Origin of the sequence: Janthinobacterium sp. 1_2014MBL_MicDiv, from assembly GCF_001865675.1 — a bacterium.
GTDB lineage: Bacteria > Pseudomonadota > Gammaproteobacteria > Burkholderiales > Burkholderiaceae_D > Janthinobacterium.
On record NZ_CP011319.1, the window covers coordinates 115,343 to 228,704 of the forward strand.

Here is a 113,362-nt window from a genome sequence, read left to right on the forward strand (position 1 = left end):
GTCGCCCGATGGCCGTCAGCTGGCGTTCCTCGGTTATGACGCCAAAGCGGGCATGGCGCATCTGTACCTGGCCACGATGACACAGACGCAAGCCAAGGTATTGACCAGCATCAAAGGCGTGGCCAGCACGGCGCGCTGGTCGCCCGATGGCAAGCAGGTGGCCTTGCTGGCCACGGTGGGCGCGCGCAAGCTGGCCGGCGCCGTGGAAGCGGGCGCGCGCCAGGTGGGCGAAGTGGGCAGCGAAGACGATGCCCAGCGCATCGCCGTGGTGGCGGCCAGCGGCGGCGAGCTGCGTTTGCTGTCGCCGGCCGACACCTATGTGTATGAATACAACTGGACGCCCGATGGCCGCGGCTTCGTTGCCAGCAGCGCGCAAGGCAATGGCGACAGCAACTGGTGGGTCGCCAAACTCAGCCATATTGATGCGGGCACGGGTGCCTTGCGCGTGATCGCCGCGCCGGCCATGCAGCTGAACCTGCCTTCGGTCTCGCCGGATGGCAAGACGGTGGTCTTCATCGGCGGCCTGATGAGCGATTTCGGCTCCATCGGCGGCGATCTCTACACTGTGCCGCTGGCCGGCGGCACGCCGCGCAACCTCACGCCCGATTACCGCGGCACCTTCAACGGCGTCGTCTGGCGCGGCGCGGGCTTGCTGGCGACGGCCCTGATCGACTCGCAGCTGGCGCTGGTGCCTGTCGATGCGCAAAATGGCCCCGCCCAGCCTGTGCTGCTCGGCGAACTCAGCAGCAGCGCGGCCGATGGCCGTTTGTCGTTCAGCGCCGACGGCCGGCAGGCCGCCGCCGCACAGGAAGACTTTACGCACGCCAGCCACCTGGTGGCCGGGCCGGTCGGGCAGCTGAAAAAGATTACACAAGCCAATGACCAGTTTGCGCCGCAGGTGAGCGTGCAAAACGTGGGCTGGACGAATGAGCAATACCAGGTGCAAGGCTGGCTGCTGGGGCCGTTGAAGACGGAAGCGGGCAAGCAGTATCCGATGATCGTCAATGTGCATGGCGGACCGGGCGCGGCCGCCTCGCCCCGCTACGTGGAAGCGGCCACCGTGATTCAGGAATTGACGCAGAAAGGCTACTTTGTCTTCCTGCCCAATCCGCGCGGCAGCTTTGGCCAGGGCCAGGCCTTTACGCGCGCCAACATGGCGGACTTTGGCGGCGGCGACTGGCGCGACATCCTGGCCGGCATCGATGCGGTGCAAAAGGTGGCGCCCGTCGATGGCCAGCGCCTGGGCCTGATAGGCCATTCGTATGGCGGCTTCATGACCATGTGGGGCGTCACGCACAGCGACCGTTTCAAGGCGGCCGTGGCCGGCGCGGGCGTGTCGAACTGGATCAGCTATTACGGCCAGAACGGCATCAATCAGTGGATGATCCCGTTTTTCGGCGCTTCCGCGTATGACAAGCCGGACGTCTACCGCCGTGCTTCGCCCATCGAATCGATCAAGGCGGCGAAGACGCCGACCCTGATCTATGTGGGCGAGCGCGACGTGGAAACGCCGGCCGCCCAGTCGCTGGAATTCTGGCACGGCCTGCGCGCCATGGGCGTGCCGTCCAGCCTGTTCATCTACGATGGCGAAGGCCATTCCTTCCGCAAGCCGGAAAACCAGCGCGACTTGCAGAAGCGCACCATCGGCTGGTTCGAGCGGTATCTGAAGTAAATTCCCGCGGCCTAGCGCGGCGCCACGATATGCACGATCGCCGCGCTATGTATCACGATCTTGTCCGCATCGGCCTGCAACAGGCGGATGCGGCGCTGCACCAGCGGCCAGCCCGACCAGGCCACGTCGCTGACGGGCGGCGCGGGCGGTGCGGCCAGCGGCGCGCTGATGGCGGCCTTGTCGTCGAGCTGGTCGAGCGCGCGCGACAGGGTCAGACACACTTGCGTATGGCTGTGGCTGAGCAAGGCGTTGACGGGCGCGACAGGCAGCTGGCTGGCATGGCGTCCCAGGATGGAGCGCAGCGCCGCCACGTGGGCGACCAGCAGGTAGTTTTGCACGATGAACAGGTTGATGTCTTCCACGGCCCGCTGCTTGCTGGCTGGTTCGTCGAGCATGCGCACCAGCGCCGAGCTGAGCGCGGCCAGGCTGTCCATCAGGCGCTTGCGCTTGATGCGGTAGGCGAAGTCATCGAAACATTTGCCTTGCAGGAGCTCGAAGCTGGTTTGCATATAGCTCAGGTTAACGTTGAGCACCTGGCGCACCAGCCTTGGCAGGCTCTGGTATTCCCAGTTGGCCAGCACGAAGCTGAACACGGTGGCCACCGCCGCGCCGATCAGGGTGTCGATCAGGCGCTCGCTGACGAGATTCGGGTTGCTGGGCGCCACCAGATGCATTTGCAGCAAGATCATCAGGCTGACGGCGATGGCCGTGTAGCGGTAGCGCAAGTAAATGAAGGTGGGCGTGGCCACGATGGAGAGGAACAGGATGGCCATCAGCACGATATTGCTGTGCACGAAGCGGATCACGATGGCGGTGATCACGCAGCCGATGATGGTGCCGATGATGCGGTCGGCGCGGCGCTGGCGCGTCATGCTGAAGGTAGGCCGCAGGATGATGACGATGGTGAGCACGATCCAGTAACTGTGCGCCGCGTACGGCAGCCAGTGGCCGATCAGCAATCCCACGGAAATGGCCATCGACACGCGCAGGGCGAAGCGGAAGACGGGCGAGTCCAGGCGCAGGTTGGCCAGCAGGGTCTTCAGTTCGTATTTTTGCTGCGACAAAAACGGCGCCATGTCCGCGCCGCTCCAGAACGGCACGTCGGCATAGACCTTTTGCGTGGCCAGGTGCAGCTCGCCGATCATCTTCAGGATGGCGCGAATCTTGTTGCGCTGTGCGCGCAGGGTCGCCAGCGCTTCCTGGGCGTTTTCTCCCTTCGCTTGCAGGCGGGCAATCTCGGCTTCGATGTCGGCCCATTCCTTGTCGTAGCTGATCTGCGCATACGAGGCGCGCTTGCGCGTGACGGCATACGCGACGGACTCGATGTCGCGCGCCGCCTTGTAGGCCAGGTCGTGCAAGGATTTCAAGACGTCGGAGTCGGCCAGGTGATGGCGCAGCAGCGCGTAATCGGTGTGCGTGGAAAGGATCAGCTCATATAGATCGAGCATGCACACGTGCACCTGCACGACGATCGCATCCTTGCTGTTTTTGTGGCTGCGGAGAATCAAGTCGCGCGACGCTTGCTGGCGGTCGGCCAGGATGCTTTGATGGCGCACCAGCTTGTTGAACTGCTCCGTCAGGTTGAAGCGCGTGTCGTAGAAATCGGCCTTGATGTTGATGTAGGCGGCCAGTTCGAACAGGGCTTCGGCCAGCACTTGCTGCTTGATGCGGTGGCGCAGGACCCAGGCGATGGCCATGGCGTAGGCCAGATAGATCAATCCCCCCAGCATGAACAGGCCCGCATGGTGGAACGATTGCTGCCATGTCATCTGATGCTCCATCGACATGGTCATGATGAACAGGGCCGCCAGCTGCAAGGGCATGGATTTCTTGCCGTACACCACCATCATGCTGGCAAGGAAACTGACCAGTACCAGCACCGTCATCAACAGCCACTGCACGGGGCCGCACAAGCTGATCAACAGGGTGACGGCGCTGCATAGCAGGACCGAGGCCAGCATCTCGTTGAACTTGTGGCGCAGCGGACTGGGCATGTCCATCAAGGTCGTGCACAGGGCGCCGATGCACACTGTCATGGCGGTCGTGCTGTCGCTGATTTCCAGGGTCAGCAAGGTCAGGCCGACCAGGCCGATGGCCACGCGCAAGCCCAGGTAAAAATAATGGCTGTAAATAAAGGTGCGCAGGTTCAATGCGTAGTGCATGGGTGTACCTTGTGGGTAGAGCACAGAAAGAGGCGCCGCACCGGGGTCTCCGATGCGGCGCCAGGATATTGCATTCGCTACAGCCCGGATTTACATCAGGGCGATCACTGGATAGCGTCGCCATTCCGGCTCGGCGAAGCGCCGGCAGTTGGCGAAGATGAAATCGAGCACGGCTTCCTGATCGCTCAGCAAGGCCGGGTTGGCTGCTTTCCAGTCGGCAAACTTGGCGGCCAGCGCCGGCTCGTCGCGCAGCAGCTCGGATGCCATGTCTTCGAACACATAATTGGAAAACGCTTCTTTTTTCTCCAGCACGCTGTTGAAGAAACCCCAGCGGAAGAAGCTGTCGTGCGCCTGCGGCTCCAGGGTTTCCACGGCGTAGCGGGCATTGTCCTGGTCCAGGGGCACCACGTAGTCGCCCGCTTGCAGCGTGAACTGGCCCGTGCGCGCTTCGACTTCGACCGTGTCGTGGAACATATGTCCCTCATAGGCCGTGGCGCGCGTGCCGACGGAGGCGATGTGGTAGTAGCGCGCCGTTACCGTCTGTTCGGCGGTGATGCGTGACATTTCGACGCCATTCCAGCGCAGGCGCTCGATGACTTCGCGCCAGGCTTGCGGCACCACATAGGCTTTCGGCGCGGCGATGGTCACATCCGCATCGAAACGGTTGTAATAGGCGATATCGCGTTCCCACGGCTGCGAGCGGTCATACGACAGGCGCTGGTAGTCGCCCAGCACGCTCGCCGTGTATTTGGCCGCGTAGCCCTTGAAGGGGAAGGTCGAAGGTTGTTCTTCGTTCATGGCCCAGTGGATGGGCCACTCGGCCTGCGTGCGGCCGGCGGCCTTGGCCTGGGCGCGCAGCTGCTTGATCTGTTCGCCGTGTTTGACCGTAAATGCCATCGTGATGTCGAGCAGGGCGCGCATGGAGGCGTAGCGGTCGGCAAAGGGCTTGAGCATATGCGTTTCCGGCATGAAACCGATGACATGATGCAGGGCCGCAAAACCCGTCGAAAAACGCGGTACTTCGAGGAATTCGGCGATGCCGTGGTCCGGGCTGTCCTTGACGGGATTCACGTAAGGACAGGTAGGCCAGCCGGCGCCTTCCATCTGCGCAAAGATGTGCGGCAGCATGGTGTCTTGCAGGAAGGGGCCCAGGCCATTGCCCAGCTTATCCGTCTGCGTGTGGATCAGGGTCATCGTGTACGGATAGTCGGCGCCGTTCGACGTGTGCGTGTCGACCATCACGTCCGGGTCCCAGCTTGTCAGCAGGCGGTTGAACACTTGCGCGTTCAGGCTGTCGCACTTGATGAAATCGCGGTTCAAGTCCAGGTGGCGGCTATTGCCGCGGAAACCGAATTGCTCCGGGCCATCCTGGTTCACGCGCGAGGTGTTGGCACGGTTCAGGCTGCCATCGACGTTGTAGATCGGAATGAACAGCAAGACCGTCCTGCCCAGCGCCGCCAGGCGTTCCGGTTCGGTGCACAGGTCGCGCACGATGGCCATGCAGGCGTCGATGCCTTCCGGTTCGCCCGGGTGGATGCCGTTGTTGTTGAAAAAGACGGTGCGGCCTTCGCGCTTGATTTGCTCGCGGTCAAAGACGCCATCGGCGCTGACGACGCCAGCGTGGATGGGCACGCCCGAATCGGACAAGCCGATCTGTTCGAAGCGCAGCACGTGCGGATAGCGTGCGGCGAGATCTTTGTAGAAAGTGATGCATTCCAGCCAGGTCGTGGTCTGGTTGTGGTTACCGAGTTCGTAGGTCGTGCGCAAGTCTGATGGCATAGCGGTCTGAGTCTGGGAGGGGCAGGAAAAGCGCGCTGGGTAAGCACGCCGCCGGGTTGTCAATTGTAGCACCGGCGCTCCGGCCTTGATGCGCCGCAGCGGCCCTGGGCCCAACTTGTGTTATGAATAGCGCATACACGCAAGCGGAGGCGGCATGTGCAAGAGGCTGGCAGTGGCGATGGTGTTGTGCATCAGCCTGGCTACGCAGGCGGCGCCGCTGCGTTTGCCGGCCGCATCCGTGCCGGTGCCCGACGGCGGTTCCGTCACGGCGCTGGGGCAGGGCGCGCTGATACGTTACCGTGGCTGGCTGCTGGCCGTCGATGGCGCCGCAGCCGATGCGCGGGCCGACGTGCGCCTGGCGTCGGCCCGCGGACAGCGGGCGCCGCGCGCGCAGGCCGGGCGTGTGGCGCGCGACTTGCCCGTGTGGACGGCGTTCGAGCTCGTCAAGGGGGCTACGCGCTTGCGCATCACGGCGCTGCCGGGGCCAGGGTCGGATGAGGCGCCGGCCCTGCTGCTCGACTTCGGCGACGGCGATTACCGCATCGTCATTCCCGCCCATGCGCTCGCCCCGCCACAGCATGCGCAACTGGCGCAGCGCTTTCCCGGCGCCGACCTGGCCTTGCTGCTGCAGGAGGGCCGGCGCGTGATGTTGCCATTGGGAAGTAGTCGCGTGCAGGTGTTTGGCGCGGAGCAAGCCGTGCCCTACCGGTTTTCCAAGGTAAAACGCTAGGCGAAAAAAAGCCACTCCCGGGGGAGTGGCTCAGGTGAAACGCGCCCGTTGCCGGGCTTGTTAGTTTTTGTTGTCAGGCAATTACTCGGCGCCCATTTCTTTCAGCAGGTTGTCTGCGTGGTCGATGTGTTTCATGTTCCACAGCATGTAGCGCAGGTCGACCTGGATCGAACGGGTGTTGGCCTTGTTGTAGTCCCAATCGGAGATGATCGAGTCCAGCGTGCCGTCGAATGCCAGGCCGATGAATTCGCCTTTCGAGTTCAGGGCTGCCGAACCGGAGTTGCCGCCGGTGATGTCCAGGGTCGCCAGGTAGTCGACCGGCACGGTTTTCAGCTTCGGATCGACGAATTTACCGAAGTCCTTGGCTTTGATCGCGGCCAGTTGTTTCGCTGGTGCATTGAACTCGCCTTCGCCCGTGGCTTTGGCGACGACGCCATTGACGGTGGTGAATGCGGTCCAGGTGGTGCCATCGGCGCCATGGTCGCGGCCAGCCACTTTGCCGAAGGTCACGCGCAGGGTGCTGTTGGCGTCAGGATAGACGGCTTGGCCCTTGCTCTTCATGAAGGCGATCTTGGCTTTCATGTAGTTGGCGTACGCCTGCTGGATCTTGCCTCCCAGTTCTTCTTCTTCCGCTTCATTTTTCAGCGAATCCGGATACATGGCGACGGCGGCCTGGATGAAGCTGTCCTTGCTGGCCTGGAATTCAGCCGGCGTGCGTTTCAGCCATGCTGCGCGCTCTTCCTTGTCGGCCAGCTTGCTGCCGGCATACAGTTTGTCCAGAGCGGCGGCCAGGTCGGCTTGCGACATGCCATCCTTGATGCCGATGGCGGCGTCGAAGCTGGCGCGGCGCTGTGCTGCCGGTTGCGCGGCGTACTTGGTCAGGCTGTTCAGTACCAGCGCCTTGTCGACTTTTTCATCGTAGGTGCGCTCGACCGACGTGATGCCCGACGACAGGCGCGGCAAGTCGCGCGTCTGGTAGCCGGACTTGCGTTCCGTATCGGCCTTGGTGCTTTCGTTCGACAGGCGGTACAGGCTGCGTGCCGTGTTCAGCAGGCGTGGCTGTGCGTAACCGAGGAAGAAATCGCGCTTGGTATCGGCATCGCGCTCGGCGATCAGCTTTTCCACTTGCTCGATGTCACCGGCAAATTCCGCCTTGCGGGCAGGATTGGCGTTGACCCAGGTTTTCAGGGCTTCGTGTTCCGTCGTCTTGCGCGCCAGGAAGTCGCTGCCGGCGTACGAGTCCAGCATGCCTTGGCGGTTCTTGTAGTAATTGTTCACGCCAGCGACCTGACCCGCGTATTTCAGGGCCACATCCTTGTTGTCCTTGGTTTCGCGCGCGATGATGGCCAGGGTTTCGCCCGACGCTTTCACGAAGGCCGGGTAGTTCCAGTCAAACGTGAACGCCACTTCCGATGGCAGGCGGTGACGGTTGGTGCGGCCAGGGTAGCCCAGCGCCATCACGAAATCGCCTTCTTTCAAGCCATCCTTGGCCAGTTTCAGCACGTGTTTTGGCTGGTACGGCACGTTGTCCTTGCTGAAGTCGGCAGCTTTGCCGTCCTTGCTGACGTAGGCGCGGTAGAAACCGTAGTCGCCCGTGTGGCGCGGCCACATCCAGTTGTCGGTGTCGCCGCCGAACTTGCCCACGCCGGCTGGCGGCGCGTGCACCAGGCGCACGTCGCGGATTTCCAGTTGCTTGATCAGGTAGAACTCCAGGCCGCCGTAGTAGCTCGACACGGTGCAGCGGAAGCCCGCTTCTTTTTCGCATTCGGCCACCAGTTTTTTCTGGTTTTTCTCGATGGCGCCGATGCGTGCCTTGCCTTGCAGCTTGGCCACGTCCGCCGTGATGATCTTGTCGCTGACGTTGGTCACGGCCGAGGTGACGAAGATGCGGCTGCCTGGGGCGGCCGGCAATTCTTCAGCGAAGGTCTTGGCCAGGAAACCGTTGGCCAGCAAATCGCGCTCTTTGGTCGAATTGACCGCCACGCTGTTGTAGACGCAATGGTGGTTGGTGGCAACCAGGCCTTGCGGCGAAACAAACGAGGCCGAGCAACCGCCCAGGCTGACGATGGCGCCCATCGGGAATTCGGTCAGCTTGGTCAGGGTGGTCGGATCGAGTTTCAATCCGGCCGCTTTCAATTCCTTGGCTACTTGTGGCAGCTGTTGGGGCATCCACATGCCTTCATCGGCGTGTGCGAAGTTGCTCAGGATGGCGAGCGCGATTAGAGATTTTTTCATTCGAGTTCTTGTCTTTTACATGGTGGGAAGTCGGAATCAGCGTGCGTACCCAGTGTTTTTCTCAGCGGGCGATATAGAGTATCCGTATCGAACTCGCACTAGTCAATCACATTTTCCGCAAGGCATGGTCGACATATATGGCAGAGTTACCACAGTTTCCAGTGCGCCATGGGTGAAAACGGGCCGCCAGCGCGCATTTTCTCGTGCCGCGACTGTGGTATTGTCCATACAATTGTCCTGGCAGCAATAAAAATGGCCGGGCGCTTGCGCGGCCCGGCCATCTCGAGAAGAACGGCGAGTCAGGACTCAGCGGATTTTTCCACGACGTAAAAGATTGACGATGCCCAGCAGGATCACGGCGCCCAGGAACGAGACGAGCAGCGCAGACAGGCTGAAATTGTCGCTATTGATGGTACCCGTGCCAAACAGCGGCGCCAGTAGCCAGCCGCCGAGGAAGGCGCCGACGATGCCGACCACGATATTGAGGAAGATGCCCTGTTGCGCATCGGTTTTCATGACCATGCTGGCCAGCCAGCCGATGACGCCGCCAATAACGATCCAGATAATGAAATTCATGTAATCCTCCGCGCGATGGATGAGTGGTTTGCCATATCAGAAAAACATCATGGCAGCTGATACTGATGCCGCACGATAGAAAAGTCCAGCGGATTCGCGCTGCGCATGCAAAAGCCCGCCTGGCTGCGGGCAGCGAGGCGGGCTTGTCATGCGGCAAGGCGAGTGGAGCAGACCGTTAGTCGGCCTTGATGGCTTCCACCTGAATCGCCAGTTTGACTTCCGGCGAGAACGCCGGCATGCCGTAGTTCAGGCCAAAGTCGCTGCGCTTGAATTCCGCACTGGCATCGGCGCCGCACACTTCACGCTTGTAGCGCGGGTGCATGATGCACTTGAACTTGCTCACGTTCAGCTTGACAGGCTTGGTCACGCCCAGCAGGGTCAGCTCGCCGTCGACTTCCACCAGCTGTTCGCCATTGAACTTGAACGATTTGCTCTTGTAGCTGATTTCCGGGAATTTTTCGACGTTGAACATGTCCGCTTTTTTCGCGTGCGTGTTCATGGCGTCGAGGCCGAAGTCGATCGAATCGGCGTCGATCACCAGGTCCAGGCTGCCCGTCTTGGCGGCGCGGTCCAGGGTAACGCTACCCTTGGTCTTGTTGAACTTGCCACGCCAGACGGACATGCCCATGTGATCGGCTTCAAAGCTGGGGAAGGTATGCGTCGGGTCGAGGTTGTAGGTGTCGGTGGCGGCCATGGCCGAACCGGCGCCGGCGGCTGCCAGCACGGCGATCATTAAGTGCGAAAATTTCATGCAGATCCTATAGTTGAACAGGTGGTAGGGGTGTGCTTGGTAAGGCCTGAAAAACGTTCAGGACCAGGCGCCTTGCCGCAGGCCGCATGAACGGACGGCCAGGCAAGAGCAACGCCATGGACGTTTTCCCGGGCCTTACTGTGCTGCGACGTGGAATTTGATGGTGACCTCGTCGGCAACCATGCTCGTGTCTTTCCACTCGCCTTCGCCGATGTTGTAGGTCAGGCGCTTGATCGGCAGGGCGCCGTCGAACGTGTACTTGCCGCCGTCGGCTTTCACCGTCAGGGGGAAGGTCACGTCGGTGGCCTTGCCCTTGATGTTCAGCTTGCCGGTAACCGTCAGCTTGCCCGCGCCGGCCGCCTTGATGCTGCTCGAGACAAACGTGGCTTTCGGGAACTGGGCCGAGTTGAACCATTCTTTCTTGGCCACTTCCTTGTTGTATTCCGGATCGCCGATATCGATGCTGGCCGTGTCGATTTCCACCGACGCTTTCGAGGCGTCCGGCGTCGCCGGGTTGTAATCGATGGCGATATTGAATTTCTTGAATTTCGCTTCCACTGGCACATTCATTTGCTTGAAGACGGCCGATACGCTGGTCTTGGCGGGATCGACTTTCAGCAGGGTGGCGGCGGTGGCGGCCACGGACAGGCCCAGCAGTGAAGCGAGGACGATGCGTTGGGTGTTTTTCATCTTATTTTTCCTGGAGTTTCAGTGAGCAAGGGGAAGTGGACGTCAAGGCAGCATGCGTTTAAGCACGCCGTCGCGGTCGATGAACTGGTGCTTGAGCGCCGCCAGCACATGGGCGGCCACGGCGGCGGCCATGGTCATGTTCAGAACATAATGAATCTCTTTTAAAAGCGGCTTAAGTTCGGGGTTCGGCGCCATGATGACGGGCAGCTGGAACAGGCCCAGGTAGACTACCGGCACGCCGGCGGCCAAGGTGTACAGGTAGCCGGAAACGGGCACGGCGAAGATCAGGATGTACAGCAGCACGTGCATGGCGTCGGCCGCCTTCTTTTGCCAGGCGACCATGCTGGCCGGGTGCGGCGGCGGCACATTGGCCTTGCGCCACAGCAAGCGAATGGCGGCGATGGCCAGCACGGTCACGCCCAGCCACTTATGCCACGAGAAATATTTGAGCTTGGTGGGCGTCAGGCCGGGAATGTCGACCATGACCAGGCCCATGACAAAGGCGCTGATGATCAGCAGGGCGGTCAGCCAGTGCAGGATGATGGCGGTGGTGGTGTAGCGTTGCATCGACGGCTTTCTTGAAAGTAGTACGTGTTAGGACTAATTCGGCCTAATATACCAAAGAAAAGCAAATTGCGCTGCGTGCTGGAGATTCTACAAGAAAGACTGCCGGAAAAACCGCGGGGCGGCCAGCATTTGTGTGCTGGCCGCCCCGCGGGAGGGGATCTGCCTGATCCCGATGTGGAAACTGCTTAGATGGCCTTGGCCAGCTGCGCGGCGATACCGATGTAGTTCGCCGGCGTCATGGTCAGCAGCACGTCCTTGGCATCTTGCGGGATGGCCAGGCCGTTGACGAAGGTTTGCAGCGCTTCTTTCGAGATGCCTTTGCCGCGCGTCAATTCTTTCAATTGCTCGTACGGATTTTCGATGCCGTAGCGGCGCATCACGGTTTGTACGGGCTCGGCCAGCACTTCCCACGTCGCGTCCAGGTCTTGTGCCAGGCGCGCATGGTTCACTTCCAGCTTGTTCAGGCCGCGCAGGCAGCTGTCATACGCGAGCAAGGTGTAACCGAGGCCCACGCCGATGTTGCGCAGCACGGTCGAATCGGTCAGGTCGCGCTGCATGCGCGAGACGGGCAATTTTTCCGACAGGTGCTTCAGGACGGCGTTGGCCAGGCCCAGGTTGCCTTCCGAGTTTTCGAAGTCGATCGGGTTGACCTTGTGCGGCATGGTCGACGAGCCGATTTCGCCCGCTTTCAGTTTCTGCTTGAAGTAGCCCAGCGAGACGTACGTCCAGATGTCGCGGTTCAAGTCGAGCAGGATGGTGTTGGCGCGCGCGAAGGCGTCGAACAGTTCGGCCATGTAGTCGTGCGGCTCGATCTGGATGGTGTACGGGTTGAATACCAGGCCCAGGCGCTGTTCGATGACGGCTTGCGAGAACGCCGGCCAGTCGAAATTCGGATAGGCCGACAGGTGGGCGTTGTAGTTGCCGACGGCGCCATTCATCTTGCCGAGGATTTCCACTTGCGCGATGCGCTTGACGGCGCGCTGCAGACGGGCCACGACGTTGGCGAATTCCTTGCCCAGGGTGGTCGGGCTGGCCGTCTGGCCGTGCGTGCGCGACAGCATCGGCACGTCGGCATTGTCGTGCGCGATCTGCGTCAGCTTGGCTACCAGGCCGTTCAGTGCCGGCAGCATCACGCCGTCGCGGGCCGCTTTCAGCATCATGCCGTGCGAGGTGTTGTTGATGTCTTCCGAGGTGCAGGCGAAATGGATGAATTCCGACGCCGCCACCAGTTCCGGCACGTCCGCGACCTGTTCCTTCAGCCAGTATTCGACGGCCTTGACGTCATGGTTGGTGACCGCTTCGATGGCCTTGATGCGGGCTGCGTCGGCTTCCGAGAACTCGGTGGCCATCTTCTCGAGCAGGGCGTTGGCCGCTGGCGAGAACGGTTGGATCTCGGCGAAACCGGCTTGCGACAGTGCTTGCAGCCAGGAGATTTCCACTTTCACGCGGTGGTGCATGAAACCGGCTTCGGACAGGATCGGGCGCAGCAGATCGGTCTTGCTGGCGTAGCGGCCGTCGAGCGGAGACAGGGCCGACAGCGTGGAATACGGAGTAGTAGAAGTCATGAGAGCGGACGCAAGTTAAAAGAAACGGTTGGCGTGTGGCGCGCGGGGAGGGCAGGGCTATTTCAATACAGCAACACTGACGGCGCCACAGTAAAGGGCGATTTTACCACCGCTGGCGCGTTGCCAGCCGTCCGTCGGCCGCTGGCGGCCCCCATTTCCGCAGAATCGGGCGCCGATGCGGCGTGCCTGCCACACCGTGGAGCGCGCGGGGCGCGCGCTGCCAAATGCCGCTGCCGCCGATGCTATACTGGCTGCTGCTCCTTTACCATAAAGTGTCTATGAAACTCATCGGTTCCCTCGCCAGCCCGTATGTCCGCAAAGCCCGTATCGTGCTGGCGGAAAAAAAGCTCGACTATGTCTTCGAGCTGGAGAACGTCTGGGTGCCGGAAACGCGCATCGCCCAGGCCAATCCGCTGGGCAAGGTGCCTTGCCTGGTGATGGAAGACGGCAGCGCGCTGATCGATTCGCGCGTCATCGTCGAATACCTCGATACGCTCACGCCCGTGTGCAAGCTGCTGCCTGCCGGCGGCAATGGCCGCGAGCGGGCCGACATCAAGAATTGGGAAGCGCTGGCTGACGGCATCCTCGACGCGGGCGTGCTGGTGCGCCTGGAGCGCACGCAGCGCCCGCCCGAACAGCAAAGCGCGGCCTGGATCGAACGCCAGCTTGCCAAGATCACCCTGGGCCTGGCGGCGCTGGAGGCGCGCCTGGGCGAGAGCGCCTATTGCGCCGGCCGCAACTACACGCTGGCCGACGTGGCCGTGGGCTGCGCGCTGGGCTGGCTCAGCTTCCGTTTCCCGGAAATCGACTGGCGCACGGATCACCCCGCGCTGGCGCGCCTGTTCGACAAATTGTCCGAGCGGCAATCGTTCAAGGACACCGTGCCGCAGTAAAGGCTCGGACGTAAAAAAACCGGCAATTGCCGGTTTTTTTATTTCACCACAGAGATTGCGACGCCTGGCAAAACCGTAGCGAGCGGAAGGAAGAGGTGGCCGAGAAACGCAACCGTACTTTCGTACGGTGAGCATCGCAGGCCGCCTATGCCGACGCGCAGTAGGTTTTGCCAGGTGTTATCACTCTTCGGTGGCCATCTGGCTCTGCAGGTAGTTCTGGATGCCGACCTTGGCGATCAGGTCGATCTGCGTTTCCAGCCAGTCGATATGCTCTTCCGTGTCTTCCAGGATCATCAGGAACAGGTCGCGCGAGACGTAGTCGCCGGCTTTTTCGCAGGTGGCGATGCCTTCCTTGACGGTGGCGTGCGCGGCGCGCTCCAGTTTCAAGTCGCATTCCAGCATTTCCGGCGTGTTCTCGCCGATCAGCAGCTTGTGCAGCGCTTGCAGGTTAGGCAGGCCGTCGAGCATCAGGATGCGGTCGATCAGCTTGTCGGCGTGTTTCATTTCGCCGATCGATTCTTCGTATTCCTTCTTGCCCAGCTTTTCCAGGCCCCAGTGCTTGTACATGCGCGCATGCAGGAAGTACTGGTTGATGGCGGACAGTTCGTTGGTGAGCTGTGCGTTGAGCAAGCGGATGACTTCTTTATCGCCCTTCATGGGATTTCCTTTGTTCTGTGTTGCGTTCGATGATGAAACCGGAGGCTGCTGGCGGCCACTGCCGGGTGGCGCAGGGCTGCCTGGTGGCGCGCATGTTGCCGGTCTCGCTATGCCCGCATGATAGCGCAAAATGTCAGCGATTTCTGCTGCAAAACGGCGTTTTTCCGTCTTTTTAACGTAAATATCGTGCGAATAAAACCCATTCTCAAGTGGATTGCCACACTTTTCCGTTTTTTATTTGTTAAGGCAAATGAAGGCCATTCTCATTCGCGTTCATGCTGTCTTTTTTGCATGTTCGGCGATCCGCTGCGCCCACGTGACAAGATGGGAAAATGTTTGCGCGCTTCTTGCCTTTCGCTGTTCTGGGGCCGCGCTGGCGGTGCGATAATCAGGCAGCGATTTTTTCGAAAGGGATAGCACGATGATGTTGCATATACCCGGCGTGCTGACGCCGGAACAGGTGACGCAGTTTCGCCAGCGCCTGGCGCAGACGGACTGGGTCGACGGGCGCGCCAGCGTCGGCGCGCAAGGGGCGCAAGTCAAGCGCAACCGCCAGCTGGCCGAAGGCTCGCCGCTGGCGCTGGAACTGGGCGAGATCGTCAGCCGCGCCCTGATGGCCAACCCGCTGTTCTTTGCGGCCGTGCTGCCGCTGCGCATCCTGCCGCCGTTTTTCAACAGCTATGCGGGCGGCGAACACTATGGCCTGCATATCGACGGCGCCATCCGCACGCCGAAAAACGGCATGCAGTCGATGCGCGCCGACGTCTCGTCGACCGTGTTCCTGAGCGAGCCGGACGAATACGAAGGCGGCGAGCTGGTGGTGGTCGATGCCTATGGCACGCATGAAGTGAAACTGCCGGCCGGCGACGTGATCGTGTATCCGTCGAGCAGCGTGCATCAAGTGCTGCCCGTCACCAGCGGCGAGCGCATCTGTTCGTTCCTGTGGACGCAAAGCATGGTGCGCGAGGACTGGAAGCGCAGCATGCTGTTCGAGCTCGACCAGAATATCCAGAGCGTGCGGGGAGAACACGGCGATTCGCCGGCGACGGTGGGGCTGACGGGCCACTATCACAACCTGCTGCGGATGTGGGCGGAAATGTAGCGCGAGCGCGCATGGCGGCGTTGCCTGGGCGCGCCGTCCTTGCATGGGCAAAAAAAAGTCTGCCTGGCCCGGGGATGTAGGCTGGCAGACTGAAACAAGCAAATCGCTTGACTAAAAACGGTATAAAAAGCAGGGCGCAAAAAAGCAAGCAGGCACTCGGTGCGATGCTTGCGGGCTGGCAGCGGCGCGGGGCCGCCGTGGGCTAGCTCAGCTGGAAGGTCAGCGGTACGAGGACGTACACGGGTACGGCTTTGCCGTTTTCGATCATCGGCTTGAACAGCGCGCGCTGCGCGGCCTGGCGGCCCGCTTCATCGAGGTTGCTGTAGCCGGTCGATTTGTGGATCAGGATTTGCTCGGGCAAGCCCTTTTCATTGATCAGGATGCGCAGCACGACGGTGCCGCTTTCGCCCAGGCGGCGCGACAGGTTCGGGTAGATCAGTTGCGGCGCCTTGATGTATTCCACGCTGCTGACGGTACGCGGCGCGGAAGGGGCAGGTGGCGAAGGCGCCGGTGTCGATGGCGCCGTCGGCGCGGCGGTGGCCACGGGCGCCGCTTCGGCGCGCGTTGGCTGCGGTGGCGTGATCGTCGGTTCGGTGGGCGCCACGGCGACCAGCGGCAGCGGCGGGATGATGGCGCGTGGCACGGGGGCGCTCAGTTCCACGGTCTTCGGTACGGAGGGTGCCGGCGGCTTCGGCGGCGCCGGCGGGGCGATGATGCTGATGGTGGTGATGGTTGGCATGGCTGCCGTGACGACGCGGCTAAGCAGGCCGCTCTGGATCGCGTAGAAACCGGCGACATGCAGGACGACGATGGCCATCAGCGGCGCGAATTTGCTGCGTTTCTTGTCGAAATCGGCAAATTGTTCCACGGCCTGCACCGTTATGGGCGGGGGCATCATCGTCATGGCATTCATCACTTTCTTAGTTTGTCAGTACAGCTCGCATCAATACGGTTTCTTGCAGCACTACGGTGGCGCTCAGGTGATCGTTCAGCACTTCGCGGGCACAGGTATGGCATTTGCCGCAGCACGTGGCCACGCCGAGGTCGCGGCGCAGTTCGGCCATGCTGGACAGGCCAAGATCGACGGCTTGACGGATTTCACGATCAGATATGTTGTTGCAGACACATACAATCATTGATACACCTTCTGGCTGGATGATGAACAGACACTAGTGCTGTGAAGCATTATTGCTAGTGTTTTAATGAGAATCATTATCATTACGTTTCATTGTCGCGCAAAGCGCAGGACAATGCAAGCGATTTTGATCAAGCGTGCGGCGTTTGGCGACTTGGCGCGGCGCCTTGATTGGCTGTCTGCGCGAATGACGCAGCCCTTGGCAGGGGCGGCTCTCCGGGCTAAATAAAAACAATTCGCATTCATGTTTATAATGCTGGTATTGTCTCGGACGGTCGCCGTCTGAACATACGGAAAGGCCGCTTGTCGGTAATGCGCAACAGCTTGCGCCTTGCCTTACAAACCTGAGCCAGTGCAGGGCGCTACGCGCGGCAGCTGGTATCAGGTGTTCTTAATCTGAACGGAATTTGCTCATGACTCTAGTTCCACCCTTGATGACGCTCGACGCGCTGGCCGTCGGCCAGAGCGGCACCGTGTTGAAGATCACGCCCCACGCGGCAGGACAGACGGAGGACGGCGTCGACCTTGCCCGTCGCTTGATGGAGCTGGGATTCGTTCCCGGCGAACGTATCCGCATGCTCAAGCGCGGCATTCCCGGTGGCGACCCGCTCGCCATCAAGGTCGGCAATGCCACGTTCGCCCTGCGCCGCTTCGAGGCGGCGCTGATTACGATTCAACCGCTGATTCAACCGGAATAATTATGGGTGCTGTAGAAACTATCGCCGATGCGGGCCTGCACAAGCCGCCGCATCAGCCACAAATCGCCTTGCTGGGCAATCCGAACTGCGGCAAGACCGCCCTGTTCAACCGCCTGACGGGCGCGCGCCAGAAAGTGGCGAACTACGCCGGCGTGACCATCGAGCGCAAGGAAGGCCATTTCACGTCGCCCGCCGGCAAACCCGTGCGCCTGCTCGATCTGCCGGGCGCCTACAGCCTGTCGGCCACCACGCCCGATGAAGCGATCACGCGCGACGTCGTGGGCGGCTTGCGCCAAGGCGATCCGCGTCCGGACGCCATCATCTGCGTCGTCGACGCCACCAATCTGCGCCTGAACCTGCGCCTGGTGCTGGAAGTCAAGCGCCTGGGCCTGCCCATGCTGCTGGCGCTGAACATGACGGACGTGGCGCGCAAGCGCGGCATGCTGATCGACACGGCCAGGCTGTCGGCCGAACTGGGCATGCCCGTGGTCGAGACGGTCGCCGTGCAGCACGATGGCGAAAAAGCCCTGCTCAATGCCATCGACGCCATGCTGCCGCTGCCCGTCGTGGAAGCCAAGCCGCTGGCCGCCATCGACGCCGTCAGCGTGGAAGAAACGCAGCGCGAAGTGCGCCGCATCCTGGCCACCGTCAGCAATGACGCGAGCGACAAGGGCAACCTGACGGAAAAAATCGACGACGTGGTGCTGCACCCCGTCTTCGGCCCCATCATCCTGGCCGTGCTGATGTTCCTGATCTTCCAGGCCGTGTTTGCCTGGGCCGCGACGCCGATGGAGATGATCACGGATGGTGTGGGCCACCTGGGCGCCTTGCTGACGGCGAACATGCCCGACGGCCACCTGAAAAGCCTGCTGGTGGAAGGCATCATCGGCGGTGTCGGCAGCGTGCTGGTGTTCCTGCCGCAGATCCTGATCCTGTTCTTCTTCATCCTCAGCCTGGAAGACTGCGGCTACCTGCCGCGCGCCGCCTTCCTGCTGGACCGCATGATGGGCGGCGTGGGCCTGTCGGGCCGCGCCTTCATCCCGTTGCTGTCGAGCTTTGCCTGCGCCATCCCCGGCGTGATGGCGGCGCGCACCATCCAGAACCCGCGCGACCGCCTGGTGACCATCATGATCGCGCCGCTGATGACGTGCTCGGCGCGCCTGCCCGTGTATGCGCTGATCATCGCCGCCTTCATCCCCGAACGCCAGGTGTGGGGCTACCTGAGCCTGCAAGGCCTGGTGCTGTTCGCCCTGTATTTCGCCGGCATCATTTCGGCCATGGCCGTGGCCTGGGTCATGAAGCGCGGCATGGGTGTGCGCGGCAACCAGCCGCTGCTGCTGGAATTGCCGGCCTATCACTGGCCGCATTTGCGCAACCTGGCCGTCAGCCTGTGGGAGCGCGCGAAGATCTTCCTGACGCGCGTCGGTACCATCATCCTGAGCCTGATGATCATCCTGTGGTTCCTCAGCACCTTCCCCGGCGCGCCGGAGAACGCGATCCACCCGCCGATCTACTACAGCCTGGCCGGTATCCTGGGCCGCGGCCTGGAAGTGATCTTCGCGCCGATCGGCTTCAACTGGCAGATCTGCATCGCGCTGGTGCCGGGCATGGCCGCGCGCGAAGTGGCTGTCGGCGCCCTGGGCACCGTGTACGCGCTGTCGCAAACGGGCGATGCGCTCGCCTCCACGCTGGAGCCGCTGATCGCCCACTCGTGGTCGATGGCCACCGCGCTGTCGCTGCTGGCCTGGTATGTCTTCGCGCCGCAGTGCCTGTCGACCCTCTCCGTGGTGAAACGCGAGACGGGCGGCTGGCGCTATCCGCTGCTGATGGCCGGCTACATGTTCGCGCTGGCGTATGCCGCCTCGTTCATCACTTACCGTCTCGCCCTGTTGCTGGGCGCCTAGGAGAAAGCCATGTGGCAAACCCTGATTGTCGCCCTGATCGTCGCCGCCGCGCTGCTGCATTTTTCGACCAAGTACCTGCCGGCCGGCGTGCGCCGTGCCATCGTGCGTGGCCTGGTGCGCTGCGGCCTCGATGAGGCGAAGATGTCGACCCTGTTCAAGGTGGCGCCGGGTTGCGGCAGCGGCTGCGGTTCCTGCGGCTCCTGCGACAGCCCGCCACCGCCGTCCGCCACGCCGCCGTCCGACGGCAGCAGCAAGCGCGTGATCCTGATGCAGGTGCAGCGCCAGGATTGATGTAGGTCTGGCCACGGGCGCGCCCGTGGGCTACACTGGGCTTTCCGCATGGCAAGGAGTGGCAATGGCGATACTGTTGATCTTCATGTTTTTGTTTGCGGTCGCCACCTGGCTGCTGGCCAGCCGGCGCGGCCGCCACGGCGGCCTGTGGTTCGGCATTGGCCTGTGCCTCGGACCGTTTGCCTTGCTGGCGGTGGCGGCCTTGCCGCCCGTGCCGGCGCGCTGACCCTGTATTGCCACAACCCGCCAGCGCGGGTTTTTTTACGCCTGCGCGTCCGCGTGGCGCAGCCGGTACTGGCGCGGCGAGCACGCCATGACGCGCTTGAATGCATGGCTGAAGGCGCTGTCCGAATCGTAGCCCAGCGCCTGCGCGATCGACGTCACTGTCGCGGCATTGTCCTTCAGGCGCCGCGTGGCCAGGCGCATGCGCCAGCGCAGCAGGTAATCGAGCGGGGTCACGCCCACCCGGTTCCTGAAGTGCAGGGCAAAGGCGGAGCGCGACTGTCCCGCGACGGCGGCCAGCTGCAGCAAGGTCCAGCGCTGCGCCGGCTGCGCATGCCTGGCCTCGATGGCGGCGCGCAGTCGGGGATCGGCCAGCGCAAACAGCCAGCCCACGGGATGCGACGCCTGCGCTTGAAGATACTGGCGCAGCATCTGCAGCAGCATCATGTGGCCCAGGTGGTGCGTCATCAGCGTCGCACCGGGCGCCGTCGCCTGCAGTTCCTGCGCCAGGCGCTGCAAGGCCCAGTGCAGCACGCTGGCCTGGTCCGTATCGCCGCGCACGTGCAACAGGGGCGGCAGGCAGTCGAGCAGGATGGCCGCCTCGTCGCCAAAGCTGAAACGTCCACCGATGAGGAAGAAATCGTGTTCCGGCCCGCCGTGGCGGGCCACGCCCTGCTGCGCGTGCCGGTACACTTCCAGCGCCGGCGTGGCCGGCAAGCCGGGCGTGCTGGCCAGCGTGAACGCGCGTCCGGGCGCCAGCAGGAAGCAGTCGCCCGTGCGCAGCTGCACGGGAGCGTCGATGCCCGCGACCATCAGCCAGCAAGTACCTTCGATCACGGCGTTGAACTTGATGCCGTCCGGCGGCGGAAAGTCGATGGCCCATGCGCCGCCCGCCTTCAGGCCGGCAAAATAGGAGCTGCGCGTGTCAAACAGCGACAGTACATCGGAAAGCAGATCCATGGCGGGTTCCAGTTCTGGACGATGGCGACAGTATCAAGGATTTTACGCCATTCACAGTCCAGAACGGCCCGCGCAAAATATGCATGTCGCCAGCCATCCCGCGCTGGCCCCCACATGCAGAGGCAGACATGACATACGGCGATCACAGGCAGACTCCCCTTCACACCGGCTTCGGCGCGGCCACCACCGCCACCGAGGCGCTGGCCGGGCGCACCCTGTCCGGCATGCAGGCCATCGTCACGGGCGGTGCTTCAGGGCTAGGCCTGGAAACGGTGCGCGTGCTGGCCGGCGCGGGCGCCCGCGTGGTGGTGCCGGCGCGCGACCCGCGCCAGGCGCAAGCTGCATTGGCCGGTCTGGCCGGCGTGGAAGTCGCCGCGCTCGACCTGCTCGATCCGCAAGCCATCGACTCTTTTGCCGCCGCCTTCCTCGCCTCCGGCCGCGCCCTGCACGTGCTGGTCAACGGCGCCGGGCTCATGGCCTCGCCCTTGCTACGCGATGCGCGCGGCTATGAGGCGCAGTTCGCGACGAATCACCTGGGGCATTTCCAGTTGACGGCGCGCCTGTGGCCGGCCTTGCGGCAGGCGCAGGGCGCGCGCGTGGTGTGCGTGTCGTCGCTGGGCCACCAGCAGGCGGGCGTCGACCTGGACGACCCGCATTTCCTGCGCCAGCCGTACGACAAATGGCGCGCGTATGCGCAGTCGAAAAGCGCCAACGCCCTGTTTGCCGTGGAGCTGGACCGGCGCGGTGCGGCGCACGAGGTGCGCGCCTTTTCGCTGCACCCGGGCGCCATCCTGACGCCGCTGGTGCGCCACCTGGACCAGGATGATTTGCGCAGGGTGGGCGCGCTTGACGATGCGGACCAGGTGAATCCGCCGCCGCAATCGGGTTTCAAGAACGTGGCGCAGGGCGCCGCCACGGCCGTCTGGTGTGCCACCAGCACGCAGCTGGACGGTCTTGGCGGCGTGTATTGCGAGGATTGCGATATTGCCGCCCTGGTGGCGGACGACAGCACGGGGGCGGGCGTGCGGCGCTGGGCGGCCGACCCTGCGCAGGCGCGCCAGCTATGGGCGCTGAGCGAACAGATGACGGGCGTGCGTTTCGATCCCGGCGCTGCATGAAAAATGCCGGGCAAGGCCCGGCATGTGCAGGAAGGGCGGCGTGGATTTACGCCTTGCCCGCCAGTTTTTCCACCACGGGCACCAGCGCGGCCGGGCGGCAGCCGAAGGCGGCCAGACGGCCTTGCGCGGCGGGCGCCAGGTCGAGGTCATACGGCAGGCGGCCCGCCACCAGCCACAGTTTATCGTGCGGCAGGGCGTCGACGAGGCGGCGCTGGCCGTCGACGAACATGGCGTTATACGTCTGCAGCACGATTTGCTGTGCGCCTTGGGCAAACGCGATGGCGGCGTCCACTTCCTCGTCCAGCGCTTCGGCCGACAAGGCGTACTCGCGCACGTCCAGCCCCGCCTCGAGCAGCGCCGGCAGCATCGAGCTGCGCGCTTCCTTGTTGCGGCCCAGCGCCACTTCGTCGATTTCGCTGCGCGAGCGCACTTCCACCGTCAGCAGGGTCACGGGCAGGCCTGCGTCGAGCGCGCGGTAATCGCCCTGCACGCGCAAGGCCGCCTTTTGCAGCAGCTGCGACAGGGCCATGGCGGCCGGCTGCATCAGCGCCGGCGGGGCGACAGGGCGCGCGCGCCAGTCGCGCACGGCGCGGTTGCGCTTGAGTTCGGCCACGCGGGCACAAGCCGCGTCGATGCGGGAGAGCGCAATGTCACCGCGCTCCACGGCGGCGATGACGGCGTCGATGGCCGCCGTCTGCTGCGCTTCGCGGTGCGAGATGAGGACGATGTCGGCGCCCGCCTGCAAGGTGGCGATGGCGCCCTGGGCGATGCCGATGCCGTCGGCGATGGCCGCCATTTCCAGGCAATCGGTGATGACGACGCCCTTGTATTGCAACTCGCCGCGCAGCAGGTCCGTGAGCACGCCTTTCGACAGGGTGGCGGGCACGCTGGTGTCGGCTTCGAACGCGGGGAAGACCACGTGCGCCGTCATGATGGCGTCGACGCCGCCGGCAATCGCCGCGCGGAACGGCGCCAGTTCCACGGCGCGCAGGCGTTCCTTGTCGTGCGGTACCAGGGCCATGGCGTAGTGCGTGTCGATGGCCGTGTCGCCGTGGCCGGGGAAATGCTTGGCCGTGACGGCCACGCCGCTGGCGCGCTGGCCGCGCATGGCGGCCATGCCGTATTCGATGACGGTGGCGGCATCCTCGCCATACGCGCGCACGCCGATGACGGGATTGTTGCGGTTGTTGTTCACATCCAGCACGGGGGCCAGCAGCATGTTGATGCCCACCTGGCGCATCTCGTCGCCGCTGATCTGGTTCATGCGCTCGCAGTCTTCAGGCGAGCCGGCGGCCTGGAAGGCCATCGCGGCGGGAACGGGCGTGACGCCCTGTTCGATGCGCATCACCATGCCGCCTTCCTGGTCGATGGAGATGAGCAGCGGCGTGTCGGACACTTCCGCGTTGATTTCCTGCAGTTCGCGGCACAGGGCCGACACTTGCGCGGGCGTGTGCACATTGCGGCGGAACAGGATCACGCCGCCCACCTTCTTGTCGCGTATCAAGGTCTTGATATGCTCGTCCGCCTGCAGGGCGTCGAAGCCCACCATGAACAACTGTCCTACTTTCTCGCGCAAACCCTGCTCCATGCTGCAACTCCTCCGGTCTTCATTGTGATGATGGCATACGTATTGTGGCACCGTGGTGGCGCGCCTTGGCGATCACCGGAAAAGCTGCCTGCGTTTTGTACTTGTTTTGGTATTGTATTGGATTTGGATATTTGCGCAAGTGGTTATTAATTGGTATTGGTCCACTTGCGCCATGCAGGGCTTAGTCCAGGCGCTGGAACGATGCGGCCTGCGCCTTCGGCCAGTACAGGCCGAACACGGGCGGCAGTTGCGGCAGCTGGCTCGGGTCGAGCAATTGCCCCGCTTCCAGGAAGGGCAGCAGGGCCGAGGCCAGTTTCACCTGGTTGGGCGAGATGCGCCGCACCAGGTGGTGCGGGCGCAGGTCCTGCGGGTGCGCCAGGCCGGCGGCGGCGATCAGTTCGGCCAGCGCCTTCATGGTGTTCTGGTGGAAGTGCGCCACGCGGGAAATCTTGTCGGACACCACCAGCGCGCGCTGGCGCTGCGGGTCCTGCGTGGCCACGCCCGTCGGGCAGCGGTCCGTGTGGCAGCTTTGCGACTGGATGCAGCCCAGCGCGAACATGAAGCCGCGCGCCGAATTGCACCAGTCGGCGCCCAGCGCCAGCAGGCGAGCGATGTCGAAGGCCGTGATGATCTTGCCCGAGCAGCCGATCTTGATCTTCGCGCGCAGGTTGGCGCCCACCAGGGTGTTATGCACGAGCACCAGCGCTTCCTGCAGCGGCGTGCCCACGTGGTCGGTGAATTCCACTGGCGCGGCGCCCGTGCCCCCTTCGCTGCCGTCGACGACGATGAAGTCGGGCGTGATGCCCGTTTCCAGCATGGCTTTGACGATGGCGAAAAACTCCCATGGGTGGCCGATGGCCAGCTTGAATCCCGTCGGCTTGCCGCCCGACAGGGTGCGCAGGCGGTCGATGAAGTGCAGCATTTCCAGTGGCGTGGAAAAGGCGCTGTGCGCGGCCGGCGAGATGCAATCCTCGCCCACCATCACGCCGCGCGTGGTGGCGATCTCGATGGTCACCTTGGGACCGGGCAGCACGCCGCCGTGGCCCGGCTTGGCGCCCTGCGACATTTTCAGCTCGATCATTTTCACCTGCTCCGAGCTGGCGTTGGCGACGAAGCGCTCTTCGGAGAAGGTGCCGTCCGGGTTGCGGCAGCCGAAGTAGCCGGAACCGATTTCCCAGACCAGGTCGCCGCCGTTTTCGCGGTGGTAGGGACTGATGCTGCCTTCGCCCGTGTCGTGCATGAAGCCGCCGCTGCGCGCGCCGCCGTTCAGGGCCAGGATGGCGTTGGCCGACAGGGCGCCAAAGCTCATCGCCGAAATATTGAAGACGCTGGCCGAATACGGTTTCTCGCGCGGGCAGTCCGGGTGGTTGCCGATGTCGATGCGGAAGTCGTGTCCCGTCACCTTGGCGGGGGCGATGGAATGGTTGATCCATTCGTAGCCGGCCTGGTACATGTCGAGCTGGGTGCCGAACGGGCGCTTGTCCGTCTGCTCCTTGGCGCGCTGGTAGACGATGCTGCGCTGGCTGCGCGAGAACGGCGTCGCTTCCGTGTCGCTTTCCAGGAAGTACTGACGGATTTCGGGGCGGATGCTCTCGAAGAAAAAGCGGAAATGCGCGAGGATGGGGTAGTTGCGGCGCAGCGCGCGCTTGGTTTGCAGCAGGTCGCTGATGCCCAGCAGGGTCAGCGCACCGGCCAGCACGGGCAGCCAGTAATGGTCGTAGTAAAACAGGGACAGGACAAAGATGGCGGCCGTCGCAATGAAGGTCAGGTAGCGAAATGGTACTAGGTGCATGGGCACTCCGGTGAAGTCAGACTGATACTGCTGAGTGTACCGGTGATTGGTAGATCTTGCTGACTGGGAAAGTGTACTGTCAGAGCGGCGCTATCCATACGCGCGACACCTGACAAAACCGTAGCGGGCGGCAGCGATTTGCGGCCGAGAAGCGCAACCGTACTTTGGTACGGTGAGCATCGCCGGCCGCAAAGCGCGACGCGCAGCAGGTTTGGTCAGGTGTTCACCGTTGTGCCGCGCGGATGCGGGCCACCCGTTCGGCGCTGGCGGGATGGCTCGACAGATACGGCGTGGCGTCGCCGAGCTTGTCGAGGGCGACAAACACCTGTGCCAGGTGCTCCAGCGCAATGCCGTTCTGGCGCAGCATGGCGATCGCATAGTCGTCCGCCTCGCGCTCGACGTCGCGCGAGTACTTCAAGTCCAGCAGCAGCGGCGGCAGCGTGGCCACCACCGTCGACACGTCGCCGAACAGCAGCGCCGCGCCGGCGCCCACGGCCGAGGTCTGGATCAGGCGCCGCGTCAGGTGGCGCTGCTGCAGGTGCCCCAGTTCATGCGCAAGCACGCCCATGATGGCCAGGTCGTCCGGCATCAGTGCCACCATTTCATCGGTGAGCACGATGTCGCCCGAAGGCAGGGCGAAGGCGTTCGGGCCGATCTTGCTCTTGCGAAAGACGATGCGGTGCTCGGGCGTGCTGTCGCCGGGCGTGGCCAGGCGCGCGAACTGGGCGCGCAAGGCTTGCTGGCGCGCGCCATCGAGCTTGCTCGCCTCAAACACGTGCTTGTCGAGGAAATCGAGCACGCCCTGCCCCAGCTGGCGCTCGACGGACTGGGGAATCGCGTAGGCGATGCCTTGCGCCGCCACCGGCAGCAGGTACTGATAGCTGAGCCACAGGGCCAGCACGGTGGCCACCGTGGCCAGCAGGGCGCCGCGCCAGCTTTGCTGCAGGCGCACCACCCAGCCGTCGCGGTGGCCCGTGTCGTGCAGCAGGCGGTTGAAGGCAGCCAGGTCGGCGATTTCCAGGTAGGCGCCATCGGGGAAGCTGACCTTGCGCGCGGCATGGCTGCTGCGCTCGGACACGTGCAGCTCGCCCAGCGGGCAGCTGCGCTCGATGTCGCCGGCCAGCACGGCCATGCCATCGTGCACGGCCAGCGTCACGTGGTACAGGCGCGAGCTGTGGCCGTCGAAATAGCGGGCGGCCAGCGGCGCCTGCGCGGTCGGGCTGTCGTTGTGCATCTTACAGCGACAGGTCGAAGTCCAGCAGGTCGACCACGCCTTCGCCGGTGGCCGACACTTGCTGGCCCGTGGCGGCGACAAACTCGTCCAGGCTGCCGTGCACGAGCATCGAGGTCGCTTCCAGCCGGTATTTCAGCCAGCGCACGTGGGCGAACGGCGAAAACAGGCCCAGGGTGACGACGATGCCGATCAGGTTGGTCAGCATGATGAAGGTGGTGCGGCCCCACGTCAGCTGCGACTGGAACTGGTGCTGCTGCAGGCGCGTGTGGTTCCAGATCAGGTTCTGGATCATGGTGAGGAACAGCGGCAGCACGATGAAGGCCCACGCATACAGGGCGGCGACGGCGCCGAAGATGCTGCCGGCCTTGGTGGCGTCGTTGGCATGCGTGGCGAACGTGGCGAAGACGCTGGCGAAGACGACAAAGATCAGCACCAGGAAGCCGGCCAGCAGCAGGGCGAAGAACAGCAGATAGGTCTTGTAGAAGCTGCCGACGCTGGCGTCGAAGCTGAAGTTGCTGGTGCCGAAGCGGCTGTGCGTGTGCTGGAAGCGTTTCAGGCGCTGGTGCAGGAACGGCGTCATCAGGCCGCCCGTGAAGGTGTTCAGGATCGGCAGCCACAGGAAGTATTTATAGGCTTCCTTGGCGCTGCCGCCAAAGCCGAAGCGGATGCCGCGATAGCTGGTGTTGTACAGCTTGAATTGCAGGCTTTTCCATACGAGCCAGGGCAGCACGGCGAGCATCAGCACGAGCATGATCAGGCCGACGACGGGCGAGACCTGGAAGGCGATGTTGTAGCCGCCGATCAGCACCACGGCCGCGATGCGGCCCTTCAGGATGGCGACGGCGTTGCCATGGTATTCGAAGCTGCTGCCGGCCAGGTGGGTGCTGGAATAGAAATAGCGGTTGCGGCGCACCTTGGCCCAGGCCGAGTAAATGCCGAGGGTGACAATGCTCAGCAGCAGGTTGACGATCCAGATACGGAAGTATTCGCTGCCGGTGGCGCTGAAGGTGATCGCTTCGCGCTGGGGATTGGTGTTGTTGACATCGACGTGCACGGGAAGAATCCTTACTTATTGGAAACAAAACAAGATAAGGGAATACTGAAAAGTTATCAATTGAAACTACTGTTTTTCGCAATTTTTTCGTCGATACGCTTGCGCCGCCGCAATCTGGCCGTCCCGGCTATACTGGAACTCAACCATCGCCTACCGGGAAAACCATGATCGTCGTCCACCATCTGAACAATTCGCGCTCGCAGCGCGTGCTCTGGCTGCTCGAGGAACTGGGGCTCGATTACGAGGTCAAGCGCTACCAGCGCGACCCGAAAACCATGCTGGCGCCCGCCGCGCTGAAGGCTGTGCATCCGCTGGGCAAGTCGCCCGTGATCACGGACGGCGCCAACACCATCGCCGAATCGGGCGCCATCATCGACTACCTGCTCGAGCGCTACGGCAATGGCCGCCTGGTGCCGGCGGCGGGCACGCCGGAAAAGCTGCGCTGGACCTACTGGCTGCATTTCGCGGAAGGCTCGGCCATGCCGCCGCTGCTGATGAAGCTGGTGTTCGACAAGGTCGAATCGTCGCCCATGCCCTTCTTCGTGAAACCGATCGCGCGCGGCATCGCCAGCAAGGTCAGGGACAGTTTCATCATGCCGAACATCAACAGCCAGCTCGCCTACATGGAAGCGGAGCTGGAGAAAACCAAATGGTTTGCCGGCAATGAATTCACGGCCGCCGACATCCAGATGAGTTTTCCCCTGGAAGCGGCCGCCTCGCGCGGCGGCCTCGATGCGCGCCTGCCGAAGCTGACGGCCTTCCTGCAGCGCATCCATGCGCGGCCCGCCTTCCAGCGCGCGCTGGAAAAAGGCGGGCCTTACGACTTTGCAAAGTGAACAGATTGCTCGCGGCATAGGTCATATAAAGAAAGTAATATTACTTTTTTACATGGTTTTGCTATAAAATATTTTCCTTTATGCAACCATATGCCAGCGCCGCGACGCGCTCTTTTCCATGATCAAAAAAATAGTGCTCTTTGCCGCCGTGATGTTTCTCTTTACCGGCTGCGCGATTCACCAGACCGTCAAACCGGTTGGGAACTTTGCCACCAAAGAAGTTTGTATCCTGAATAACCCGGATGTGCGCGTCGGCTTCATGGTCGCGTACAAGCGCGCGCTGGAAGGCAAGGGCTATGTCGCACGCCAATTGCCTGTCACGGCATCGATCATCGAATGTCCGCTGACGTCCACCTACACGGCGAACTGGCGCTGGGATCTGGCGATGTATATGCACTACGCCAATATCAAGGTGTACAACAACGGCAAGGTGGTCGGTGAAGCCGTGTACGACGCCAAGCGCGCGGGTCTGAACACGGGGAAGTTCATTGATGCGGATCAAAAAATTGGCGAGTTGGTCAACCAGCTTTTCCCGGGCGGCGCCGGTAGCTGAAACTGCTCGGCACCATGGCCATGCGGTAGAATGCGGGCTTGAACAAGCCTCAAAAGTCATCATAACCGCATGGCCAGACTCCTCGCTATCGACGGCTTGAATATCGTACGCCGCGTCTACGAAGCCAGTCCTGAACCCGATTCCGACCTGAAGGCGGAGATCGCGCTGCGCCATGCGCTGTCGTCGTTCCGCACCCTCATCAACGACCACGAGCCGACGCACATCCTGCCGGCCTTCGATTTTGGTGGCCCCACCTGGCGCCACGCCCTGTATGCGGGCTACCGCGAGGGGCGCCAGCCCATGCCGCAGGTGCTGCGCGACGCCTTGCCCGGCTTTTACGCCACCCTGGCCAGCTTCGGCATGCACGTGGTCAGCATTCCCGACGTCGAGGCCGACGACGTGATCGGCACGGCCGTCATGCGCTGGCTGCACGAGGGGCGCGGTGCGGCCGTCATCGCCACCACCGACAAGGATCTGCACGGCCTGATCGCGCACGGCGCCCTGGTCTGGGACCATTTCAAGGGCATCTGGCACGACCACGCCTGGGTCGAGAAAAAGTTCGGCGTGCCGCCGGAACTGCTGCCCGACCTGCTGGCGCTGATGGGCGACGTCACCGACAGCATCCCGGGCGTGTCGAAGATCGGCCTGAAAACGGGCGCGAAACTGTTGCGCGCCTACGGCAATATCGACGCCGTGATGGCTGGCGCCGGCATTTTGCCCGGCGCGCTCGGTGAAAGCCTGCGAAAAGAGCGGGAAATACTGTATCTTTCAAGAAAGTTGGTGGAACTCAAGACGGATGTCACGCTGGGTGTCACCTGGAACAAACTCGTGTGGGAAAAGTAGAGCGCCAAACAAAAAGCCCACGGCGTCGTTGCCTTGCCTCGTCGTACATTTGTACTGCCTTCGGCAACGCGCCTGGCCCTGGATGTTTTCCTGGACGCTCTGTTGGCCAGAACACGGAATCAATCAAGCAAGGAAGTAAATCATGATGTTAAAGGCAGTCCTGATCGATAGCAGCGCGGTGGCGCGCGGCCTGCTGAACACGGTCCTGATCGATGGCGGCTACGACGTCTGCGGCCAGACGCATACCAGCGCGCTGGGACTGGCGCTGCTGGTCAAGCATCGGCCGCATTTCGTGTGCATCGCGCGCGAGCAGGTGGAAGATGGCAGCAACGTGGTGCAGACCATCCGCGAGCAGTATCCGAAGACGCTCATTTTCATGATTTCGGGCGGCATCGACGCCGCGTCGCTCCAGGCGGCGCACGCGATGGGCGTGTCGGGCTTCATCGTGAAACCCTTCATGGCCGACACGGTGCTGAAGACCGTGCGCAATACCGTCATCGCCATGGTGCGCAAGCAGCAGGCCCTGGCCGCCGCCGCGCAGGGCAACGCCTAGGAAATTACGCCAGTCCCGTCGAACCGGCGATGATGCCGCCGCCGAGGCACACGTCGCCGTCGTACAGCACGGCCGACTGGCCCGGCGTGACGGCCCATTGCGCCTGATCGAAGGCCAGGCTGAAGTGTTCATTCCCGTCCGGCAGCAGATGGCAGGCGACGTCGGCCTGGCGGTAGCGCGTCTTGGCGCTCAAGGCGCCCGCCTGCGGCGCCGTGCCGGCGATCCAGCTGGCCTGGTCGGCCGTCAAGGCTGGCGACAGCAGCCACGGATGGTCGTGGCCCTGCACCACCCACAGGGTGTTGTTGGCGATATCCTTGCGCGCCACATACCAGGCGTCGCTGCTGCCGTCCGCATTCTGGTACGACTTCACGCCGCCGATGCCGATGCCCTTGCGCTGGCCCAGCGTGTAAAAACTCAGTCCCACGTGCTCGCCCACGGTCTTGCCGTCCGGCGTTTTCATCGGACCCGGCTTGTACGACAGGTAGCGGTTCAAAAATTCGCGGAACGGGCGCTCGCCGATGAAGCAGATGCCCGTCGAATCCTTCTTTTGCGCATTCGGCAGGGCCAGCTTTTCGGCGATCTGGCGCACTTGCGTCTTCGGGATTTCGCCGAGCGGGAACAGGGTCTTGGACAATTGCGCCTGGTTCAGGCGGTGCAGGAAGTAGCTCTGGTCCTTGCTGGCATCGACGGCTTTGAGCAGCTCGAAGCGGCCCGCCTCCGTCGGCGCCTGGCGCACGCGCGCGTAATGGCCGGTGGCGATCAGGTCGGCGCCCAGGGTCATGGCGTGGTCGAGGAAGGCCTTGAACTTGATTTCAGCGTTGCACAGCACGTCCGGGTTCGGCGTGCGGCCGGCCTGGTATTCGCGCAGGAAGTCGGCGAACACGCGGTCCTTGTATTCGGAGGCGAAATTGACGGCCTCGATATCGACGCCGATGACGTCGGCCACGCTGGCCGCGTCGATCCAGTCCTGGCGCGTCGAGCAGTATTCCGAATCGTCGTCGTCTTCCCAGTTTTTCATGAACAGGCCGATGACTTCATAGCCTTGTTCCTTCAGCATCCATGCCGCGACCGAGGAATCGACCCCGCCCGACATGCCGATAACGACTTTCTTCTTGCTCATCTTGCTTTCCAGTTACTTTTAGATAATATTGCTATGCGCTATTGAAAACGGACGCATGCGTGTGCAGCAGGGCCAGCGGGGCGCGCCGGCCGGCCAGGTATTCATCGACGCATTGCAGCACCAGCGGGCTGCGGTGGCGCTCCTGGCAGGCCGCCAGTTCGTCGCGCGTCATCCACAGCGTGCGCAGGATGCCTTCATCGAGCGGGCGGTCATGCTCGGCGCCGGCCGTGCCGCAAAAGGTGAAGCGCAAATAAGTCACGTCCTCGCCCGTGCGCTGCGACTGGTAGCGCGACATGTACATGCCGACCAGCGCCGTGGGGATGAAATCATAGGCAGCTTCTTCCAGCGTTTCGCGGATCACGGCCTGCTCCAGCGACTCGAACGGGTCGAGGTGGCCGGCCGGTTGATTCAGCTTGATGCCTTCGCTGGTCTCTTCTTCAATCAGTAAAAACAGGCCGTCGCGCTCGACGATGGCGGCAACGGTGACAGAGGGTTTCCAGATTCTCGGCATGATTCCATCCTTGAAAGAGCCGACATTTTATCTTGTTCTGCGCGCGCGGTTTGAAGCCGGCCTTTTGTTGCGAGGACATATTGATAAATGACAACGTTTTAGCAAATAGCGGTGGGAGGTACTTACGTCTTTCCCCGCGAGCGCACTAGCATGGGGGCTTTGGCGGCAAGGTGGCAGGAAGCGCCCGTCAATATAGGCTTTCCCTGTGGTCAAAACAAGCGCGCACGCCGATTGGACTGTGGTGAGATTGACACACCTTTCCCACAATACGGGTGCCGTACCGCATGGCGGAACGGTGGATGCGATTACGGGGCAATTAGTGTCCAGCGCCTAAAAGTTGCTGGTTCACAAACGTTTAACGCGAAGGTTTCCGTGTTAGATTCTAGTCAGTTTATTAATTTGCGGAGGCATTCATGAGGATAGGCATACCGGCCGAATCACGGCCCGGTGAGACCCGGGTGGCAGCGACGCCCGAGACAGTCAAGAAGCTGGCAGCCAAGCATCAGGTCGTCGTGCAGGCGGGAGCGGGCTTGCACGCCTCGATTCCCGACGACGCGTATGCCGCCGCCGGCGCCCAGATCGGCAGCGCCCAGGAAGCGTATGGCTGCGCCATCGTGCTCAAGGTGCGCGCCCCCGATGCCGATGAACGGGCCCTGATGGCCAGCGGCACCGTGCTGATCGGCATGTTGAATCCCTTTGACGCCGACAATATCGCCGCCATGGCCGCGGCCGGGCTGTCCGCCTTCGCCCTGGAAGCCGTGCCGCGCATCACGCGCGCGCAGTCGATGGACGTGCTGTCCTCGCAGGCGAATATCGCCGGCTACAAGGCGGTGCTGGTGGCGGCGAATACCTATCAGCGCTTCATGCCGATGCTGATGACGGCGGCCGGCACCGTGAAGGCGGCCCGCGTGCTGATCATGGGCGTGGGCGTGGCGGGCTTGCAGGCGATCGCCACGGCCAAGCGCCTGGGCGCCGTCATCGAGGCGTCCGACGTGCGCCCGCCCGTCAAGGAGCAGGTCGAGTCGCTGGGTGCCAAATTCCTCGACGTGCCTTTTCTCACCGATGAAGAGCGGGAAATCGCCAAGGGGTCGGGCGGTTACGCGCGCGCCATGCCGGCCGACTGGATGCGGCGCCAGGCCGAGCTGGTGCATGAACGGGCAAAACAGGCCGACATCATCATCACCACGGCCCTGATTCCCGGCCGCGCCGCGCCCGTGCTGATTTCCGAGGAGACGGTGAAGGCCATGAAGCCGGGTTCCGTCATCGTCGACCTGGCCGTCGAGCAGGGCGGCAACTGCCCGCTGTCGGAGCTGGGCAAGACGGTGCTCAAGCACGGCGTCTACATCGTGGGCGAGCCGAACCTGGCGACCCTGGTGGCGGCCGACGCGTCGGCCCTGTATGCGCGCAACGTGCTGGACTTCCTCAAGCTCATCATCGACAAGGACGACCAGCTGCTGATCGACCGCGAGGATGAAATCATCAAGGCCAGCCTGGTTTGCGCGGGCAGCGACATCTTACGTAAATAATACGGCGCCGGAGAGAACAACATCATGGAAATCAGTCACACCATCACCAACCTGATCATCTTCGTGCTGGCCATTTATGTCGGCTACCACGTGGTCTGGACCGTCACGCCGGCGCTGCACACGCCGCTGATGGCCGTCACCAACGCCATTTCCGCCATCATCATCGTCGGTGCCATGCTGGCCGCCGGCCTGACGGATGGACCGCTGGCGCAGGCCGCCGGCACCCTGGCCGTGGCGCTGGCCGCCGTCAACGTGTTTGGCGGCTTCCTCGTCACGCAGCGCATGCTCGAGATGTTCCGTAAAAAAGAACCGAAGGCCAAGCAAGGAGCGAAAGAATGAGTCACGCCATGAGCTTCGTCACCATGAACCTGGTGACGATGATGTACCTGATCGCCTCGGTGTGCTTCATCCAGGCCCTGAAGGGCCTGTCGTCGCCATCGACGGCACGCCGCGGCAACGCCTTCGGCATGAGCGGCATGGCCATTGCCGCCGTCACCACCGTGGCGCTGATCCTGAAACTGAAGGAACAGCAAACGGGCGGCATGGGCCTGACCCTGGTCATCATCGGCATCGTCACGGGCGGCGTCATCGGCGCCTACCTGGCGAAAACCGTGGAAATGACGAAGATGCCGGAACTGGTGGCGGCCATGCACTCGCTGATCGGCCTGGCGGCCGTCTGCATCGCCGTGGCGGCCGTGTCGGAGCCATGGGCCTTCAATATTGCCAAGCATGGCGAGGCGCTGCCCATCGGTAACCGCTTCGAGCTGTTCATCGGCACCTTTGTCGGCGCCATCACGTTTTCCGGTTCGGTGATCGCCTTCGGCAAGCTGTCGGGCAAATACAAGTTCCGCCTGTTCCAGGGCGCGCCCGTCAGCTTCAAGGGCCAGCACATGCTCAACCTGGTGCTGGCGCTGGTGATGGTCGGCCTGGGCCTGGCCTTCTGCTTCGCCGACGGCGTGGAACCGGCGTGGACGCCGTTCGTCATCATGGCCCTGATCGCCTTTGCCCTGGGCGTGCTGATCATCATTCCCATCGGCGGCGCCGACATGCCGGTGGTGGTCTCGATGCTGAACAGCTACTCGGGCTGGGCCGCGGCCGGCATCGGTTTTTCGCTGAATAACTCGATGCTGATCATCGCCGGCTCGCTCGTGGGGTCTTCCGGCGCGATCCTGTCGTACATCATGTGCAAGGCCATGAACCGCTCGTTCTTCAACGTCATCCTCGGCGGCTTCGGCGGCGCCGCGCCGGCCGCCGGCGTGGCCGGCGCGCAGGAACAGCGTCCCGTGAAATCGGGTTCGGCCGACGATGCCGCCTTCATCATGAGCAATGCGGAAACCGTCATCATCGTGCCCGGCTACGGCCTGGCCGTGGCGCGCGCGCAGCACTCGCTGAAGGAACTGGTGGAAAAGCTCACGCACAAGGGCGTCACCGTCAAGTATGCGATCCACCCGGTGGCGGGGCGCATGCCGGGCCACATGAACGTGCTGCTGGCCGAAGCCGAGGTACCGTACGACCAGGTCTTCGAGATGGAGGACATCAACGGCGAATTCGGCCAGACCGACGTGGTGCTGGTGCTGGGCGCCAACGACGTGGTGAACCCGGCGGCGAAGGACCCGGCATCGCCGATCGCCGGCATGCCTATCCTGGAAGCGTACAAAGCCAAGAGCATCATCGTCAACAAGCGCTCGATGGCTTCCGGCTATGCGGGCCTGGACAATGAACTGTTCTACCAGCCGAACACGATGATGGTGTTTGGCGACGCCAAGAAGGTCATCGAGGACATGCTGAAGGCAGTCGAGTAAGGCAATGCCTTGCGCCATTGAAAACGGCCCGCCTTGCGCGGGCCGTTTTCATTCTGCCGCCACCACCTTGTTGCGGCCCTGGTGCTTGGCCGCGTACAGCGCCTTGTCCGCTTCCGACATGGCCGCGTCCATGCTGGCGCCCTGCGTCAACGGCGCCAGGCCGATGCTGATGGTGACGTGCAGCGCGCCGCCGTCGGGCAGCACGGTGACGGCGGCCGCCACGGCCGCGCGGATGCGTTCGGCCACCTGGCAAGCTTGCGTCAAGGTCGCGTCGGGAAACAGCAGGCCGAATTCCTCGCCGCCCATGCGCGCCGCCACGTCGGTGACGCGGCCCGTGTCGCGCAGCACCTGCGCCACCGTGCGCAGCACGGCGTCGCCCACGGCATGGCCATAGCGGTCGTTGATTTTCTTGAAATGATCGAGGTCGGCCACGCCCACCGTCAGCGCGGCGCCGCTGCGCGCCGTGCGCGCCATCGCTTGCTCGGCCTGGGCTTCATAGGCGCGCCGGTTCGGCAGCGACGTCAGCGCATCGTGCAGCGCCTGCTGCTCCAGCTGCGCCAGCAGGCTGGCATTCTTGGCCGCCAGTTCGCGCCGCTCGCGCACGTCGAGCAGGAAGGCGCCGAAATAGCGCATGCCATCGACGACGCCCAGGTCGAGCGCCTTCATCTCGATGGGGATCATTTGCGCATCGCGGTGGCGGATGGCGAATTCGCGGATCTTTCCCAGCACGCTGGACGGGCGCGAGCTGCGGATGTAGTTGATGACGTGGTTGTCGTGCTGGGTGGCGACGGCGTCGGGCAGCAGGCCGTTCAGGGTCTGGCCCAGCAGTTCTCCACTGGCATAACCGGACAGCGCCTGCATGGCGCCGTTGATGTAGCGGATGCGGCACTGTTCGTCGATGATGATGACGGCGTCGAGGGCGTCTTCCAGCAGGCGGGAAAAGAGTACTTCGGGAAGTGCGGCAGGCGGTGCTGCGGGCAATGCGTCTGTCATGGGACTGTCGCCAAAATCCAGGTGATACCCATTGTCGCATCCGCGGGCCGTTTATTCCATGCCGGATAGCCCGCCTGTTTCTTTTTCGCCCGCGCTCTTTCTTTATTGCTAAGGCTTAGCGCCGGCCGTACATCATCAGTTCAGCCAGGCTCTTGCGCGCCGGGCTGAAGACGTCGAGCAAGCCCAGCGACAGGCCCAGCACGCCTTGCGTGGGCGCCGTGCCCGTGAAGATGCGCGCCATGGTGTCGGTGACGCGCACCGTCAGGCCGCGGTCGGCCTGGCGCAGGCTGGCATAGCGTTCCAGGCTTGCCGGGCTGCCGTCCTGCGCCAGCACGCGGGCCAGCACGGCGGCGTCGCGCAAGCCCAGGTTGAGGCCTTGCCCCGCCACCGGGTGCAGGGTTTGCGCCGCATTGCCGATGGCGACCGTGCGCGCCGTGCCGCCCGCCTGCGCGTTCAGGCCCAGCGGATAGGCCAGGCGCGGCGTCGTGTGGAGGAACCGTCCCAGGCGGCTGCCGAAGGCCGCGCCCAGGCGCGCCAGAAAGGCCGCATCGTCGAGGGCCAGCAATTGTTCGGCGCGCGTGGGCGGCACGCACCAGACCAGCGCGTAGCCGTCGTCCTGCGGCAGCAGGGCCAGCGGACCTTCGTCGGTGAAGCGTTCATACGCGCGGTGGGCGATGGGAGCACTGGTGCGCACGTGGGCAATGATGGCGCTTTGGCCATAGTCGCGGCTGACGGCGCGTTCCTGCTGCTGGCCGAACAGGCCGCCCTCGGCCTGCACCAGCAGGCTGGCGCGCAGGCTGGCGGCGGCGCCGTCCTGTTCGATCTGCACGGTGACGCCATCGGCGTCTTCGGCGCTGGCCGTCACCAGCGCCGGGCGCAGGCTGGCCACGCCGAGGCGCTCGCACACGTCGGCCAGCGCGCTGACCACGGCGCCGTAGCGCGCCACATAGCCGAGGGCATCGACGCCATGTTCAGCGCGGTCCATCAGGCTGCGCCCGAAATGGCCGCGGCGCGAGACGTGAATTTCGTGGATCGTCGTCGCTGCGACGGGCCAGGCGCCCGCTTCCTCGAGGATCTGGCGGCTGCCGTGCGACAGGGCGATGGTGCGCGGATCGCGCCTGGCCTGCTCGATGGACTTGGCGTCGAGCAGGGCGATGCCGGCGGCGCGTGCGCCCCGTTGCACCAGCAGGGCGGCCAGCGCCATGCCGACGGGGCCGGCGCCGCAGATGGCGAGATCGAAGAGGGGCGGTGTATGCATGCTGCTGCGTTAATCCTGTGACATCAGTTGTTCGATTTCAGCCACGCTTCTGGGCGCCGTGCTGAACACTTCATGGCCTTGCGGCGTGACCAGCACATCGTCCTCGATGCGGATGCCGGTGTGCCAGAACTGCTCGGGCACACCGGCGCCGGGGCGCACGTAGATGCCCGGTTCCACCGTCAGCACCATGCCAGGCTCCAGCGCGCGCCATGGCTTGCCGGGCGCGCCCGTGTCGCGGTAGGCGCCCACGTCGTGCACGTCCATGCCCAGCCAGTGGCTGGTGCCGTGCATGTAGAACGGGGTATAGCTCTTGTCGGCGATGACGTCCTGCACGCTGCCGTTTTTTTGCCGGTCCAGCAATTTCAAATCCAGCATGCCTTGCGCCAGCACCTGCACGGCCGTCTCGTGGATGGCGCTGTGCGGCAAGCCGGGGCGCACCATGTCCAGCGACGCCTGCTGGGCCGCCAGCACCAGTTCATACAGCGCCCGCTGCGGGCCGCTGAAGCGGCCGTTGACGGGCCAGGTACGGGTGATGTCGGAGGCGTAGCCATCGAGTTCGCAGCCGGCGTCGATCAGCACCAGATCGCCGTCCTGCAGCTGCGCGTCGTTGGCGTTGTAGTGCAGGATGCAGGCGTTGGCGCCGCCGGCCACGATGGACGAGTAGGCGGGAAACTGCGCGCCGCTGCGGCGAAATTCGTACAGCAGCTCCGCTTCGAGCGCATATTCCGGCATGCCGGGCCGCGTGGCGCGCATGGCGCGCACGTGGGCGGCGCTGGAAATGGCGGCCGCGCGGCGCATCAGCGTCTGTTCCTCGCTGTCCTTCAGCAGGCGCATGGCGTCGAGCATGCCGTTGATCTCAATGGCCATGGCGGGGGCGGTGATGCCGCTGCGGGCCTTTTGCCGCACGCTGTGCAGCCAGACCTTGACCTGGGCATCGAGGCTGCCGCCCAGCGCGTAATACAGGGCCGGCGCATCGGCCAGCAGGCGCGCCATTTCCACGTCGCGTTCCTCGATGGGGAAGGCGCCGTCGAAGCCGAAGGTGGCGCGCGCCGCCTCGGGGCCGTGACGGAAGCCATCCCAGATTTCGCGCTCGGTATTCTTGGCGCGGCAAAACAGGATGGCGCGCGCGGGCGCCGTGGCGCTGGCGGCCACCAGGGCCATGGCGCTGTCGGGCTCCGCAAAGCCGCTCAGGTAGTAGAAATAGCTGTCGTGGCGATACGGATAGTCGCAATCGCTGTTGCGCGCCACTTCGGGCGCCGTGGCGAGGAAGGCCACGCTGCCTGGCAGCATCTGCGCCAGCAGCGCCGCGCGCCGTGCCGCGTAATTGGCCATCATGCCGCAGGCGCCTTCGGGCCTGTGCCGGCGACGCCGTTGAGCACGTCGAGCTGCGCCGGCGTGCCCACATTCGTCCACTCGCCCGGATAGATTTCGCCGCCCACGCGGCCCTGGTCCGCATACTGGCGCAGCAGGTCGCCCAGTTTGGCGTGGCTGCCTGGCGTAATGCCGTCGAACATTTCAGGACGGTACACGCCGATGTTGGCGAAGGTCCATTTGGTGTCGTCCGTATTGTTGATCGAGAACAAGGTCAGGCCGAAGTCGCCGTGCGGGTGGAAGTCGGGATTGGGCACCAGGTAGGTCCAGGCGATGTCGCGCTGGTCGGGCGGATACGGCGTGCCCAGCACATCCTTGTCGGCCAGCACGTCGAGCACTTGCTTGAAATCAAAGTACGGACAATAAATGTCGCCGGAGATGGCCAGGAACGGTTCCTCGCCCAGCAGGTGGCGCGCCTGGGCGATGCCGCCCGCCGTTTCCAGCGGCGTGCTCTCCGGCGAATACGCGATGCGCGCGCCGTACGCGCTGCCATCGCCCAGGGTTGCCTCGATCAGATGGCCCAGGTGCGCATGGTTGATGACGATGTCCGTGATGCCGGCGCGCACCAGATTCAGCACATGCCAGACGATCAGCGGACGGCCGCGCACTTTCAGCAGCGGTTTGGGGCAGGTGTCGGTGAGCGGACGCATCCGTTCACCGCGGCCTGCGGCGAAGATCATGGCTTTCATGGTGGGACTCGTTTTCTGTTTTGTTCGGTAAATGTTGCGCGGCGTGAGCCGCACAATAGCGTAATTCTGCAGTCGTGACACCTGACAAAACCGTAGCGAGCGGCAGTGAGGCCCGGCGCCCCCTTGTGGCCAGGAAGCGCAACCGTACCCTGGTACGGTGAGCATCGCCGGTCGCAAAGCGCGACGCGCATCAGGTTTTGGCGCGTGTCGTCAGAAGGTGTAGCCGACTTGCGGCGTCTTATTTTCCAGCGCGTCGAGCAAACGCACCAGCGGCTTGAGTTCCGTATAGCGGTTGGCTGTCTTGCGCACATAGTCGAGTACGGTCGGCAGGTCGCCCATGTACAGGTCCTTGCCATCGCGGTAATTCAGGCGCGCGAACAGGCCAAGGATTTTCAGGTGGCGCTGCAGGGCCGTGAATTCGAAATCGCGGTAGAAGGCGTCGATGTCGGGATTCACTGGCAAGCCCAGTTGCTTGGCGCGCTGCCAGTAGCGGATCACCCAGTCGAGCACCAGTTCTTCATCCCACTGCAGGTAGGCGTCGCGCAGCAGCGAGGCGATGTCGTAGGTGACGGGACCAAACACGGCGTCCTGGAAGTCGAGGATGCCCGGATTGGGCATCGAGCCATCATTGATGTGCATCAAATTGCGCGAATGGTAGTCGCGGTGCATGAAAACTTGTTGCTGCGACAAGATATTCGCCGTGATGGCTTCGAACACCTTGTCCAGCTGGGTTTGTTGTACATCCGTCAAGGTGGCGCCCAGATGCTTGCCGATGAACCATTCCGGGAACAGATTCATTTCGCGCAGGATGAAGGCGCGGTCGAACTCGGGCAGCACGTCGGGTTGGCTGGCCAGCTGGATTTTCATCAGCGATTCGAGCGCTTCGGCGTACAGCACGCTGGCATTGTCGTGGTTCAGGGCGTCCAGGTAGGTGGTCGTGCCCAGGTCGGAGAGCAGCAGGAAGCCTTGCTCCAGGTCTTGCGCGATGATGTCCGGCACGGACACCCCGGCCGCCTTCAGCAAACCGGCCACCTTGATAAAGGCGGGCACGTTTTCGCGCTCGGGGGGAGCATCCATGGCGATCAGTGTGCTTCCTGGCAATGTTGCATTGCCGGGCAAGACATCGAGGCGGTAGTAGCGGCGGAAGCTGGCATCGCTGGACGCGGGGCGCGCGGAATCGGGCGAAACGAGGTTCAACGGGGCCAACCAGGCTTTCAACAGGGTCAGGCGAGCGTCGGCGGAGGCCGGCGCGGCAGGGGAATTGGGGGAGAATGACATTAAGCGGCCTGTGGAATCGGGTTGATGGTGCAGATTCCCATATAATAAGGGATTCAAATCAAAAAATCGCCTGTCAATGGTGCTTGCCCCTTCCAATTCATGAGCTGGTTTTCGGCCTCCCCCCCTTCGCAGCGCTGGGCTTTCGCCATCAGCGCGCTCGTCGCCGCCACGACGGTGCCCGTTCACGCCCAGAAAGCACCACGTCCGGTTCACGTGGAAGATCCGGATGCGCCCACCGTCATGACGGCGGAAAGTATGCGTGGCCGGCCGGAACGGGAGCTCAATCTGGACAAAAATGTCGTCATTGAGCGTGGAAAAACCACAAAAATGACGTCCGATACAGCTTGTTACAAACAAGTTGACGATGAGTTCGACGCCGAGGGCCATATCAAGATGTGGCGTTTCGGCGATTACTACACGGGCGACGTGCTGAAACTGAACATGGAGACGGGCAAGGGCTTCCTGCTCAATCCCACCTACCGCTTTGAAGTGGGCGGGGGGCAGGGCAAGGCCGAGCGTGTCGACTTCATCAATCCCGACGAAGCCAATGTCATCGACGGTACCTACAGTACCTGCGAAGGCCCGAATCCGGACTGGTACCTGAAATCGAGCACCCTGAACCTGGACACGGGGCGCGACGTGGGCACGGGCAGCAAGACCATCATCTATTTCAAGGACGTGCCCATACTCGGCACGCCCGGCATCTCGTTTTCGCTGTCCGGTGCGCGCCGTTCAGGCTGGCTGGCGCCGACGCCGGGTTTTGCCTCGAAGAATGGCTTTGAGCTGACGGTACCGTACTACGTGAATATCGCGCCGAACCGCGACCTGACCCTGTTCCCGAAATACATACAGCGGCGCGGCATCCAGCTGGGCGCCGTGGGGCGTTATCTGGGCGAGACCGATGGCGGCCTCCTGTATCAGGGCGAGACGTCGTTCGAATTTTTGCCGAACGACAAGCAAACCAAGACCAACCGCTACATGATCAAGTCCAAGCACGAGCAGGCGCTGGGCCTGGGCTGGGTCTACGGCTGGGACCTGCGCGATGCGTCCGACAATAACTATCCGAGCGATTTCTCGAAGACGGTGGCCACGGCCACCGAGCGCCAGTTGCTGCGCGAATTGCGTACCGAGTATCGTACCGAGGACTGGAGCCTGACGGCGCGCGTGCAGAATTACCAGGTGCTGCAAGATCCCGATGCGGTGACCGATCCCAGCCTGTTCGTCACGCGTCCGTATGACCGTTTGCCGTCGGTTAACTTTCACGCTGGCAAATACGACGTATGGGGCGGTCTCGACTGGACCTTCGACGCGGAAGCGACGCGCTTCGTGCACCCGACCCTGGTGCAGGGTTCGCGCCTGGTGGCGGTGCCGCAGGTGAGTCTCCCCATCGTGCGCCCCGGCTACTTCATCACGCCCAAGCTGATGCTCAATGCCAGTGCATATCAGCTTGATAACGATAGCCGGACCAAGGCGCAGTTCCCGAATACCTCGTTTACGCGCGCCGTGCCGACGTTTTCGGTCGACGGCGGTCTGGTGTTCGAGCGCGACACGAACCTGTTTGGCGCCAAGGGCGGCACGCAAACGCTGGAGCCGCGCCTGTTCTACGTCTACACGCCGTACCGCGACCAGTCGCAGTTTCCGAATTTTGATACGGCTGACGGCACGTTCAGCCTGACGCAGATCTTTACGGAAAACCGCTTCGTCGGCAGCGATCGCATCAGCGATGCCAACCAGGTCACGGCGGCCGTCGTCTCGCGCTTCCTGCGGCCCGATGGCGCCGAGCTCATGCGCCTTACCTTCGGCCAGCGCTTCTATTTTGCCGACCAGCGCGTGCAGCTCAATTCGTCCACGCCGGTCAACCAGTCGCGTTCGGACATCCTGCTGGCGGCGACGGGCCGCGTATCGGAGACTTGGACCGTCGATAGCCTGGTGCAGTACAATCCCAGCGACCGTCAACTGATAAGCTCCACGTACTCCCTGCAATATCAGCCTGGTCCGAAGAAGGTATTGAACTTCAGTAACCGTTTCCAGCGCAATAGCCTGCGCAATGCGGAAATATCGACGCAATGGCCGCTGACGGACCGTCTGTATGGCGTGGGCCGCATCAGTTATTCCTTGCTGGACCGCCGCATGCTGGAAAGCCTCGTCGGCCTGGAATACAAGGGCGACTGCTGGGTGTTCCGCATGGGCGCGCAGCGTTTCGTAACGTCGGCCAAGAATGCCTCGACGCCGATCTTCTTCCAGCTGGAATTGACGGGCCTGTCAAACGGCCTGGGTCTGGGGGCGAATGGCCTCGAGACATTTACCAAAACGATCCCTGGCTACCAGGCACTGAGCCAGCCACTCCGTTAAGATGGTCACCGTTGCCGCCGCCGGTGTCCCCGGCGCTGGCACAAACCGGTTTTTTTATTCACCTGAACTCATGAGCGCTCTACACATTATGCGTAATGCCAGTATGCACCAACTCAAAATTGCAACGGTTTTGTTGTGCGCCATTTCCGGCGCCGCGACCAGTAGTGTCTGGGCGCAACAGGCCGCTCCCGCTCCTGCCGCCGCCGTGCCTGCCGCCGCAGCGGTCAAGGGTTTCACGCCGCCCGCCTCGAGCAGCGGCCAGACCATCGATTCCATCGCCGTCGTCGTCAATGACGATGTGATTACGCGCAATGAAGTGGCGACCCGCATCAAGAGCGTGGAGCAGCGCATGAAGGCGCAGAATATCCCGCTGCCCGATCCGGCCGACCTGCGTCGTCAATTGCTCGAGCGCATGATTGTCGAACGCGCACAAATGCAGCTGGCCAAGGAAATGGGTGTCCGCGTGGATGACCTGACCCTGGACCGCGCGATTGGTCGTATTGCGGAACAGCAAAAGATGACGGTGCAAGAGTTGCGCAACCAGATGGAAAAGGAAGGCACGCCGTTTGCGACCTTCCGCGAAGAAATCCGCGATGAAATCATCATGCAGCGCCTGCGCGAACATGAAGTCGACGCCAAGATCCAGATCTCGGATTCGGAAGTGGACAATTTCCTGGACGCGGAAAAAGCGGCGGCCAGCGAACAGGTTGAAATGAACCTGGCGCAGATTCTCGTGCGCATCCCGGAAAACTCCAGCCCGGAACAGATCGCCGCACGCCGCGCGCGCGCCGAAGAAGTCAGCCGCCAGCTGCGCACGGGCGCCGATTTCGCCAAGATGGCCGCCAGCTATTCCGATGCCAGCGATGCACTGAGCGGCGGCGATATCGGCTGGCGCAATAGCGACCGCCTGCCGCCCCTGTTCACGGAGCAATTGCTGAAATTGAAACCGGGCCAGATCACGCCTATCATCAAGAGCAACACGGGCTTCCATATCCTGAAGCTGGTGGACCGTCGCAGCGCGGCCGAGGCGCAAGCCGTGGCCGCCGTGCAGCAGACGCATGCCCGCCACATCCTGCTGAAAGTGACGCCGACCATGTCGGCCGCGGAAGCCAAGCGCAAGCTGGCCGAATTGAAGGAACGCCTCGACAACAAGGCGGCCAAGTTCGAAGACCTGGCCCGTTTGTTCTCGAATGATGGATCGGCTGCCAAGGGCGGCGACCTGGGCTGGCTGTATCCGGGCGACACCGTGCCGGAATTTGAAACGGCGATGAATGCGCTGAAGCCGGGTGAAGTGAGCGAGCCGATCGAGTCGAGTTTTGGTTTCCACCTGATCGAAGTGCTGGAACGCAAGAGCGACGACGTCTCGAAAGAGAAGCAGCGCAGCGCCGCACGCAATGCCTTGCGCGAACGCAAACTGGAAGAAGCGACGGAAAGCTGGGCGCGTGAAGTGCGCGACCGCGCCTATGTCGAATTCCGCTCGGACGACCAGTGATCGTGACTGTTTGCGCATGAGTACCCAGCCAGCCACGCGTCGTCCAGCCATCGCCATTACCTGTGGCGAACCGGCTGGTGTCGGCCCGGAAATTTCCATCCGCGCGGCCTGGGCCATGCGCCATGAAGTCAACTGCATCCTGCTGGGCGACGCCGCCTTCCTGGCGCTGACGGCCAGCCTGATCGATCCCGACATCCGCCTGGCGGCCCTGTCGCTGCAAGCCGTGCGCAACAGCGGCCTGCCGCAGTTCGGTCCCGGCCGCCTGGCCGTGATCGACATTCCCACCGTCAACAATGTCATCCCAGGCGTGCTCGACAAGGATAACGGGCGCGCCGTGCTCGATACCCTCGATGCGGCCGTGGAAGGTATCGCGGCCGGCTGGTTTGGCGCCATGGTCACGGCGCCCTTGCAAAAGAGCACGATCAACGATGCTGGCGTGGCGTTTTCCGGCCATACGGAATACCTGGCGGAAAAAACCGGCACGCCGCACGTGGTCATGATGCTGGCCGGTGAGCCGGGACATGGCGAACCGACCCTGCGCGTGGCCCTGGCCACCACGCACCTGCCCCTGAAAGACGTGTCGGCCGCCATCACGCTGGACAGCCTGGCCGTCACCCTCGATATCATGCAGGCAGACCTGCAACAGAAATTCGGCATCGCCGCGCCGCGCATCCTCGTTACCGGCCTGAACCCGCATGCGGGCGAGGGCGGCTACCTGGGACGCGAAGAAATCGACGTCATCGCGCCAGCGATCGCCGCGGCGCAGGCGCGCGGCATCGATGCGCGCGGGCCGTATCCGGCCGACACCCTGTTCCAGCACAAATACCTGGCCGACGCCGACTGCGTGCTGGCCATGTACCACGACCAGGGCTTGCCCGTGCTGAAATACGCGACCTTCGGGCGCGGCATCAATGTCACGCTGGGCTTGCCGCTGATCCGCACCTCGGTCGACCATGGCACGGCGCTGGACCTGGCCGCGCAAGGGCTGGGACTGGCCGATTGCCACAGCATGCAGCACGCGCTGCAAACGGCGCTCGACATGCTGCGCGCCAGCCGCGCGGCCTGAACATTTCATCCGCATCACCGCGCCTTACCCGCATTTATAGAAGAACAGAATATGAAACACGTTGCCCGCAAACGCTTTGGCCAGAACTTCCTGCATGACCGCTTCGTCCTCGACGACATCACGGCCGCCATCGCGCCGCAGCCGGACGATGCCATGGTCGAGATCGGCCCCGGCCTGGGTGCCATGACGGAGCAGTTGCTGCGCCACTTGAAGCAGATGCACGTGGTGGAACTGGACCGCGACCTGATCGTGCGGCTGGAAAAGACGTTCAATCCGGCCAAGCTGACGATCCATTCTGGCGATGCGCTGAAGTTTGACTTTGCGCAAATCCCCGTGCCGGCCGGCCAGAAACTGCGCATCGTGGGCAACTTGCCATACAACATCTCCAGCCCGCTGCTGTTCCACCTGGCGGATTTCGCGCCGCTGGTGCTGGACCAGCATTTCATGCTGCAAAAGGAAGTGGTCGAGCGCATGGTTGCCGAACCGGGCAGCAAGGCGTATGGCCGCCTGTCCGTGATGCTGCAATGGCGCTATGACATGTCGCTGCTGTTCATCGTGCCGCCGACGGCCTTCGACCCGCCGCCGAAGGTGGAATCGGCCATCGTGCGCATGATTCCCGTGGCCGAACGCCTGCCATGCGACCAGGAAACCCTGGAAGCGGTCGTCATGAAGGCCTTCTCGCAGCGCCGCAAGGTGATCCGCAACTGCCTGGCCGGCATGTTTACGGAAGAGCAGATCAAGGCGGCCGGCATCGACCCGACCCTGCGTCCGGAAACCGTGGGCCTGGAACAGTATGTTGCCCTGGCCAATCTATTGAAAGCGCCTGTTTAAGCCCGTGGCTTAACTTAAAACCACTGGTCGACCTGTTGCAAGTCTTGTCGCAACGCTGAAAAGCAGTCGTCGACGTGGTGGTTGCGGCTGATTTCATTGCGCCGCATCAGGGCGATCTTGCGCTTGCAGGTGGGCTGGCGCAGCGGCGCCACATGCAGCTCCTCGTCGTTGAGGAAAGTCGTGTACAGGCTGGGCATGATGCCCACGGCGATGCCGGCGCGCACCACGCCATACAGCGATTCGCTGTGTATCATCTGGTACAGGCTCGACGGGCTCAAGCCATGCTGGCGCAGCGCGCTCGAGGCGAATTCCCAGATGCTGCCCTTGGTAAACACGACGATTTCCTGGCCCGCCAGCTGTTCCCAGCGCACTTCCTTCAGCGGCGCCAGCGCATGGCGCCGCGCCGTCACCAGCACCAGTTCGTCTTCGAACAGGCCCACGCTCTCGAGCGAGACGGAGCCGGGCACTTCGATGCCCACGCAAAAGTCCAGCTGGCCCGAGTGCAGCGCATGCAGCAAGCCATCGTTGGGCATGTCCGACAGGACGATTTCCACCTCATCGCCATGCTGCTCGCTGTAGCGCGCCACCACGGCCGCCGTCATCGCCATCGCCGATGGGATCGCGCCGATGCGGATACGGTGCCGCCCGCTGCCGATGGCGCGCTGGATATCGGCGAAGGTATTGCTCGCCGTATTCAATAAATGCGTGGCGTAGTCGAGCGCCAGCCTGCCTTCGCGCGTCAGTTCCAGCTGGTGGGTTGTGCGGTTAAACAACTTTTTTCCCAGCTGATTTTCCAGCAGCTTGATCGACGCGCTGAGGGCCGGCTGGGTCACGCACAATTCCTGTGCAGCCTTGCTGAAGCTGTTTACCCGGGCTAAGGTGGCAAACGCTTGTAAATGTCGTAAGGAAATTTTCTTGCTCAGTTCATGCATGCGCGTTGCTTATTAGAAAAAGTAATGGATTTATAAAAATAAACAAATTTTCTTATCCCGCAATTTACCATATTCTGGACTGGTCTTTACTTGTCTTGAAAGCAACAATTTTCAGAGAAGCGCTTGCCATGCGGCGCCGACACTCGCGGCAGCCACCATGCAAGGGACGCATCAATCAAAATAATTCCAAAAAATACTCAGGGTTTACTCTTTTTTAGGGCGGCGGCGATGAATAAATGGATGACGGGAACGATGGTAGTGGGTGGCTTGCTGGCGGCGCAGGGGGCGGCGCAGGCGCAAAGCAGCGTGCAAGTGTATGGTTTGCTGTCGGCCGGCATCGGCTATGTGTCGGATGAAGGCAAGGGCAGCCGCACGCATGCGCTGAGCGGCACCAACCAGAATCCCCGCATCGGCTTTCGCGGCCAGGAAGACCTGGGCGACGGCACCAAGGCCATCTTCGTGCTGGAAAACGGCTTTAACGTCATGACGGGCACGGCGGCGCAAAGCGGTCGCCTGTTCGGCCGCCAGTCTTACGTGGGCCTGTCGAGCAACGACAAGGGCACCCTGACCCTGGGGCGCCAGTATGAAGCCGTGAAGGACTTGCTGGGCCCGGTGGTGATCGCCAGTAACGGCGTGCACATCGGCGACAACGACAACGGCTACAACAACTTGCGCGTGCAAAACGCCGTCAAGTATGTCAGCCCGAACCTCAGCAACCTGTCGTTCACGGGCTTGTACGGTTTCAGCGAGAATCCGGAAGATGCCAACCGCAACCGCGTCTACAGCATGGGCGCCGGCTACAAAGTCGATGCCTTCAGCTGGGCCGTGGCCTACACCAAGATGGACCACCCGAACAGCCCCGATGCGCCGAATGGCGCCATCGGCAACGACTATGGCAGCTCCTTGTTGATCTTCAACAAAAGCGCCGTCAGCGGCGCCGGCGTGAACAGCCAGGCCATCGCCGGCACGGGAGGCTTTTATAATGTCGGCAAGACCAAGTTTGGCGCGCTGTACACCAACGTGCGCTACCACTACCTGGACCAGAGCAATCTGACCTTGCAAAACGTGGATCTGAACATGAACCACAAGCTGACGGAAGCGCTGAACCTGGGCGCATCGTATTTCTTTACCACTGGTAAATATGATGTGATCAACAAGACGCCGAAATGGCATCAGGTCAACTTCCAGGCCGATTACTTCCTGTCCAAGCGCACCGATGTCGCCATCACCTGGAGCTACCAGAAAGCGGCCGGCGATGCGACGTTCGCCCGCGTGTTCGGTTTCGGCGCCTCGGCCGGCAAGACGCAAAGCGTCTTGATTGTTGGCATGCGACATTATTTCTGACGACTGATTCATCTTTACAGGCGCTGTCCCGCAGCGCCGCCCCCTGAAAGGAAGCATCTTGAAAAAGCACCTCATGCTGGCTTTGAGCCTAGGCTTGCTGGCAAACGCCGCCCACGCGGAAAAACGCGAGCTGGTCATTTCGGCTTATCCGATTGCCCAACCCTTGTTCATGAAATATGTGTACGAGCCGTTCAAGGCCAAATGCGGTTGCGATATCAAGGTGGAAACGGGAAATAACGCGGACCGCATCGCCAAGCTGGTGGTGCACAGCAAGAATCCGGTGATCGACCTGGTGCTGCTGTCCGACTCCGGCATGCTGGAAGCGGCGCAGAAGGGCGTCATCCAGCCCATGGATTATTCCAGGCTGAGCAATTACAAAGCCTTGTACGACGTGGCGAAAAACCCTGTCGGCGGCAATTTCGCCGTCGGCTACACCCTGTATTCGGTGGGCCTGGTGTACCGCAGCGACAAGATTGCCCCGCTGACGTCCTGGAAGGACCTGTGGCGCCCCGAACTGAAGGGCCGCGTGGCCTTCCCCGACGTGAGCACCACGCAGGGCCCGTTGATGCTGCGCATGGCCGATGCGGCCTGGGGCGGCAAGACGGACGATTACGCCACCGGTTTTGCCAAGATCGTCGGCATGAAGGGCAACGTCGTCACGTTCTCGAAAAACAGCGCGCAGCTGGCTGCCCTGTTCGCCCAGGATGAAATCTGGGCCGCCCCCGTGGCGCGCTTTACCTGGTCGCAGATGCTCAAGACGGGCCTGCCCCTGAAGTGGAGCATCCCGGCCGAAGGCCAGGCGGCCGGCATGAACGTGATGGGCATCGTTGCCGGTTCGAAGAACGCGGACCTGGCTTACCAGCTGATGGATTTCTGGCTGTCCAAGGAAGTGCAGACGCAGCTGGCGACCAACCTGGTCGACTCGCCCGTCAACAAGGACGTGCGCCTGTCGGTGGCGGCTGCGCAATTCAATACCTATGGCGCCGACCAGATCAATTCGCTGAAATTCGTCAAGCCGGAAACCATCCTCAAGCAGCGCACCAACTGGATGACGCAGTGGAACAAGGCCATGAGCAAATAGTGGTGACGAGGAGAGAACACCATGTTTGCTGATCCAAAAAAGCGCCTGGGCCTGCTGCTGGTCCTGCCTGCGCTGATCTTTATCGTCGTCTGCTTCCTGCTGCCCGTGCTGGCCCTGCTGGTCGATGCCTTCCGCGTCGGCGACGGCATGCAATGGGGCGTGGACCGCTTCATCGACTTCTTTTCGCAGGAATTCAACCGCACCATCTTCTGGCGCACCCTGCGCATCGCCGCGCTGGTGACCCTGGCCTCCGTCATCCTCGGCTATCCGGCCGCGCAAGCCGTGGCGCGCGTGTCGCCGAAGTGGCGCGGCCTGGTGGTCGGCATGATGATCCTGCCGCTGATGGTGTCGCCGATCGCGCGTACCTACGCCTGGATCGTGCTGCTGGGCCGTAACGGCGCCGTCAATGCGGCGCTCGTCAACATGGGCTTCACGGAAGAGCCGCTGCGCCTGCTGTTCAGCGAATTCGCCGTCTTTGTCGGCCTGCTGCAACTGCTGCTGCCGCTGATGCTGATGTCGCTGGCGGGCGCGCTGGAAAACCTGCCGCGCGACGTGGAACCGGCCGCCGCCACCCTGGGCGCCAATCCATGGCAAGTGTTTTGCAAGGTCACCCTGCCGCTGACGCAGGAAGGCCTGGTGGTTGGCGGCACGCTGGTGTTTACGGGCTGCGTGACGGCCTATGTGACGCCGGCCCTGCTGGGCGGCACCAAGGTGCTGATGCTGGAAACCCTGCTGTACCAGAAGGTCAGCGTGGAGAGCGATTTCGGCGCGGCCAATGTCATTGCCGTCATCCTCGTCTGCATGACCCTGCTGGTGAATGCCGGCCTTAAACGTATTTCCTCGAGCCGGAGTTCCGTATGAAAGAAAGCTTATTCTCGCGCGCCGTCCTGTGGCTGGTGTTCCTGTTCCTGCTGGGGCCATTCGCCATCGTCGTGCTGGCCGGCTTTTCCGGCGGCGAAACGCTGGCCTTCCCGCCCGAGTCGTACTCGCTGCGCTGGATCCTCGAAGTGTGGGCTGCGCCCGAGTTCCGCCGCGCCTTCCAGACCAGCCTGGAGATCGGCCTGATCGCCACCGTCATCGCGCTGCTGCTGGGCATACCCGTCGCGTATGCGTTTTCGCGCATGCCGCCGCCCGGCATCGGCGCCATCCGGCAAATCCTGACGTCGCCGCTGATCATTCCCGCCATCCTGGTGGGCCTGGGCTTGCTGCACCACCTGGTGCTGACCATCAATGCGCCCGTGTATGTGGGCCTGCTGATCGGCCATATCGCGCTGCTGATTCCGTATTCGGTGCGCGTCGTGTACGCCAGCCTGGTGAACCTGCGCGTCGATATCGAGGATGCCGCCATCACCCTGGGCGCGTCGCGCCTGCGCGCCTTCTTCATGATCGTGCTGCCGAATATCCGCAACGCCGTGATCGCCGCCTTCTTCCTCGCCTTCGTCACCTCGTTCAACCAGGTGCCCGTCTCGCTGTTCCTGACGGGGCCGGGCATCAGCACCTTGCCGATCGAGATGCTGGGGCATATGGAAAACAGCTTCGACCCGTCGATCGCTGCCCTGTCGACCTTGCTGGTCTTGTTCACCATGGCGTTCGTGATGGTGACCGAGAAGGTGCTGGGCATTTCTAAATACATGTAAGAGGCAACACACGATGAGTTATCTGGAACTGCACAAGCTGAACCTCGGCTACGCCAAGAACACGACGTCCGTGAAAGACCTGGACCTGCACGTCGAGCAGGGCGAGCTGATTTCCCTGCTGGGCCCCAGCGGCTGCGGCAAGACCACCACCATGCGCGCGATCGCCGGCCTGATGCCGCTGCAGTCGGGCCGCATCGTGCTCGATGGCCGCGAGATCGGCAAGCTGGCGCCGAACAAGCGCAATATCGGCATGGTCTTCCAGTCGTACGCGCTGTTCCCGCACCTGAATGTCTACGACAACATCGCCTTCGGCTTGCGCCTGCGCAAGGTCGCGCCGGCTTTGCTGAAAACGAAAGTGGAAGCCGTGATCGCCGCCGTCGGCCTGACGGGTTTCGAGACGCGCCTGCCGGCGCAGATGTCCGGCGGCCAGCAGCAGCGCGTGGCGCTGGCGCGCGCCATCGTCGTCGAGCCGGCCCTGCTGCTGCTCGACGAGCCGCTGTCGAACCTGGACGCCAAGCTGCGCGTGCAGATGCGCGCCGAGCTGCGCCGCATCCAGCGCGAGCTGGGCATCACCATGCTGTACGTGACGCATGACCAGGAAGAAGCGCTGGCCCTGTCCGACCGCATCGTCGTCATGAACAGCGGCCGCATCGAGCAGCTGGCCGCGCCGGAAGCCGTCTTCAACACGCCGTCGACGCGCTTCGTCGCCAACTTCATGGGCTTTGAAAACCTGTTCGACTACCGCGACGGCGCGCTGCACCACGCGGGCGCCAGCCTGCCGTACACGGCGCCGGTGGCATCGGGCACGACGGTGCTGGGCTGGCGTCCGGACAAGGTGCGCGTCTGCGCGCCCGACGCTGCAAGCGCCCAGTATCCGGGCACCGTGCTGGCGCGCGGCTTCCTCGGCGACACCGTCGAATACCTGCTGCAAACCCCGCTGGGCCAGGTCAAGGGCATCTGCGCGGCCGGCGGCGCCACGTGGCGCGAAGGCACGGCCGTCTCGTTCGTGCTGCCGGCCGACAGTGCCCTGTGTCTGGCTGCGTAACTTCTAATGGAACCATCATGACCCAAGCCTTGAAAAAGATCTGGCTCGACACCGATCCCGGTTTCGACGACTGGCTGACGATGTTGCTGCTGGGCAGCAATCCCGGCATCGAGTGGCTGGGCGTGAGCGTGGTGGCGGGCAATGCGCCCGTCGATATCACCTACGACAACGCCTTGCGCATCAAGGCCCATGACGGTTTGAGCGTGCCGATCTACCGCGGCTGCGAACAGCCGCTGGCCGGCGTCATCGAGACGGCGCAGCGCATCCTCGGCGACAGCGGCATGCCGACGACGGGCGAGATCCTGCCGCCGGGCGCGGCCAGCGACGCCGCCGGCCACGCCGTCGATGCGCTGATCGCCGCCGTGCGCACGCATCCGGGCCAGATCACCATCATGGCGATTGCGCCGATGACGAACCTGGCCACGGCCTTGGCCCGCGCGCCCGACATCGCCGGAAAGATCGTCGAAATCATCCTGATGGGCGGCTCGACCGACCAGGGCAACCATACGGCGGCGGCCGAATTCAATATCTACGCCGATCCGGAAGCGGCCGACCAGGTGTTCAAGGCCGGTATCCCGCTGCGCATGTTCGGCTTGAACCTGTGCCGCCAGCTGCTGGTGACGAATGCGGAAGTGGAACGACTGCGCGCCATCGGCACGCCGCGCGCGCAACGCCTGGCCGGCTACCTGGAAGCGTATGTGCGCATCCGCAGTAGCGACGGTTCCGTGCCCATGCCGATGTACGACCCCGTGGTGGCGCTGTACCTGGAAGCGCCGCAGCTGTTCCAGTTCCAGCCGGCCCACGTGGCCATCGAATTGACGGGCGAACTGACGCGCGGCATGACGGTGTGCGAATTCCGCGTGCCGCGCCGCGCCGCCATCAACACGCAGGTGGCGATGCTGGCCGACGGCCCGGCCGCCATCGAACTGCTGATGCGCCGCCTGACGGCCATCCTGATGTGATCTTGTAGTCTTTATCCACTAGCGAAGCGAGCTTCATGAGTAACCCTGCCGACACCCTGCCAGCCTTGACCATCGAACAGTTTTTACGCGCCATGCCCAAGGTGGAGCTGCATTGCCACCTGTTCGGCACGGTACGCCAGGCCACTTTCCGTGCGCTGGCCGCGAAGACGGGCAATGTCGTCACGCCGGAAGAAATCGACGCCTTTTATACGCGCGGCGACAAGCCCGTCGGCGTGCTGCGCGTGCTGCGCGCGCTCGACGCGCACCTGATCGTCTCGCCGACGGACCTGTATTGCCTGACGTATGAATACCTGGAAGACGTGCATGGCCACGGCGTGCGCTATGCGGAGTTCTTCTGGAACCCGACCGGCACCGTGCGCGTGTCGGGCATCCGCTATGACGCGGCGCAGGACGCCATCGTGGCGGCCATCCGCGACGCGCAGCGCGATTTCGGCGTGATCGGCCGCCTGATCCCCAGCATCGACCGCGAAGCGGCGCCGGCCGAAGCCGTGCAGATGGTGGAATGGATGAAGGCGCACCGCGCGCCGGAAGTCATCGGCATCGGCATCGACTACCGCGAAAACGACCGTCCGCCGGAACTGTTCATCGACGCTTACCGCGCCGCGCGCGCGGCCGGCTTCAAGTGCACGGCCCACGCCGGCGAATTCGGCATGCCGTGGATGAACGTGGCAACTGCCGTCGACGAGTTGCAGGTGGACCGGGTCGATCACGGCTACACCATCGTCGATAATCCGCAACTGGCGCAGCGCTGCGTGGAACGCGGCCTCGTGTTTACCGTGGTGCCGACCAATTCGTATTATCTGCGCACCCTGGCGCCCGAGCGCTGGGCCCTCGACCACCCGATCCGCGCCATGGCCAAGCTGGGCCTGAAACTGCATCCGAACACGGACGATCCGACCCTGCACCATGTGACGCCGACGGGCGCCTGGTTGATGATGCGCGAATTCGGCTTCGGCCTCGATGACATGCGTGGCTTCATGCTGAATGGCCTGGACGCGGCCTGGATCGACGAGTCCACGCGGCGCGACTGGCGCGCCGAGTTCTGCGCCGCATTCGACGCGCTGCGCGCAAGAGTCGCCGAGTAAATCAGGCGGACGCCGGTGGCGGCGCCAGCAGCGAGGGAAACGCCCGCTGCGGGCACGCCTGCCGCTCGCACACCTTGCAGCCCGTGCCGATCGGCGTGGCGCTGGTGGGGTCGTGCAAATCGAGTCCCTTCGAGTAAATCAAGCGGTGCGCCTGCGAGATGTCGCAGCCCAGCGCCACGGCAAAGGTCTTGCCGGGCGCGCGGAAACCCGGCGACGCCGTGCTGACCTGGCGCGCGATCCACAGATAGGTGCAGCCGTCCGGCATGCTGGCCACCTGCGTGAGCACCTGGCCCGGATGGCTGAAGGCGTCGTAGACGATCCACAGGGGGCAGGTGCCGCCCACCCGCGAAAAGTGGAAGTCCGTGGCCGACTGGCGCTTCGACACATTGCCCGCGCGGTCCACGCGCACGAAGAAGAACGGCAGTCCGGCCGCATCGGGGCGCTGCATGGTGCTCAGGCGGTGGCACACGGCCTCGAAGCCCACGCCGAACTGGTGCGCCAGGCGCTCGATATCGTAGGCCCGGGTTTCCGCCGCCTGCAAAAAACGCTGGTAGGGCATCAACAGGGCGCCGGCGAAATAATTGGAAAACGCCAGGCGCGCGCCCGTTTGCGCGGCCGCGCCGGACAAGCCCGCCGCCAGCACGAGGGCGTCGATCAGCTCGCTGTGTTCGAGCAGGCTGATTTGCGCCGCCATCTGGAACGCGCGCTGGCCGCCCGTCAGGGTGTCGGGCAGCCACAGGATGCGCTGCTGGGCATCGTAGCGGTGCTTGCGCACCATGCCCGCGTCGCCATCGGACAATTGCATCCTGACGCCGTGGCGCTCCAGCAGGCGCGCCTGCAGCGCATCGAGCGTGCGCAGGGCGGGATCGAGTTCGCCGGCCACGCTTTCCGCCGCCCGGTCCAGCTCGTCGATGTAGTTTTGCCGCCGGTTCAGGTATTCGCGCACTTCCTCGTCCGTGGACGGCGCCGCCGAGCTGGCGCCGCGGCTGCCGTCATCGAGGCGCGCGGCCAGGGTATCGGCCCGTTCCGCCATGACCCGGTAGCGCCGCTGCAAGAGCAGGATCGAGCGCGCCAGTTCCGGCATATTCTCCACCAGCATTTTGAGCTCGGCCATCGAGGTGGGCGGCGCGTCCGGCAATTCGCCAAAGACGTCGCGCACGTCGGCCACCAGGCTGGCGCTGTCGTGTTCGGAAAAGATTTGCGGGTCGACCCCCAGCACGCTGCCGATGCGCAATAAAATCGGCACCGTCAGCGGGCGCTGGTTGCGTTCCATCTGGTTCAGGTAGCTGGGGGAAATGCCCAGGGCCTTGGCCAGCGCCACCTGCGTCATGCGCCGTTCCTCGCGCAGCCGCTGCAGGCGCACGCCCATGAAAACCTTCGCCATCGCGCTTCCCCTTCCCCGGTTTGTGGAATCTGCAAATTTACAAACTTTGCAGATTAACAGATTCGTCTTTGCATTATCTCGCATTTTCACGCCTTGTTTGCGACCGGTATTGTGCGAATAATGCAAACAGACCTATACCCCAACGAGGAGACACCGAGTGACCACGCAAACTGCCATCCCTACCGTTCCACTGCTGATCAACGGCGAGTGGGTCGAATCGACCACCACCGTGTGGCGCGACGTCGTCAACCCCGCCACGCAGGAAGTGCTGGCCAAGGTGCCGTTCGCCACGCCGGACGAAGTGAACGCCGCCATCGCCGCGGCCCAGCGCGCTTTCAAGACCTGGCGCAAGACGCCGATCGGCGCCCGCGCCCGCATCTTCCTGAAACTCCAGCAGTTGATCCGCGAAAACATGGCCGACCTGGCCGCGACACTCACGATGGAACAGGGCAAGACCCTGCTCGACGCGGAAGGCGACGTGTTCCGCGGCCTGGAAGTGGTCGAGCATGCGGCCAATATCGGTACCCTGCAAATGGGCGAATATGCGCAAAACGTGGCCGGCGGCGTCGATACCTACAGCGTGATGCAGCCGCTGGGCGTGTGCGCGGGCATCACCCCGTTCAACTTCCCCGCCATGATCCCGCTGTGGATGTTCCCGATGGCGATTGCCTGCGGCAATACGTTTGTCTTGAAGCCCTCGGAGCAGGATCCGCTGGTGACGGAAAAACTCGTGCGCCTGGCCCTGCAGGCAGGCATCCCCGCCGGCGTGCTGAACGTCATTCACGGCGGCGAAGACGTGGTCAACGCCCTGTGCGACCATCCGGACATCAAGGCCATCTCGTTCGTGGGATCGAGCAAGGTGGGCACGCATGTGTACCAGCGCGCCAGCCTGAACGGCAAGCGCGCGCAATGCATGATGGGCGCCAAGAACCACGCCGTCGTGCTGCCCGATGCGAATAAAGAGCAGACCCTGAACCAGTTGCTGGGCGCGGGTTTCGGCGCGGCCGGCCAGCGCTGCATGGCCGCCTCGGTCGCCGTGCTGGTGGGCGAAGCGCGCGAATGGCTGCCGGAACTGTCCGCCAAGGCGCAGACCCTGACGGTCGGCGCGGGCAAGGACAATCCGGACCTGGGCCCCGTGATCTCGTGCGCAGCCAAGGAGCGCGTCTTCAGCCTGGTCGCCAAGGGCATCGAGCAGGGCGCCGTGCTGACCCTCGATGGCCGCGACGTCAAGGTCGATGGCTATCCGAACGGCAACTTCGTCGGGCCGACGATTTTGTCCGGCGTGAAGCCTGGCATGGTCGTGTATGACCAGGAAATCTTTGGCCCCGTCTTGATCGTCGTCGAAGTCGACACGCTGGACGAAGCCATCGCCCTCGTCAACGCGAATCCGAACGGCAACGGCACGGCGCTGTTTACGCAAAGCGGCGCGGCCGCGCGTTACTTCCAGGAAGAAATCGACGTGGGCCAGGTGGGCATCAACGTGCCCATTCCCGTGCCCGTTCCCCTGTTCAGCTTTACGGGTTCGCGCGGCTCCAAGCTGGGCGACCTGGGGCCGTTCGGCAAGCAGGTCGTGCTGTTCTACACGCAGACGCAGACCATTACCCAGCGCTGGTTCACGGACGCGGCATCGGTGGGCAAGGTCAATACCACCATCAGCCTGAAATAAGGAGCGGCCATGGACTTTGAATTGAGCGACGAGCAGCGCGAGTTCCAGCAGGCCGCGCGCGCGTTTGCGGAAGGCGAACTGGCGCCGCATGCGGCGCATTGGGACGCGGAATCGATCTTCCCCGTGGACACCATCGCCAAGGCGGGCGAGATGGGCTTTTGCGGCCTGTACACGCCGCAGCGCTGGGGCGGCCTGGGCTTGACGCGCCAGGACGCGGCCATCGTGTTTGAAGAGCTGGCGGGCGGCTGTACCTCGACGACGGCCTACATCACCATCCACAACATGGCTACGTGGATGCTGTCGCGCTGGGGACAGGAAGCCCTGTGCGACGAGTGGGTGCCGGCCATGGCGGCCGGCCAGAAGCTGGCCAGTTATTGCTTGACGGAGCCACAGTCGGGCTCGGACGCGGCCTCGCTGCGCACCAAGGCCGTCAGGGATGGCGACTTTTATGTTCTCGACGGCACGAAAGCGTTCATTTCCGGCGCGGGCCAGACGGACATGCTGATCGTCATGGCGCGCACGGGCGGCGAGGGCGCGGCGGGGATTTCCGCGTTTGCCGTGCCGGCCAACCTGCCCGGCATCGCGTATGGCAAGAAAGAAGAAAAGATGGGCTGGAACAGCCAGCCCACGCGCATCATCAGTTTCGACCAGGTGAAAGTGCCTGTTGGCAATTTGCTGGGCGCGGAAGGCGAGGGCTTCACGATCGCCATGAAGGGCATCGATGGCGGGCGCATCAACATCGCCGTGTGCTCGGTGGGCACGGCGCAGGCGGCGCTCACGCGGGCGCAGACCTATATGAAGGAGCGCACGCAGTTTGGCCGCGAGCTGGCCCAGTTCCAGGCCCTGCAATTCAAGCTGGCCGACATGCTGACGGAACTGGTGGCGGCGCGCCAGATGGTGCGCCTGGCGGCCTGGAAACTCGACCAGGAAAGCCCGGACGCCACGGCGTATTGCGCCATGGCCAAACGTTTCGCCACGGATGTGGGCTTCAATGTGGCCAACGATGCGCTGCAATTGCACGGCGGCTACGGCTACATCCGCGAGTATCCGCTCGAGCGCCATGTGCGCGACACGCGGGTGCACCAGATCCTGGAAGGGACGAATGAAATCATGCGCCTGATCGTCGCGCGAGCGATTTTGAAAGACGGCGCCACGGAGACCTTACGATGACCAAAGTGTATACCAACCTGCTGCTCGAACGCCGTGGCCATACGGCCCTGGTGACCCTCGACAACCCGCCTGCCCATACGTGGACCCAGGCCAGCCTGAACGCGCTGACGCAACTGGTGGCCGACCTGAATGCCGATCCGGACATCTACGCGCTCGTGATCACGGGCGGCGGCGCCAAGTTCTTCTCGGCCGGCGCCGACTTGAACGTGTTTGCCGATGGCAACAAGGACACGGCCTTCGCCATGGCGGCCGCGTTTGGCGAGGCGTTCGAGGCGCTGTCCGCGTTTCGCGGCGTCAGCATCGCCGCCATCAATGGCTATGCCATGGGCGGCGGGCTCGAATGCGCGCTGGCCTGCGATATCCGCATTGCCGAGGAGCATGCGCAAATGGCCTTGCCGGAAGCATCCGTCGGCTTGCTGCCGTGCGCGGGCGGCACGCAGCACTTGTCGTGGCTGGTGGGCGAAGGCTGGGCCAAGCGCATGATCTTATGCGGCGAGCGCGTCGATGCGGCCAAGGCCCTGGCCATCGGTCTCGTCGAGGAAGTCGTGCCGACCGGCAAGGCTGCCGCCACGGCGCTGGCCCTGGCGGCCAAGGTGGCGCGCCAGAGCCCCAGCAGCGTGACGGCATGCAAGACCCTGATCCAGGGCGCGCGCAGCCGTCCGCTGGTCGAGTCCCTGCCCGACGAACGCACCTTGTTCCTCGGCCTGTTCGATACGCAAGACCAGAAAGAGGGCGTGCAAGCGTTCCTCGAAAAACGCGCGGCGGAGTGGAAGAATGGCTGAAAGCACCCTGATTGATACGGTGAAGCTCGAGGAGCGCGACTGTCCCGGCGGCATGAAGCTGGGCGTCATCACCCTCGATGCGCCGAAATCGCTGCATGCGCTGACCCTGGACATGATCCGCGTGCTCGATGCTGCCCTCGTGCGCTGGGCCGACGATGATGCCATCGCCTGCGTGGTGCTGCAATCGTCGACGGACAAGGCCTTTTGCGCCGGCGGCGACGTGCGCAGCCTGCGCTCGGCCGTCGCCGAGCAGCCCGGTATCGTACCGAACCCGCAGGCGCTGGCCTTCTTTGCCGAGGAATACCGGCTCGACCACCGCATCCATACCTATGCAAAACCGCTGCTGGTGTGGGGCGGCGGCATCGTCATGGGCGGCGGCCTGGGCCTGATGGCGGGCGCCAGCCACCGCGTGGTGACGGAAAGCACGCGCATCGCCATGCCGGAAATCACCATCGGCCTGTTCCCCGACGTGGGCGGCAGCTGGTTCCTGGGCCGCATGCCGGGACGCAGCGGCCTGTTCCTGGGCTTGACGGGCGCGCCGCTGAACGCGGCCGACGCGCTGTTTGCGGGCCTGGGCGACCATTTCCTGCGCCAGGAAGAGCGCGCCATGGTGCTCGACGCGCTGGCGCTGGCGCAATGGCAAGCGAGTCCGCAGGCCAATCACCAGCAGCTGAGCCGTTTGCTGCGCGGTTTTTCGGCGCCGGCGTCGCTGTTGCCCGTGTCCGAAGTGCGGGCCAATTTCGACGCCATCGCCGCGCTGACGCAAGCGCCTACTCTGCCCGAAGTGGTGGCCGCCATTGCCGCGTATGACGGCGATTCGGCCTGGCTGCAAAAGGCCGCGCATTCGCTGGACAAGGGCGCGCCCAGCTCGGCCGCCCTGGTGTGGGCCATGCGCGAGCGCACGCGGCATCTGAGCCTGGCGCAAGTGTTTCAGCTGGAATTGATTGTCGCTGTGCAATGTTGTGCCCATGGCGACTTCAGCGAAGGGGTGCGCGCCTTGCTGATCGACAAGGATAACGCGCCGCAGTGGCAGCCGGCCAGCCTGGCTGACGTCAGCGCAGCGTATCTGGACGAGTATTTTGCGGCACCGTGGACGCAGCATCCCTTGGCTGATTTATCCATTTAAACATTTAAGTAGTGCATGAAAATGCTCAGGGTTGGGCGCCTTGCCGACGGCAGTACGACGAGTACGACTCGGCAAGGCAACAACGCCAGGGGCTTTTTAGGCGCGACAGGAGACATACACATGCAACATATCGCTTTCATCGGCCTGGGCAACATGGGCGCGCCGATGGCCCGCAACCTGGTCGCCGCCGGCTTCCATGTATCCGTCTTCGACCTGGCGCCGGCCGCCGTGGCCTCGCTGGTCGAGGCGGGCGCTACGGCGGCCGCGTCCGCCAGCGCGGCCGTGCAGACGGCCGACGCCGTCATTACCATGTTGCCGGCCAACAAACATGTGCAGGAACTGTACCTGGCCGAAGGCGGCGTGCTCGATTCGGCCAAGGCTGGCGCCCTGTTCATCGATTGCAGCACCATCGCCGCCGATGTGGCGCGGCAAGTGGCGCAGGCGGCCACGGCACGCGGCTTTGCCATGATCGATGCGCCCGTCTCGGGCGGCACGGCCGGCGCGGCGGCCGGCACCCTGACCTTCATCGTGGGGGGGCCGGACGCGGCCTTGCAGCAGGCGCGGCCTTTGCTGGAAAAGATGGGCAAGAACATTTTCCATGCGGGCGAGGCCGGTGCGGGCCAGGTGGCGAAGATTTGCAATAACATGTTGCTGGGTATCTTGATGGCCGGTACGGCCGAGGCATTGAACCTGGGCGTGGCGCATGGGCTGGACCCGAAAGTCTTGTCCGACATCATGGCCAAGAGCTCGGGCCGCAACTGGACCCTGGAAGTGTACAACCCGTGGCCAGGCGTCATGGAAGGCACGCCCGCTTCGCGCAATTACAGCGGCGGCTTCGGCACGGCGCTGATGCTGAAGGATCTGGGCCTGGCGCAGCAGGCCAGCCTGTCGTCGAATGCCGCCACGCCATTGGGCGGCCTGGTGCGCCAGCTGTACCAGGTGCATGCCCAAGCCGGTTATGCGCAGCAGGATTTTTCCAGCATCGTGCAGCTGCTGCGGCCTGGCTTGCAACAAGCTGCTGAGTGAAAATTTTTGGACAAAAAAAAGCCCGCTGGTGAAAGCGGGCTAAATCCAATTCTTGGAAGAGTTGGAGGAGACAGATGCATTATGCTGCATCGCCACATATAACTCCAATTTATCTTTAGAATATCAAATATTCATTTTGGTGATATCTCTTCCTGGCAGCCGCCAAGCGGCTGCCAGCCACGCTACTTAGCCCGGATTGCAGGCGATTTGCACGGTGGTGACTTTGGCTTCGCCCATGGTGCCCACGCCGGTGCCCGGCGCCACGGCGCACTTCAGGCCAGTTGGCTGGGTAAACACGCTGATGCCATAGTTGTCGCCATCGGCGACAGGCAGCCCCAGGGTAAAGGTCGTGCTGTCCTTCGCCACCGTGGTTTGCGCATTACCGTTGATCAAAACCAGTCCATCCGCCGTCAGGCCCGTAATCGTGCCGCCCACCGTGTAGGTGTTTTGCGAACACAGGACCGATGCTTCGATGCTGACGTAGTGACCGGCCGAACCGGTGCCGCCACTGACGCTGCAATTCATGTGGGCAGGGTTTTGCTTGACCGTGATGTCGTAGCTGGTGCCGTAATCGATGCTCTTGCCAAATTTGAACTTGGTGGCGCCGGCGGCAGGCGTGACGCTGTCGCCGCCGTTGACCAGGATCAGGCCATTGGTGTTCAAATTGCTGATGGTGCCGGTGACCTCATACGAGGCCTTGCCACCGCAAGCAGCCAGTCCCAGGGTCAGCAGCAGCGCGGCGAGTGGGCGCAGGCAGGATAACTTCATGTATTTCTCCAATAATGTGGTGACGAATCGCGTGGCTTACCGCGGTGTGCAGGTCAGTGTGGCGCTGGTCGTGGCGGCGGAACCCATGGTGCCGACGGTATCGCGGCCATCGGCGCTGGCGGAGCCCTGGAAACGGCACGTCAGGCCCGTTGGATAGGTCGTTATGGAAATATTGTAGGGGATGCCATCAGCGATGGTCGGGAACGTGTAGGCGGTGCTGCCTGCCAGCGGGCTGATGCTGTTGACGCCCATTGCCAGGGTCAGGCCGTTCGCGGTCAGGCCCGTGATCGTGCCGCTCAGCGGATAGGTGTTGGTCTGGCAAACAACCACGGCCGGCGATATGGAGTAGCTCGATGCCTTGCCGCTGCCATTGACCATTTTGCAGACGGCGCCTTTCGGCTGCTGCTTGATGGTAATGTCATAGCGATCATCATTGTTGAGCAGCTTGGTGAAAGTAAAGCCGGAAGCACCCGCCGTGATGGGCAAGCTTTCGTCGCCGTTCTGGAGGATCAAGCCATCTTTTGCCAGGTTCTGGACTTGGCCTTGCAGATACAGATTGCCGCCGCTGCCGCCGCAGGCTGCCAGTGTGGCGGCGCAAGCCGCCGCCAGCATCGAGCGCAGGTACAAATTTTTCATACATTCTCCAAAACGAATTAGGTAGGGTAGCGCAACGCGGACGCTGGCGCCGCATTGGAATGGCGCCTATTTTAGTCTATCTGGCAAGCCGATTGATCTTGCCTTGTATCTCCGTGTAACAATTTTTCTGCGCGAAGCGCCCGCCAGGCCCCATTTGTCGACCGGGCGCCCATGCCGCCAGCGGCGATCGGTGCGACAATACAGGCAGGCCGCGCATCGTGGCGCGGCACCCATTTGCGAGTCCCATGTCACCTACCTCTGTAAAAACGGCCGTGCCGCCCAAGGCCATCCTGTTCGACCTCGACGATACCTTGTGGCCCATCGCCCCCGTGATTGCCGCGGCGGAAACCCTCTTGCACGACTGGCTGGCCACGCATGCGCCGAAGGTGGCGCAGCAGTTTTCCATCGAGCTGTTGCGCCAGCACCGCCTGGCCATGCTCAATGAACAACCGCATTTTCATGGCAACCTGATCGAACTGCGCCGCGCCGGCCTGCTGACCGCCTTCGAGGCCGCCGGCGAGGATCCCGCCCTCGTCGACGGCGCCATCGCCCAGTTCCTGGCCGCGCGCCACCGCGTCCAGCCGTATGGCGACGTCCTGCCCGGCCTGGCCTGGCTGGGGCAGCGCATGCTGGTCGGTTCCATTTCGAATGGCAATGCGGACCTTGAAATTATCGGCCTGGCGCAGCATTTCAAGGTATCGATCGCCGCCAGCGACTTTGGCGTGGCCAAGCCCGATGCCAGCATTTTCCTGGCCGGCTGCGCCGCGCTGGGCGTGGCGCCGCGCGACGCCGTGTATGTCGGCGACGATTTATATTTCGATGTGACGGGGGCGCAAGGGGCGGGCATGCGTGCCGTGTGGATGAACCGCAAGGGCAGCGATGCGCACCTGGCGGCCGGCGTGCAGCCCGACGCCATCTGCGCCAACTTTGATGAATTGCTGCTGTGGCTGCAGGGGCAACTGGAAGATTGATCGCCGCTGGCCGGGCGAACGTGCATAATAGCTGCTATTGACGCACGTTTGGCCGCCTTCGCTGCCGTTTGCGTCGCAGAATACTTGCTTAACTACAACATCATGCAACTCGATACACGTGCCCAAACCCTGCTGAAAGCCCTGGTCGAGCGCTATATCGCCGACGGCCTGCCGGTCGGTTCGCGCGCCCTGTCGAAGATTTCCGGCCTCGACCTGTCGCCGGCCACGATCCGCAACATCATGGCCGACCTGGAAGAACTCGGTTATGTGTCCAGTCCGCATACCTCGGCCGGACGCATACCCACGCCGCGCGGTTACCGTATCTTTGTCGACACCTTGCTGACCGTCAAGCATCTGGACGAGCATCTGGTGGAGTCGCGCATGCGCCTGCAGACGCCGCAGCCGCAGCGCACCATCGCCAACGCGGCGCAGATGCTGTCGTCGCTGTCGCAATTCGCCGGCGTGGTGCTCAGTCCGCGCCGCGAATCCGTGTTCCAGCAAATCGAATTCCTGCGCCTGTCGGAAAAACGCATCCTGCTCGTCATCGTCGCTCCCGGCGGCGACGTGCAGAACCGCCTGCTGTTGACGGAAGCCGACTACACGCCGGCGCAACTGGTGCAGTCGGCCAACTACATCAACCAGAATTACGGCGGCCTGTCGTTCGACGCCGTGCGCGTGCGCCTGCAGGGCGAGCTGCGCCAGTTGCGCGACGACATGGGCAGCCTGATGCAGGCGGCCGTGGAAGCGGGCAGCGAAGCGATGGCCGACCATAGCGACGATATGGTGATTTCAGGCGAGCGCAACTTGCTCAGCGTGAGCGATCTGTCATCGAATATGAGCTCGCTGCGCCAGATGTTCGACATGTTCGAGCAAAAGACGGGCTTGATGCAGCTGCTCGACGTATCGAGCAAGGCGACGGGCGTGCAGATTTTCATCGGCGGCGAATCGAACCTGGTGCCGATGGATGAAATGAGCGTGGTGACGGCGCCGTATGAAGTCAACGGCAAGATCGTGGGAACGCTGGGAGTGATCGGGCCGACCCGCATGGCGTACGAGCGCGTCATCCCGATTGTCGATATCACGGCCAAGCTGCTGTCAAGCGCACTGAGCCATCACTAGGGACAGCTGACCATACCTGCTGCGCGTCGGTTTTGCCAGGCGTTGTATCGCAGGGTATTACGCGAGCCGCTCCCGTGGGAGCGGCAAGCTTGCGTCAGGCTGATTTGTGCGGGCAGGCAACCTTGATGCAGTTGCCGTAGATGGCCAAGGCGTGTTCGGCGATCTTGAAGCCGCGTTCTTCGGCCACTTTTTGCTGGCGGACTTCGATGTCTTCGTCGAAGAATTCCTCGACCCGGCCACAGTCGAGGCACACCAGGTGGTCGTGGTGGGAGCCTTCGTTGAGCTCGAAAATCGCCTTGCCGGTTTCAAAATGGTTGCGGTTAAGCAAGCCGGCTTGTTCGAATTGCGTCAGGACACGGTAGACAGTTGCCAAACCGACATCCATATTGTCGGCCAGCAGAATCTTGTAGACGTCTTCCGCTGTCAGGTGGCGTACCGGGCTACTCTGGAAGATATCGAGTATCTTCAGCCGTGGCAGGGTCGCTTTCAGGCCGCTTGCCTTGAGATCACTAGGATTGTTACTCATGTTTGTTGCTCGTATGTGGGTCAGGTGCTTTATCATATAGCGTTTTAGCGGGGAGTGCCAAAATATGCATTTTTTGGCTGGCCGGTCACTCCTGGCGTTTTGTTCATCAAATTGAGGTCATTTATGCGCGTAACACCGGCTGTATTGCCATCTCTCTGGCACCGTATTTCATTTCGAGCTCCAGTCGTGGCGGGCATGGTCTGTGTCGCGCTGACGCTGTCTGGCTGTGCCAGCCGCGGCATCCTCGGCGAAAAGCCCGCCGTCACGCTGAAAGAGGGCAAGGAAGTCGTGCCCGAGCAAGGCGCGCAGACGACGACCGTCACGCCGCTGCAGAAATTCATGTGGTTTTTCTCGCCCTATCGTCCTGACATTCAACAAGGCAACTTTATCTCCGAAGAGATGCTGGCCCAGTTGAAAGTGGGCATGACGCGCGACCAGGTGCGTTTCGTCCTCGGCACCTCCCTGCTGACCGATATCTTCCATGCGGACCGCTGGGATTACCCATTCCGCCTGGCCCGTGGCAATGGCGAAACCACCAGCAGCCGCGTAGTCGTGTTCTTCGACAAGGAAGGCAAAGTGGCGCGCTTCGAAGGCGGCAACCTGCCGACCGAGAAAGAATACATCGACCGCATCGCCGGACCATCGCCATTCGCCAAGGTGGCCAAGGCCGATGTGCCAGCCGCTGTCGTGCCGTCGCCCGTGGCGCCGAGCGCCGTGCCGGTGCCGGCCGATGCCACGCCCGCCATTCCTGTGAGTAAACCTGACGTGGCACCGGCGCCTGCCGCCGAGCCTGCACCTACTGCCGAGCCCACCAAATAAGTTGCTGTAAGAGAATAAAATGACTGAACTGAAAATCGCCATCGCTGGCGCCAGCGGCCGTATGGGCCATATCCTGATCGAAGCGGTCAGCAATGCGCCCGACGCCGTGCTGGCCGGCGCGCTCGACCGCGCCGGATCGCCCTCGCTCGGCCAGGATGCGGCCGCCTTCCTGGGCAAGCCTGCCGGCGTGCCGATCGAGTCCGACCTGGCCGCAGGCCTGGCCGGCGCCGATTACCTGATCGACTTCACGCGCCCCGAAGGCACCTTGCAGCATCTGGCGTATTGCGCCGAGCACGGTATCAAGATGATCATCGGCACCACCGGTTTCGATGACGCGGGCAAGGCGGCGATTGCCGCCGCCGCCGAAAAGACGGCCATCATGTTCGCGCCGAACATGAGCGTGGGCGTGAATGTCACCATGAAATTGCTGGAACTGGCCGCGAAAAGCCTGTCCGAAGGCTACGACATTGAAATCATCGAGGCGCATCACCGCTTCAAGGTCGATGCGCCGTCGGGCACGGCCCTGCAAATGGGCGAAGTGGTGGCGGGCGCGCTGGGTCGCGACCTGAAGGAGTGCGCCGTGTACGGCCGCGAAGGCGTGACGGGCGAACGCGACCCGTCGACCATCGGCTTTGCCACCATCCGCGGCGGCGATATCGTCGGCGACCATACGGTGCTGTTTGCCGGCATCGGCGAGCGCATCGAGATCAGCCACAAGTCGAGCAGCCGCGTCACCTACGCCCACGGCGCCCTGCGCGCCGCGCGTTTCCTGGCCGACAAGCCGACCGGCCTGTTCGACATGCAGGATGTGCTGTCGCTGAAGAACTGAGGAAGACCATGGCCACTGCCATCCTGAATGGAAAAGACATCACCGACGAAGCGAGCTTCCACGCGCAATGCGCGCAAGCGTTCGGTTTCCCCGAGTTTTACGGCAACAACATGGATGCCTGGGTCGATTGCCTCAGCTACCTGCGCGACGACGAGAACATGACGCAATTCCGCCTGAAGCCGAATGAGCTGCTCGAGATCGTCGTGCAAGACGCGGCGGCAATGAAGGCGCAAGTGCCTGATTTACTGGAAGAAATCACGTTCTGTATCGCCGGCATCAATGAGCGCTATGACGATTATGGCGAAAAGCCGGCGCTGAAGCTGGTCTTGAAGTAGGTCGGATTAGCGCGCAGGCGCGTAATCCGACGTTACCAGCGCCAACAATGTGTCGGATTACGGCCCGCAGGGCCTAATCTGACCTACCCAGCATTTACACGACCTTGCGTTCGCGCAAGCCGTCGATCTGGCCGCTGTCGAGGCCCAGCCACTGCTGCAGCACTTCCTGCGTATGCTGCCCCAGCAGCGGCGGCGGCAAGCGGTACTGCACCGGCGAGCCCGACAGGCGCACGGGATTGGCCACCAGCGCCACCGTGCCCGCCGTCGGATGCGGCATCTCCACTTTCAAGCCACGCGCGATCACTTGCGGGTCGGCAAACACCTGGTCGATGCGGTTGACGGGGCCGCACGGCACGGCCTGCGCCTCGAAGGCGCTGATCCACTCTGCCGTGGTGCGCATGACGGTGGCCTGGCGCAGCAGGGGAATCAGGATGGCCCGGTGCGCCACGCGCTGCGGGTTGGTGGCGAAACGCGCATCCTGTGCCCATTCCGGATGGCCGACGATGGCGCAGAAGCGGGAAAACTGCCCGTCGTTGCCGATCGCCAGGATCATGTCGCCATCGGCCGTGGGAAAGTCCTGGTAGGGCACGATGTTCGGGTGCGAATTGCCCATGCGCTGGGGCACTTTTCCCCCGCACAGGTAGTTGGCCGCCTGGTTGCCCAGCGCCGCCACCTGCACGTCGAGCAGGGCCAGGTCGATATGCTGGCCCAGGCCGGAACGCTCGCGCTCGGCCAGCGCGGCCTGCACGGCGATGGTGGCATACAGGCCCGTCATGATGTCGGTCTGCGCCACGCCCACTTTTTGCGGCCCGGCGCCCGGTTCGCCATCGGGCACGCCCGTGATGCTCATCAAGCCGCCCATGCCCTGGATCAGGAAGTCGTAGCCGGCGCGCGCCGCGTACGGTCCATCCTGGCCAAAGCCCGTGATCGAGCAGTAGACGAGGCGCGGATTGAGGGCCAGGAGGCTGGCCGCGTCCAGGCCGTACTGCTTCAAGCCGTCCAATTTGAAATTTTCCAGCAGCACGTCGGCTTCTTGCGCCAGCCGGCGCACCAGGGCTTGCCCTTCAGGGGCCGCCAGGTCGATGCACAAGGAGCGCTTGTTGCGGTTGGCGCACTGGAAGTAGGCGGCCTCGGCGGTGTCGCGGCCGTCCGCGTCCTTTACATACGGCGGACCCCACGAGCGCGTGTCGTCGCCGCGGCCCGGCTGCTCGACCTTGACGACGTCGGCGCCGAGGTCGGCCAGCAGTTGCCCGGCCCACGGACCGGCCAGCACGCGCGACAGATCCAGCACGCGCAAACCGGTCAGCGGCGCGGGCCGCAGGGTGGAAGCGAGGCCTTCCATTAATTGAAGGCGGCGATGCCGGTGATGGCGCGGCCGATGATCAGCGCGTGCACGTCGTGCGTGCCTTCGTAGGTGTTGACCACTTCCAGGTTGACCAGGTGGCGGATGACGCCGAACTCGTCGGAAATGCCGTTGCCACCCATCATGTCGCGTGCCACGCGGGCGATGTCGAGCGCCTTGCCACAGCTGTTGCGTTTCATGATCGAGGTGATTTCCACGGCAGGCGAACCTTCATCCTTCATGCGGCCCAGGCGCAGGCAGCCTTGCAAGCCCATGGTGATCTCCGTCAACATGTCGGCCAGTTTCTTTTGCACCAGCTGGTTGGCGGCCAGCGGACGGCCGAATTGCTGGCGGTCCATCGTGTACTGGCGTGCCTTCAGGTAGCAGTCTTCGGCCGCGCCCAGCGCGCCCCAGGCGATGCCGTAGCGGGCGCTGTTCAGGCATGTGAACGGGCCTTTCAAGCCGCGCACGTCGGGGAAGGCGTTTTCTTCAGGGCAAAATACTTCATCCATGACGATTTCGCCGGTGATGCTGGTGCGCAAGCCCACCTTGCCGTGGATCTCGGGCGCCGACAGGCCTTTCCAGCCCTTTTCCAGCACGAAGCCGCGGATCGCGCCTTCATCGTCCTTGGCCCACACGACGAAGACGTCGGCGATGGGGCTGTTGGTGATCCACATCTTGGCGCCGGACAGGCTGTAGCCGCCCGCTACCTTGCGCGCGCGGGTGACCATGCTGCCCGGATCGGAGCCGTGGTTCGGCTCCGTCAGGCCGAAGCAGCCGATGTATTCGCCCGTCGCCAGCTTCGGCAGGTATTTCTGTTTCGTTTCCTCGCTGCCGAAGGCATTGATCGGCACCATCACCAGCGACGATTGCACGCTCATCATCGAGCGGTAGCCCGAATCGACGCGCTCGACTTCGCGCGCGGCCAGGCCGTAGCATACGTAGTTCAGGCCGGCGCCGCCGTATTCCTCGGGAATGGTGGTGCCCAGCAAGCCCAGTTCGCCCATTTCGCGGAAGATGGCGGCGTCCGTGCGGCCATGGCGGAACGATTCGAGCACGCGCGGCACCAGGCTGCCCTGGCAATAGTCGCGGGCCGCTTCCAGCACGGCGCGTTCGTCGCCCGTCAGTTGTTCTTCCAGCAGCAGGGGGGAATTCCAGTCGAATACGGTTTTGCTCATCACAGGCCTCGCAGGTGAGCGCCGGTGATCGGCGCAAGATTGAATATGGCTCATGGTAGATTTTCAGCCAGCCTTGCGCAAACGATTTTTTCGCACCCAGACATGCGTGCTGCGCATATCTTGCGGCATACTTGAGGCTTCTTTCCAGCCTGCGTCCCCCCATGTCCAGAAAAATTCCCATGCTGCAAGCTTTAAACTGCTTCGAGGCCGCCGCGCGCCACCAGAGCTACACGCATGCGGCGCGCGAACTGTCGCTGACGCAAAGCGCCGTCTCGCGCCAGATTGCATCCCTGGAGAGTTTTCTCGGCGTGCAACTGTTCCAGCGCACGCGCCACGGCGTACTGCTGACTACGGCCGGCGCCTCGTATGCGCGGCAGATCGCCGCCCGCCTGGACGGCCTCGAGCGCGATACGCTCGATACCATGGCGCGCCAGGGCGGCGGCAGTACCTTGCAGCTGGCCTCGGTGCCCACGTTTGCCACGCGCTGGCTGATGCCGCGCCTGGGCAGTCTGGCCACCCGGCATCCCGATATCGTCGTGCATATCGATGCCTATACGAAACCGTTCATGTTTGCCGATACGGAATACGACGCCGCCCTGTATGCGGGCACGCCCGAGCAGCTCGCGCGCTGGCCCGGCACGCGCGCCACCTTGCTGATGCATGAAGAGATCGTGCCCGTCGCCAGTCCACGCCTGCTGTCGGCGCGCACCCATTGGCAGCCGCAGGATATCCTGGCATTGACGCTATTGCAGCAAAGCACGCGGCCTGGCGCCTGGCGCCAGTGGTTTGATGCCATGCAGGTCGATGGGGAACTGGCGCGCTACGGGGCGCGCTATGAACTGTTTTCCATGCTGGCGATGGCGGCCGTGCAAGGGCAGGGCGTGGTCTTACTGCCGCGCATGCTGGTCGAGGCGGAGCTGGCGCGCGGCGAGCTGCACATCGTGTGCGAGCGCCCACTGCGCGGCCAGCGCGCGTATTACCTGATCACGCCCGAGGCCGCACATGAAAAAACGGCAATGCAGCAATTGCGGCTGTGGTTGCAGGACGAGGCGGCCTAGACGACCTTGGCGGTCTCGAAATGGGGATTGTCGATGAAGCCGATCTGGTTGCCGAACGGGTCGAGCAATTCCACCGTGCGGATGCCGTCGCCCACGTCCGTGATCGGATGGTGCAAGGTGGCGCCCAGTGCGATGACGCGGTCGACTTCCTGCTCGATGCCTTCCACGCCCCAGTACGTCACGCTGCCCTGCGTGCCCGGTTCGCCGCCCGGCAGCAAGCCCAGCTCGAAGCCGCCGATGGCAAAACCCACATAAAACGGCTGGTCGAAGTACGGTGCGGTGCCGAAAACCTGGCTGTACCAGGCCTTGGCCTTGTCCAGGTCCGGGACGGGATAGGTGACGGTGCGTAAGCCCTTGATCATGTTCTGCTCCTGGTGAATAAAGAATGACGTCATCATGCCACCGGCGTGCGCGCGGCGATTGTAAAAATGGAAGGTCTCAATGCCGGCGGTGCATGAACCATGCCTCGGGCGAACTGTGGGCGAAATCCTGGAAGTCGTGGATCAGGTGCGATTGGTCGAAATAGCCATATTCCAGGGCAATTTGCGCCCAATCCGGCTGCCCGTGCAGATGTTTCAAGCCATGGCTGGCGGCACGGAAGCGGCAGATGCGGGCAAACAATTTCGGGCTGATGCCGACCTGCTGGCGAAATTGCAGCGCCAGGTGCTGGCGCGACACGCCCAGCTGCGCGGCCAGGCCATCCACGCGCACCCTGCCTTGCGCGCCCTGGATGGCGGCCAGCGCATGCTCCGTCACGCCGGCCGGGCGCAGGCGCGCTCCCTGGCGCAGGCGCAGCAGCAGAAAATCTTGCAAAATAGTGACTCGCTGCGCATCGGACAATGGCTCGCTCCACAGCGCGTCGCCCAGGCGCGCCGCCAGGTCGCGGCCCCACAGCTGCTGTAGATCCGTGCGGCCATCGTTGAGTTCGCACAAGGGCAGCTGGAAGAAGCGCGCCGCCGCGCCCGGCTTGAAACGGGCCGCCACCGTCTGCACCAGGCCATGGCTGATGACGTGTATCGGCGCCGTCATCATGCCGACGGCAAAGCTGGCGTCCTGCTGGTCCTGGCACAGAATATCGATGCAATTGTCCGGCAAGACTTGGTGCGTCAGGGGCGTGGCGCCCGCCTGCGCGCGGCAGGTCCAGACGCAGTCCAGCCAGGGCCGCAGGGCGGGGACGGGGGCAACTTCCTGATAGACGATCATGGCCGGCTTTGATGCAAAGAACAAGATTGCACATATATTACACAGCAATTACGCGGCGGTCCGCCGCATATTTGTGCGCTGGCAAAAATATGCGGAAGCAGGCGGGCGCCGTGCCGCGCTATCGGGCGGCGACAACCAGTATAATGCTCGGTTCATATCCACTATTGGCCGCACATCATGCAAGATAAATATAGTCCCGCCGACGTCGAACAAGCCGCCCAATCGCACTGGAAGGCGATCGACGCCTATAAAGCCGTCGAACACGACCCGCGTTTCCCAAAAGGCAAGTATTTCGCTTGCTCGATGCTACCTTACCCTTCGGGCAAGCTGCACATGGGTCACGTGCGCAACTATACGATCAATGATGTGATGTACCGCTACCTGCGCATGAACGGCTATAACGTGCTCATGCCGATGGGCTGGGATGCGTTCGGCATGCCGGCGGAAAACGCGGCCATGGCCAACAACGTGCCGCCCGCGCAATGGACGTATTCGAACATCGCCCACATGAAGCAGCAGATGGAATCGATGGGCCTGGCCATCGACTGGTCGCGCGAGATGACCGCCTGCAAGCCCGAATACTACAAGTGGAACCAGTGGATGTTCCTGAAAATGCTGGAAAAAGGCATCATCTACAAGAAGACCGGTACCGTGAACTGGGACCCGATCGACCAGACCGTGCTGGCCAATGAGCAAGTGGTCGACGGCAAGGGCTGGCGTTCGGGCGCGCTGATCGAAAAGCGCGAAATTCCGATGTACTACGCGCGCATCACCGATTACGCGGAAGAACTGCTGGCCTACGTGGATGACAAGCTGCCGGGCTGGCCCGAGCGCGTGCGCACCATGCAGACCAACTGGATCGGCAAGTCGACGGGCGTGCGCTTCGCCTTCCCGCATGCAATCAAGGATGCCGAAGGCGCCCTGATCGGCGACGGCAAGCTGTATGTATTTACCACGCGTCCGGACACCGTCATGGGCGTGACTTTCTGCGCCGTGGCCGCCGAACATCCGCTGGCCATCCACGCCGCGCAAAGCAATCCTGCGCTGGCCGCCTTCAACGCCGAGTGCAAGCTCGGTTCCGTCATCGAGGCGGACATGGCGACGATGGAGAAGAAGGGCATGCCGACCGGCCTGTTCGTCACCCATCCGCTGACGGGCGCGCAAGTGGAAGTGTGGGTCGGCAACTACGTGCTGATCACCTACGGCGACGGCGCCGTGATGGGCGTGCCTGCGCACGATGAACGCGATTTCGGCTTTGCCAAGAAATACGACCTGCCGATCAAGCAAGTGATCGAAGTCAAGGGCCAGGAATTCTCGACCGACGCATGGCAGGAATCGTATGGCAGCAAGGAGGGCGTCTGCATCGCCTCCGGCAAATACGACGGCCTGCATTTCGCCTCCGCCGTCGACGCGGTGGCCGCCGACCTGGCCGAACTGGGCCTGGGCGAGAAGAAAACCACGTTCCGCCTGCGCGACTGGGGCATTTCGCGCCAGCGCTACTGGGGCACGCCGATCCCGATGATCCATTGCGCCGACTGCGGCGTGGTGCCGGTGCCGGAAAAAGACTTGCCGGTGGTGCTGCCGGAAGACTGCGTGCCGGACGGCACGGGCAACCCGCTGAACAAGTACGAAGCCTTCCTCAAGTGCGACTGCCCGCAGTGCGGCAAGCCGGCGCGCCGCGAGACGGACACCATGGATACCTTCGTCGATTCGTCGTGGTACTACATGCGCTATACCTCGCCAGGCTCGAACGACGCCATGGTCGACGCGCGCAACGATTACTGGATGCCGATGGACCAGTACATCGGCGGCATCGAACACGCCGTCATGCACTTGCTGTACGCGCGCTTCTGGACCAAGATCATGCGCGACTTCGGCCTGGTCAAGTTCGACGAGCCGTTCGTCAACCTGCTGACGCAAGGCATGGTGCTGAACGAAACCTACTTCCGCAAGGATGCGGCGGGCAAGACCACCTGGTTCAACCCGGACGACGTGCGCCTGTCGCTCGATGACAAGGGCCGTCCGCAAAGCGCCATCCTGGTGGCCGATGGCGCGCCGGTGGAAATCGGCGGCACGGAAAAAATGTCGAAGTCGAAGAACAACGGCATCGACCCGCAAGCGCAGATCGAGCAGTATGGCGCCGACACGGCCCGTCTGTTTACCATGTTCGCTTCGCCGCCGGAACAGACGCTGGAATGGTCGGGCAGCGGCGTCGAAGGCGCGAACCGCTTCCTGCGTCGCGTGTGGAACTTCGGCTACGCCCAGTCGGCAGCCATTCAGGCCGCGCTGGCCGCGGCGCCTGCGCCAGCGACGGGCGACGCGCAGAAAAACCTGCGCCGCGAACTGCACAAGCTGCTGCAGCAAGCCGATTACGACTTGAAGCGCATCCAGTACAACACCGTGGTGTCGGCCTGCATGAAGATGCTCAACACGCTGGAATCGGCCAAGCTCGATGACAGCGCGCAGTCGAAGGCCCTGATCGCCGAAGGTTTTTCCATCTTCCTGCGCCTGCTCAATCCTGTCGCGCCGCACATCACCCACGTGCTGTGGCAGGAACTGGGTTACGCCGGCGCGCATGGCGACCTGCTCAACGCGGCCTGGCCGCAGGTCGATCCGGCCGCGCTGGAACAGTCCGAGATCGAGATGATGATCCAGGTGAACGGCAAGCTGCGCGGCTCGATCACGGTGGCCAAGGATGCGGACAAGGCCAGCATCGAAGCGGCCGCGCTGGCGTGCGAGAGTGTGCAGAAGTACGTCGAGACCACGCCGAAGAAGATCATCGTCGTGCCAGGCAAGTTAATCAGCATCGTGGTGTAACTATGACAACCTCCTCTTCCGTATCGCTGTTCGGCGGGCGCGCCTGGCGCGCCATGCTGGCCATCGCCCTGACCATGCTGTTGTCGGCCTGCGGCTTTCACTTGCGTGGCTCGAACGGCAGTTTCATGCTGCCGTTCGCGACGATGAATATCGGCCTGCCCGAGACGTCGCCGCTGGCGATTGACCTGAAGCGCTACATCCGCGCCATCGGCAGTACGGAAGTGGTCGACACCAGGGATGGTGCCGACGCTTTCCTGGAAGTCCTCAGCGATCCGGAGAGGAACCGTACCAAGACCATTCTGTCCCTGAACAGCAATGGCCGCGTGCGCGAGTACCAGCTCGGGTATGCCATCAATTTCCGTGTGCTGGACAAGGCGGGCAACCAGTTGCTGGGACCGACGGTCATCAGCCTGGTGCGTCCTATCACCTTCAACGAATCCCAGGTGCTGGCCAAGGAAACAGAGGCTGCGCAGCTGTACCGCGACATGCGCAACGACATGGTGCAGCAGATCATGCGCCGCCTGGCCGCCATCAAGCCGGTGCTGCCGGCCATGTCGGTGGCGCCCGTGGCGCCCGTGACGCCGGCCGTGCCAGCCCCGCAGCAGTAACGGGGACGCCATGCAATTGCGGATAGACGCGCTCGACGGACATGTGGCCAAGCCGCTGGCGCAACTGTATGTGATCACCAGCGACGAGCATCTGCTGGCGCTGGAAGCGGCCGACAAAATACGCCGCGCGGCACGCGCGCAGGGCTATTCCGAACGCGATGTGCTGACGGTGGAGCGCAGCTTCAAGTGGGGCGAGCTGCTGGCCGCCAACCAGGAGCTGTCGCTGTTCGGCGACAAGAAGCTGATCGAACTGCGCATCCCTACCGGCAAGCCGGGCAAGGATGGCGGCGCGGCGCTGCAAAGCTACGCCAAGAACCTCAGTCCCGACAACCTGACCCTGATCACGTTGCCCAAGCTGGACTGGGCCACGCAAAAGGCGGCCTGGGTCGCCAGCCTGCAGCAGGCGGCCGTCTACATCGAGATTCCGAATGTGGAACGGGCGCAGTTGCCGGCGTGGATAGGCCAGCGCCTGGCCGCGCAGGGGCAGAGCGCCGAGCGCGCCAGCATCGACTTCATCGCCGAACGGGTGGAAGGCAATCTGCTGGCGGCGCACCAGGAAATCCAGAAACTGGGCCTGCTGCATGAAGCGGGCAAGCTGACGTATGAACAGGTGCAGGACGCGGTGCTGAACGTGGCCCGCTACGATGTCTTCAAGCTGTCCGAGGCCATGCTGGCCGGCGACCCGGCGCGCCTGGTGCGCATGCTCGAAGGCTTGAAGGGCGAGGGCGAGGCGCTGCCGCTGGTCTTGTGGGCCGTCTCCGAGGAAATCCGCACGCTGTTAAAATTGAAGGCCGGGATGGCGCAGGGACGTCCGCTGGGCGCGCTGCTCAAGGAATACCGCATCTGGGGCCCGCGCGAGCGGATGATGGAACCGGCCCTGCGGCGCATTTCGCTGCCCGTGCTGGAAGCGGCGCTGCAGCAGGCGGCGCAGGTGGACAAGATGATCAAGGGCCTGCGCGCCAAGGGCTACGCGGGCGACGCCTGGGACGCCATGCTGCAACTGGGCCTGAAAATCGCCCGAGGCTAGGTTTTTACTATATGGATACGAGCATGGATATCACTGAATATATGCAGGACGTGGGCACGCGCGCGCGCATCGCTTCGCGCGCCATGGCGCGTGCCGACAGCGCCACGCGCAACCGCGCCCTGACGTTGATCGCAAAGGCCATCGTGCGCGATGCCGATCTGCTGCGTGCTGCCAACCAGCGCGACCTCGACGCGGCCGCTGCCGCCGGCCTGGCGCCGGCCATGCTCGATCGCCTGACCCTGTCCGACGCGGCCATTGCCACCATGGTAGAAGGCCTGACGCAGATCGTGTCGCTGGCCGATCCGATCGGTGAAATCTCGAACATGAAATTCCGTCCGACGGGCATCCAGGTGGGACAGATGCGCGTGCCGCTGGGCGTCATCGGCATCATCTATGAAGCGCGTCCGAACGTGACGGTGGATGCGGCCGGCCTGTGCATCAAGAGCGGCAACGCGACGATTTTGCGCGGCGGCTCGGAAGCCATCCATTGCAACCGCGCCCTGGCCAAGCTGGTACAGGAAGGCCTGGCGGGCGCCGGCCTGCCTGCCGACGCGGTACAGGTGGTCGACACCACCGACCGCGCCGCCGTCGGCGCCCTCATCACCATGCCGCAATACGTGGACGTCATCGTGCCGCGCGGCGGCAAGGGCCTGATCGCGCGCCTGATGGAGGAAGCCACGGTGCCGATGATCAAGCACCTCGATGGCATTTGCCACGTCTACATCGACGCCAAGGCCGATATGCAGAAGGCGCTCGACATCGGTTTCAACGCGAAATGCCACCGCTACGGCACCTGCAACACCATGGAAACCCTGCTGGTGGCGCGCGCCATCGCACCTGCCGTGCTGCCGCAGCTGGCCGAACTGTACCTGACCAAGCAGGTTGAATTGCGCGCCGATCCGGAGGCGCATGCCATCCTGGCCGGCTACCCGCACCTGGTCGCGGCCACCGAGGAAGACTGGCGCACCGAGTACCTGGCGGCGATCCTGGCGGTGAAGGTGGTCGACGGCATCGACGAGGCGATGGACCACATCAGCCAGTATTCGTCGAAGCACACGGAAGCCATCATCACGGAAGACTACAGCGATGCGCTGCGCTTCCTGCGCGAGGTCGATTCCGCCTCCGTGATGGTGAACGCCTCCACGCGTTTCGCCGACGGTTTCGAATATGGCCTGGGCGCCGAGATCGGCATCTCGAACGACAAGCTGCATGCGCGCGGCCCGGTGGGACTGGAAGGTCTGACCTCGCTCAAATACGTGGTCTTCGGCCACGGCGAAGTACGTCAATAATGCTTCTTCGCGGGCCGCCCACGAGGCGGTCCGTTTTCTCACCCTTCGATATCTCTGACACTGGGAACCCCATGCTCTTTCTCTGGACCAAAGCATTCCACATCATCTTCGTCATGTCCTGGTTTGCCGGCCTGTTTTACCTGCCGCGCATTTTCGTCAACCTGGCGATGGAGACGGAAACGGTCGCCACCGAGCGCCTGCTGCTGATGGCGCGCAAGCTGTACCGCTTCATGTCCCTGCTGGCGCTGCCGGCCATGGTGCTGGGCCTGGCGTTGATGTGGATGCTGTACGGCGGGGGCGAAGGCCGCATGAAGATGCCGGGCTGGATGCATGCCAAGCTGACGTTCGTGGTGCTGCTGCTCGGCTATCACCACGCCTGCGGTTCCATTCTGCGCAAGTTCGAAAAAGGCCTCAACAAGCGCAGCCACACCTGGTTCCGCTGGTTTAATGAAGTGCCGGTGGTGATGCTGCTGGCCGTCGTCGTGCTGGTCGTGGTCAAGCCTTTCTAAGGGAGTCGAGATGAGTACAAGCCAGAACAAGGTTGTCCAGTATTTCTTTGCTCCCCATTCGCCATGGACCTACCTGGGCCATGCGCGCCTGATGGCCATCGCCGCGAAGACCGGCGCGCAGATCGACGTGCGCCCCTTCGACCTGGGCAAGGTCTTCAGCGTTTCAGGTGGCTTGCCGCTGGCCAAGCGCGCGCCCCAGCGCCAGGCGTATCGCCTGAACGAACTGGCGCGCTGGTCGGCTTTCCTGCAAGTGCCGCTGACCTTGCAGCCGAAGTTTTTCCCCGTCTCGCCGGAAGCGGCGGCCAAGCTGATCATCGCCACGCGCCTGGCGCATGGCGTGGAAGCGTCGCTGAAGCTGGCGCATGCCATCATGCGCGGCCTGTGGGCCGAGGAGCGCAATATCGGCGATGAAGATACCCTGGCGCAGATCGCCCTGGATGAGGGATTCGACGGCCGTCAGCTGCTGAAAACGGCGGAAACGGCCAGCGTGCAGGCGGAATATGACGCCAACACGGAAGCGGCCACCGCCGCCAGCGTCTTCGGCTCGCCGTGGTACATCGTCGATGGCGAAGGCTATTGGGGGCAGGACCGCCTCGATTTTGTCGAGCGGGCGCTGGAAGGACAGTAAGCTGGAAGAACAGTAAAGTAGCAGTAGTTTTTTTACATAGTATTAACGTAGCAAACAGCGTCTGTAATCTAGCGGGCGTTCAACACAATGGAATAAGGGTACACCAACCATGGCTTCATATTTTTGCCCATGCCCGCGCGGCATGGAAGCGGCGCTGGCCGAGGAACTGGGCGAGATCGCCCAGGATAGTTCGACCATGAAGGTCCACAACCAGGTGCCGGGCGGCGTACACTGCTCGGGCGACCTGCTCGATGCCTACCGCATCAACCTGCATTCGCGCATCGCTTCGCGCGTGCTGATGCGCATGGCGCATTCCGGCTACAAGACGGAAAACGACATCTATGACCTGACCCTGGCGCAAGCCTGGGAAGACTGGTTCGGCGTGCACCACACGATCCGCGTCGACGTCACGGCCGTCAAATCGCCGCTGCGCAGCCTGGAATTCACCACGCTGAAGATCAAGGATGCGATCTGCGACCGTTTCCGCGACCAGTTCAACGAGCGTCCATCGGTCAACACCAAGACGCCGGACATGCGCATCGTCGGCTTCCTCGACGCGCATACCTTCACCGTCTATCTCGACACGTCGGGCGAAGCGCTGTTCAAGCGCGGCTGGCGCGAAGAGACGGGCGACGCGCCGCTGCGCGAAAACCTGGCCGCCGGCCTGCTGCGCGTGTCGGGCTGGAAGCCTGGCATGGTGCTGTTCGATCCGATGTGCGGTTCCGGCACCATCCTGGCCGAAGCGGCGCAGATGCTGCAGGGGATTCCGCCGGGCGCCTCGCGTCAGTTCGCGTTTGAAAATTTCCACGACTTCGATCCGGCGCCGTGGAATGCCATGAAAAATGCCATCAAGGTCAATCCGCTGCCGGCGGAGCCGACGATTTTCGGCAGCGATATTTCGGGCGACATGGTGGCCATGACGCGCCACAACCTGCGTTGCGCCGGCGTGCGCTTCGAGGTGCCGCTGAAACAGATCGAGGCGCAGGAAGTCAAGCCGCCAAGCGACGTGCCGGGCATCATGCTGACCAATCCGCCGTACGGCGAACGTATCGGCGTGCGCGGCGACAGCACCATTCCGGAAGACGAACTGTCGACCTCCTTCTATTCGGCCATGGGCACCACCCTGAAGCAGCGCTTTGCCGGCTGGACCGTGTTCCTCTTCACGGCCGACCTGGGCCTGCCCAAGCTGCTGCGCCTGAAGGAAGCGCGCAAGACGCCATTCTTCAACGGCGCGCTGGAATGCCGTTTGTTCCGCTTCGATATGGTCGCGGGCTACAACCGCCGCGAAGAAGCCAAACCAAAAAATAACTGATCAAACCTGCTGCGCGTCGGGATAGGCAGCCTGTGATGCTCGCCGTACTAGTGTACGGCTGCGCTTCTCGGCCACCTCTCCCTTCCGCTCGCGACGGTGTTATCAGCTATTTGGCAGTCTGTAGACGTTTGTAGTAACGCAGTACCTCGCGCTGTCCGACGCCGGTCCGCGCGCCACTTTGGATCCGCCATGTTTCCCACCCCTCCGGCCAATGTGCCGCCCGATCCGGTCACGCCCGTACCGCCTCCTACCCCGAGCCACATGGCGCCTTTGAGCCGCGGCGCGCTGGCCATGATGCTGGCCGGCCTGTCGATGCTGGGACCACTATCGATCGACACCTATCTGCCCGCGTTCGGCGCGATCCAGGGCTCGCTGCAAGCTTCGCCGCTGGAAGTGCAGCAGTCGCTGACGTTCTACATGCTGGCCTTTGCCGGCATGGTGCTGTGGCATGGCGCGATATCGGATACCTTCGGCCGGCGCAACGTCATCCTCGTGTCGCTGCTGATGTTTGCCATCGGTTCGCTCGGCTGCGCGTCGGCGCACACGGTCCACTATCTGTGGTTCTTCCGCATCATGCAGGGCGTGTCGGCCGGCGCCGGCGTGGTGATCAGCCGCGCCATCATCCGCGACCTGTACGCCGATGCGGCGGCCGCGCGCCTGCTGTCGCTGGTGACGATGATCTTTTCCATCGCCCCGGCCGTGGCGCCCATTTTGGGCGGCTGGATCGTCATCTGGTTCGACTGGCGCTCGATCTTCCTGTTCCTCGCTTTCTACACGGTGATCCTGCTGGCGTTCTGCTACTGGCGCCTGCCCGAAACCCTGCCGGTGGAAAAGCGCCAGCCGTTCAATCCCCGTTTCCTGGCATCGAGCTACGGCCAGATCCTGCGCTCGCCCCTGTTCCACATCAAGGCCGGCATCGTCGCCCTCAATTTCGCAGGCCTGTTCCTGTTCATCACGGCCGCGCCGGAAATGCTGCCCAAGCAGCTGGGCCTGGGCCCGTCGCAATTCGGCTGGCTGTTCATTCCCTGCGTGAGCGGCATTTTCATGGGCGCCGCGGCGGCCAACCGCATCGCCGGCAAGGTGACGTTCGCGCGCCAGATCGGCATCGGCTTTGCCTTCCTGCTGTGCGCGGCCAGCGTCAATGTCGTGTACCACCTGTTCCTGCCGCCCTCGCTGCCATGGTCGGTGCTGCCGCTGTTCTTCTACACCTTCGGCATGTCGCTGGTGGGGCCGGGCGCGACCTTGCTGGCGCTGGACCTGTTCCCGCATATCCGCGGCACGGTCGCCTCGTGCCAGTCGTTCGCCAGCACCATGCTCGGCGCGGTGGTGGCCGGCGTGATCTCGCCCTTGTTGTCCGGCTCCGTGTTGTGGCTGGCCTCCGGGCAGCTGGCGTTTACGGCGCTGGCGCTGGCCCTGTGGCTGATTTCGCGGCGCTTCCGCCATCGTTTGCTAGGTTCCTTCAAGGCATAAGTTTCCACTGCAGAACGCTGGATTTATTTCAACTTAATTTTCTATATTGCAAGTAATATCCGGCGCTTATGATAAGATGACTTTTTTTCCCGGCATCCTCTCAGGCGACATTTTTTGGGTTACAGGAGTGGAGGATTCCTCTGACGTGGCCGCGCTTTGCTGCTGAGCGCGCTTCCTTTTCGAACCGGCAATGCCTGATACGATGCATCAATCTGATCAAGATATACGCAATCGCCTGCTGATTGCCCGTCTGCCGGCCATGCCGCAGATTCTCATCAAGCTGATCGCCCACCTGCAGGCCGACGACGCCGGCATGCCGGAACTGGCCGCCCTGATCGCCAAGGATGCGGGCATGACCAGCAAGATCCTCGGCGTGGCCAACAGCTCGGCGTATCACCGCCAGGGCCGGGTCGTCAGCCTGGAACAGTCGCTCGTCTCGCTGGGCACGGACATGATCAAGACCCTGGTCATCAGCGAATCCGTGTTCCAGACCTTCAGCAGCTTCCCCCATTCCGGCAGCACCGATTTGCGCGCATTCTGGAAAAGTTCGCTGTCGGCCGCCGTCATGGCGCGTGCGCTGGCCAAGGCCATGGCCTATCCGCATGTCGAAGAAGCGTACCTGGCGGGCCTGCTGCACAATGTGGGCCGCCTGGCCCTGCTGGCCACGGCGCCGAAGGAATACGCGTTCAATTTCACGGCCCGCGACGATGCCGCCCTGTGCGCGGTGGAGCAGCGCACCCTGCAGATCACGCATGCCGAAGCGGGTGCCTGGCTGATCGAGCGCTGGCACCTCGATTCCTTCCTGGCCGACAGCGTGCTGTATCACCATGAACCGCTGGCGCGCCTGGAGGCGAGCCATCCCCTGATCCGCATCGTGCGCCTGGCGCACCTGCTGTGCTGCCACGCCGGCGATGCGGAGTCGATCGCGCAGGCGGCGCGCCTGTGCGCGCTGGACGTCGAGGTGCTGGAGACCCTGGCCGGCAGCGTCGCGCGCCAGGTGGAACAGGCCGCGCAGCACCTGGGCATCGACCTGGCCGGCGCCGACGATATCGCCACGCCGCCGGCATTCGCGCCGCCTGCCGTCGATCCGGTGCAGCAGCGCCTGTCCGACGAAGTGCGCAATATGGTGCTGGTGTCCGAAGTGGGCCAGACTTTCGCCCGCCAGCAGGGCGAGACCAGCCTGCTGGAAGCCATCACGCGTTCGGCGCGCATCCTGTTCGACTTCGAGACTACCGTCATCCTGCTGCAAAACCCCACCGGCCATGCGCTGGTGGGCGTGGCGGCGGGAGAACAGCAGCACCGCCTGGCCGGTTTTTCCGTGCCGCTGGCGAAGGGCGGGCCATTGGCCGCCTCGGCGCTCGAATGCAGCCTGGCCTTTCTGAAAGGCGACATGCCGGGCCTGGGCATCGTCGAGGAGCAGCTGTTCCGCATCCTCGGCACCGACAGCCTGGTCTGCCTGCCGCTGGTGGCGGGCCAGCGCAGCCTGGGCGTGCTGATTGGCGGCGTGGCGGCGTGGCAGATTCCCGCCTGCCAGAAGCGCGAGGGCTTCCTGCGCGCTTTCGGCAACCAGGCCGCCAGCGCGCTGGAAACGGCGATCAGCGCGCGCGGCCTGGCGCGGCGCCAGCTCGATCACGTGGCCGAGGAATACCGCGAAGCGTCGCGCCGCGTGGTGCATGAGGTGAACAACCCGCTGTCGATTATCAAGAACTACCTGAGCGTGCTCGATCACAAGCTCGAGAAGCAGGAGCCGGTGACGGGCGAGATGTCGATCCTGAACGAAGAGATCGACCGCGTCGGGCAGTTGATCAATGGCCTGGCTGACCTGCAGCCGGCGGTAGCCAGCGGCGTCACCGATTGCGCGCGCGTCGTCGACGATGTGCTGCGCCTGTTCCGCGCCACCGATTTCCTGCCGTCGAAAATCGAGGTGGTCACGCGCATGCAGGATGCGCCATGCGAGGTGGAGGCCGATGCCGACATGCTCAAGCAGATCCTGCTCAACCTGCTGAAAAATGCCGTCGAGGCCTTGCCGGACGGCGGCCGCATCGAAGTGGCGAACCGGGGCCATGTCAACCGCGACCGACGCCTGTACCTGGAACTGTGCGTCAGCGACAATGGCGCCGGCCTGGCGCCTGAGGTGCTGGCCAACCTGTTCTCGCCCGTGCGCAGCAGCAAGCCGGGCGCGCATCATGGCCTGGGCTTGTCCATCGTGCACGACCTGGTCACGCGCCTGCATGGCGTGATCGGCTGCCGCAGCGGCAAGGGCGGCACCTCGTTTGAAATCCTGCTGCCCCTGCCGCAGGCCGCCGCCGCTGCCACCGTTTCCGATGCCGTGCCCGCGCTCGGCAATACCGCTCTATCTTCGTAACGCCCATGAATTCCTCCGCCACTCCGCTTGACCTGGAAAATAGCCCGCGCATCCTGCTGGTCGACGACGAGCCCCGGCTGCTCGCCTCCCTGCATGAATTGCTGAAGGACCGTGGCTATCAGCTGTACACGGCCACCTGCGGCAGCGAGGCGCTGGCGCAATTGGCGAAACTGCGCTTCGACCTGATCCTGCTGGACCTGCGCCTGCCCGACATGAGCGGCCATGAAATCATGGACCACATCAACCGGCGCGGCATCGAGGGCGACGTCATCGTCATGAGCGGCGATGTCGGCATCGAGGCGGCCATCGGCGCCCTGAAGCGTGGCGCCTACGATTACCTGCGCAAGCCGTACAGCCGCGAGGAACTGCTCAAGACGGTGGAAAACGCGCTGCAAAAGCGCCGGCTGGCGCTGGAGAACGAACGCATCGCGCTGCAGCTGGAAAACTCGGAAAAGATGTACCGCTACCTGGTCGACAGCTCGCCCGACATCATCTATACGCTGAACCACGAAGGCCGCATCACCTTCATCAACGACCGCGTGCACCAGTTGCTGGGCTTTAGCCGCGAAGAGCTGATCGGCAGCCATTATTCCATCCTCGTGCACGACGAAGACCAGGAGCGGGCGCGCTATGCCTTCAACGAACGTCGCCTCGACGAGCGCGCCTCGCGCAATGTGGAACTGCGCCTGAAGTGCCACAGCGGCAGCGGCAATGACCGCACCTTCAACAATACCCTGATGACGATCCCGCTCAATTCGATCGGCGTGCACAGCCTCGATCACGAAGCGAAAAAGCAGGAATACTTCGGCACCTACGGCGTGGCGCGCGACATCACCGACCGCAAGCGCGCCGAGGAGGTGATCTCCTACCAGGCTTACCACGATATCCTGACGGATCTGCCGAACCGCATGCTGTTCAAGGACCGCCTGGGACTGGCCGTGATCCAGGCGCGCCGCAAGCTGACGGAGCTGGCCGTGATGTTCATCGACCTGGATCGCTTCAAGCTGGTCAACGATACCCTGGGCCACGTGAAGGGTGACGAATTGCTGCAGCAAGTGGCGCTGCGCCTGAAGGACTGCCTGCGCCGCGGCGATACGCTGGCGCGCCAGGGCGGCGACGAATTCACGATCGTGCTGCCGGAATTGCGCGACCGCCAGGATGCGCGCCTGATCGCCGACAAATTCCTCGAATGCCTGCACCAGCCGTTCGACCTTGACGGCAACCAGGTGCATATCTCGGCCTCGATCGGCATCGCCATCTATCCGGGCGACGGCGAGACCATCGACGAACTGCTGCGCCATGCCGACATCGCCATGTACCAGGTCAAGGCGCTGGGCAAGAACGGCCACAGTTTTTATCACGAGTCGATGCTCGACGTGTCGCACCAGAAGATCGCGCTCGAGCAAAGCCTGCGCAAGGCGCTGGAGCTGAACCAGCTGGAAATGTATTACCAGCCGCAGGTGGACGTGACGACGGGCCGCATCGTCGGCGCGGAGGGGTTGATGCGCTGGAACCACCCGCAGCGCGGGCTGCTGACGGCTGGCGAATTCCTGCCGTTCGCGGAAGAAAACGGCCTGATGCTGCCGATCTCGGACTGGATGCTGGGCGCGCTGTGCCGCGACCTGCTGCAATGGAATGCGGCCGGCGGCGAAGCCGTGCGCCTGTCGCTAAACCTGTCGCCGCAATACCTGGACCGGGGCGACTTTTTCGAGAAGATGCGCGGCGCGCTGACGCGCTACGGCATCGCGCCGGAAAAGATCGAAGTGGAAATCACGGAAAACATCTGCATCCGCAATCCGCAGTATGCGATCGAGCAGTTGAACAAGCTGTGCCAGCTGGGCGTGTCGGTGGCCATCGACGATTTCGGCACCGGCTATTCGTCGCTGTCGTACCTGCACCGCTTCCCTATCCACACGATCAAGATCGACCAGTCGTTTGTGAAGGAAATTCACGACGAGCACGGGCATTATCCCGTCATCCTGGCCATCATCTCGATCGCGCGCGGCCTGGGCCTGCACCTGATCGCCGAGGGCGTGGAAACGGAAGGGCAGGCGCGCTACCTGCAAGACAAGGGCTGCACCACGATGCAGGGCTATCTGTATCACCGGCCCATTTCGCTGGGCAGCTTCATCGCCGTGCTGCAGGAGCAGAACCGCCTGATCGCCGATGGCGTGCCTGCGGTACCCCAGACGCTTGCCGTCGAGGCCTGATCCATGCCGGTCGCCGACGCCCGTTACACGGCCGATTACCTGCGTTTGAAAGGACTGGCCGAGAAGGGCAATGCGAATGCCCAGCACAGCCTGGGCTTCATGCATTTCAATGGCCAGGGCATCGAGCAAAGCTATGCGCTGGCGCTGCACTGGTATGGCCTGGCCGCCGCGCAGGGACTCGAACACGCGCAATACAACCTGGGCGTGATGTGCCAGAAAGGCCAGGGCGTGGCGCAGGATTTTGCGCAGGCCGCGCAGTGGTACCTGAAGGCGGCCGAACAGGGCTACGCGGCGGCGCAGTACAACCTGGGCTGGCTGTATGCCAAGGGCCAGGGCATCGCGCAGGACAGCGGCCAGGCCATGCTGTGGTTCAGCCGCGCGGCCGAACAGGGCGACGCGGGCGCGCAAAACAATCTGGGCATGATGTACGACAACGGCAAGGGCGTGCCGCAGGACTTCGCGCAGGCGATCGCCTGGTACCGCAAGGCGGCCGAGCAGGGGTATGCGCGCGCGCAGTTCAACCTCGGCCTGCGTTATGACAATGGGCAGGGCGTGCGGCAGGACCGCCAGCAAGCGACGGCCTGGCTGCGCAAGGCTGCCGAGCAGGGCTATGCGCCGGCCCAGTTCAACCTGGCGCTGCGCTATGAAAATGGCGACGTGCTGCCGCAGGACAGCGGGCAGGCGATCGCCTGGTACCGGCGCGCGGCGCAGCAGGGGCACGCCAGCTCGCAGTTCAACCTGGGCCTGATCTACGACAATGGCCAGGGCGTGCCGTGCGATAAACAGGCGGCGCTCGGCTGGTACATCAAGGCGGCGGACCTGGGCCACGCGGCGGCCCAGCATAACCTGGGCCTGCACCACGAACATGGCGCGCACGACTACACCCAGGCGCAGCGGTTTTACCGCCAGGCCGCCGAACAGGGTTTTCCCGCCGCCCAGTATCAGCTGGCGCTGCTGTACGAGCATGGGCAGGGCATGCCGGCCGATGCGCGGGAAGCCGTATTCTGGTACCGCAAGGCGGCCGACCAGGGGCATGTGCGGGCCCAGTTCGGCCTGGGCCTGCGCTATGAGCATGGCCAGGGCGTGCCCCAGGATTTATCGTTGGCGCTGGCATGGTATGCTCGCGCCGCCGAGCAGGATTACGCGCCGGCGCAATACCTGCAGGGCGTGCTGCACGACCGCGACGACGGCCCGGCGCCCGACAGCCAGCGGGCCTGTGCCTGTTATTGCCGCGCCGCCGCGCAGGGCCACAGCCTGGCGCAGTTCGCGCTGGGCCTGCGCCATGACAATGGCCAGGACGTGCCGCAGGATTACGCCGCCGCGCGGGAGTGGTATGCACTGGCTGCGCACCAGGGCCACGCGCGGGCGCAGATGAACCTGGGCCTGATGGCGGCCTGCGGCCAGGGTGGTCCGGTCGATGTGCAGCAGGCGTATATCTGGCTGTCGATGGCTGCCGCTGCCGGCGTGGCCGGCGCGGAAAAGTCCTTGCGCCAGACGGCGTCGCGCATGCGCGAGACGGACCTGCTCCAGGTGCGCCAGCGTATGGCGGCGCTGGCCGACTGATTCAGTTTCCCCCTGCACTGCCCGCTCGAATGCGCGCGGAGGCCACAGGGGGCTGTGCCGTGCCAGCCGCGCCGGCATGCCTGGCTGTTCCTGTTGCGACAAAAAATGCTGGCATCGCTGCGATTTTGCTATGCTAAGGGTTAAAGAACCATTGGCTTTCAAACAAAGGATGAATATGCGCCTGACCTCTTTTCCCGTCCGCCCCGCCGCCATGGTGTGCGCGCTGGCGCTGTGCTCGTCCATGGCAGGCGCCGCCAGCCCGCTCGCCGCCCTCAGCAACCAGGACGCCAGCAATGGCTTGAAGGCGGCGCTGGAAGCCGGATCGGCTGCTGCCGTCGCCAAGCTGGGCATCGAAAATGGCTTCCTCAACAATGACAAGGTGAAGATCAAGCTTCCGGGCATTCTGGAGCAGGCCAAGCCCTTGCTGAAAATGACGGGCCGCGGCCAGCAGCTGGATGACCTGGTGGTGTCGATGAACCGGGCCGCCGAGTCGGCCGTACCCATGGCCAAGCCCTTGCTGCTCGATGCGGTGAAGTCGATGAGCGTCACCGATGCGAAGAATATCCTGTCCGGCGGCGACACCTCGGTCACGGACTTCTTCCGTCAGAAGACTTCTGCGCCGCTGGCCGTCAAATTCCTGCCCATCGTCAAATCCGTCACGGACCGCTCCGGCCTGGCCAGCAAGTACAACAGCACCATGAGCCAGATCGGCAAGACGGGCCTGGTACCGCAGCAGCAATCGACCGTGGAAGGCTACGTCACCGACCGCGCCCTCGACGGCCTGTATCTGATGATCGGCGAAGAAGAAAAAACCATCCGCAGCAATCCGCTCGGGTATGGCAGCAAGATTATCGGCAAGGTCTTCGGCAGCCTGAAATAAGAAGCACCACCGCGAAGATTTGCTCGCCGCATTCCATTCGGCGTAAAATGCAGGCTTCGCGGGTGTAGCTCAATGGTAGAGCAGAAGCTTCCCAAGCCCCTCCACCTCGTCAAGAGCCACTGTTCATGCGGCTCTGAAGCGCATGAGTCTGCGATCACACCAAAACACCACCTTAATCAACAAGTTACGCGCCATCACATTTTCGGCCCCACATCGAGTCGAAAAAGCTGCTGATGCGATGTGATGGCAGTCTGAAAATCTAAGCGTCCGTTTGTATGCGGTGGTATCACGTTGTTTAAAGAGTAACATCGGTGGCCCAGCATTTTGCTGCTGAAGCACAAAGGCCTGAGACTCCTTGCATCAAAAAACCACACGCGGATGTAGCCGCTTCCACCTCGTTGTGGGTATGTGTTTATCAAAATTCATGGCCGAAATAGGTTTTTTTGAGTGCCAAAAAATCAGTTCAGGATGTAAGATTGCGAATCTGACAAGTACTAAATTCGGTTTTCGCTATCGGATGCTAGCGCGGGAAGATTTTAAGCAATTCAGGCGGGCAATCCGGACTGGTCCAACTATGCCTGTCATCGGGCTCAGGATGAAGCGCCTCCCACGAATCGACTGGCGGCTGAACAACCTGAAACCATACGGCTCGCACTTCTTTACTCCGAGCCACTAGCCTGGTGGGGGCATGAGCGGCATGTCGGTGATTGAGGACGTCTACACAGTCGGATCCAACCTCTGCGTAGAGTGGCCCCATAGGCCTATGCGTGAATAGGATGCACTGCATTGGCGAGATTGGCAGCGTGATCTGGATGTCCGCATTTTTAATACCGATGGCACGCTCGAATGGATGTCGCCGGTATGCCGTTGGGTCGTACCAAGTCGATGGAGCATCTGTAGTGACGAACCCTAGAGCGTCACTTGTGCACAGCACGGTCTTGTGCATACCGCGCAGAATAGGAAGAATCACATCCGTCGCTGAATCAATCAGTGTTGTAGTTGTCATTTCCTTCAGGTTGTCAAAGTCCCCTGGTTGAGGAATGTAGACGCTTGAGCGATCAACGTGAGATGGAATCTCTGGCTCGACTGTTCTCGTCTCCCAGTCGGGACCTGCAACCTTCTCGAACATCTCTTTTATCTCTTCCATCTGACTGAGGAAGTGATCGCGGCTCGCGGCCGTACGGTTGTGTGCCGTAGCAGCGAATAAGCACACCCAAAACCAATCTTCCTCCGTAAGGGGGCGCTTGAAGTTAAACTTGCTGGTTCTTACCTTCGTAAAGTTTGCCTCCACTGTTCCTAAGCCTTGTTCATACCGAAGGTCATGACCACCATCGGGTGTGGTCAAAGTGTACATATCGGATTCACGGAAAATTTTCTCGGGCGCTTTAGCTTTCGGATTTTCTCCATTTTTATCCAAGAGCCAAACATATGGATTGTTCGTACTTGTTTTTGGAGCCGAAGGATCAAGCCAGGCTTTTAGATAGCACGCGGGTATAAAGTGTTGCTTTCGCAGCTCGTACTTCTTTCGTTTCATAGTCGGACGCTTAAAGGAAGTCGTTATTGTGTTGATGCAGAAATGTGCCCACCACTACCTGCCACCGGCCGCTTCTGGCCGCTTGCGACCATTATTCAATGCGAATGATGACCAGGCAAGCAACAAGCCGCCTTGCGCCTGCCATGTTCCGCGAGGGTCTATATTTTACTTTCTTTAGCAAACCTTTTATTAAGATCCTTAATCTCTGGGAAGGATAGCTCCAAAATACTCGAATTTAGGGTTTGCGTTAAGGTATCAGTAAAATATTCTAGTGTTGCCAGTTCATTTAGCGAAATTTCGAACTTTCTCCCCTCTTCGTAGGAAAAAAATAACGACTCAAAACCTTTGCAAAACTCCGCTAACTCTACCGGCACCACCGTTGCTCCATGGATAAAACAATTGCGAATCAGGGATATTCCCCCAAGAGTTTTTGCAACGGCCTCGTAGCCATATTCCCCTTTGTATGCAACCGGTATTTCCAGCCCGGCAACGTTGCAGTAGTTAAGAAACACCTTTTCAAGACCATCATACAATCGCTTGCGATGCCAAGATTCTAATCTTTCGTTCCATAGCGTTTTCCAATTTTCGAGAGACTCCTGACTATCTACGCGATCGTTATAAGCTCGACGTAGGGCCTTAAACTCATCACCTTTACATATTACAAGCGGATGGGCGTCCAAGTAAATACGAAATATTTTAAATACAAACTCCTCCAGGCAAGAGTACATGTTGCAAAAAGCCCAAGCTGCAAGCATTGGAATAGAACTCTCATGAACTTTCGCGACTGCGTCTGGAGTCCAAACTCTAACGGGCGTTTGACGTGGACCTGACCCATCTATTGCGTTGCGAAATCCAGCTACTTTGAAAACTTGAGCACGCTTAATCCAGCTCGGATTTCGATATTTCTCTACAGCCACATGCAGACCATTAATAGTAACCGCCCATCTCAAGTAAATACTATGAAAGGTGCCACCAAAATCCATTATGACATTATTCGTTTCGCATAGCCATTCTAACCCTGGCTCCGCCGGAAACTCGACCCACTTAATATTTTTACTAAGCACATCTGGAGACATTGCTGAAATTGTCTCCTTTTCGATAAAATTTAATTCTGTCCACGACGTCTTATATTCGCTCAAAACTTCCCTCCAATATGAAATTGCTTCAGATAAGCACCGAAAGAGCCATCATGCTAAGTCTGCTTTTTTCCGATAGCGGCACCAGAACATAGCGGATTGCCAAGCAGTAAATTTTCACACATTGTCACCGTGCTCTAAATGGCCGCTTCTGGCTGAAAGCGGCCTGATGGTTGAAGTATAGCTTCTTGTTCAGAGGGCAAACATGCATTGGTATGCATTGCATTAAATTTTATTTTCTCTGCACGGCCGGGTTGTCCGAATACGTTTTTGCATGGATGGTTCCCGTATCGAAAATAAACGGAGCCAACATGGACCTATACCAGAAAAACTACATTAAGCTGCTTCAACTTCTTCCTGGCCTGCGTGACATGAACGGGCCAGCTACACTCACTGCGCTTGGTCATACCGATGTTCATGTAGACGTGATCGAGCGCCACAAGCATCGTTTGGTGCTCCGTATGAGCCACTACCTCCAGCGACTGCATGGTGCAGCGATACCTGACCCTGACATGACCATCGAAGTGTTTCCGCTGGCAGAGACCCTCGGCGCGCTGACGTACATTGATTGCTTCGGCTCTCGCAAGGTGTTCTGCCCCGAAATGATGGCCTTTAGCCCACTTGCAAAAGCGGAACTGAACAATTTCCTGGGACAGTGGCTAACGAAGATGATTGCTGAGGGCCGAAGCTAGCCGAAGTCTGAACTACGGGGAAATGCTACATAGCAATGGCTATAATCAGTAAAAATGCTGTTATAGTTTTTAAATTTTTTGAGGCGCTAATGAGCATCCCGCAGGTTACAGTTCCACGTGATAAAAAAACTCTTGAGTTTTTCATTAATAGAGCACTGCTCATCAATCTCGCGCATGTGTATCAGCAACTGGTGCCCGGAAAGACTGTTGATGACTTCTATCGGTCAGTGTTACTTCCACTGGTTGCAGAAAGAGTTTTCGGTGATGAACTACTAAAAAAGGCGTATGAGCAGGAAGGTATTCATGACTACGAAATATTTATGATCTCGTGTGGATATTTGGCTGAGGCAAAAATCGCGCTTATTAAAGGAGATCGTCGTCGTGCTTGGTCATGCGCGATGGACTCTATGTCCTTTTGCAGTAGTGCCAAAAATGCTGCCAGCTATGTACGCGATCTTGATGGGACGATAAATGCCCAAGTTGATCAGATTTTGTCACAGAATGCTTCGAACTCAGCCAAACACCGAACTGAACCTTACAAAGACGTTGGCGCAGAAGCGGTGCGCATTATTAAGCAGCGCTGCGAAGCAGGCGAGCGTTGGGATTCTATTAATGCCGCAGCAAGAGAAATTTGTTCCGCAATGGGAGAGCTTGCGATATCCAAAGGCGTGCCGTTTTACGCGCAAGATGGGGGACTCAAGACTTTGAGTAAATACCTCGCTGATGCACCAGATCTTGTACCTTACTTCACGAAAAAGCGCGGCCGTCCTAAAAAAAATTCGGCTTAATTTCCGACTGCGCGCTGAGCTGCTTTTTTATCTTAATTTTATGTTTTACCATACAGTCACAGAGTCCTCGATAAGGATTCAGTTCCCGGCATGTATGTGCCTAATCACATTTTGGAGTTGTAAAATGAGCACTAATGATGTACAAGCACCAAGCATCGGAGATTTGCTGAAGAACATCGGCGATGCTTTCGAAACACAACAAAATCGTTTCAATCGCGCAGTTTTTCAATCACAGCCGCCAAAACAGCAAGATGAAATCTTGCAGAACGGCTACAACAATGGCATGTCTGTTAAGACCCTTGGGAAGATGACTGGGGTTCCAGCAAGTACGATCTATAGCAAAATTAAGGCCAAGTAGCTCCACCGGACCTTGATGTATGCATTCAAAGTGAAAACAGTATGCGTTTCAAAATGAAAACGGCCTTGGGATACAAGGCCGTTTTCATGTGCAAGTAACAATAGTAATGTGACCAACTGTGTAGTTTTTTTGGCAACTTGAAGCTATGTGACGGCATGACCTCCAAGCGATATTTGGAGCACGACCTTGACCGTATATAGTTGTCACGCTGAGAACCGTCTGATCAACCCAGCTTCGCCTTGATCAGTTGATAGTAGGTACTGGCACCCGCTGCGCTCAACTTCGCTTCGGCTACGAACTGTTCAACGATCTGCTTGCGGGTCATATTTTTTTGCTTCGACATGCGCACGTAGATGGCGGATGCGATTTCCATCTTCGTCGGCGCCTTCGGCTTCTTCTCGGCCTTGGACGTAGTTAACAAGCCGGTATCGGGTTTTCCTTCGCTTCCCATCGTATCCGCCGTCGGCATCGATGAAATCGGCGTAGCGGCGGTTTTAATCGGTCCAGTTACGCCGGGTGATGCAGCGGCCACAGCCGTTTGCAACGTAGTGGCCGTGTTCGACGGCATTGCCGGTTTGTGGTCATTCGTTGTCTTCGGCAGCTCGGTTGAAGTAATCTTCGCATTCATGATGTAGGCTCTCGTGTGTTTTAAGGAGCCTTTACCATCAACAGTTTTCACCGGCTAGGCAACGACCAGCTTGCAGGTCAAAACCTGTTCATCTTGTCGCGATCAACTGATGCCAACATCCGCTGTGACAGCAATTTTCGGTGTGCAGCCACCTCATTTCCCATCACACCCGTTGGGGTATCCGCTTAAAACCCGCATGAATGCGGGGCTGCGAGAGCTACGTTAGAAGCTTTGAACGCCTCGGCTGTGGAACCAATCACTGGTCTGTCAGAAGGTTTGAAGGCTCATAACGTACGCACGTCGCCCAGACCCGAGGCAAGCTGCCGCATTTCCAGCTACAGGGCGACGCCTGTACCCTGCAGACCTGCATGAACGCTCGGTTTACAGGGCTAGGGCAGAAGGTTCGATGGCTTATAACTCAGATGACAGCATAACCCGAGGCGTATGAGAAGATGGATCGCCACGTAATTGCTCGTTTCGATCGAGCAATTACATTCCCCATACCACCCTACGGCTCAACATTACAGGTCCGTATTGATACGTGTGGGTGGGTGTGATATTAGAATCATGGCTCTCCATCGACGGGGTTTTTGCAGGGTGGTGTGCGTGGCCGCCGCAACGATGTTAACGATTGTTCGTGGTGGTGGATAAATATCATCTAATCAATCATCACTGATTTTTCACTAGTTTTGAAAAAATATGATAAATCGTTTATATCGTTTATTCTTGAGAAAAAGAATGTGTTAGCGCTGATCGCAGTTGCACGGTATGGCCCGTTAGTAAGGGGGACTTGACAAGACGCATCGATATAGATAAAATTTTTCCCGTACTAGATTCAAGGGAAGCATGTGACAATTCGGCGGCGCCGCCGATTATTCATCCCAGGTAGCGCCCCACCACGAAGGCGCTGGACGAAAGTCAGATCTGAGAAAAACAGATTACCATGGCGGGTATAACCCCTGAACAGTAAGAGAGCGCTACATATGTAGCATTATTTTTACTGAACAGGTGTGTTATCTACCCAAGCCCCTTCTTTATTTGGTTAGCTAACGCGGCTGTTCAGTTGTCAAGGACCCGCTATGGCTAATACTCCTAATAAATCTGCAATAAATCCACTCGATACCATTGGCACTCCAACAGACGTTGTACAACGCTCTGTATCTGCGCCGGTAATTTTCCCGCCATTACGCTTAACCACGGCCGCTGTAGACAGCTTGGCTGTAGTCGTGCCGAGCTTAGCCTTGACCTCCAAAGCCATGTCTGCCAGCAGCCAGCAAGCTCGTTTGTCAGCAATGAGTTCCCGCGTGCGTAAAAAATCCAAAAAAATCATTGAAGATGCATTGTTACGTGTATTTAACTTTCCCTCCGGCACTTTAAGCTTTGACTTTCCTAGCGATGCGACCTCCGGAGAAAGCATCGGAGCATGGCTGACTGAGGGAGATCTTGTCAGTTTTGCCTCCCCAGCTGAAGAATTTTTTATCTCAGTCGATGAGCCCGGCAATATTCCAGTTATCGAATCTACGGTGTTAGCGAAGTTTCGTGTAAATGCAGCACGAAAAATTCATAGTGTTTTTGCAATTGAAGATCCTATTTTTGCTAAAAAAGTACCTGCAGCTGAAGCTGTATTGACGCTTATTTTGCAAAATATTGATTTTTCTGTACATCGCGAGGTTGAACCGATGAACAAAAACTTGACCGTTGATGAAGCTTACGCTGCCTTTAAAACGGCGAGCGTTGAGTTGTCGAATCCAATCACACACCAAGTGATCGCCGATATTATCAAACGCGATGCGGTTTCTTAAATAAGAAAACAGAGCAATTTCCGGAGTAGCAAGGAGGATTCCTCCTTGTTCTAATAATACTATTTCCTCAATGCTGTCTATATGACGGCAGGGGAACTTATCGCCAAAAATATTTATGAACACACCGAAAAGTAATACCGTAGAGCACCACGCTTCCAATGAATTTGATGTTAAAAATGACATGTATGCAGTCGCTGTTAGCTATACCATTACCTATAAATGGCCGGTATTTCCCTTGATCGCAGGTGCTAAAAAACCAGCAACCCGTAACGGATTCAAAGATGCGTCGCTTGACGAGACACAGGTGCGTGATTGGTTTCCATCCGGCAGTGCCTACAACATCGGTATCCCCACCGGTAGCAAATCTGGCATCGTGGTGCTCGATTCGGACGAAAAACCAACAGTGTCTGGAGCCGCTTCGCTCGCGTTGCTGGAAGCGCAACACGGGCCGTTACCTTCGACACTTCGCAGTAACACCGGCGGCGGCGGGGAGCATATTTTCTTTCGTTTTCCCGAAGGAGCTAATGTTCGCAATCGCACTGCGGTACTTCCCGGCCTCGATGTTCGTGGTGAAGGTGGTTATATTGTAGCGCCTGGGTCCCGGGTGAATGGAGGGATGTATATTTGGCAAGATGAAACAATGCCAATTGCTGAGTTGCCAGACTGGCTGTACACATTGATAACTGAGAATAAAGTCAGTGAGAAAACCACTACTGCAACGCCGGGTATTATCAAATCTGGAAGCCGCAACGACTCACTCCTTCGCTTCGCTGCGGCACAAATGCACTCTGGCCATCCTCGCGAGAAAGTAACGGATGTAACGCTTAATGCCAATCTGTTGATGTGTGAAACGCCCTTGCCTGAGGACGAGGTTTTGCAAATTGTCGAGAACGTGTATCGGCTCTATCAGTCTACGCCGGCACGGGATCTCACAGATATCGGTAATGGTAAAAAAGATGGCCGAACTCCATGGTGCGCGTTTGCGTTACCTCCTCGAGACGAAAGATAGCTGGCTGCAGTGGACCGGTGTGTTCTGGAACCGGGTGTCTCAAACAGTCATCAAAGGCTTGTCGAAAGATGTTCCTGCATCGTTCTTGCAAGAAGCCACCTTGTTGCCCCTGGGGCCTGAAAAGTCATTCCTCAAGCGGCATGCCGCCAAATCCTCGTCGAACGGCAAGCTGGACGCTGCTATTGAACTGTTCAAGTCTGAGCCGGGGATCGGGATCTCCATTTCTGACCTCGATAATCACGACTACTTGTTCGCGGTGCAGAACGGCATTGTCGATTTGAAGACAGGCAATTTCTTGCCCCCAGACCCAGCCCTGCTCATCACTCAGGTGGCTGGTACAGTCTTCGATAAAAATGCTAATTGTCCGCGTTGGGAAAAATTCCTTGATCAAGTAATGGGGGGAGATCCTTCGCTCTCGATCTACTTGCAGCGCGCTATTGGCTATGCAATGACTGGCTCTATCAAAGAACAATGTTTGTTTTTTGCCTACGGCTTTGGCGCTAATGGCAAGTCGACATTTCTGAACGTCGTCCGCGCCTTGTTCGGTGACTTGGGCATGCAATCTTCTTCCGAAACATTGATGGAAACCAAGCGTTCAAGTAGCGGTACCTCCCCCGATATTGCACGGCTGCGCGGAAAACGCTTTGTTTCGATGAGCGAGACTGACGATGGGCGTCACCTTAACGAAGGCATGCTGAAGTCCCTCACCGGTGGTGATCCTATCATTGCACGCGATCTGTATGAAAGCATCTTCGAGTTCAACCCTACGCACAAGTTTTTTCTTGCATCGAACCATAAGCCAACGATCAAGGGTACGGATCATGGCGTATGGCGCCGTATCCGTCTGATCCCGTTCAACGTCACTATCAGCCCAGAACAACGCAATCCGAATCTGGAAGCTGAGTTGCGTGAAGAGTTGCCAGGTATTTTGAACTGGGCCATTAAGGGCTGCTTGGCGTGGCAACAGGACGGCATGACGACACCTAAGGCCATCGAACAGGCCACTAAGGAGTATCGCGACGACATGGATATCGTTGGTTCGTGGATCAGTGAATTCTGCGAAGTTGGTGTCTTTGAGGAGATGAAATTTGACGCTGCATATAAGTCATTTGATCCTTGGTGCAAGGAAAATTACAACTTTTCTTTCTCCAAGAAGCGTCTGGGACAAATGTTGACCGAACGTGGCTTCGAGGCAATTAATCGTGGAGGGCGCATCTATAAAGGTATTTCTATCTCTAAAAAGCTGAACGATGCATTCCGGTCCGATCTGGGTGATGAAGGGCAGATTACTTGGTGACGAAGAGAGGTGCTGAAAATTACAGCATGCTGTGGCTGTTGAACTAGGCACCTTCCTTCAATTGGTTCTGTTGCACCTTCCACCACATATGGCGGAAGGTGCTTGTCATTCAAACAAAAAATCGAGATCACGATGGCCCTTCACAAACGGCAAAATAGTAGTAACTGGTACTACGCGTTCCAGGTTAAAAACAAAAAATATGTAGGCAGCACCGGCACGGCAAATAAAACCAAGGCCTTGCAGGTGGAGCGTGAAATGCGCAATAAAATCCATAGCGAAACCTACCTCGGCGAATCAGAGGAAATCTCGCTGCGTGATGCAGTGTTGAAATATCTGGAACCACGCATGCAGTATTCGTACTATCGCGGCATGGAATCGATCTCGCGTAAGATGTTCGGCAGCAAACGTGATCCGAAAACGAAGAAAGAAAATCCATGCTACGGTCTGCCAGCGACCCTGTTTTTGCATGAGATCCAGACCAAGCACATCGAGCGCTTGGTAGCGAAGCGGAAGGCCGAAGGTGACAAGCCTGCGACCATCAAGCATGAGATCGGCCTTATTAGCTCGACGCTGCGCGAGATGCAACGGCTGGGGTACAAGACCAATCGCGACGTGGTGTTTCCGCAGCTGAAAACCTCGTATCGCTTACGCTATCTGGATTCCAACGATGAGGCTGCATTGCTGCGTGAACTCGATCCGAACACGGTGAGAAGCGGCGTTAAAACGCTAGAAGCACGGACACCAGAGATGCAGCGCAACATTCAAGATAACTACGATCTCGTGATCATGCTTCTTGATACCGGCTGCCGATATTCCGAAGCTGCGAACCTGCCATGGACGGCTGTTAATTTGGAGGCCGGAACCTTGAACATCTATCGCAGCAAGGTCAACAATGAAGATGTGCTGTTCATGACGGATCGGCTGCGCGAAGTAGTGCTGCGTCGTCATGCAGATCGCCGGCCAGATGCACGCTACCTCTTTGAAAACAAGTTAGGCACAGCACGCGGCTATGCGGCGCAGGCGATCAAGAAGGCAATGGATCGCGCAGGAATGAACGATCCTGATGTGGTGAAGGAGAAGGGCGGCAAGGTCACGATGCATACACTGCGGCACTCCTACGCCAGCAAGCTGGTCAAGAATGGCGTCAGCCTATTTGAGGTCTCAGTTCTACTTGGTCACAGCGATCCGAAAATGACACAGCGCTATGCCCACCTTGCGCCGAACGACGCCAGCAAGAAGGCCGTGGGCATCATCAATGCGCTGCAAGGCTAGATGAGTCTGCGCGGCAGGAAGCATCAATTTCTGCCGCGTTGCCTTTTCGCATATACACCGCATATTTGCAGGCGTGAACGCCGAAAACACGACCGTCGATTTTTCACTATTTATCAGCGAATTAGTAGGCAGTGACTGCACGGGGGTAAAACGGTTTTCGCCCCATGACGATGCTTTGCCCGTCAGTTTTTTCCCTGATAAATACCTCACCAACTTACTAAGCAGGAGCGGCCTATGCCACAATTTTTACAGAACATCGACCAGATCAGTCGTGCCAAGCAACGAGATGTGCTTGGCTTAGAATTTTTCGGATTTCAAGGTCACTACGCAGCAAACCCCATGCGTGAAAAGATCCTTGCATGGCTTGAGCACAAAGGCATCGCATACATGGAATGCGGAGGCTACACCAGTGAGATGCGGATGGAGTCGTATCGAGGGCAGATTTACATCGACTTGCCATACGATGTTGTGGACCCGGCTTACTTAGAGCTGGAAGCGTACCTGGAAGATGCAGATGGCACGATGCGGTGGGATGGGGTGAGGTTCACACTTTACACACTGGGCTATTGCATGAAAAATGCTCATCATGATGAGCCTGGCTTTTGGGAACGTTGGGCAGAAGGATTTTAATGCAGGTACGACGTTATCATTGCGAATAAAATGATAACGTCATTGTTGTGGATGAACCAATTCACTGTAAATAATGCAGTATCTAATGCCATTAATTTCTATATGTTCGTTTCAGAAAATAGGCAGTTTTTCTCGATAAATCAGAGCAACGACAACGCAAACAGAAAATGCTGACCACCATAAAAACTCCGGCATATCTCCTATGGTAACTGCAACAAGTATTAAAAATGGTATGTATAACATAAATGTGTGAAAAACCCACGTAACCATAAACGTCAATAAAGGCTGTATTTCAGAAATATCTGCGCCATGCTCTGCAAAGTATGCACTAAGGTCTGAGCGGCAATGTGGGCATATTTCAGCGATCATTGAAATTTCGCCGCGACAATGTGGACATTTCATATTTTTTGTTCCTTCAAATTTTTATACGAAAACTCTGTTAAATATTGCTACGAAGCCATTACGAGTTTTCGATCTTTCGTGACAACCACGTTCGAGCAGTCGAGCACTTGTATACGTGCGCCAGCATGCAAAGGTCCTGCTGTCCAGTTTTCGTATAGATCACCATCGCAGCGATACTTGAACTTGGTTCCTGTAAATCGCAGGTCAGGCAGTGGGCCACAGCGATTACAGGGAACCTCCACGTACTGAGGACTGACCTCGATAACTTCTACGAACCGAAGACGCGGCTGCTGGGCCGCGCTGGTGGACATCGTCAGTGACAATGCGAGTAACGCAAATCTGACGCGCATGTGCAGGTATCCTTTTTGATCAAGGTGGCGTGTCGCCGCCGATATGTGCAGTGCTCAACAAGAGCCGGCTAACAAGGCGGGTGTTAGTCGGATTTACTTTCCGCCTAGCGCTGCATTGCAGTTCGGGCATTCGTACGTCTTCACTGAGCCAGTCGTGAAGATGGCGACGCCGAGACCGACGATTGCGTGCAGCCACAATGGCAGAATTGATGAACCCTTCATTGACAGGACGATGTCGACAAATCCCAGGATGGCGAGAGCAATAACGAGGTAGGTCAGCGACTTCTTTGACGAAACACGATTTGTTTTCTGCGCTACGCCCATCATTCCTACATAGCCGCATTCTAAGCACGTCAATTGCTCATGCTCACTGTACTTGGCTAAGTTCGCCCGGACATGCTCCGGCAGCACTGTCATTCCCTGATTACTCTGATTCATGTGGTCTCACTTCCGCCGTGAAGATAGGCATTGAATTGCTGGAATTGGACGGCAGCGATGCCGATGAGAACATTTTATAGTAACTATGAGTTATTGTGCAACGTCAATATTTCTACATAGTTACTATGGTAGTCGGTAGCGTGCTACCACATGCAAAACACCAACGAAAACCTTCGCTTAGAGTTCAGCGAACGGCTGAAAAAAGAGTTCACCCGTGCTGGCTTACCTATCTCCAGTCCCACAGAGATTGCTAGGCAATTTAGTGAGCTTTATCCCGAGAACAAGATTGCCGCGCAAACGGTGCGCAAGTGGCTCCTGGCCGATGCAATACCTACACAGGCGAAGTTGATGAGTCTGGCGGAATGGCTAGAGGTGTCAGCTGAGTGGCTGCGTTTTGGCACAGGCAAGCGTCGAGCTGCGAAGGCCAGCGGTAAACCTGCTGAAAGTGAAGTTGGTGTTGTGGTGGTCGGCAAGAATCAAGCGGCGATAGTGCCGGTGGTCGAGCTTCTTGCGAAACTGTCGCCGAAGAACATTCGCATGGTAGAGAGTATTGTTCGCTGCGTTCTCACTAGCCAGGAAAATGGCTCGTAGCGGTGGAGGGTATGCACTGTTCGACGTTACGGGCGAATAACATAGTCAGAAAGATAATAAAATTGGACGCAGGCTAAAGATAATACAAGCGACCTACTAGCAATGCAGTCGGATAGGTCCGCTAACGGCTGCGGACATTCGAACCGAAGAGAAAGAAAGACAAAAATTATTTTATATGAGTTGACCAACTGTCTTTTGTGCATCATTATGTAGTGACCATCCCTAGGGGAGGAACGGAGTCACTCTCATACACGGTTACGTGCCGTGACATTGGGGAGGCAGAGTCAACTCTGCATCAACCTGAAAACTTACTTTTACTAGGTTGACTCCGTGGAAAGCCCGAGGCCCAGCTTCGGGCTTTTTGTCATTTTGGAGCAACCATGAATTTAGAAAAACAGCTTGAGAGATATATCCGGGAAGAAGCTGAGAAGCTAATTGAGCGTCACCACACTTATCATAACAGCCTTCACCGTGAACATGAGCGCTTGCAAAAGAGGCTGGCAGGTGCTCCAGGAAAAGTGATCATGGTGCCAGATTACTGGGATCTAGATCCTAAGTTCAATCCGTTTTACGTCCGCCGTAAATCTAAGGCTATTGCTAGATCGATAAGTCTAAAAATAAAAGACCAGTCATATATCCCCCAAACCCCCCATATAAAAGAGATAGATAAGGCCGGCGGCGGGAAGCGCAGCTTAACAATCTATCAAATACCTGATGCAGCAGTATCGCAGCTTTTCTACACCAGACTGTTGGCTAAAAATAAACACCGGTTTAGTTCTTTTTCGTATGCTTATCGCAATGATAGGAACGTACACTTCGCCATACAAGATATTTCAGTTGACATATCGCAAGATGCCAGAACTTTCATAGCAGAGTTTGATTTTTCTGACTTTTTTGGTTCAATAGATCACATGTCACTTTTTGAGCAGTTTTCAAAAAATGGATTTTTTATAAGTGAAGAAGAAATTTTTGTAATTAAGGCATTCCTATCGATGCGGAATCGCGGAATTCCGCAAGGCACATCAATTTCTCTATTCCTAGCGAACTTGGTCTGTTGGAGCTTAGATAATAAGCTTGAAAAAGCAGGATTGAAGTTTGCGCGCTATGCCGATGACACAGTAATTTGGAGTCCAGATTACGCGTCGATTTGTCATGCGCTGGAGATAATAAATACGTTTTCCGTTCAAGCTGGCGTAGAAATAAATTCCAAAAAATCTGATGGTATTAGTCTTCTGTCGAAGGATGGCAACCGGGCGGAAATGGTATCTAAGCCGAATTTTAGCTTCCTTGGCTACTCTATCAGCCCAGATAAAGTTTCCATAAAAAAGAAATCGGTCCAGCGCATTAAGAAGCAAATTTCATACTTATTATATAAGAACTTGATTAAGCCATTAGAATCGGCTCCTTTGAAGGCATTAGTAATTCCAAGTAATAACCGTGATCCGGCATTGTTGAGCGCAATGCTACAGGTTAGGCGATATCTTTACGGAGGGTTACTCCATAAAGAGATAATCGAATATATTCAAGGCCGAAGACCAGTAATATTGTTTAAAGGAGCAATGAGCTTCTATCCGTTGTTGAATGATGAGAAACAGTTGAAGGAATTAGACGGTTGGTTGCTTTCGGTACTTCATAGAGCGCTAAAAAAACGAAGTGAATTGCTCTTAACTCACAAATTCAATGTTAGAAAAAATTTTCCATTTTCGGTTCCACGCGACAAACTTGTAGTAGCCTGCCGAAGAAAATTGGTAGGTGGAAAACCGTTGATGGAAGTTCCTAGCTTTACGCTTATTTTCAAAGCATTGAAAAAAGGATTGAACGAGCATGGTATTGAACGCGTAATGAACCCGAAATCTTTATATTACGATTACTGAAAAAAATAGCCGGTCTTTAACTTGAATACCTTTAAGGAAGTCACGGCATGACCTTGTTAAAAATTTACGATTGGAACGCAGTTCCGCTTGACAGCCTTACTTCTTCTTTAACTGAGGAGGAGAAAAGGTGTGTAATCGTGTCACACTACCTAAACGAAGGAACACTTTCACCGCTGACTCTCTACTGTTATTTAAAAGCACGGTTCGGCATACCCAACGGTTTGCAAATGCTTTTTAAAAATAAGGAGAGTTCAGATAACTTAATACATTGGCACTATACGATTCGTTCAGGGGACGAAAAGTTAGATGTTGTCGGCCATACGACCCGAGTAGAATTCTATGCCCTATCAAACCATAAGTATTCAAAATATGAATGGAAGGCGCTGCTCACTGTGATAAAGGAAGATTTTAAGCGCTGTGGCAAGGAGCTGTCTACGGTCCAAAAGTCACTAGAGCATTGGTCACTGTTCATCAATCCATACCGTAGACTACGATATATTGTAGACGGACATATCGAAAATCTTAAGCGGCTTGAATTGGATAAGCTGCAGCCAGTTGGCGCAATCCAGAATGGCTATGATAAGGAAGAATTTACAAAAAAACTGAATTTATATATATCTGCTCATACCAAGGCGGCGTCTCTGTCTTCCATGATAAGAATGTCCGCGCCTGTTCTGGCCGAATCATTTGTAAACTTGGTAATTTTTTTAACGGTGAAACCGGAGGTGAAATCTGATAGTCGAATATATAACGATTTTATTCAAAAACATATTGATATTAGATTAAAAACTCTGCCTTTATTTTGCAATGGATTTAAGAGCAAGCCTGATGACTCCATAAATCAGATTAAAGAGTTTCGGCGCTTAATGGATCGTCGCAATTTCATTTTGCATGGAAATTTCGACCCGAATGCACTTGCAGTCGGCGACGTTTGGTTCGACCATTTAACGCCTCTTTTTAAAGAAGAGCGTATGTTTTACGAAAGAGTTACCGAGCACTCGCTAACTCACATCGAGCCTAATGAAGCATTTAAAGATATAAGTATTGTTGATGACTTTATTGAATACATTTTAAATCTTCTTGACGATGAATCTAAGTTAAAAGTTCTTTCGTTTAAAGATCATGCTACACCTGGGTGGCTAAAATCTAAGAATAGGATTGGGCGTTTGTTCCCGGACCATTTTTCCGAGCTTTTACCAACTAAAGATTAATAAAATAACATTAATGAAAGAAAAAATTTCATATATCTGTATTTGAGCACAAGGTTTCTGACAAGGCCTGGTTTGTACTGAAATATGTGCATTATCTAAGTACTTATCAAATAGCAGGGTTGACGCCGATATTTTTGGAACATTACGCGCACGATTTATTTCAAAAAACCAAGTTTGGTTGACTGGCGTAATTACTGTTCCACGATGGTGAAGGCGGGCAGACATTGTGACCAATGTTCCTCAGATATTCTGAGGCCGCTTTGTGGCGGGAGCTGACGGTCGTGTTGTTGCGAGTAGATTGTGCACTTTAAGCTCAAGCGACAAACTGCAAAACCATCGATATATCTGTAGAAAGATAAGTAGCTCATTGTGATGCTATACAGCATTGTGCGCAGTGATTTCACAAGTCAGAGAAATGACTCGTAGCGCGGATGACCTGATCTGTTTTGCCTACAGATCAATTAGCAACAGATTGCGTTGAGGTTTTCGGCTCTCGGATTGACGGTGTCAGCACCATCAATGACCGAAAGCTCAGCATGACTAACCAAAAAACCATTGCCAGCAAGACTGCTTCAGCGCATCAACCCACGAAACTGGACGCCGCCACGCTCCGCAATATGGCTCATCACAATATGGCTCATCAGCCTGAATCTTCTGGCGTACCTGACGATGCCTCCCTTCAATCCATCATCGAACTGCTCACACAGCTATCCCCATCCAACGTGGATCTGGTCACAAACATAATTCGCGCCATTCTTGATCAGCAGATACCTGAAAACTAAGGTCTTATAGCTGAATTTTGGGCGCAGTGAATCAATATCCCTGCTCCCATTCATCTCACCACGCTCTTGACGCAACCAGTCCCCTGTCAATGGAACTATGATGTGATAAATCACACATTTTTCTTGCAGGCAATGCTATCCTGTGCAAATTCAGTTGGAATCGTTAGTGGCCGATTCTTAATATATGAATACGCCGGGCTTTGGATAGACACGACCTAGCTATCTCTCAATAAAAATTTTAGTCTATATATGCCGATCATAAAAAGTTATGGATTTCTTTGGGAACGAAAATACATATTCCGTGGTGCTGGGAGTAACGCCGGTCATCTGAAGGGTACTGCTTCTGGATTAGAAATAGCTGACTTCCGGGACCAAATTGGAGTTTACGTGCTTTATGACCAATTTCAAAATATAGTCTATATTGGTCAGGCGGGTAATGGCCACGCAACGCTCTTCACTAGACTTAAAAATCACATGGACGGCGGAATGTGGAACCGCTGGCAATACTTTACATGGATTGGATTTAAAGCTGTTAACCAAGACGGTTCGCTGAGTGCTCAGCAGCACGTTGATTCAGGTGTCTCAGGATTCAAGTACTCAGATGCCCTGAATGAAATAGAGGGAATTCTTATAGAGGTTATTGAGCCAAAATTAAATAAGCAATCTGGCCGGCTAAAAAATGCGAAAGAATACAACCAGTACATTGATCCAAAGGTTGAAGATGTCACTACTGCAAAGCTGTTGTCTGAACTCCGGGAAATCAAAGCACAGTTATCGAGCAAGTAAGCCAAACGCCTGTAGTTAAATATTCATCGGACGTCGTAGTAGGACGCTCTTAACAATTTTTCTACCATTCTGCTATCATCGTTCGCACTTTTAACTCGGGCTATGCACGATAGGCGGACGAATTCTATGATCAAGCTGAGCTACCCGAATATGGCATTTGATGAGCAAGAACTGATCGACACCATCGAGGCGTCGAACAGTAAGAACTATATGGTGCAGGGGCAACGAGTCGTGACATTGGGAAATCATCCCAAGAAAAACTCGTTCGACGTATGGTTGCGCAAACGTTTCCCGAAAAAACAGGATACGAAACTCGCTGACAATTATGTGATCGATGCACTACTTAAGACAGGAAAGTTCACTGCAACGAATGATATCTGCCCGGACAGCGGGCGGTTGTGTAAGTCGATTCGACTTGCGTGAATTGATTGTAAGATTTAGAGGACGATCTTAGACCACGCGTAAAAACGACTAGAAACGTTTCTACGGCGTGGAGCTTGATAGAGATGCATCGATGCGTCGAGCCGAAATTAAATCGTTTCTAAGCATCTTACAATCGATTTCTAGCATTGTTAATAATCTCTCCAACTACTTAACCGCGCGAACTGATTTGTAAATACTCTCTGCGCTAGATGGGCTGGCATCGCATTCAAGTACTAACTTATGGAACTCATCAGCAGCATCGTGCGGATTAAGCCGTGATGATCGTACAAATCTGCGAGCTTCTGGAGCTAGATCGTTGACATCCCCACCCGTTAGATACCCGGAACATGACGTTACATCCTTGAATTTTGCTATGACGGTCTTCGGAAGATCAGGACCATAAATGAAGTATTCAAGGAATTTCAAGAAGTGCGGATGTGCACAGATTTCTGCCTCTGCCGTACCGTTCTTCTCAAAAATCTGCTGCCGAGACTTGCCGCGTCCGCTGGGATTGCGCTCGGGATCTGTGAAGTATAGGAGCCGTATTTCGGGAATCGCTCCACGGTCGAGAAGGGAAGCCGAAAGAGCCGCCATGGGCGCAAGAGATGCGTTGAGTTCATCATGGCGCGTGTGACCGAAATTGATTTGAGCCAACAGTTCAATCTCGCGTTCGGTAAGCTCGATATCCGGCACTCTCATGATGGGACCTGTAGTACGGGGAGGAGGAATCTGTGTGTTTGGCGGGCCATCATCAAATGGTTAAAGAGCTGCCTGTCTCTAACGCATTGTTTGAATTTTAACTTCATCTGACAGTTTATGCCAGATGAGTTTCGATCGGTAAACGCAACTCACTTGATCAAATACTGATTCTTATCTTTACCTTCCAGCCACCTTGGCGGACGGCCACGACCTGTCCAGGTCTCGCCAGTAGCATCATCGCGATACTTCACTGCGACTGCACTTGGAGCTTTGGCAGCCTTCGTTTTGGTCTCCCGAAGGTCGTCGATGCTCAGGTCATACTGCTTCATGATCCCGGCGATTTGTGCTTTTGCACCTGCGAGTTCGTTCTTACGTGCTTGTTCCGCAAGCAGCTGCAATTCTGCGATCTTGGCGGTGTACTCTTGATACGTGGTCATGTATTTCCTTATTTTAAATCAGGTTGAAGATAAAATTGTCTTAATTTAAGATTACAAGCTTAAGTTTTTCGGTGGACCATCAGGATTTTGTTCTAGATAAAACTTGGAGTTTGTAGAAAATTCGTAAAGCAATCCCCAATATTTCTTTGATGTGTCAATCCCTTCAGCGAAATTGGATCCTGATAGGGCACATGTCGCATAATATCCAAACATATAATATGCCACATCGGGGTCAATCTGCCCTGATCGTACAAGAAGCGCAATTTCCTCTAAAAAAGTTAAAAACTTTCGTTTTTTGTCTGCCATCCCTGGCTCAATCAGTTTTATACTGTCATCATCGATTAAGCATAAAATTGAATAGAGTTCACTGTTATCAAATAATCGTCGATGTTGATTAAGAAAAAATTCAGTGCGCTTCAATTTTGCTGAGGTTAATTTGCTATCTAATTCATTGTTTCTTTGATCAACAAGTCGTTGTAGTTCATGATATATTTTATAAATACCGATTATGCCTATTATTATAACAAATATTACATTAATTATTTGCCAGTGAACTCCCCATTCAACCATCGTCCTACATATCGATGTACTTGCGAGGCAATAATAGTTCGGCTCACTCATATTGGTTGAATTCCAATATTGTAATCCGCTTTAGATTTCCTAATGCGTTTCGTACAGCATATGCACCAATTCTGCGCTTTCCACCTTCCTCATGTTCTCGCTCGTTCATTGATGTGGTTGCAGATCTACGAGCAGAAATGTTTTCTTTAAATCGATCAATTTTAAAAGGGACGGTGGCATTAACTTCATCAAGATATACTCGGCCATAGCCTGACAATGAATTATATTTGGTTACATTTCCGCGCCAATAACTTAGATCCGGTTCTTGATCTCGAACGCTTACATGAGTCAAAGACGTCTTATTAAGAGTTACTGCATCTCCCACTTTGGGGCGATAAAAAGTTATTGTTTCCGCACCTTTTGATTTAATCGGTCGATGTAGATGTTGAAGTGCACTTTCTAATTCTTCTGCGACTTCTTCGAAGAATGTCACATTTTTTTCGACAATTTTTCGTACCATAGGAGTGTCGGGATTATAGTCACGACCTATTGCAGCAGTAATGCTTGCCGTCAGAAAATCCCAAAAATTCCCAACAATTACGCTTGGTTTAATTTTCTCTACGGTAATGTTGTCAAAAACTACGGTAACGGTTTCCTCGAAACATCCTTTTTTGGCTGCGGATAGATATGTATCTGCCCCCTCTGGAGCTGAAAGGCGTTCTTTGATCTCTCCATCATTGGCAAAGGCATGAACAATTACATTTACAACGCGAGCAATCCCGTTTAGAGATTCTGCGGCCTGAAATAAATTAAGCTGACCACTGTCGGCTGTACTGCCGTCATATCGAATAACAATATCTAAAGATTTAGTTTCACCCATAATATTTTGTATGTTAATTAATATTTAAAAATAGCTGCGTAATTAATTTATATTTCATTTAGGTCGGATGCGTATTTTTTCCACGTATCATTAGATATCAATGTTGATCGAAGTACCTTCATATTTTCAAATCCATTAACCGATTGCACAGCTTTCTTCGCCGATTCGTAAAGGTCATCATGCAACCAGGGACTTAATATTATGTCACGAATGCATTCGCGTGTTATGGGAATGTTGATGAACGGAAGTTCTTTTTTTTTCGATTCATAAATTACTCTAAATTCCCCTTCTGGTTTATAGCCAGCGCGCTTGAGAAAAGGTAGTCGTTCAACTGTAAAGTGGTAATTTTGTGCATCTTTAAGTGTGAGGTATTCTATGGATTCAAACGAAATTCCATTTTGTCTTTTAATTTTTTCTAATAATTTTTCGCCGTTAAATCTAATACAGATCCCCGATGGACCTTTTGAAAAAACGTGCCAGTGATGATAAGTTTCAGGAACTTCTGAAAAACATAAAGCTAAGATTGATTTGAGACCTTTATATTCTTTGTATTGGGACATAAAGTATGCATCATTTCTGTCGTCCCAGCTCTTAGGATCAAGCAGCGTAATCTCGCCTGATGATAATATGTGCAATAGCGACGTAAGGTCAGTGTATCGACGAAGAGTTGCAGGTAAGGTGTTTGTCATTTGTGCATCCAGTTTTTCCCTTGTTTTGACGTACTAACCATGCACCTACCGCTAGCTAGGCATGTGTATGTGATTGCTAGTCTAATCATACAGCCAAAGCGATGTAACTTGTTGATTTTAAAAAAGTACTCTGACGTGGAATTAGGCACACAAGTTCAGCTGTCTGATAGCTGTCATGTTGCTGTCGTGTTAGGCGATGTAAGTAGCTTGCATACTTTAGCCATCAACTTAGTTATGGAGGTGTTAATGAATAATGAACAGAAGCCCCGTATGATGACTCGACAGGAGTTAGCGGCAGTAATTAAGATGCTGCGAATCAGCCGTAGCTGGTCTCAAGAGCAGCTTGCAGATATCTCTGGCCTCAGCGTTAGAACAGTTCAGCGTGTAGAGCGAGCTGAGCCTTCAAGCTTTGATACTCGTCGTGCTATTGCCACAGCATTTGGATGCGAAGACATAGACTTGCTGAACAAGCCGTTCTTCATCCCTAATGCAGAACAGATTGCTGCTGAAACGAAGAAGTTTGAGCAGGAATACATTACATTAGACGTAGCTCCGCTGACGACCGGAAAACAACTAGCTCAACTTGTTGAGAACAATATGATGGACTTGTCCACTTCGACGTTCGAAATGGGCCGACCTGCTGACGAAGAGTTTGCTTCGTTAATTGACTGGCACCGTGATTACCGGGATGTTGCAGAATGCTATTCAGAGAGTCAGAAATTTGAAGTGTATGACGCTTTACAGGCGCATATTGATGAGCTTAGGCGCTTAGGCGTGTCATTGCGTTACGCCGAGCGTAAGCTGATGCTGAAGCTTGGCGGGCCGGATGGTGAAGCCAATCCTATGCCGGCAAAGGCGTTGTATGTCGTTGCGTTCCCATTGGGTAAGGAGCCAGAGCAATTCGCTGTGCCACGGTCGACTGGGATTAAGATTTGATATAGATGTAGTTACCGCGTCGAGCGTACTAGATCCAGCTTGATACACTGGTATGATGTTCTGATAGATCACGAAGATGGCCATTACACTGAGGAGAAATCGGCCATTGCATTTTCGATCACAGCAACCATGCTGCAACGTTGCCAACAGCGGTGAAACCCGCGTAAAATGCACTCTTCGCGGGTGTAGCTCAATGGTAGAGCAGAAGCTTCCCAAGCTTACGACGAGGGTTCGATTCCCTTCACCCGCTCCAGTCAAAAACGGCGAAAAACCTGTTTTCGCCGCTCCACAGATGTGCTACCGCTCCATAAAATTAATTCGCTCTAGTCTATTTTGATAGGCTGTTGCAGGGGTGAAACTCTACAAATCTACCCCACCCAGATCAGAGATATGCTTTATGGTGACAATATGTGAATATTTCCGCATGGAAACTTGCTATCCTCCGTGGTCATCTTAATTCGATAGTTGTTTTTTATATTGAAAAAAGATCGTTATGTAGGTTTCAGTGCAAGAAAAGGAAAATAGCTATGTCAGAAGCAATGAATGAAATAAGTTTGGATGTACGGAAGGCTCTGCGGGCGGAAAAAGCTGGGTATTTATCGGAAGTTACCAAGGCGCTAGTTGCTGTAAATAGCGGCGGCGCCATTGCAATTTTGGCATTCATTGGGACTTTGGCCAAAGAGCCAGCCTTGCTCCAAAATTTCAAGGTTTTTGGATTTTACGCGTTTGTGTGCTTTGCTCTTGGCATTGTGGCAGCATTGTTTGCTCCAATCTCGCTCGTGGAACATGTGGAAGCTGTAAGACTAAAAAGTGACAAGGCGCGGCTCTGGTTTAGGGTTTGTGCTGCTTTCTTTGGCGTTTCGTTTGGAGGTGTTGCTTTGGGCCTCATAACAGTGGCTTTTGGCGTTTCGTCCGCCTTTTAAAGGGAAAATAATTTTGTGATGCGCGAGAATTACATTTAAGGCGAAATATGTCGCTCATCCAACGGGTTTAACCACGCTAAGTTTGAGCGACAACACATTGCAACTATCTTGTGGGAGTTGCAATTTTTCCTCGGCGCAGGTAGTGTCGCTGGGTTGTCTTCACACTGTCGTGCCCCAAAAGATCGCTGGCCGCCTGGTCGCCGCGATCATCCGAAGTATCATCGGCCGCCTTCGCTCGCAGGTCGTAAAACCGAAATGCCATGATGTCCTGTGCCAGTTCCGGAACATGTTTCGCCGCCCGCTTTTTTTGCCGCGTCAAAGTGGGTGCGAAGTGCTGGTGCGGTCAGGCGCTTGCCGTGGACATTGGTCAGTAGCGCACCTGTCACGATCTTGTGTTGCCTTGCGCGCTCGGATACGGTCCATCAGCTTGGCCAGCTCCCCAGTGATGGTGATGCGCAGCGGCTGCTTGTTTTTTTCTTGTGTAATGATCAGGTGCGCATCAATAATGTCTTGTTCAGTCATGCGCAGCGCATCCGCCGGACGCTGACTGCTCAGGTAGGCCAGGTCCATCGCATCCCGTAGCAGTGCGCTGCCGTGAATGCGCACAGCGGAGAACACGGCATCCGTAATGTAGATGGTACGCTTCGCCAGTGAATGTCCCTGGATATCCTCGCAAGGGTTTGGCAGGTCGGTATAGCCCCCAGCCGCGCGCATGGTTCCACATTGTGGAGAAAACCCGTTTGCAACGGTTAGCTGTGGTCGGCTTGTCGGCGTGGTCATCTAAGAACTGCCGAATGTGCATCGGCTTGATCTGTTCGAGCGGGGCCTCGGAAAAGGCTGCCAGCCGGAAATCACATTTATTTACCCGCGGATACTTAGCTTGACTGTGTCCATTTAACCCACGTAGCACACAGTGCAGCCACTGAGCTATTTAATCCGAAATCAACACTGGTTCGGTACCTGAGCGGTCATCATACGTCCACGTCGGTAGTCTGATATTTGTGTGAATAAAAACCGCTTCCGTAATGGAAGATATTTCATCTTTGAGTTTTTTGCGCAGTT

The 113,362-nt window shown here is 59.7% G+C and carries 110 protein-coding genes and 1 tRNA gene (2 of these 111 cut by a window edge); 67 read left to right on the forward strand and 44 right to left on the reverse strand.

The window, feature by feature from the left end; translation table 11 throughout:
* Positions 1-1,672, forward strand: partial view of a S9 family peptidase gene (locus YQ44_RS00490; RefSeq protein WP_232251016.1) — the 3' portion only. Its footprint begins 290 nt before the window's first position; the window shows 1,672 of its 1,962 coding nt (coding positions 291-1,962); the start codon falls outside the window, past its left edge; its stop codon occupies positions 1,670-1,672.
* Positions 1,673-1,683: 11 nt separating this feature from the next.
* Here the strand turns inward: YQ44_RS00490 and YQ44_RS00495 are convergent, their stop codons facing one another.
* Both YQ44_RS00495 and YQ44_RS00500 read right to left on the reverse strand, forming a co-directional pair.
* Positions 1,684-3,834, reverse strand: coding sequence for an FUSC family protein (locus YQ44_RS00495; protein WP_071321699.1), 2,151 nt, complete (start codon positions 3,832-3,834; stop codon positions 1,684-1,686).
* A 90-nt stretch (positions 3,835-3,924) separates the two neighbouring features.
* Complete coding sequence (locus YQ44_RS00500; RefSeq protein ID WP_071321700.1) at positions 3,925-5,613, reverse strand: M14 family zinc carboxypeptidase; 1,689 nt, start codon at positions 5,611-5,613, stop codon at positions 3,925-3,927.
* Between the two features lie 154 nt (positions 5,614-5,767).
* On the opposite strand from YQ44_RS00500, the gene YQ44_RS00505 reads away from it, so the two are divergent.
* Positions 5,768-6,343: a hypothetical protein gene (locus tag YQ44_RS00505; RefSeq protein ID WP_071321701.1), complete on the forward strand. Its 576-nt coding sequence runs from the start codon at positions 5,768-5,770 to the stop codon at positions 6,341-6,343.
* 81 nt (positions 6,344-6,424) lie between these two features.
* Here the strand turns inward: YQ44_RS00505 and YQ44_RS00510 are convergent, their stop codons facing one another.
* The 6 genes from YQ44_RS00510 to purB all read right to left on the reverse strand — a co-directional run bounded on the left by YQ44_RS00510 (position 6,425) and on the right by purB (position 12,727).
* Positions 6,425-8,578, reverse strand: a complete 2,154-nt coding sequence (locus YQ44_RS00510; RefSeq protein WP_071321702.1) for a S46 family peptidase — start codon at positions 8,576-8,578, stop codon at positions 6,425-6,427.
* Positions 8,579-8,884: 306 nt separating this feature from the next.
* On the reverse strand, positions 8,885-9,154 hold the full coding sequence (locus tag YQ44_RS00515; protein ID WP_071321703.1) for a GlsB/YeaQ/YmgE family stress response membrane protein: 270 nt from the start codon (positions 9,152-9,154) through the stop codon (positions 8,885-8,887).
* A 175-nt stretch (positions 9,155-9,329) separates the two neighbouring features.
* A complete protein-coding gene (locus YQ44_RS00520) occupies positions 9,330-9,905 on the reverse strand; it encodes a YceI family protein (RefSeq protein WP_071321704.1) in 576 nt (191 codons plus the stop codon).
* Positions 9,906-10,040: 135 nt separating this feature from the next.
* Entirely contained in the window at positions 10,041-10,595 is a 555-nt protein-coding gene (locus YQ44_RS00525) for a YceI family protein (protein WP_071321705.1), read from the reverse strand.
* Between the two features lie 42 nt (positions 10,596-10,637).
* Positions 10,638-11,162 carry a cytochrome b gene (locus YQ44_RS00530; protein ID WP_046684510.1) on the reverse strand — a complete coding sequence of 175 codons (525 nt, stop codon included), beginning with the start codon at positions 11,160-11,162 and terminating at the stop codon, positions 10,638-10,640.
* Between the two features lie 185 nt (positions 11,163-11,347).
* On the reverse strand, positions 11,348-12,727 hold the full coding sequence (purB, locus tag YQ44_RS00535) for an adenylosuccinate lyase (RefSeq protein WP_071321706.1): 1,380 nt from the start codon (positions 12,725-12,727) through the stop codon (positions 11,348-11,350).
* A gap of 278 nt (positions 12,728-13,005) precedes the next feature.
* Between purB and YQ44_RS00540 the strand changes: the two genes are divergently transcribed.
* The gene (locus tag YQ44_RS00540; protein WP_071326164.1) at positions 13,006-13,620 is read left to right on the forward strand and encodes a glutathione S-transferase N-terminal domain-containing protein; all 615 of its coding nucleotides are present in this window, start codon (positions 13,006-13,008) and stop codon (positions 13,618-13,620) included.
* A gap of 180 nt (positions 13,621-13,800) precedes the next feature.
* Here the strand turns inward: YQ44_RS00540 and bfr are convergent, their stop codons facing one another.
* Positions 13,801-14,277, reverse strand: coding sequence for a bacterioferritin (bfr, locus tag YQ44_RS00545; protein WP_071321707.1), 477 nt, complete (start codon positions 14,275-14,277; stop codon positions 13,801-13,803).
* A gap of 421 nt (positions 14,278-14,698) precedes the next feature.
* Here bfr and YQ44_RS00550 point away from each other — a divergent pair, with 421 nt between their 5' ends.
* The gene (locus YQ44_RS00550) at positions 14,699-15,379 is read left to right on the forward strand and encodes a Fe2+-dependent dioxygenase (protein WP_071321708.1); all 681 of its coding nucleotides are present in this window, start codon (positions 14,699-14,701) and stop codon (positions 15,377-15,379) included.
* A 202-nt stretch (positions 15,380-15,581) separates the two neighbouring features.
* Here the strand turns inward: YQ44_RS00550 and YQ44_RS00555 are convergent, their stop codons facing one another.
* Both YQ44_RS00555 and YQ44_RS27965 read right to left on the reverse strand, forming a co-directional pair.
* Positions 15,582-16,283 (reverse strand): energy transducer TonB, encoded by a 702-nt coding sequence (locus YQ44_RS00555; RefSeq protein WP_071321709.1) that lies wholly within the window; start codon positions 16,281-16,283, stop codon positions 15,582-15,584.
* Between the two features lie 16 nt (positions 16,284-16,299).
* Positions 16,300-16,515 carry a (2Fe-2S)-binding protein gene (locus tag YQ44_RS27965; RefSeq protein WP_071075208.1) on the reverse strand — a complete coding sequence of 72 codons (216 nt, stop codon included), beginning with the start codon at positions 16,513-16,515 and terminating at the stop codon, positions 16,300-16,302.
* A gap of 412 nt (positions 16,516-16,927) precedes the next feature.
* Between YQ44_RS27965 and YQ44_RS00565 the strand changes: the two genes are divergently transcribed.
* The 4 genes from YQ44_RS00565 (at position 16,928) to YQ44_RS28520 (ending at position 19,633) form a co-directional block, all read left to right on the forward strand.
* Entirely contained in the window at positions 16,928-17,212 is a 285-nt protein-coding gene (locus YQ44_RS00565; RefSeq protein WP_071321711.1) for a FeoA family protein, read from the forward strand.
* A gap of 2 nt (positions 17,213-17,214) precedes the next feature.
* A complete protein-coding gene (gene feoB / locus YQ44_RS00570) occupies positions 17,215-19,116 on the forward strand; it encodes a ferrous iron transporter B (protein WP_071321712.1) in 1,902 nt (633 codons plus the stop codon).
* 9 nt (positions 19,117-19,125) lie between these two features.
* Complete coding sequence (locus tag YQ44_RS00575; RefSeq protein WP_071321713.1) at positions 19,126-19,407, forward strand: hypothetical protein; 282 nt, start codon at positions 19,126-19,128, stop codon at positions 19,405-19,407.
* A gap of 64 nt (positions 19,408-19,471) precedes the next feature.
* Entirely contained in the window at positions 19,472-19,633 is a 162-nt protein-coding gene (locus YQ44_RS28520) for a hypothetical protein (RefSeq protein ID WP_156894640.1), read from the forward strand.
* A gap of 35 nt (positions 19,634-19,668) precedes the next feature.
* On the opposite strand, the gene YQ44_RS00580 is transcribed toward YQ44_RS28520, so the two are convergent.
* The gene (locus YQ44_RS00580; RefSeq protein WP_071321714.1) at positions 19,669-20,589 is read right to left on the reverse strand and encodes an AraC family transcriptional regulator; all 921 of its coding nucleotides are present in this window, start codon (positions 20,587-20,589) and stop codon (positions 19,669-19,671) included.
* Positions 20,590-20,717: 128 nt separating this feature from the next.
* Here YQ44_RS00580 and YQ44_RS00585 point away from each other — a divergent pair, with 128 nt between their 5' ends.
* Positions 20,718-21,707 (forward strand): oxidoreductase, encoded by a 990-nt coding sequence (locus YQ44_RS00585; protein ID WP_071321715.1) that lies wholly within the window; start codon positions 20,718-20,720, stop codon positions 21,705-21,707.
* Positions 21,708-21,753: 46 nt separating this feature from the next.
* On the opposite strand, the gene nagZ is transcribed toward YQ44_RS00585, so the two are convergent.
* From nagZ to YQ44_RS00605, 4 genes are all read right to left on the reverse strand, one after another.
* Positions 21,754-23,295 (reverse strand): beta-N-acetylhexosaminidase, encoded by a 1,542-nt coding sequence (gene nagZ, locus YQ44_RS00590; protein WP_071321716.1) that lies wholly within the window; start codon positions 23,293-23,295, stop codon positions 21,754-21,756.
* Positions 23,296-23,476: 181 nt separating this feature from the next.
* Entirely contained in the window at positions 23,477-25,087 is a 1,611-nt protein-coding gene (locus YQ44_RS00595) for an FMN-binding glutamate synthase family protein (protein ID WP_071321717.1), read from the reverse strand.
* A 223-nt stretch (positions 25,088-25,310) separates the two neighbouring features.
* On the reverse strand, positions 25,311-26,321 hold the full coding sequence (locus tag YQ44_RS00600; protein WP_071321718.1) for a M48 family metallopeptidase: 1,011 nt from the start codon (positions 26,319-26,321) through the stop codon (positions 25,311-25,313).
* A gap of 1 nt (position 26,322) precedes the next feature.
* Positions 26,323-27,375: a YjgN family protein gene (locus YQ44_RS00605; protein ID WP_232251017.1), complete on the reverse strand. Its 1,053-nt coding sequence runs from the start codon at positions 27,373-27,375 to the stop codon at positions 26,323-26,325.
* A 164-nt stretch (positions 27,376-27,539) separates the two neighbouring features.
* Between YQ44_RS00605 and YQ44_RS00610 the strand changes: the two genes are divergently transcribed.
* The 4 genes from YQ44_RS00610 (at position 27,540) to YQ44_RS00625 (ending at position 30,160) form a co-directional block, all read left to right on the forward strand.
* On the forward strand, positions 27,540-28,211 hold the full coding sequence (locus YQ44_RS00610; RefSeq protein WP_071321720.1) for a glutathione S-transferase: 672 nt from the start codon (positions 27,540-27,542) through the stop codon (positions 28,209-28,211).
* A gap of 118 nt (positions 28,212-28,329) precedes the next feature.
* Positions 28,330-28,764 (forward strand): Sbal_3080 family lipoprotein, encoded by a 435-nt coding sequence (locus tag YQ44_RS00615; protein WP_071321721.1) that lies wholly within the window; start codon positions 28,330-28,332, stop codon positions 28,762-28,764.
* A 69-nt stretch (positions 28,765-28,833) separates the two neighbouring features.
* Positions 28,834-29,607, forward strand: a complete 774-nt coding sequence (locus tag YQ44_RS00620) for a 5'-3' exonuclease (RefSeq protein WP_071321722.1) — start codon at positions 28,834-28,836, stop codon at positions 29,605-29,607.
* Positions 29,608-29,752: 145 nt separating this feature from the next.
* The gene (locus tag YQ44_RS00625; RefSeq protein WP_071326165.1) at positions 29,753-30,160 is read left to right on the forward strand and encodes a response regulator; all 408 of its coding nucleotides are present in this window, start codon (positions 29,753-29,755) and stop codon (positions 30,158-30,160) included.
* Positions 30,161-30,164: 4 nt separating this feature from the next.
* Here the strand turns inward: YQ44_RS00625 and mnmA are convergent, their stop codons facing one another.
* Both mnmA and YQ44_RS00635 read right to left on the reverse strand, forming a co-directional pair.
* Positions 30,165-31,280 (reverse strand): tRNA 2-thiouridine(34) synthase MnmA, encoded by a 1,116-nt coding sequence (gene mnmA, locus YQ44_RS00630; protein ID WP_071321723.1) that lies wholly within the window; start codon positions 31,278-31,280, stop codon positions 30,165-30,167.
* Positions 31,281-31,311: 31 nt separating this feature from the next.
* Positions 31,312-31,791, reverse strand: coding sequence for an NUDIX hydrolase (locus YQ44_RS00635; RefSeq protein ID WP_071321724.1), 480 nt, complete (start codon positions 31,789-31,791; stop codon positions 31,312-31,314).
* A 413-nt stretch (positions 31,792-32,204) separates the two neighbouring features.
* Here YQ44_RS00635 and YQ44_RS00640 point away from each other — a divergent pair, with 413 nt between their 5' ends.
* From YQ44_RS00640 to YQ44_RS00650, 3 genes are read left to right on the forward strand one after another with little or no spacing between them, the layout of a single operon-like run.
* A complete protein-coding gene (locus YQ44_RS00640) occupies positions 32,205-33,317 on the forward strand; it encodes a Re/Si-specific NAD(P)(+) transhydrogenase subunit alpha (protein WP_071321725.1) in 1,113 nt (370 codons plus the stop codon).
* Positions 33,318-33,341: 24 nt separating this feature from the next.
* Positions 33,342-33,656 carry an NAD(P) transhydrogenase subunit alpha gene (locus YQ44_RS00645; RefSeq protein ID WP_071321726.1) on the forward strand — a complete coding sequence of 105 codons (315 nt, stop codon included), beginning with the start codon at positions 33,342-33,344 and terminating at the stop codon, positions 33,654-33,656.
* 8 nt (positions 33,657-33,664) lie between these two features.
* Positions 33,665-35,119, forward strand: a complete 1,455-nt coding sequence (locus YQ44_RS00650; RefSeq protein WP_071321727.1) for an NAD(P)(+) transhydrogenase (Re/Si-specific) subunit beta — start codon at positions 33,665-33,667, stop codon at positions 35,117-35,119.
* 48 nt (positions 35,120-35,167) lie between these two features.
* On the opposite strand, the gene YQ44_RS00655 is transcribed toward YQ44_RS00650, so the two are convergent.
* From YQ44_RS00655 to YQ44_RS00675, 5 genes are all read right to left on the reverse strand, one after another.
* Positions 35,168-36,112 (reverse strand): GGDEF domain-containing protein, encoded by a 945-nt coding sequence (locus YQ44_RS00655; protein ID WP_071321728.1) that lies wholly within the window; start codon positions 36,110-36,112, stop codon positions 35,168-35,170.
* Between the two features lie 115 nt (positions 36,113-36,227).
* On the reverse strand, positions 36,228-37,370 hold the full coding sequence (locus YQ44_RS00660; protein WP_071321729.1) for a UbiH/UbiF/VisC/COQ6 family ubiquinone biosynthesis hydroxylase: 1,143 nt from the start codon (positions 37,368-37,370) through the stop codon (positions 36,228-36,230).
* Between the two features lie 9 nt (positions 37,371-37,379).
* Complete coding sequence (locus tag YQ44_RS00665; protein WP_071326166.1) at positions 37,380-38,702, reverse strand: aminopeptidase P N-terminal domain-containing protein; 1,323 nt, start codon at positions 38,700-38,702, stop codon at positions 37,380-37,382.
* Positions 38,702-39,430: an N-acetylmuramate alpha-1-phosphate uridylyltransferase MurU gene (murU, locus tag YQ44_RS00670; RefSeq protein ID WP_071321730.1), complete on the reverse strand. Its 729-nt coding sequence runs from the start codon at positions 39,428-39,430 to the stop codon at positions 38,702-38,704. Before murU ends, YQ44_RS00665 begins: the two co-directional genes overlap by 1 nt.
* 210 nt (positions 39,431-39,640) lie before the next feature.
* Positions 39,641-40,708, reverse strand: coding sequence for an aminoglycoside phosphotransferase family protein (locus YQ44_RS00675; protein WP_071321731.1), 1,068 nt, complete (start codon positions 40,706-40,708; stop codon positions 39,641-39,643).
* A 99-nt stretch (positions 40,709-40,807) separates the two neighbouring features.
* Between YQ44_RS00675 and YQ44_RS00680 the strand changes: the two genes are divergently transcribed.
* The 4 genes from YQ44_RS00680 (at position 40,808) to rsmA (ending at position 46,449) form a co-directional block, all read left to right on the forward strand.
* Positions 40,808-43,060 (forward strand): LPS-assembly protein LptD, encoded by a 2,253-nt coding sequence (locus YQ44_RS00680; protein WP_071321732.1) that lies wholly within the window; start codon positions 40,808-40,810, stop codon positions 43,058-43,060.
* Between the two features lie 88 nt (positions 43,061-43,148).
* The gene (locus YQ44_RS00685) at positions 43,149-44,552 is read left to right on the forward strand and encodes a peptidylprolyl isomerase (RefSeq protein ID WP_071321733.1); all 1,404 of its coding nucleotides are present in this window, start codon (positions 43,149-43,151) and stop codon (positions 44,550-44,552) included.
* Positions 44,553-44,568: 16 nt separating this feature from the next.
* On the forward strand, positions 44,569-45,618 hold the full coding sequence (gene pdxA / locus YQ44_RS00690) for a 4-hydroxythreonine-4-phosphate dehydrogenase PdxA (protein WP_071321734.1): 1,050 nt from the start codon (positions 44,569-44,571) through the stop codon (positions 45,616-45,618).
* Positions 45,619-45,669: 51 nt separating this feature from the next.
* Positions 45,670-46,449: a 16S rRNA (adenine(1518)-N(6)/adenine(1519)-N(6))-dimethyltransferase RsmA gene (gene rsmA / locus YQ44_RS00695; protein WP_071321735.1), complete on the forward strand. Its 780-nt coding sequence runs from the start codon at positions 45,670-45,672 to the stop codon at positions 46,447-46,449.
* A 14-nt stretch (positions 46,450-46,463) separates the two neighbouring features.
* On the opposite strand, the gene YQ44_RS00700 is transcribed toward rsmA, so the two are convergent.
* On the reverse strand, positions 46,464-47,381 hold the full coding sequence (locus YQ44_RS00700) for a LysR family transcriptional regulator (protein WP_071321736.1): 918 nt from the start codon (positions 47,379-47,381) through the stop codon (positions 46,464-46,466).
* A 228-nt stretch (positions 47,382-47,609) separates the two neighbouring features.
* Between YQ44_RS00700 and YQ44_RS00705 the strand changes: the two genes are divergently transcribed.
* The 7 genes from YQ44_RS00705 to YQ44_RS00735 are packed head-to-tail and all read left to right on the forward strand — an operon-like array spanning position 47,610 to position 54,556.
* The gene (locus YQ44_RS00705) at positions 47,610-48,725 is read left to right on the forward strand and encodes a porin (protein WP_232251018.1); all 1,116 of its coding nucleotides are present in this window, start codon (positions 47,610-47,612) and stop codon (positions 48,723-48,725) included.
* A 58-nt stretch (positions 48,726-48,783) separates the two neighbouring features.
* Positions 48,784-49,806, forward strand: a complete 1,023-nt coding sequence (locus YQ44_RS00710; protein ID WP_232251019.1) for an ABC transporter substrate-binding protein — start codon at positions 48,784-48,786, stop codon at positions 49,804-49,806.
* Positions 49,807-49,827: 21 nt separating this feature from the next.
* Entirely contained in the window at positions 49,828-50,667 is an 840-nt protein-coding gene (locus YQ44_RS00715) for an ABC transporter permease (protein WP_071321739.1), read from the forward strand.
* Complete coding sequence (locus YQ44_RS00720) at positions 50,664-51,443, forward strand: ABC transporter permease (protein ID WP_070290842.1); 780 nt, start codon at positions 50,664-50,666, stop codon at positions 51,441-51,443. Before YQ44_RS00715 ends, YQ44_RS00720 begins: the two co-directional genes overlap by 4 nt.
* A gap of 13 nt (positions 51,444-51,456) precedes the next feature.
* Positions 51,457-52,488, forward strand: a complete 1,032-nt coding sequence (locus tag YQ44_RS00725) for an ABC transporter ATP-binding protein (RefSeq protein WP_071321740.1) — start codon at positions 51,457-51,459, stop codon at positions 52,486-52,488.
* A gap of 17 nt (positions 52,489-52,505) precedes the next feature.
* Entirely contained in the window at positions 52,506-53,450 is a 945-nt protein-coding gene (locus tag YQ44_RS00730; RefSeq protein WP_232251020.1) for a nucleoside hydrolase, read from the forward strand.
* A gap of 35 nt (positions 53,451-53,485) precedes the next feature.
* Entirely contained in the window at positions 53,486-54,556 is a 1,071-nt protein-coding gene (locus YQ44_RS00735) for an adenosine deaminase family protein (protein ID WP_071321741.1), read from the forward strand.
* Position 54,557: 1 nt separating this feature from the next.
* Here the strand turns inward: YQ44_RS00735 and YQ44_RS00740 are convergent, their stop codons facing one another.
* On the reverse strand, positions 54,558-55,940 hold the full coding sequence (locus YQ44_RS00740) for a short-chain fatty acyl-CoA regulator family protein (protein WP_071321742.1): 1,383 nt from the start codon (positions 55,938-55,940) through the stop codon (positions 54,558-54,560).
* 157 nt (positions 55,941-56,097) lie between these two features.
* Here YQ44_RS00740 and YQ44_RS00745 point away from each other — a divergent pair, with 157 nt between their 5' ends.
* From YQ44_RS00745 to mmsB, 5 genes are all read left to right on the forward strand, one after another.
* Complete coding sequence (locus YQ44_RS00745) at positions 56,098-57,606, forward strand: CoA-acylating methylmalonate-semialdehyde dehydrogenase (RefSeq protein ID WP_071321743.1); 1,509 nt, start codon at positions 56,098-56,100, stop codon at positions 57,604-57,606.
* A gap of 9 nt (positions 57,607-57,615) precedes the next feature.
* Entirely contained in the window at positions 57,616-58,776 is a 1,161-nt protein-coding gene (locus YQ44_RS00750) for an acyl-CoA dehydrogenase family protein (RefSeq protein ID WP_071321744.1), read from the forward strand.
* Positions 58,773-59,558 carry an enoyl-CoA hydratase gene (locus tag YQ44_RS00755; RefSeq protein WP_071321745.1) on the forward strand — a complete coding sequence of 262 codons (786 nt, stop codon included), beginning with the start codon at positions 58,773-58,775 and terminating at the stop codon, positions 59,556-59,558. Before YQ44_RS00750 ends, YQ44_RS00755 begins: the two co-directional genes overlap by 4 nt.
* A complete protein-coding gene (locus YQ44_RS00760; protein WP_071321746.1) occupies positions 59,551-60,684 on the forward strand; it encodes an enoyl-CoA hydratase/isomerase family protein in 1,134 nt (377 codons plus the stop codon). The genes YQ44_RS00755 and YQ44_RS00760 overlap by 8 nt, the downstream gene beginning before the upstream one ends.
* 120 nt (positions 60,685-60,804) lie before the next feature.
* Positions 60,805-61,710, forward strand: a complete 906-nt coding sequence (gene mmsB, locus YQ44_RS00765; protein ID WP_071321747.1) for a 3-hydroxyisobutyrate dehydrogenase — start codon at positions 60,805-60,807, stop codon at positions 61,708-61,710.
* 186 nt (positions 61,711-61,896) lie between these two features.
* On the opposite strand, the gene YQ44_RS00770 is transcribed toward mmsB, so the two are convergent.
* Entirely contained in the window at positions 61,897-62,478 is a 582-nt protein-coding gene (locus YQ44_RS00770; RefSeq protein WP_071321748.1) for a hypothetical protein, read from the reverse strand.
* A gap of 36 nt (positions 62,479-62,514) precedes the next feature.
* Entirely contained in the window at positions 62,515-63,114 is a 600-nt protein-coding gene (locus YQ44_RS00775) for a hypothetical protein (protein WP_071321749.1), read from the reverse strand.
* Positions 63,115-63,359: 245 nt separating this feature from the next.
* Between YQ44_RS00775 and YQ44_RS00780 the strand changes: the two genes are divergently transcribed.
* Complete coding sequence (locus YQ44_RS00780) at positions 63,360-64,085, forward strand: HAD family hydrolase (protein WP_071321750.1); 726 nt, start codon at positions 63,360-63,362, stop codon at positions 64,083-64,085.
* A gap of 102 nt (positions 64,086-64,187) precedes the next feature.
* Positions 64,188-65,204 (forward strand): heat-inducible transcriptional repressor HrcA, encoded by a 1,017-nt coding sequence (hrcA, locus tag YQ44_RS00785; RefSeq protein ID WP_071326168.1) that lies wholly within the window; start codon positions 64,188-64,190, stop codon positions 65,202-65,204.
* 94 nt (positions 65,205-65,298) lie between these two features.
* Here hrcA and fur read toward each other — a convergent pair whose 3' ends face one another.
* Positions 65,299-65,730: a ferric iron uptake transcriptional regulator gene (gene fur / locus YQ44_RS00790; RefSeq protein ID WP_071321751.1), complete on the reverse strand. Its 432-nt coding sequence runs from the start codon at positions 65,728-65,730 to the stop codon at positions 65,299-65,301.
* Positions 65,731-65,925: 195 nt separating this feature from the next.
* On the opposite strand from fur, the gene YQ44_RS00795 reads away from it, so the two are divergent.
* The 3 genes from YQ44_RS00795 to YQ44_RS00805 are packed head-to-tail and all read left to right on the forward strand — an operon-like array spanning position 65,926 to position 67,713.
* Positions 65,926-66,549, forward strand: coding sequence for an outer membrane protein assembly factor BamE (locus YQ44_RS00795; protein ID WP_071321752.1), 624 nt, complete (start codon positions 65,926-65,928; stop codon positions 66,547-66,549).
* A gap of 19 nt (positions 66,550-66,568) precedes the next feature.
* A complete protein-coding gene (dapB, locus tag YQ44_RS00800) occupies positions 66,569-67,378 on the forward strand; it encodes a 4-hydroxy-tetrahydrodipicolinate reductase (protein ID WP_071321753.1) in 810 nt (269 codons plus the stop codon).
* A gap of 8 nt (positions 67,379-67,386) precedes the next feature.
* Positions 67,387-67,713, forward strand: coding sequence for a barstar family protein (locus YQ44_RS00805; protein ID WP_071321754.1), 327 nt, complete (start codon positions 67,387-67,389; stop codon positions 67,711-67,713).
* Positions 67,714-67,807: 94 nt separating this feature from the next.
* Here YQ44_RS00805 and YQ44_RS00810 read toward each other — a convergent pair whose 3' ends face one another.
* Together YQ44_RS00810 and YQ44_RS00815 are read right to left on the reverse strand one after the other, a co-directional pair.
* Positions 67,808-69,055, reverse strand: coding sequence for a CaiB/BaiF CoA transferase family protein (locus YQ44_RS00810; protein WP_071321755.1), 1,248 nt, complete (start codon positions 69,053-69,055; stop codon positions 67,808-67,810).
* Positions 69,055-70,233 (reverse strand): acyl-CoA dehydrogenase, encoded by a 1,179-nt coding sequence (locus tag YQ44_RS00815; RefSeq protein ID WP_071321756.1) that lies wholly within the window; start codon positions 70,231-70,233, stop codon positions 69,055-69,057. The genes YQ44_RS00810 and YQ44_RS00815 overlap by 1 nt, the downstream gene beginning before the upstream one ends.
* A gap of 161 nt (positions 70,234-70,394) precedes the next feature.
* On the opposite strand from YQ44_RS00815, the gene YQ44_RS00820 reads away from it, so the two are divergent.
* On the forward strand, positions 70,395-71,291 hold the full coding sequence (locus YQ44_RS00820) for a LysR substrate-binding domain-containing protein (RefSeq protein ID WP_071321757.1): 897 nt from the start codon (positions 70,395-70,397) through the stop codon (positions 71,289-71,291).
* Here YQ44_RS00820 and YQ44_RS00825 read toward each other — a convergent pair.
* Both YQ44_RS00825 and YQ44_RS00830 read right to left on the reverse strand, forming a co-directional pair.
* Positions 71,288-71,653 (reverse strand): VOC family protein, encoded by a 366-nt coding sequence (locus YQ44_RS00825; protein ID WP_071326169.1) that lies wholly within the window; start codon positions 71,651-71,653, stop codon positions 71,288-71,290. The genes YQ44_RS00820 and YQ44_RS00825 overlap by 4 nt on opposite strands.
* Positions 71,654-71,729: 76 nt before the next feature.
* Positions 71,730-72,494, reverse strand: a complete 765-nt coding sequence (locus YQ44_RS00830) for an AraC family transcriptional regulator (RefSeq protein WP_232251021.1) — start codon at positions 72,492-72,494, stop codon at positions 71,730-71,732.
* A 177-nt stretch (positions 72,495-72,671) separates the two neighbouring features.
* On the opposite strand from YQ44_RS00830, the gene leuS reads away from it, so the two are divergent.
* From leuS to YQ44_RS00890, 12 genes are all read left to right on the forward strand, one after another.
* Positions 72,672-75,311, forward strand: coding sequence for a leucine--tRNA ligase (gene leuS, locus YQ44_RS00835; RefSeq protein ID WP_071321758.1), 2,640 nt, complete (start codon positions 72,672-72,674; stop codon positions 75,309-75,311).
* Between the two features lie 2 nt (positions 75,312-75,313).
* Entirely contained in the window at positions 75,314-75,919 is a 606-nt protein-coding gene (locus YQ44_RS00840) for an LPS-assembly lipoprotein LptE (protein WP_071321759.1), read from the forward strand.
* Positions 75,920-75,929: 10 nt separating this feature from the next.
* Positions 75,930-76,946 (forward strand): DNA polymerase III subunit delta, encoded by a 1,017-nt coding sequence (holA, locus tag YQ44_RS00845; protein WP_071321760.1) that lies wholly within the window; start codon positions 75,930-75,932, stop codon positions 76,944-76,946.
* Positions 76,947-76,969: 23 nt separating this feature from the next.
* Positions 76,970-78,235 (forward strand): glutamate-5-semialdehyde dehydrogenase, encoded by a 1,266-nt coding sequence (locus YQ44_RS00850; protein ID WP_071326171.1) that lies wholly within the window; start codon positions 76,970-76,972, stop codon positions 78,233-78,235.
* 71 nt (positions 78,236-78,306) lie between these two features.
* Entirely contained in the window at positions 78,307-78,744 is a 438-nt protein-coding gene (locus YQ44_RS00855) for a CopD family protein (RefSeq protein ID WP_034745744.1), read from the forward strand.
* 10 nt (positions 78,745-78,754) lie between these two features.
* The gene (locus YQ44_RS00860; RefSeq protein WP_071321761.1) at positions 78,755-79,372 is read left to right on the forward strand and encodes a 2-hydroxychromene-2-carboxylate isomerase; all 618 of its coding nucleotides are present in this window, start codon (positions 78,755-78,757) and stop codon (positions 79,370-79,372) included.
* Between the two features lie 142 nt (positions 79,373-79,514).
* Positions 79,515-80,684 (forward strand): THUMP domain-containing class I SAM-dependent RNA methyltransferase, encoded by a 1,170-nt coding sequence (locus YQ44_RS00865; RefSeq protein WP_071321762.1) that lies wholly within the window; start codon positions 79,515-79,517, stop codon positions 80,682-80,684.
* Positions 80,685-80,873: 189 nt separating this feature from the next.
* Positions 80,874-82,154, forward strand: a complete 1,281-nt coding sequence (locus YQ44_RS00870) for a multidrug effflux MFS transporter (protein WP_198043851.1) — start codon at positions 80,874-80,876, stop codon at positions 82,152-82,154.
* Positions 82,155-82,413: 259 nt separating this feature from the next.
* On the forward strand, positions 82,414-84,519 hold the full coding sequence (locus tag YQ44_RS00875; protein ID WP_232251022.1) for an HDOD domain-containing protein: 2,106 nt from the start codon (positions 82,414-82,416) through the stop codon (positions 84,517-84,519).
* 5 nt (positions 84,520-84,524) lie between these two features.
* Positions 84,525-86,729: an EAL domain-containing response regulator gene (locus YQ44_RS00880; protein WP_071321765.1), complete on the forward strand. Its 2,205-nt coding sequence runs from the start codon at positions 84,525-84,527 to the stop codon at positions 86,727-86,729.
* 3 nt (positions 86,730-86,732) lie between these two features.
* A complete protein-coding gene (locus tag YQ44_RS00885) occupies positions 86,733-88,292 on the forward strand; it encodes a tetratricopeptide repeat protein (protein ID WP_071321766.1) in 1,560 nt (519 codons plus the stop codon).
* A 175-nt stretch (positions 88,293-88,467) separates the two neighbouring features.
* Entirely contained in the window at positions 88,468-89,172 is a 705-nt protein-coding gene (locus YQ44_RS00890; RefSeq protein ID WP_071326172.1) for a DUF4197 domain-containing protein, read from the forward strand.
* A 520-nt stretch (positions 89,173-89,692) separates the two neighbouring features.
* On the opposite strand, the gene YQ44_RS27970 is transcribed toward YQ44_RS00890, so the two are convergent.
* Together YQ44_RS27970 and YQ44_RS28525 are read right to left on the reverse strand one after the other, a co-directional pair.
* Complete coding sequence (locus YQ44_RS27970; protein ID WP_083411575.1) at positions 89,693-90,706, reverse strand: DUF4238 domain-containing protein; 1,014 nt, start codon at positions 90,704-90,706, stop codon at positions 89,693-89,695.
* A 158-nt stretch (positions 90,707-90,864) separates the two neighbouring features.
* Positions 90,865-91,845, reverse strand: a complete 981-nt coding sequence (locus YQ44_RS28525; protein WP_156894641.1) for a hypothetical protein — start codon at positions 91,843-91,845, stop codon at positions 90,865-90,867.
* Positions 91,846-92,153: 308 nt separating this feature from the next.
* On the opposite strand from YQ44_RS28525, the gene YQ44_RS00895 reads away from it, so the two are divergent.
* From YQ44_RS00895 to YQ44_RS28535, 3 genes are all read left to right on the forward strand, one after another.
* On the forward strand, positions 92,154-92,534 hold the full coding sequence (locus YQ44_RS00895) for a DUF1249 domain-containing protein (protein WP_198043852.1): 381 nt from the start codon (positions 92,154-92,156) through the stop codon (positions 92,532-92,534).
* A gap of 89 nt (positions 92,535-92,623) precedes the next feature.
* Positions 92,624-93,322, forward strand: coding sequence for a hypothetical protein (locus YQ44_RS28530; protein WP_156894642.1), 699 nt, complete (start codon positions 92,624-92,626; stop codon positions 93,320-93,322).
* Between the two features lie 124 nt (positions 93,323-93,446).
* A complete protein-coding gene (locus tag YQ44_RS28535; protein WP_156894643.1) occupies positions 93,447-93,680 on the forward strand; it encodes a hypothetical protein in 234 nt (77 codons plus the stop codon).
* A gap of 223 nt (positions 93,681-93,903) precedes the next feature.
* Here YQ44_RS28535 and YQ44_RS29735 read toward each other — a convergent pair whose 3' ends face one another.
* The gene (locus YQ44_RS29735; RefSeq protein ID WP_156894644.1) at positions 93,904-94,308 is read right to left on the reverse strand and encodes a hypothetical protein; all 405 of its coding nucleotides are present in this window, start codon (positions 94,306-94,308) and stop codon (positions 93,904-93,906) included.
* Positions 94,309-95,387: 1,079 nt separating this feature from the next.
* Between YQ44_RS29735 and YQ44_RS28545 the strand changes: the two genes are divergently transcribed.
* The 5 genes from YQ44_RS28545 (at position 95,388) to YQ44_RS29435 (ending at position 100,318) form a co-directional block, all read left to right on the forward strand.
* A complete protein-coding gene (locus YQ44_RS28545; RefSeq protein ID WP_156894645.1) occupies positions 95,388-96,110 on the forward strand; it encodes a hypothetical protein in 723 nt (240 codons plus the stop codon).
* 115 nt (positions 96,111-96,225) lie between these two features.
* A complete protein-coding gene (locus YQ44_RS27975; protein ID WP_083411577.1) occupies positions 96,226-97,119 on the forward strand; it encodes a bifunctional DNA primase/polymerase in 894 nt (297 codons plus the stop codon).
* The gene (locus tag YQ44_RS00905) at positions 97,067-98,416 is read left to right on the forward strand and encodes a DNA primase family protein (RefSeq protein ID WP_198043853.1); all 1,350 of its coding nucleotides are present in this window, start codon (positions 97,067-97,069) and stop codon (positions 98,414-98,416) included. The genes YQ44_RS27975 and YQ44_RS00905 overlap by 53 nt, the downstream gene beginning before the upstream one ends.
* 102 nt (positions 98,417-98,518) lie before the next feature.
* The gene (locus tag YQ44_RS00910) at positions 98,519-99,688 is read left to right on the forward strand and encodes a tyrosine-type recombinase/integrase (RefSeq protein WP_335589255.1); all 1,170 of its coding nucleotides are present in this window, start codon (positions 98,519-98,521) and stop codon (positions 99,686-99,688) included.
* A gap of 234 nt (positions 99,689-99,922) precedes the next feature.
* Positions 99,923-100,318, forward strand: coding sequence for a hypothetical protein (locus YQ44_RS29435; RefSeq protein ID WP_071321770.1), 396 nt, complete (start codon positions 99,923-99,925; stop codon positions 100,316-100,318).
* 111 nt (positions 100,319-100,429) lie between these two features.
* Here YQ44_RS29435 and YQ44_RS28550 read toward each other — a convergent pair whose 3' ends face one another.
* A complete protein-coding gene (locus YQ44_RS28550) occupies positions 100,430-100,720 on the reverse strand; it encodes a hypothetical protein (protein WP_156894646.1) in 291 nt (96 codons plus the stop codon).
* 443 nt (positions 100,721-101,163) lie between these two features.
* Positions 101,164-101,508, reverse strand: coding sequence for a hypothetical protein (locus YQ44_RS00920; RefSeq protein ID WP_156894647.1), 345 nt, complete (start codon positions 101,506-101,508; stop codon positions 101,164-101,166).
* 150 nt (positions 101,509-101,658) lie between these two features.
* On the opposite strand from YQ44_RS00920, the gene YQ44_RS00925 reads away from it, so the two are divergent.
* The 6 genes from YQ44_RS00925 to YQ44_RS00930 all read left to right on the forward strand — a co-directional run bounded on the left by YQ44_RS00925 (position 101,659) and on the right by YQ44_RS00930 (position 107,175).
* Positions 101,659-102,099 (forward strand): hypothetical protein, encoded by a 441-nt coding sequence (locus YQ44_RS00925; protein ID WP_071321772.1) that lies wholly within the window; start codon positions 101,659-101,661, stop codon positions 102,097-102,099.
* Between the two features lie 380 nt (positions 102,100-102,479).
* Positions 102,480-103,973 carry a reverse transcriptase domain-containing protein gene (locus tag YQ44_RS27985; RefSeq protein ID WP_083411578.1) on the forward strand — a complete coding sequence of 498 codons (1,494 nt, stop codon included), beginning with the start codon at positions 102,480-102,482 and terminating at the stop codon, positions 103,971-103,973.
* Positions 103,974-104,020: 47 nt separating this feature from the next.
* Entirely contained in the window at positions 104,021-105,184 is a 1,164-nt protein-coding gene (locus YQ44_RS28555; RefSeq protein ID WP_156894648.1) for a hypothetical protein, read from the forward strand.
* A gap of 536 nt (positions 105,185-105,720) precedes the next feature.
* A complete protein-coding gene (locus YQ44_RS28560) occupies positions 105,721-105,966 on the forward strand; it encodes a hypothetical protein (protein WP_156894649.1) in 246 nt (81 codons plus the stop codon).
* A 249-nt stretch (positions 105,967-106,215) separates the two neighbouring features.
* A complete protein-coding gene (locus YQ44_RS28565; protein WP_156894650.1) occupies positions 106,216-106,752 on the forward strand; it encodes a hypothetical protein in 537 nt (178 codons plus the stop codon).
* A gap of 126 nt (positions 106,753-106,878) precedes the next feature.
* Positions 106,879-107,175: a hypothetical protein gene (locus YQ44_RS00930; RefSeq protein ID WP_071321773.1), complete on the forward strand. Its 297-nt coding sequence runs from the start codon at positions 106,879-106,881 to the stop codon at positions 107,173-107,175.
* A 165-nt stretch (positions 107,176-107,340) separates the two neighbouring features.
* On the opposite strand, the gene YQ44_RS28570 is transcribed toward YQ44_RS00930, so the two are convergent.
* The 5 genes from YQ44_RS28570 to YQ44_RS28580 all read right to left on the reverse strand — a co-directional run bounded on the left by YQ44_RS28570 (position 107,341) and on the right by YQ44_RS28580 (position 110,441).
* Positions 107,341-107,874 carry a hypothetical protein gene (locus YQ44_RS28570; protein ID WP_156894651.1) on the reverse strand — a complete coding sequence of 178 codons (534 nt, stop codon included), beginning with the start codon at positions 107,872-107,874 and terminating at the stop codon, positions 107,341-107,343.
* A gap of 149 nt (positions 107,875-108,023) precedes the next feature.
* Complete coding sequence (locus tag YQ44_RS00935) at positions 108,024-108,311, reverse strand: H-NS histone family protein (RefSeq protein WP_071321774.1); 288 nt, start codon at positions 108,309-108,311, stop codon at positions 108,024-108,026.
* Between the two features lie 51 nt (positions 108,312-108,362).
* Positions 108,363-108,932 (reverse strand): hypothetical protein, encoded by a 570-nt coding sequence (locus tag YQ44_RS27990; RefSeq protein WP_232251023.1) that lies wholly within the window; start codon positions 108,930-108,932, stop codon positions 108,363-108,365.
* On the reverse strand, positions 108,925-109,752 hold the full coding sequence (locus tag YQ44_RS28575) for a DUF7946 domain-containing protein (RefSeq protein WP_156894652.1): 828 nt from the start codon (positions 109,750-109,752) through the stop codon (positions 108,925-108,927). The genes YQ44_RS27990 and YQ44_RS28575 overlap by 8 nt, the downstream gene beginning before the upstream one ends.
* 47 nt (positions 109,753-109,799) lie before the next feature.
* A complete protein-coding gene (locus tag YQ44_RS28580) occupies positions 109,800-110,441 on the reverse strand; it encodes a DUF2971 domain-containing protein (RefSeq protein WP_156894653.1) in 642 nt (213 codons plus the stop codon).
* Between the two features lie 108 nt (positions 110,442-110,549).
* Here YQ44_RS28580 and YQ44_RS00940 point away from each other — a divergent pair, with 108 nt between their 5' ends.
* From YQ44_RS00940 to YQ44_RS00950, 3 genes are all read left to right on the forward strand, one after another.
* The gene (locus YQ44_RS00940) at positions 110,550-111,377 is read left to right on the forward strand and encodes a helix-turn-helix domain-containing protein (RefSeq protein WP_335589256.1); all 828 of its coding nucleotides are present in this window, start codon (positions 110,550-110,552) and stop codon (positions 111,375-111,377) included.
* Positions 111,378-111,556: 179 nt separating this feature from the next.
* Positions 111,557-111,630, forward strand: a tRNA-Gly gene (locus tag YQ44_RS00945).
* A 274-nt stretch (positions 111,631-111,904) separates the two neighbouring features.
* The gene (locus YQ44_RS00950; RefSeq protein ID WP_071321775.1) at positions 111,905-112,300 is read left to right on the forward strand and encodes a hypothetical protein; all 396 of its coding nucleotides are present in this window, start codon (positions 111,905-111,907) and stop codon (positions 112,298-112,300) included.
* Between the two features lie 315 nt (positions 112,301-112,615).
* Here YQ44_RS00950 and YQ44_RS00955 read toward each other — a convergent pair whose 3' ends face one another.
* Positions 112,616-113,080, reverse strand: a complete 465-nt coding sequence (locus YQ44_RS00955) for a hypothetical protein (protein ID WP_156894654.1) — start codon at positions 113,078-113,080, stop codon at positions 112,616-112,618.
* Between the two features lie 151 nt (positions 113,081-113,231).
* Positions 113,232-113,362: the end of a hypothetical protein gene (locus tag YQ44_RS28585; protein ID WP_156894655.1), read on the reverse strand. Its footprint extends 817 nt past the window's final position; the window shows 131 of its 948 coding nt (coding positions 818-948); its start codon lies off the right edge, out of view; it ends in the stop codon at positions 113,232-113,234.

Coding starts and splice junctions, on each gene's coding strand:
- YQ44_RS00645 (WP_071321726.1), top strand. CDS start 33,342: ATGGAAATCAGTCACACCATCACCAACCTGATCATCTTCGTGCTGGCC.
- YQ44_RS00520 (WP_071321704.1), bottom strand. CDS start 9,905: ATGAAATTTTCGCACTTAATGATCGCCGTGCTGGCAGCCGCCGGCGCC.
- YQ44_RS00500 (WP_071321700.1), bottom strand. CDS start 5,613: ATGCCATCAGACTTGCGCACGACCTACGAACTCGGTAACCACAACCAG.
- YQ44_RS00795 (WP_071321752.1), top strand. CDS start 65,926: ATGGTCTGTGTCGCGCTGACGCTGTCTGGCTGTGCCAGCCGCGGCATC.
- YQ44_RS00955 (WP_156894654.1), bottom strand. CDS start 113,080: ATGACCACGCCGACAAGCCGACCACAGCTAACCGTTGCAAACGGGTTT.
- YQ44_RS00595 (WP_071321717.1), bottom strand. CDS start 25,087: ATGCACCTAGTACCATTTCGCTACCTGACCTTCATTGCGACGGCCGCC.
- YQ44_RS00655 (WP_071321728.1), bottom strand. CDS start 36,112: ATGACAGACGCATTGCCCGCAGCACCGCCTGCCGCACTTCCCGAAGTA.
- YQ44_RS29435 (WP_071321770.1), top strand. CDS start 99,923: ATGCCACAATTTTTACAGAACATCGACCAGATCAGTCGTGCCAAGCAA.
- YQ44_RS00755 (WP_071321745.1), top strand. CDS start 58,773: ATGACCAAAGTGTATACCAACCTGCTGCTCGAACGCCGTGGCCATACG.
- YQ44_RS00875 (WP_232251022.1), top strand. CDS start 82,414: ATGCCGCAGATTCTCATCAAGCTGATCGCCCACCTGCAGGCCGACGAC.
- YQ44_RS00610 (WP_071321720.1), top strand. CDS start 27,540: ATGATCGTCGTCCACCATCTGAACAATTCGCGCTCGCAGCGCGTGCTC.
- YQ44_RS28555 (WP_156894648.1), top strand. CDS start 104,021: ATGACCTTGTTAAAAATTTACGATTGGAACGCAGTTCCGCTTGACAGC.
- YQ44_RS00620 (WP_071321722.1), top strand. CDS start 28,834: ATGGCCAGACTCCTCGCTATCGACGGCTTGAATATCGTACGCCGCGTC.
- YQ44_RS00750 (WP_071321744.1), top strand. CDS start 57,616: ATGGACTTTGAATTGAGCGACGAGCAGCGCGAGTTCCAGCAGGCCGCG.
- YQ44_RS00580 (WP_071321714.1), bottom strand. CDS start 20,589: ATGGATCTGCTTTCCGATGTACTGTCGCTGTTTGACACGCGCAGCTCC.
- YQ44_RS00825 (WP_071326169.1), bottom strand. CDS start 71,653: ATGATCAAGGGCTTACGCACCGTCACCTATCCCGTCCCGGACCTGGAC.
- YQ44_RS00730 (WP_232251020.1), top strand. CDS start 52,506: ATGACCCAAGCCTTGAAAAAGATCTGGCTCGACACCGATCCCGGTTTC.
- purB (WP_071321706.1), bottom strand. CDS start 12,727: ATGACTTCTACTACTCCGTATTCCACGCTGTCGGCCCTGTCTCCGCTC.
- dapB (WP_071321753.1), top strand. CDS start 66,569: ATGACTGAACTGAAAATCGCCATCGCTGGCGCCAGCGGCCGTATGGGC.
- hrcA (WP_071326168.1), top strand. CDS start 64,188: ATGCAACTCGATACACGTGCCCAAACCCTGCTGAAAGCCCTGGTCGAG.
- YQ44_RS27975 (WP_083411577.1), top strand. CDS start 96,226: ATGAACACACCGAAAAGTAATACCGTAGAGCACCACGCTTCCAATGAA.
- YQ44_RS00895 (WP_198043852.1), top strand. CDS start 92,154: ATGGACCTATACCAGAAAAACTACATTAAGCTGCTTCAACTTCTTCCT.
- YQ44_RS00530 (WP_046684510.1), bottom strand. CDS start 11,162: ATGCAACGCTACACCACCACCGCCATCATCCTGCACTGGCTGACCGCC.
- YQ44_RS00770 (WP_071321748.1), bottom strand. CDS start 62,478: ATGAAGTTATCCTGCCTGCGCCCACTCGCCGCGCTGCTGCTGACCCTG.
- YQ44_RS00920 (WP_156894647.1), bottom strand. CDS start 101,508: ATGAATCAGAGTAATCAGGGAATGACAGTGCTGCCGGAGCATGTCCGG.
- YQ44_RS00760 (WP_071321746.1), top strand. CDS start 59,551: ATGGCTGAAAGCACCCTGATTGATACGGTGAAGCTCGAGGAGCGCGAC.
- leuS (WP_071321758.1), top strand. CDS start 72,672: ATGCAAGATAAATATAGTCCCGCCGACGTCGAACAAGCCGCCCAATCG.
- fur (WP_071321751.1), bottom strand. CDS start 65,730: ATGAGTAACAATCCTAGTGATCTCAAGGCAAGCGGCCTGAAAGCGACC.
- YQ44_RS28565 (WP_156894650.1), top strand. CDS start 106,216: ATGCCGATCATAAAAAGTTATGGATTTCTTTGGGAACGAAAATACATA.
- YQ44_RS00550 (WP_071321708.1), top strand. CDS start 14,699: ATGATGTTGCATATACCCGGCGTGCTGACGCCGGAACAGGTGACGCAG.
- YQ44_RS00665 (WP_071326166.1), bottom strand. CDS start 38,702: ATGGCCAATTACGCGGCACGGCGCGCGGCGCTGCTGGCGCAGATGCTG.
- YQ44_RS00725 (WP_071321740.1), top strand. CDS start 51,457: ATGAGTTATCTGGAACTGCACAAGCTGAACCTCGGCTACGCCAAGAAC.
- mmsB (WP_071321747.1), top strand. CDS start 60,805: ATGCAACATATCGCTTTCATCGGCCTGGGCAACATGGGCGCGCCGATG.
- YQ44_RS00735 (WP_071321741.1), top strand. CDS start 53,486: ATGAGTAACCCTGCCGACACCCTGCCAGCCTTGACCATCGAACAGTTT.
- YQ44_RS00675 (WP_071321731.1), bottom strand. CDS start 40,708: ATGTCATTCTCCCCCAATTCCCCTGCCGCGCCGGCCTCCGCCGACGCT.
- YQ44_RS00700 (WP_071321736.1), bottom strand. CDS start 47,381: ATGCATGAACTGAGCAAGAAAATTTCCTTACGACATTTACAAGCGTTT.
- YQ44_RS00615 (WP_071321721.1), top strand. CDS start 28,330: ATGATCAAAAAAATAGTGCTCTTTGCCGCCGTGATGTTTCTCTTTACC.
- feoB (WP_071321712.1), top strand. CDS start 17,215: ATGGGTGCTGTAGAAACTATCGCCGATGCGGGCCTGCACAAGCCGCCG.
- YQ44_RS00870 (WP_198043851.1), top strand. CDS start 80,874: ATGTTTCCCACCCCTCCGGCCAATGTGCCGCCCGATCCGGTCACGCCC.
- YQ44_RS00950 (WP_071321775.1), top strand. CDS start 111,905: ATGTCAGAAGCAATGAATGAAATAAGTTTGGATGTACGGAAGGCTCTG.
- YQ44_RS00555 (WP_071321709.1), bottom strand. CDS start 16,283: ATGACGATGATGCCCCCGCCCATAACGGTGCAGGCCGTGGAACAATTT.
- bfr (WP_071321707.1), bottom strand. CDS start 14,277: ATGAAGGGCGATAAAGAAGTCATCCGCTTGCTCAACGCACAGCTCACC.
- YQ44_RS27970 (WP_083411575.1), bottom strand. CDS start 90,706: ATGAAACGAAAGAAGTACGAGCTGCGAAAGCAACACTTTATACCCGCG.
- YQ44_RS00740 (WP_071321742.1), bottom strand. CDS start 55,940: ATGGCGAAGGTTTTCATGGGCGTGCGCCTGCAGCGGCTGCGCGAGGAA.
- holA (WP_071321760.1), top strand. CDS start 75,930: ATGCAATTGCGGATAGACGCGCTCGACGGACATGTGGCCAAGCCGCTG.
- YQ44_RS00650 (WP_071321727.1), top strand. CDS start 33,665: ATGAGCTTCGTCACCATGAACCTGGTGACGATGATGTACCTGATCGCC.
- YQ44_RS00935 (WP_071321774.1), bottom strand. CDS start 108,311: ATGACCACGTATCAAGAGTACACCGCCAAGATCGCAGAATTGCAGCTG.
- YQ44_RS00850 (WP_071326171.1), top strand. CDS start 76,970: ATGGATATCACTGAATATATGCAGGACGTGGGCACGCGCGCGCGCATC.
- YQ44_RS00860 (WP_071321761.1), top strand. CDS start 78,755: ATGAGTACAAGCCAGAACAAGGTTGTCCAGTATTTCTTTGCTCCCCAT.
- YQ44_RS28520 (WP_156894640.1), top strand. CDS start 19,472: ATGGCGATACTGTTGATCTTCATGTTTTTGTTTGCGGTCGCCACCTGG.
- mnmA (WP_071321723.1), bottom strand. CDS start 31,280: ATGAGCAAGAAGAAAGTCGTTATCGGCATGTCGGGCGGGGTCGATTCC.
- YQ44_RS00505 (WP_071321701.1), top strand. CDS start 5,768: ATGTGCAAGAGGCTGGCAGTGGCGATGGTGTTGTGCATCAGCCTGGCT.
- YQ44_RS00865 (WP_071321762.1), top strand. CDS start 79,515: ATGGAAGCGGCGCTGGCCGAGGAACTGGGCGAGATCGCCCAGGATAGT.
- YQ44_RS28535 (WP_156894643.1), top strand. CDS start 93,447: ATGAGCACTAATGATGTACAAGCACCAAGCATCGGAGATTTGCTGAAG.
- YQ44_RS00585 (WP_071321715.1), top strand. CDS start 20,718: ATGACATACGGCGATCACAGGCAGACTCCCCTTCACACCGGCTTCGGC.
- YQ44_RS00830 (WP_232251021.1), bottom strand. CDS start 72,494: ATGATCGTCTATCAGGAAGTTGCCCCCGTCCCCGCCCTGCGGCCCTGG.
- YQ44_RS00855 (WP_034745744.1), top strand. CDS start 78,307: ATGCTCTTTCTCTGGACCAAAGCATTCCACATCATCTTCGTCATGTCC.
- YQ44_RS00625 (WP_071326165.1), top strand. CDS start 29,753: ATGTTAAAGGCAGTCCTGATCGATAGCAGCGCGGTGGCGCGCGGCCTG.
- YQ44_RS00600 (WP_071321718.1), bottom strand. CDS start 26,321: ATGCACAACGACAGCCCGACCGCGCAGGCGCCGCTGGCCGCCCGCTAT.
- YQ44_RS28580 (WP_156894653.1), bottom strand. CDS start 110,441: ATGACAAACACCTTACCTGCAACTCTTCGTCGATACACTGACCTTACG.
- YQ44_RS00540 (WP_071326164.1), top strand. CDS start 13,006: ATGAAACTCATCGGTTCCCTCGCCAGCCCGTATGTCCGCAAAGCCCGT.
- YQ44_RS00660 (WP_071321729.1), bottom strand. CDS start 37,370: ATGCATACACCGCCCCTCTTCGATCTCGCCATCTGCGGCGCCGGCCCC.
- murU (WP_071321730.1), bottom strand. CDS start 39,430: ATGAAAGCCATGATCTTCGCCGCAGGCCGCGGTGAACGGATGCGTCCG.
- YQ44_RS28545 (WP_156894645.1), top strand. CDS start 95,388: ATGGCTAATACTCCTAATAAATCTGCAATAAATCCACTCGATACCATT.
- YQ44_RS28550 (WP_156894646.1), bottom strand. CDS start 100,720: ATGAAATGTCCACATTGTCGCGGCGAAATTTCAATGATCGCTGAAATA.
- YQ44_RS27985 (WP_083411578.1), top strand. CDS start 102,480: ATGAATTTAGAAAAACAGCTTGAGAGATATATCCGGGAAGAAGCTGAG.
- YQ44_RS00495 (WP_071321699.1), bottom strand. CDS start 3,834: ATGCACTACGCATTGAACCTGCGCACCTTTATTTACAGCCATTATTTT.
- YQ44_RS00880 (WP_071321765.1), top strand. CDS start 84,525: ATGAATTCCTCCGCCACTCCGCTTGACCTGGAAAATAGCCCGCGCATC.
- YQ44_RS00840 (WP_071321759.1), top strand. CDS start 75,314: ATGACAACCTCCTCTTCCGTATCGCTGTTCGGCGGGCGCGCCTGGCGC.
- rsmA (WP_071321735.1), top strand. CDS start 45,670: ATGAAACACGTTGCCCGCAAACGCTTTGGCCAGAACTTCCTGCATGAC.
- YQ44_RS00805 (WP_071321754.1), top strand. CDS start 67,387: ATGGCCACTGCCATCCTGAATGGAAAAGACATCACCGACGAAGCGAGC.
- YQ44_RS00905 (WP_198043853.1), top strand. CDS start 97,067: ATGGCCGAACTCCATGGTGCGCGTTTGCGTTACCTCCTCGAGACGAAA.
- YQ44_RS00815 (WP_071321756.1), bottom strand. CDS start 70,233: ATGAGCAAAACCGTATTCGACTGGAATTCCCCCCTGCTGCTGGAAGAA.
- YQ44_RS00715 (WP_071321739.1), top strand. CDS start 49,828: ATGTTTGCTGATCCAAAAAAGCGCCTGGGCCTGCTGCTGGTCCTGCCT.
- YQ44_RS00515 (WP_071321703.1), bottom strand. CDS start 9,154: ATGAATTTCATTATCTGGATCGTTATTGGCGGCGTCATCGGCTGGCTG.
- YQ44_RS28530 (WP_156894642.1), top strand. CDS start 92,624: ATGAGCATCCCGCAGGTTACAGTTCCACGTGATAAAAAAACTCTTGAG.
- YQ44_RS00510 (WP_071321702.1), bottom strand. CDS start 8,578: ATGAAAAAATCTCTAATCGCGCTCGCCATCCTGAGCAACTTCGCACAC.
- YQ44_RS29735 (WP_156894644.1), bottom strand. CDS start 94,308: ATGAATGCGAAGATTACTTCAACCGAGCTGCCGAAGACAACGAATGAC.
- YQ44_RS28570 (WP_156894651.1), bottom strand. CDS start 107,874: ATGAGAGTGCCGGATATCGAGCTTACCGAACGCGAGATTGAACTGTTG.
- YQ44_RS00930 (WP_071321773.1), top strand. CDS start 106,879: ATGATCAAGCTGAGCTACCCGAATATGGCATTTGATGAGCAAGAACTG.
- YQ44_RS27990 (WP_232251023.1), bottom strand. CDS start 108,932: ATGAGTGAGCCGAACTATTATTGCCTCGCAAGTACATCGATATGTAGG.
- YQ44_RS00925 (WP_071321772.1), top strand. CDS start 101,659: ATGCAAAACACCAACGAAAACCTTCGCTTAGAGTTCAGCGAACGGCTG.
- YQ44_RS00890 (WP_071326172.1), top strand. CDS start 88,468: ATGCGCCTGACCTCTTTTCCCGTCCGCCCCGCCGCCATGGTGTGCGCG.
- YQ44_RS00705 (WP_232251018.1), top strand. CDS start 47,610: ATGAATAAATGGATGACGGGAACGATGGTAGTGGGTGGCTTGCTGGCG.
- YQ44_RS00775 (WP_071321749.1), bottom strand. CDS start 63,114: ATGAAAAATTTGTACCTGCGCTCGATGCTGGCGGCGGCTTGCGCCGCC.
- YQ44_RS00635 (WP_071321724.1), bottom strand. CDS start 31,791: ATGCCGAGAATCTGGAAACCCTCTGTCACCGTTGCCGCCATCGTCGAG.
- YQ44_RS00565 (WP_071321711.1), top strand. CDS start 16,928: ATGACTCTAGTTCCACCCTTGATGACGCTCGACGCGCTGGCCGTCGGC.
- pdxA (WP_071321734.1), top strand. CDS start 44,569: ATGAGTACCCAGCCAGCCACGCGTCGTCCAGCCATCGCCATTACCTGT.
- YQ44_RS00575 (WP_071321713.1), top strand. CDS start 19,126: ATGTGGCAAACCCTGATTGTCGCCCTGATCGTCGCCGCCGCGCTGCTG.
- YQ44_RS28560 (WP_156894649.1), top strand. CDS start 105,721: ATGACTAACCAAAAAACCATTGCCAGCAAGACTGCTTCAGCGCATCAA.
- YQ44_RS00810 (WP_071321755.1), bottom strand. CDS start 69,055: ATGGAAGGCCTCGCTTCCACCCTGCGGCCCGCGCCGCTGACCGGTTTG.
- YQ44_RS00685 (WP_071321733.1), top strand. CDS start 43,149: ATGCGTAATGCCAGTATGCACCAACTCAAAATTGCAACGGTTTTGTTG.
- nagZ (WP_071321716.1), bottom strand. CDS start 23,295: ATGGAGCAGGGTTTGCGCGAGAAAGTAGGACAGTTGTTCATGGTGGGC.
- YQ44_RS00525 (WP_071321705.1), bottom strand. CDS start 10,595: ATGAAAAACACCCAACGCATCGTCCTCGCTTCACTGCTGGGCCTGTCC.
- YQ44_RS00680 (WP_071321732.1), top strand. CDS start 40,808: ATGAGCTGGTTTTCGGCCTCCCCCCCTTCGCAGCGCTGGGCTTTCGCC.
- YQ44_RS00640 (WP_071321725.1), top strand. CDS start 32,205: ATGAGGATAGGCATACCGGCCGAATCACGGCCCGGTGAGACCCGGGTG.
- YQ44_RS27965 (WP_071075208.1), bottom strand. CDS start 16,515: ATGATTGTATGTGTCTGCAACAACATATCTGATCGTGAAATCCGTCAA.
- YQ44_RS28575 (WP_156894652.1), bottom strand. CDS start 109,752: ATGGGTGAAACTAAATCTTTAGATATTGTTATTCGATATGACGGCAGT.
- YQ44_RS00720 (WP_070290842.1), top strand. CDS start 50,664: ATGAAAGAAAGCTTATTCTCGCGCGCCGTCCTGTGGCTGGTGTTCCTG.
- YQ44_RS00820 (WP_071321757.1), top strand. CDS start 70,395: ATGTCCAGAAAAATTCCCATGCTGCAAGCTTTAAACTGCTTCGAGGCC.
- YQ44_RS00885 (WP_071321766.1), top strand. CDS start 86,733: ATGCCGGTCGCCGACGCCCGTTACACGGCCGATTACCTGCGTTTGAAA.
- YQ44_RS00780 (WP_071321750.1), top strand. CDS start 63,360: ATGTCACCTACCTCTGTAAAAACGGCCGTGCCGCCCAAGGCCATCCTG.